This window comes from Rhizobium sp. A37_96, assembly GCF_053521765.1.
The window spans coordinates 55,171-167,559 of sequence record NZ_JBNWDS010000013.1 but is presented as its reverse complement, the minus strand read 5'-3'; the positions used below and the strand labels follow the sequence as shown (position 1 = coordinate 167,559).

General features: G+C 58.5%; 117 protein-coding genes, 3 tRNA genes and 2 pseudogenes (1 of these 122 only partly in view). 84 read left to right on the top strand and 38 right to left on the bottom strand.

The genetic code is table 11. The features are described from left to right. Positions 1 to 698 carry the 5' portion of a bifunctional 2-C-methyl-D-erythritol 4-phosphate cytidylyltransferase/2-C-methyl-D-erythritol 2,4-cyclodiphosphate synthase gene (locus tag ACQZ6J_RS26185; RefSeq protein WP_449086270.1) on the bottom strand. 523 nt of this gene lie to the left of the window's left edge, so only the first 698 of its 1,221 coding nucleotides appear in the window; its start codon is at positions 696 to 698; its stop codon lies off the left edge, out of view. A 221-nt stretch (positions 699 to 919) separates the two neighbouring features. Here ACQZ6J_RS26185 and dusB point away from each other — a divergent pair, with 221 nt between their 5' ends. The 8 genes from dusB to hflX all read left to right on the top strand — a co-directional run bounded on the left by dusB (position 920) and on the right by hflX (position 11,136). After that, positions 920 to 1,948, top strand: coding sequence for a tRNA dihydrouridine synthase DusB (gene dusB, locus ACQZ6J_RS26180; protein WP_449086269.1), 1,029 nt, complete (start codon positions 920 to 922; stop codon positions 1,946 to 1,948). Further along, a complete protein-coding gene (locus tag ACQZ6J_RS26175) occupies positions 1,945 to 3,102 on the top strand; it encodes a two-component system sensor histidine kinase NtrB (protein ID WP_163985844.1) in 1,158 nt (385 codons plus the stop codon). The genes dusB and ACQZ6J_RS26175 overlap by 4 nt, the downstream gene beginning before the upstream one ends. Beyond that, entirely contained in the window at positions 3,099 to 4,550 is a 1,452-nt protein-coding gene (ntrC, locus tag ACQZ6J_RS26170) for a nitrogen regulation protein NR(I) (protein ID WP_163985843.1), read from the top strand. Before ACQZ6J_RS26175 ends, ntrC begins: the two co-directional genes overlap by 4 nt. Positions 4,551 to 4,833: 283 nt before the next feature. Continuing rightward, positions 4,834 to 7,107, top strand: a complete 2,274-nt coding sequence (locus tag ACQZ6J_RS26165; RefSeq protein ID WP_163986317.1) for a sensor histidine kinase NtrY-like — start codon at positions 4,834 to 4,836, stop codon at positions 7,105 to 7,107. Further along, positions 7,097 to 8,461 carry a nitrogen assimilation response regulator NtrX gene (gene ntrX, locus ACQZ6J_RS26160; protein ID WP_163985842.1) on the top strand — a complete coding sequence of 455 codons (1,365 nt, stop codon included), beginning with the start codon at positions 7,097 to 7,099 and terminating at the stop codon, positions 8,459 to 8,461. Before ACQZ6J_RS26165 ends, ntrX begins: the two co-directional genes overlap by 11 nt. Before the next feature lie 48 nt (positions 8,462 to 8,509). After that, the gene (locus tag ACQZ6J_RS26155) at positions 8,510 to 9,373 is read left to right on the top strand and encodes a D-amino-acid transaminase (protein ID WP_449086268.1); all 864 of its coding nucleotides are present in this window, start codon (positions 8,510 to 8,512) and stop codon (positions 9,371 to 9,373) included. A 107-nt stretch (positions 9,374 to 9,480) separates the two neighbouring features. After that, positions 9,481 to 9,723, top strand: a complete 243-nt coding sequence (gene hfq / locus ACQZ6J_RS26150; RefSeq protein WP_003539403.1) for an RNA chaperone Hfq — start codon at positions 9,481 to 9,483, stop codon at positions 9,721 to 9,723. Between the two features lie 78 nt (positions 9,724 to 9,801). After that, entirely contained in the window at positions 9,802 to 11,136 is a 1,335-nt protein-coding gene (hflX, locus tag ACQZ6J_RS26145) for a GTPase HflX (RefSeq protein ID WP_449086267.1), read from the top strand. 113 nt (positions 11,137 to 11,249) lie between these two features. On the opposite strand, the gene mazG is transcribed toward hflX, so the two are convergent. Both mazG and ACQZ6J_RS26135 read right to left on the bottom strand, forming a co-directional pair. Then, a complete protein-coding gene (gene mazG / locus ACQZ6J_RS26140) occupies positions 11,250 to 12,098 on the bottom strand; it encodes a nucleoside triphosphate pyrophosphohydrolase (protein WP_163985839.1) in 849 nt (282 codons plus the stop codon). 22 nt (positions 12,099 to 12,120) lie between these two features. Beyond that, positions 12,121 to 12,708 (bottom strand): deaminase, encoded by a 588-nt coding sequence (locus tag ACQZ6J_RS26135; RefSeq protein ID WP_449086266.1) that lies wholly within the window; start codon positions 12,706 to 12,708, stop codon positions 12,121 to 12,123. 289 nt (positions 12,709 to 12,997) lie between these two features. On the opposite strand from ACQZ6J_RS26135, the gene cysG reads away from it, so the two are divergent. The 5 genes from cysG to ACQZ6J_RS26110 all read left to right on the top strand — a co-directional run bounded on the left by cysG (position 12,998) and on the right by ACQZ6J_RS26110 (position 18,023). Next, positions 12,998 to 14,440 carry a siroheme synthase CysG gene (gene cysG, locus ACQZ6J_RS26130; RefSeq protein ID WP_449086265.1) on the top strand — a complete coding sequence of 481 codons (1,443 nt, stop codon included), beginning with the start codon at positions 12,998 to 13,000 and terminating at the stop codon, positions 14,438 to 14,440. Positions 14,441 to 14,443: 3 nt separating this feature from the next. Further along, positions 14,444 to 14,758 (top strand): DUF2849 domain-containing protein, encoded by a 315-nt coding sequence (locus ACQZ6J_RS26125; protein ID WP_163985837.1) that lies wholly within the window; start codon positions 14,444 to 14,446, stop codon positions 14,756 to 14,758. Between the two features lie 17 nt (positions 14,759 to 14,775). Beyond that, positions 14,776 to 16,455, top strand: coding sequence for a nitrite/sulfite reductase (locus ACQZ6J_RS26120; protein WP_449086264.1), 1,680 nt, complete (start codon positions 14,776 to 14,778; stop codon positions 16,453 to 16,455). 11 nt (positions 16,456 to 16,466) lie between these two features. Next, entirely contained in the window at positions 16,467 to 16,979 is a 513-nt protein-coding gene (locus ACQZ6J_RS26115; protein WP_163985835.1) for a DUF934 domain-containing protein, read from the top strand. Between the two features lie 231 nt (positions 16,980 to 17,210). Continuing rightward, positions 17,211 to 18,023 (top strand): ferredoxin--NADP reductase, encoded by an 813-nt coding sequence (locus tag ACQZ6J_RS26110; protein WP_112796202.1) that lies wholly within the window; start codon positions 17,211 to 17,213, stop codon positions 18,021 to 18,023. Between the two features lie 52 nt (positions 18,024 to 18,075). On the opposite strand, the gene ACQZ6J_RS26105 is transcribed toward ACQZ6J_RS26110, so the two are convergent. The 3 genes from ACQZ6J_RS26105 to ACQZ6J_RS26095 form a co-directional block, all read right to left on the bottom strand. After that, positions 18,076 to 18,690 carry a GntR family transcriptional regulator gene (locus ACQZ6J_RS26105; protein ID WP_449086300.1) on the bottom strand — a complete coding sequence of 205 codons (615 nt, stop codon included), beginning with the start codon at positions 18,688 to 18,690 and terminating at the stop codon, positions 18,076 to 18,078. A 198-nt stretch (positions 18,691 to 18,888) separates the two neighbouring features. Next, positions 18,889 to 19,095, bottom strand: a complete 207-nt coding sequence (locus tag ACQZ6J_RS26100) for a hypothetical protein (RefSeq protein WP_163985832.1) — start codon at positions 19,093 to 19,095, stop codon at positions 18,889 to 18,891. Positions 19,096 to 19,363: 268 nt separating this feature from the next. Continuing rightward, positions 19,364 to 19,621 carry a GlsB/YeaQ/YmgE family stress response membrane protein gene (locus ACQZ6J_RS26095; protein WP_163985831.1) on the bottom strand — a complete coding sequence of 86 codons (258 nt, stop codon included), beginning with the start codon at positions 19,619 to 19,621 and terminating at the stop codon, positions 19,364 to 19,366. Between the two features lie 374 nt (positions 19,622 to 19,995). On the opposite strand from ACQZ6J_RS26095, the gene ACQZ6J_RS26090 reads away from it, so the two are divergent. Beyond that, positions 19,996 to 20,071, top strand: a tRNA-Lys gene (locus tag ACQZ6J_RS26090). A 214-nt stretch (positions 20,072 to 20,285) separates the two neighbouring features. Here ACQZ6J_RS26090 and ACQZ6J_RS26085 read toward each other — a convergent pair. Then, entirely contained in the window at positions 20,286 to 21,782 is a 1,497-nt protein-coding gene (locus tag ACQZ6J_RS26085; protein ID WP_449086263.1) for a hypothetical protein, read from the bottom strand. Between the two features lie 226 nt (positions 21,783 to 22,008). Here ACQZ6J_RS26085 and ACQZ6J_RS26080 point away from each other — a divergent pair, with 226 nt between their 5' ends. The 32 genes from ACQZ6J_RS26080 (at position 22,009) to ACQZ6J_RS25925 (ending at position 49,806) form a co-directional block, all read left to right on the top strand. Continuing rightward, complete coding sequence (locus ACQZ6J_RS26080) at positions 22,009 to 22,230, top strand: helix-turn-helix transcriptional regulator (RefSeq protein WP_449086262.1); 222 nt, start codon at positions 22,009 to 22,011, stop codon at positions 22,228 to 22,230. A 104-nt stretch (positions 22,231 to 22,334) separates the two neighbouring features. Continuing rightward, a complete protein-coding gene (locus tag ACQZ6J_RS26075) occupies positions 22,335 to 22,727 on the top strand; it encodes a hypothetical protein (protein ID WP_449086261.1) in 393 nt (130 codons plus the stop codon). A 246-nt stretch (positions 22,728 to 22,973) separates the two neighbouring features. Further along, the gene (locus ACQZ6J_RS26070) at positions 22,974 to 25,343 is read left to right on the top strand and encodes a DUF3987 domain-containing protein (protein WP_449086260.1); all 2,370 of its coding nucleotides are present in this window, start codon (positions 22,974 to 22,976) and stop codon (positions 25,341 to 25,343) included. A 253-nt stretch (positions 25,344 to 25,596) separates the two neighbouring features. Beyond that, positions 25,597 to 25,857, top strand: a complete 261-nt coding sequence (locus ACQZ6J_RS26065; protein ID WP_449086259.1) for a hypothetical protein — start codon at positions 25,597 to 25,599, stop codon at positions 25,855 to 25,857. Between the two features lie 409 nt (positions 25,858 to 26,266). Next, positions 26,267 to 27,238: a hypothetical protein gene (locus ACQZ6J_RS26060; RefSeq protein WP_449086258.1), complete on the top strand. Its 972-nt coding sequence runs from the start codon at positions 26,267 to 26,269 to the stop codon at positions 27,236 to 27,238. Between the two features lie 373 nt (positions 27,239 to 27,611). Next, positions 27,612 to 27,688, top strand: a tRNA-Met gene (locus ACQZ6J_RS26055). Between the two features lie 19 nt (positions 27,689 to 27,707). Further along, on the top strand, positions 27,708 to 28,379 hold the full coding sequence (locus tag ACQZ6J_RS26050; RefSeq protein WP_449086257.1) for a hypothetical protein: 672 nt from the start codon (positions 27,708 to 27,710) through the stop codon (positions 28,377 to 28,379). A gap of 195 nt (positions 28,380 to 28,574) precedes the next feature. Further along, positions 28,575 to 29,198, top strand: coding sequence for a hypothetical protein (locus ACQZ6J_RS26045; protein ID WP_449086256.1), 624 nt, complete (start codon positions 28,575 to 28,577; stop codon positions 29,196 to 29,198). A gap of 16 nt (positions 29,199 to 29,214) precedes the next feature. Beyond that, a complete protein-coding gene (locus ACQZ6J_RS26040) occupies positions 29,215 to 30,975 on the top strand; it encodes a phage terminase large subunit family protein (protein ID WP_449086255.1) in 1,761 nt (586 codons plus the stop codon). Between the two features lie 8 nt (positions 30,976 to 30,983). Beyond that, positions 30,984 to 31,184 carry a phage head-tail joining protein gene (locus ACQZ6J_RS26035; RefSeq protein WP_449086254.1) on the top strand — a complete coding sequence of 67 codons (201 nt, stop codon included), beginning with the start codon at positions 30,984 to 30,986 and terminating at the stop codon, positions 31,182 to 31,184. Positions 31,185 to 31,195: 11 nt separating this feature from the next. Continuing rightward, positions 31,196 to 32,728: a phage portal protein gene (locus tag ACQZ6J_RS26030; protein ID WP_449086253.1), complete on the top strand. Its 1,533-nt coding sequence runs from the start codon at positions 31,196 to 31,198 to the stop codon at positions 32,726 to 32,728. Further along, positions 32,725 to 33,918: a head maturation protease, ClpP-related gene (locus ACQZ6J_RS26025; protein ID WP_449086252.1), complete on the top strand. Its 1,194-nt coding sequence runs from the start codon at positions 32,725 to 32,727 to the stop codon at positions 33,916 to 33,918. The genes ACQZ6J_RS26030 and ACQZ6J_RS26025 overlap by 4 nt, the downstream gene beginning before the upstream one ends. Positions 33,919 to 33,930: 12 nt before the next feature. Beyond that, complete coding sequence (locus ACQZ6J_RS26020; RefSeq protein WP_449086251.1) at positions 33,931 to 34,302, top strand: head decoration protein; 372 nt, start codon at positions 33,931 to 33,933, stop codon at positions 34,300 to 34,302. Between the two features lie 16 nt (positions 34,303 to 34,318). Next, entirely contained in the window at positions 34,319 to 35,338 is a 1,020-nt protein-coding gene (locus ACQZ6J_RS26015; RefSeq protein WP_449086250.1) for a major capsid protein, read from the top strand. A gap of 14 nt (positions 35,339 to 35,352) precedes the next feature. Further along, complete coding sequence (locus tag ACQZ6J_RS26010) at positions 35,353 to 35,673, top strand: head-tail joining protein (RefSeq protein ID WP_449086249.1); 321 nt, start codon at positions 35,353 to 35,355, stop codon at positions 35,671 to 35,673. Then, a complete protein-coding gene (locus ACQZ6J_RS26005) occupies positions 35,670 to 36,227 on the top strand; it encodes a hypothetical protein (protein WP_449086248.1) in 558 nt (185 codons plus the stop codon). Before ACQZ6J_RS26010 ends, ACQZ6J_RS26005 begins: the two co-directional genes overlap by 4 nt. 18 nt (positions 36,228 to 36,245) lie before the next feature. Further along, positions 36,246 to 36,446, top strand: a complete 201-nt coding sequence (locus ACQZ6J_RS26000; RefSeq protein ID WP_449086247.1) for a hypothetical protein — start codon at positions 36,246 to 36,248, stop codon at positions 36,444 to 36,446. Then, positions 36,446 to 37,951, top strand: coding sequence for a phage tail sheath C-terminal domain-containing protein (locus ACQZ6J_RS25995; protein ID WP_449086246.1), 1,506 nt, complete (start codon positions 36,446 to 36,448; stop codon positions 37,949 to 37,951). Before ACQZ6J_RS26000 ends, ACQZ6J_RS25995 begins: the two co-directional genes overlap by 1 nt. Before the next feature lie 12 nt (positions 37,952 to 37,963). Beyond that, entirely contained in the window at positions 37,964 to 38,326 is a 363-nt protein-coding gene (locus tag ACQZ6J_RS25990; protein ID WP_449086245.1) for a phage tail tube protein, read from the top strand. Between the two features lie 3 nt (positions 38,327 to 38,329). After that, positions 38,330 to 38,629, top strand: coding sequence for a phage tail assembly protein (locus ACQZ6J_RS25985; RefSeq protein WP_449086244.1), 300 nt, complete (start codon positions 38,330 to 38,332; stop codon positions 38,627 to 38,629). A gap of 17 nt (positions 38,630 to 38,646) precedes the next feature. Next, on the top strand, positions 38,647 to 38,772 hold the full coding sequence (locus ACQZ6J_RS25980) for a hypothetical protein (RefSeq protein WP_280949840.1): 126 nt from the start codon (positions 38,647 to 38,649) through the stop codon (positions 38,770 to 38,772). Beyond that, positions 38,765 to 40,813, top strand: a complete 2,049-nt coding sequence (locus tag ACQZ6J_RS25975; protein ID WP_449086243.1) for a phage tail tip lysozyme — start codon at positions 38,765 to 38,767, stop codon at positions 40,811 to 40,813. The genes ACQZ6J_RS25980 and ACQZ6J_RS25975 overlap by 8 nt, the downstream gene beginning before the upstream one ends. A gap of 23 nt (positions 40,814 to 40,836) precedes the next feature. Continuing rightward, positions 40,837 to 41,316, top strand: coding sequence for a DNA circularization N-terminal domain-containing protein (locus ACQZ6J_RS25970; RefSeq protein WP_449086242.1), 480 nt, complete (start codon positions 40,837 to 40,839; stop codon positions 41,314 to 41,316). Next, entirely contained in the window at positions 41,313 to 41,981 is a 669-nt protein-coding gene (locus ACQZ6J_RS25965) for a hypothetical protein (protein ID WP_449086241.1), read from the top strand. Before ACQZ6J_RS25970 ends, ACQZ6J_RS25965 begins: the two co-directional genes overlap by 4 nt. 6 nt (positions 41,982 to 41,987) lie before the next feature. Next, a complete protein-coding gene (locus ACQZ6J_RS25960) occupies positions 41,988 to 43,136 on the top strand; it encodes a phage baseplate assembly protein (protein WP_449086240.1) in 1,149 nt (382 codons plus the stop codon). 19 nt (positions 43,137 to 43,155) lie between these two features. Then, a complete protein-coding gene (locus tag ACQZ6J_RS25955) occupies positions 43,156 to 43,650 on the top strand; it encodes a phage baseplate assembly protein domain-containing protein (protein WP_449086239.1) in 495 nt (164 codons plus the stop codon). Continuing rightward, a complete protein-coding gene (locus tag ACQZ6J_RS25950; RefSeq protein WP_449086238.1) occupies positions 43,647 to 44,138 on the top strand; it encodes a phage GP46 family protein in 492 nt (163 codons plus the stop codon). Before ACQZ6J_RS25955 ends, ACQZ6J_RS25950 begins: the two co-directional genes overlap by 4 nt. Continuing rightward, positions 44,135 to 45,220 carry a baseplate J/gp47 family protein gene (locus ACQZ6J_RS25945; RefSeq protein WP_449086237.1) on the top strand — a complete coding sequence of 362 codons (1,086 nt, stop codon included), beginning with the start codon at positions 44,135 to 44,137 and terminating at the stop codon, positions 45,218 to 45,220. The genes ACQZ6J_RS25950 and ACQZ6J_RS25945 overlap by 4 nt, the downstream gene beginning before the upstream one ends. After that, complete coding sequence (locus ACQZ6J_RS25940; RefSeq protein WP_449086236.1) at positions 45,213 to 45,962, top strand: YmfQ family protein; 750 nt, start codon at positions 45,213 to 45,215, stop codon at positions 45,960 to 45,962. Before ACQZ6J_RS25945 ends, ACQZ6J_RS25940 begins: the two co-directional genes overlap by 8 nt. Positions 45,963 to 46,029: 67 nt before the next feature. Then, positions 46,030 to 47,127, top strand: a complete 1,098-nt coding sequence (locus ACQZ6J_RS25935) for a glycine-rich domain-containing protein (RefSeq protein WP_449086235.1) — start codon at positions 46,030 to 46,032, stop codon at positions 47,125 to 47,127. Between the two features lie 9 nt (positions 47,128 to 47,136). Further along, on the top strand, positions 47,137 to 47,676 hold the full coding sequence (locus tag ACQZ6J_RS25930) for a DUF4376 domain-containing protein (protein ID WP_449086234.1): 540 nt from the start codon (positions 47,137 to 47,139) through the stop codon (positions 47,674 to 47,676). A 138-nt stretch (positions 47,677 to 47,814) separates the two neighbouring features. After that, a complete protein-coding gene (locus ACQZ6J_RS25925) occupies positions 47,815 to 49,806 on the top strand; it encodes an SGNH/GDSL hydrolase family protein (RefSeq protein WP_449086233.1) in 1,992 nt (663 codons plus the stop codon). Positions 49,807 to 49,856: 50 nt separating this feature from the next. Here the strand turns inward: ACQZ6J_RS25925 and ACQZ6J_RS25920 are convergent, their stop codons facing one another. After that, entirely contained in the window at positions 49,857 to 50,255 is a 399-nt protein-coding gene (locus ACQZ6J_RS25920) for a hypothetical protein (RefSeq protein ID WP_449086232.1), read from the bottom strand. Positions 50,256 to 50,365: 110 nt separating this feature from the next. On the opposite strand from ACQZ6J_RS25920, the gene ACQZ6J_RS25915 reads away from it, so the two are divergent. The 6 genes from ACQZ6J_RS25915 (at position 50,366) to ACQZ6J_RS25890 (ending at position 53,062) form a co-directional block, all read left to right on the top strand. Beyond that, the gene (locus tag ACQZ6J_RS25915; RefSeq protein WP_449086231.1) at positions 50,366 to 50,605 is read left to right on the top strand and encodes a peptidoglycan-binding domain-containing protein; all 240 of its coding nucleotides are present in this window, start codon (positions 50,366 to 50,368) and stop codon (positions 50,603 to 50,605) included. Between the two features lie 94 nt (positions 50,606 to 50,699). After that, complete coding sequence (locus ACQZ6J_RS25910) at positions 50,700 to 50,909, top strand: DUF7940 domain-containing protein (RefSeq protein ID WP_449086230.1); 210 nt, start codon at positions 50,700 to 50,702, stop codon at positions 50,907 to 50,909. Next, positions 50,896 to 51,504, top strand: a complete 609-nt coding sequence (locus tag ACQZ6J_RS25905; RefSeq protein ID WP_449086229.1) for a lysozyme — start codon at positions 50,896 to 50,898, stop codon at positions 51,502 to 51,504. Before ACQZ6J_RS25910 ends, ACQZ6J_RS25905 begins: the two co-directional genes overlap by 14 nt. Further along, positions 51,501 to 51,872, top strand: a complete 372-nt coding sequence (locus ACQZ6J_RS25900; protein ID WP_449086228.1) for a hypothetical protein — start codon at positions 51,501 to 51,503, stop codon at positions 51,870 to 51,872. Before ACQZ6J_RS25905 ends, ACQZ6J_RS25900 begins: the two co-directional genes overlap by 4 nt. Before the next feature lie 210 nt (positions 51,873 to 52,082). Next, complete coding sequence (locus ACQZ6J_RS25895) at positions 52,083 to 52,394, top strand: hypothetical protein (protein ID WP_449086227.1); 312 nt, start codon at positions 52,083 to 52,085, stop codon at positions 52,392 to 52,394. 137 nt (positions 52,395 to 52,531) lie between these two features. Continuing rightward, the gene (locus tag ACQZ6J_RS25890; protein WP_449086226.1) at positions 52,532 to 53,062 is read left to right on the top strand and encodes a hypothetical protein; all 531 of its coding nucleotides are present in this window, start codon (positions 52,532 to 52,534) and stop codon (positions 53,060 to 53,062) included. A gap of 110 nt (positions 53,063 to 53,172) precedes the next feature. Here ACQZ6J_RS25890 and ACQZ6J_RS25885 read toward each other — a convergent pair. The 5 genes and pseudogenes from ACQZ6J_RS25885 to ACQZ6J_RS25865 form a co-directional block, all read right to left on the bottom strand. Then, positions 53,173 to 53,678 (bottom strand): annotated as a pseudogene (locus ACQZ6J_RS25885) (IS66 family transposase zinc-finger binding domain-containing protein); the annotation flags it as partial. A 53-nt stretch (positions 53,679 to 53,731) separates the two neighbouring features. Further along, positions 53,732 to 54,085: an IS66 family insertion sequence element accessory protein TnpB gene (gene tnpB, locus ACQZ6J_RS25880; RefSeq protein ID WP_449086225.1), complete on the bottom strand. Its 354-nt coding sequence runs from the start codon at positions 54,083 to 54,085 to the stop codon at positions 53,732 to 53,734. Next, positions 54,066 to 54,485 (bottom strand): IS66-like element accessory protein TnpA, encoded by a 420-nt coding sequence (gene tnpA / locus ACQZ6J_RS25875; RefSeq protein WP_449086224.1) that lies wholly within the window; start codon positions 54,483 to 54,485, stop codon positions 54,066 to 54,068. Before tnpA ends, tnpB begins: the two co-directional genes overlap by 20 nt. 661 nt (positions 54,486 to 55,146) lie before the next feature. After that, positions 55,147 to 55,713 carry a hypothetical protein gene (locus tag ACQZ6J_RS25870; RefSeq protein WP_449086223.1) on the bottom strand — a complete coding sequence of 189 codons (567 nt, stop codon included), beginning with the start codon at positions 55,711 to 55,713 and terminating at the stop codon, positions 55,147 to 55,149. Continuing rightward, on the bottom strand, positions 55,706 to 55,921 hold the full coding sequence (locus ACQZ6J_RS25865; protein ID WP_449086222.1) for a hypothetical protein: 216 nt from the start codon (positions 55,919 to 55,921) through the stop codon (positions 55,706 to 55,708). Before ACQZ6J_RS25865 ends, ACQZ6J_RS25870 begins: the two co-directional genes overlap by 8 nt. On the opposite strand from ACQZ6J_RS25865, the gene ACQZ6J_RS25860 reads away from it, so the two are divergent. Next, positions 55,920 to 56,606, top strand: a complete 687-nt coding sequence (locus tag ACQZ6J_RS25860) for a phospholipase D family nuclease (RefSeq protein WP_449086221.1) — start codon at positions 55,920 to 55,922, stop codon at positions 56,604 to 56,606. The genes ACQZ6J_RS25865 and ACQZ6J_RS25860 overlap by 2 nt on opposite strands. On the opposite strand, the gene ACQZ6J_RS25855 is transcribed toward ACQZ6J_RS25860, so the two are convergent. Then, entirely contained in the window at positions 56,603 to 56,788 is a 186-nt protein-coding gene (locus ACQZ6J_RS25855; RefSeq protein ID WP_449086220.1) for a hypothetical protein, read from the bottom strand. The genes ACQZ6J_RS25860 and ACQZ6J_RS25855 overlap by 4 nt on opposite strands. Positions 56,789 to 56,838: 50 nt before the next feature. Continuing rightward, positions 56,839 to 57,855, bottom strand: coding sequence for a hypothetical protein (locus ACQZ6J_RS25850; RefSeq protein ID WP_449086219.1), 1,017 nt, complete (start codon positions 57,853 to 57,855; stop codon positions 56,839 to 56,841). Between the two features lie 442 nt (positions 57,856 to 58,297). Here ACQZ6J_RS25850 and zwf point away from each other — a divergent pair, with 442 nt between their 5' ends. From zwf to ACQZ6J_RS25835, 3 genes are all read left to right on the top strand, one after another. Beyond that, on the top strand, positions 58,298 to 59,758 hold the full coding sequence (gene zwf / locus ACQZ6J_RS25845; RefSeq protein ID WP_449086299.1) for a glucose-6-phosphate dehydrogenase: 1,461 nt from the start codon (positions 58,298 to 58,300) through the stop codon (positions 59,756 to 59,758). Positions 59,759 to 59,976: 218 nt separating this feature from the next. Further along, positions 59,977 to 60,849: an SDH family Clp fold serine proteinase gene (locus ACQZ6J_RS25840; RefSeq protein WP_449086218.1), complete on the top strand. Its 873-nt coding sequence runs from the start codon at positions 59,977 to 59,979 to the stop codon at positions 60,847 to 60,849. Further along, complete coding sequence (locus ACQZ6J_RS25835) at positions 60,846 to 61,085, top strand: hypothetical protein (RefSeq protein WP_449086217.1); 240 nt, start codon at positions 60,846 to 60,848, stop codon at positions 61,083 to 61,085. Before ACQZ6J_RS25840 ends, ACQZ6J_RS25835 begins: the two co-directional genes overlap by 4 nt. A 171-nt stretch (positions 61,086 to 61,256) precedes the next feature. On the opposite strand, the gene ACQZ6J_RS25830 is transcribed toward ACQZ6J_RS25835, so the two are convergent. The 6 genes from ACQZ6J_RS25830 to ACQZ6J_RS25805 form a co-directional block, all read right to left on the bottom strand. Continuing rightward, the gene (locus ACQZ6J_RS25830; RefSeq protein ID WP_449086216.1) at positions 61,257 to 61,544 is read right to left on the bottom strand and encodes a hypothetical protein; all 288 of its coding nucleotides are present in this window, start codon (positions 61,542 to 61,544) and stop codon (positions 61,257 to 61,259) included. Between the two features lie 2 nt (positions 61,545 to 61,546). Beyond that, positions 61,547 to 61,768 (bottom strand): hypothetical protein, encoded by a 222-nt coding sequence (locus ACQZ6J_RS25825; protein WP_449086215.1) that lies wholly within the window; start codon positions 61,766 to 61,768, stop codon positions 61,547 to 61,549. 30 nt (positions 61,769 to 61,798) lie between these two features. Next, the gene (locus tag ACQZ6J_RS25820; RefSeq protein WP_449086214.1) at positions 61,799 to 62,050 is read right to left on the bottom strand and encodes a DUF982 domain-containing protein; all 252 of its coding nucleotides are present in this window, start codon (positions 62,048 to 62,050) and stop codon (positions 61,799 to 61,801) included. A 779-nt stretch (positions 62,051 to 62,829) separates the two neighbouring features. Then, entirely contained in the window at positions 62,830 to 63,204 is a 375-nt protein-coding gene (locus ACQZ6J_RS25815; RefSeq protein WP_449086213.1) for a helix-turn-helix domain-containing protein, read from the bottom strand. 89 nt (positions 63,205 to 63,293) lie between these two features. Beyond that, complete coding sequence (locus ACQZ6J_RS25810; RefSeq protein WP_449086212.1) at positions 63,294 to 63,800, bottom strand: hypothetical protein; 507 nt, start codon at positions 63,798 to 63,800, stop codon at positions 63,294 to 63,296. A 23-nt stretch (positions 63,801 to 63,823) separates the two neighbouring features. Further along, positions 63,824 to 64,936 carry a tyrosine-type recombinase/integrase gene (locus ACQZ6J_RS25805; protein WP_449086211.1) on the bottom strand — a complete coding sequence of 371 codons (1,113 nt, stop codon included), beginning with the start codon at positions 64,934 to 64,936 and terminating at the stop codon, positions 63,824 to 63,826. Between the two features lie 728 nt (positions 64,937 to 65,664). Between ACQZ6J_RS25805 and ACQZ6J_RS25800 the strand changes: the two genes are divergently transcribed. The 3 genes from ACQZ6J_RS25800 (at position 65,665) to ACQZ6J_RS25790 (ending at position 66,279) form a co-directional block, all read left to right on the top strand. Continuing rightward, positions 65,665 to 65,925: a hypothetical protein gene (locus ACQZ6J_RS25800; protein ID WP_449086210.1), complete on the top strand. Its 261-nt coding sequence runs from the start codon at positions 65,665 to 65,667 to the stop codon at positions 65,923 to 65,925. 14 nt (positions 65,926 to 65,939) lie between these two features. After that, positions 65,940 to 66,015 (top strand) — tRNA-OTHER (locus tag ACQZ6J_RS25795). Then, complete coding sequence (locus tag ACQZ6J_RS25790) at positions 65,983 to 66,279, top strand: HNH endonuclease (protein ID WP_449086298.1); 297 nt, start codon at positions 65,983 to 65,985, stop codon at positions 66,277 to 66,279. Before ACQZ6J_RS25795 ends, ACQZ6J_RS25790 begins: the two co-directional genes overlap by 33 nt. Here ACQZ6J_RS25790 and ACQZ6J_RS25785 read toward each other — a convergent pair. After that, on the bottom strand, positions 66,231 to 66,470 hold the full coding sequence (locus ACQZ6J_RS25785; RefSeq protein ID WP_449086209.1) for a hypothetical protein: 240 nt from the start codon (positions 66,468 to 66,470) through the stop codon (positions 66,231 to 66,233). The genes ACQZ6J_RS25790 and ACQZ6J_RS25785 overlap by 49 nt on opposite strands. A gap of 103 nt (positions 66,471 to 66,573) precedes the next feature. Then, the gene (locus tag ACQZ6J_RS25780; RefSeq protein WP_449086208.1) at positions 66,574 to 66,747 is read right to left on the bottom strand and encodes a YodC family protein; all 174 of its coding nucleotides are present in this window, start codon (positions 66,745 to 66,747) and stop codon (positions 66,574 to 66,576) included. 825 nt (positions 66,748 to 67,572) lie between these two features. On the opposite strand from ACQZ6J_RS25780, the gene ACQZ6J_RS25775 reads away from it, so the two are divergent. Both ACQZ6J_RS25775 and ACQZ6J_RS25770 read left to right on the top strand, forming a co-directional pair. Next, complete coding sequence (locus ACQZ6J_RS25775) at positions 67,573 to 68,229, top strand: hypothetical protein (protein ID WP_449086207.1); 657 nt, start codon at positions 67,573 to 67,575, stop codon at positions 68,227 to 68,229. Positions 68,230 to 68,270: 41 nt separating this feature from the next. Continuing rightward, positions 68,271 to 68,618 (top strand): ATPase, encoded by a 348-nt coding sequence (locus tag ACQZ6J_RS25770; RefSeq protein ID WP_449086206.1) that lies wholly within the window; start codon positions 68,271 to 68,273, stop codon positions 68,616 to 68,618. A 26-nt stretch (positions 68,619 to 68,644) separates the two neighbouring features. On the opposite strand, the gene ACQZ6J_RS25765 is transcribed toward ACQZ6J_RS25770, so the two are convergent. The 3 genes from ACQZ6J_RS25765 to ACQZ6J_RS25755 are packed head-to-tail and all read right to left on the bottom strand — an operon-like array spanning position 68,645 to position 71,126. Then, positions 68,645 to 69,415, bottom strand: coding sequence for a hypothetical protein (locus ACQZ6J_RS25765; protein ID WP_449086205.1), 771 nt, complete (start codon positions 69,413 to 69,415; stop codon positions 68,645 to 68,647). Between the two features lie 60 nt (positions 69,416 to 69,475). After that, a complete protein-coding gene (locus tag ACQZ6J_RS25760) occupies positions 69,476 to 69,847 on the bottom strand; it encodes a hypothetical protein (RefSeq protein ID WP_449086204.1) in 372 nt (123 codons plus the stop codon). Next, positions 69,831 to 71,126, bottom strand: a complete 1,296-nt coding sequence (locus tag ACQZ6J_RS25755) for a tyrosine-type recombinase/integrase (protein WP_449086203.1) — start codon at positions 71,124 to 71,126, stop codon at positions 69,831 to 69,833. The genes ACQZ6J_RS25760 and ACQZ6J_RS25755 overlap by 17 nt, the downstream gene beginning before the upstream one ends. Positions 71,127 to 71,554: 428 nt before the next feature. On the opposite strand from ACQZ6J_RS25755, the gene ACQZ6J_RS25750 reads away from it, so the two are divergent. From ACQZ6J_RS25750 to ACQZ6J_RS25740, 3 genes are all read left to right on the top strand, one after another. Beyond that, the gene (locus tag ACQZ6J_RS25750) at positions 71,555 to 72,061 is read left to right on the top strand and encodes a hypothetical protein (RefSeq protein WP_246725713.1); all 507 of its coding nucleotides are present in this window, start codon (positions 71,555 to 71,557) and stop codon (positions 72,059 to 72,061) included. A gap of 442 nt (positions 72,062 to 72,503) precedes the next feature. Next, positions 72,504 to 72,707, top strand: coding sequence for a hypothetical protein (locus tag ACQZ6J_RS25745; protein WP_449086202.1), 204 nt, complete (start codon positions 72,504 to 72,506; stop codon positions 72,705 to 72,707). Between the two features lie 135 nt (positions 72,708 to 72,842). After that, positions 72,843 to 73,211, top strand: coding sequence for a hypothetical protein (locus ACQZ6J_RS25740; RefSeq protein ID WP_449086201.1), 369 nt, complete (start codon positions 72,843 to 72,845; stop codon positions 73,209 to 73,211). Between the two features lie 75 nt (positions 73,212 to 73,286). Here ACQZ6J_RS25740 and ACQZ6J_RS25735 read toward each other — a convergent pair whose 3' ends face one another. Continuing rightward, a complete protein-coding gene (locus ACQZ6J_RS25735; RefSeq protein WP_449086200.1) occupies positions 73,287 to 73,541 on the bottom strand; it encodes a hypothetical protein in 255 nt (84 codons plus the stop codon). Between the two features lie 353 nt (positions 73,542 to 73,894). Next, positions 73,895 to 74,173 carry a PsiF family protein gene (locus ACQZ6J_RS25730; RefSeq protein ID WP_163985828.1) on the bottom strand — a complete coding sequence of 93 codons (279 nt, stop codon included), beginning with the start codon at positions 74,171 to 74,173 and terminating at the stop codon, positions 73,895 to 73,897. 273 nt (positions 74,174 to 74,446) lie between these two features. On the opposite strand from ACQZ6J_RS25730, the gene ACQZ6J_RS25725 reads away from it, so the two are divergent. Together ACQZ6J_RS25725 and ACQZ6J_RS25720 are read left to right on the top strand one after the other, a co-directional pair. Further along, positions 74,447 to 75,199, top strand: coding sequence for a cytochrome c biogenesis CcdA family protein (locus ACQZ6J_RS25725; protein ID WP_449086199.1), 753 nt, complete (start codon positions 74,447 to 74,449; stop codon positions 75,197 to 75,199). 64 nt (positions 75,200 to 75,263) lie between these two features. After that, positions 75,264 to 76,226, top strand: a complete 963-nt coding sequence (locus ACQZ6J_RS25720; RefSeq protein WP_449086198.1) for an AEC family transporter — start codon at positions 75,264 to 75,266, stop codon at positions 76,224 to 76,226. Here ACQZ6J_RS25720 and ACQZ6J_RS25715 read toward each other — a convergent pair. Continuing rightward, positions 76,203 to 77,405, bottom strand: a complete 1,203-nt coding sequence (locus ACQZ6J_RS25715; RefSeq protein ID WP_449086197.1) for a UbiH/UbiF family hydroxylase — start codon at positions 77,403 to 77,405, stop codon at positions 76,203 to 76,205. The genes ACQZ6J_RS25720 and ACQZ6J_RS25715 overlap by 24 nt on opposite strands. Positions 77,406 to 77,615: 210 nt before the next feature. On the opposite strand from ACQZ6J_RS25715, the gene pcsA reads away from it, so the two are divergent. The 13 genes and pseudogenes from pcsA to ACQZ6J_RS25650 all read left to right on the top strand — a co-directional run bounded on the left by pcsA (position 77,616) and on the right by ACQZ6J_RS25650 (position 92,257). Continuing rightward, on the top strand, positions 77,616 to 78,341 hold the full coding sequence (gene pcsA, locus ACQZ6J_RS25710; protein ID WP_163985824.1) for a phosphatidylcholine synthase: 726 nt from the start codon (positions 77,616 to 77,618) through the stop codon (positions 78,339 to 78,341). A 12-nt stretch (positions 78,342 to 78,353) separates the two neighbouring features. Further along, a complete protein-coding gene (locus ACQZ6J_RS25705; protein WP_449086196.1) occupies positions 78,354 to 79,337 on the top strand; it encodes a quinone oxidoreductase family protein in 984 nt (327 codons plus the stop codon). Between the two features lie 41 nt (positions 79,338 to 79,378). Continuing rightward, entirely contained in the window at positions 79,379 to 80,953 is a 1,575-nt protein-coding gene (locus tag ACQZ6J_RS25700; RefSeq protein WP_449086195.1) for an ABC transporter ATP-binding protein, read from the top strand. Continuing rightward, positions 80,943 to 82,028 (top strand): ABC transporter permease, encoded by a 1,086-nt coding sequence (locus ACQZ6J_RS25695; protein ID WP_449086194.1) that lies wholly within the window; start codon positions 80,943 to 80,945, stop codon positions 82,026 to 82,028. The genes ACQZ6J_RS25700 and ACQZ6J_RS25695 overlap by 11 nt, the downstream gene beginning before the upstream one ends. Next, the gene (locus ACQZ6J_RS25690; protein WP_112796172.1) at positions 82,025 to 82,945 is read left to right on the top strand and encodes an ABC transporter permease; all 921 of its coding nucleotides are present in this window, start codon (positions 82,025 to 82,027) and stop codon (positions 82,943 to 82,945) included. Before ACQZ6J_RS25695 ends, ACQZ6J_RS25690 begins: the two co-directional genes overlap by 4 nt. A gap of 48 nt (positions 82,946 to 82,993) precedes the next feature. After that, complete coding sequence (locus ACQZ6J_RS25685; protein ID WP_163985819.1) at positions 82,994 to 84,070, top strand: BMP family ABC transporter substrate-binding protein; 1,077 nt, start codon at positions 82,994 to 82,996, stop codon at positions 84,068 to 84,070. A gap of 170 nt (positions 84,071 to 84,240) precedes the next feature. Continuing rightward, positions 84,241 to 85,092 (top strand): tetratricopeptide repeat protein, encoded by an 852-nt coding sequence (locus tag ACQZ6J_RS25680; RefSeq protein WP_449086193.1) that lies wholly within the window; start codon positions 84,241 to 84,243, stop codon positions 85,090 to 85,092. 75 nt (positions 85,093 to 85,167) lie between these two features. After that, positions 85,168 to 85,477, top strand: a pseudogene (locus ACQZ6J_RS25675) (sugar ABC transporter permease YjfF); the annotation flags it as partial. Between the two features lie 16 nt (positions 85,478 to 85,493). Further along, complete coding sequence (locus ACQZ6J_RS25670) at positions 85,494 to 86,240, top strand: FadR/GntR family transcriptional regulator (protein WP_163985817.1); 747 nt, start codon at positions 85,494 to 85,496, stop codon at positions 86,238 to 86,240. A gap of 101 nt (positions 86,241 to 86,341) precedes the next feature. Next, positions 86,342 to 87,703, top strand: coding sequence for a bifunctional UDP-N-acetylglucosamine diphosphorylase/glucosamine-1-phosphate N-acetyltransferase GlmU (gene glmU, locus ACQZ6J_RS25665; RefSeq protein ID WP_449086192.1), 1,362 nt, complete (start codon positions 86,342 to 86,344; stop codon positions 87,701 to 87,703). Positions 87,704 to 87,818: 115 nt separating this feature from the next. Then, positions 87,819 to 89,645, top strand: a complete 1,827-nt coding sequence (gene glmS, locus ACQZ6J_RS25660; RefSeq protein WP_449086191.1) for a glutamine--fructose-6-phosphate transaminase (isomerizing) — start codon at positions 87,819 to 87,821, stop codon at positions 89,643 to 89,645. A gap of 177 nt (positions 89,646 to 89,822) precedes the next feature. Further along, the gene (locus ACQZ6J_RS25655) at positions 89,823 to 90,524 is read left to right on the top strand and encodes a DUF502 domain-containing protein (RefSeq protein WP_163985814.1); all 702 of its coding nucleotides are present in this window, start codon (positions 89,823 to 89,825) and stop codon (positions 90,522 to 90,524) included. Positions 90,525 to 90,760: 236 nt separating this feature from the next. Further along, complete coding sequence (locus ACQZ6J_RS25650) at positions 90,761 to 92,257, top strand: esterase-like activity of phytase family protein (protein WP_449086190.1); 1,497 nt, start codon at positions 90,761 to 90,763, stop codon at positions 92,255 to 92,257. Positions 92,258 to 92,298: 41 nt separating this feature from the next. Here ACQZ6J_RS25650 and recG read toward each other — a convergent pair whose 3' ends face one another. After that, positions 92,299 to 94,401 carry an ATP-dependent DNA helicase RecG gene (gene recG, locus ACQZ6J_RS25645; RefSeq protein WP_449086189.1) on the bottom strand — a complete coding sequence of 701 codons (2,103 nt, stop codon included), beginning with the start codon at positions 94,399 to 94,401 and terminating at the stop codon, positions 92,299 to 92,301. A 173-nt stretch (positions 94,402 to 94,574) separates the two neighbouring features. Here recG and ACQZ6J_RS25640 point away from each other — a divergent pair, with 173 nt between their 5' ends. Then, the gene (locus ACQZ6J_RS25640) at positions 94,575 to 94,889 is read left to right on the top strand and encodes an FAD assembly factor SdhE (RefSeq protein ID WP_163985811.1); all 315 of its coding nucleotides are present in this window, start codon (positions 94,575 to 94,577) and stop codon (positions 94,887 to 94,889) included. Next, positions 94,886 to 98,386 (top strand): transcription-repair coupling factor, encoded by a 3,501-nt coding sequence (gene mfd / locus ACQZ6J_RS25635; RefSeq protein ID WP_449086188.1) that lies wholly within the window; start codon positions 94,886 to 94,888, stop codon positions 98,384 to 98,386. Before ACQZ6J_RS25640 ends, mfd begins: the two co-directional genes overlap by 4 nt. A 120-nt stretch (positions 98,387 to 98,506) precedes the next feature. Here mfd and ACQZ6J_RS25630 read toward each other — a convergent pair whose 3' ends face one another. After that, positions 98,507 to 99,433, bottom strand: a complete 927-nt coding sequence (locus ACQZ6J_RS25630; protein WP_449086187.1) for an AraC family transcriptional regulator — start codon at positions 99,431 to 99,433, stop codon at positions 98,507 to 98,509. A gap of 98 nt (positions 99,434 to 99,531) precedes the next feature. Between ACQZ6J_RS25630 and ACQZ6J_RS25625 the strand changes: the two genes are divergently transcribed. Next, positions 99,532 to 100,269, top strand: a complete 738-nt coding sequence (locus ACQZ6J_RS25625; protein WP_449086186.1) for an SDR family oxidoreductase — start codon at positions 99,532 to 99,534, stop codon at positions 100,267 to 100,269. Positions 100,270 to 100,437: 168 nt separating this feature from the next. Here ACQZ6J_RS25625 and ACQZ6J_RS25620 read toward each other — a convergent pair whose 3' ends face one another. Both ACQZ6J_RS25620 and ACQZ6J_RS25615 read right to left on the bottom strand, forming a co-directional pair. Further along, positions 100,438 to 101,109, bottom strand: a complete 672-nt coding sequence (locus ACQZ6J_RS25620; RefSeq protein ID WP_163985807.1) for a DsbA family oxidoreductase — start codon at positions 101,107 to 101,109, stop codon at positions 100,438 to 100,440. Positions 101,110 to 101,201: 92 nt separating this feature from the next. Then, positions 101,202 to 103,013, bottom strand: coding sequence for an extracellular solute-binding protein (locus tag ACQZ6J_RS25615; protein WP_449086185.1), 1,812 nt, complete (start codon positions 103,011 to 103,013; stop codon positions 101,202 to 101,204). A 264-nt stretch (positions 103,014 to 103,277) separates the two neighbouring features. Here ACQZ6J_RS25615 and ACQZ6J_RS25610 point away from each other — a divergent pair, with 264 nt between their 5' ends. Further along, entirely contained in the window at positions 103,278 to 103,937 is a 660-nt protein-coding gene (locus tag ACQZ6J_RS25610; RefSeq protein WP_163985805.1) for an invasion associated locus B family protein, read from the top strand. Positions 103,938 to 104,181: 244 nt separating this feature from the next. Here the strand turns inward: ACQZ6J_RS25610 and hspQ are convergent, their stop codons facing one another. The 3 genes from hspQ to ACQZ6J_RS25595 all read right to left on the bottom strand — a co-directional run bounded on the left by hspQ (position 104,182) and on the right by ACQZ6J_RS25595 (position 106,536). Next, entirely contained in the window at positions 104,182 to 104,511 is a 330-nt protein-coding gene (gene hspQ / locus ACQZ6J_RS25605; RefSeq protein ID WP_163985804.1) for a heat shock protein HspQ, read from the bottom strand. 214 nt (positions 104,512 to 104,725) lie between these two features. Continuing rightward, positions 104,726 to 106,135, bottom strand: coding sequence for a type I glutamate--ammonia ligase (gene glnA / locus ACQZ6J_RS25600; protein ID WP_163985803.1), 1,410 nt, complete (start codon positions 106,133 to 106,135; stop codon positions 104,726 to 104,728). A gap of 62 nt (positions 106,136 to 106,197) precedes the next feature. Next, positions 106,198 to 106,536: a P-II family nitrogen regulator gene (locus ACQZ6J_RS25595; RefSeq protein WP_015339877.1), complete on the bottom strand. Its 339-nt coding sequence runs from the start codon at positions 106,534 to 106,536 to the stop codon at positions 106,198 to 106,200. 348 nt (positions 106,537 to 106,884) lie between these two features. Between ACQZ6J_RS25595 and ACQZ6J_RS25590 the strand changes: the two genes are divergently transcribed. Continuing rightward, positions 106,885 to 108,360 (top strand): NAD(P)H-hydrate dehydratase, encoded by a 1,476-nt coding sequence (locus ACQZ6J_RS25590; RefSeq protein WP_449086184.1) that lies wholly within the window; start codon positions 106,885 to 106,887, stop codon positions 108,358 to 108,360. Positions 108,361 to 108,468: 108 nt separating this feature from the next. On the opposite strand, the gene ACQZ6J_RS25585 is transcribed toward ACQZ6J_RS25590, so the two are convergent. Both ACQZ6J_RS25585 and uvrA read right to left on the bottom strand, forming a co-directional pair. Further along, a complete protein-coding gene (locus ACQZ6J_RS25585; RefSeq protein WP_449086183.1) occupies positions 108,469 to 109,275 on the bottom strand; it encodes a DUF72 domain-containing protein in 807 nt (268 codons plus the stop codon). A gap of 33 nt (positions 109,276 to 109,308) precedes the next feature. Beyond that, complete coding sequence (uvrA, locus tag ACQZ6J_RS25580) at positions 109,309 to 112,230, bottom strand: excinuclease ABC subunit UvrA (RefSeq protein WP_449086182.1); 2,922 nt, start codon at positions 112,228 to 112,230, stop codon at positions 109,309 to 109,311. Between the last annotated feature and the right edge of the window lie 159 nt (positions 112,231 to 112,389).

Genomic DNA, 112,389 nt, shown 5'->3' with positions numbered 1-112,389 from the left:
ATGGCAATATCCCTTCTGATAGTCAGTTTCACATTGTCGGCGCTGCCGGTAACCAATGTCACCGGCAGGTTACACCATTCCGCAATCGCTGCATCGTCGGTAAAATCGGTTTTGCCGTCAGCATCCGCTTTCTCGTGCGCGGCAAGAATATCGGCGAAGCGGAAGGATTGCGGCGTCTGCGCGGCATGAAGCCTCGTGCGCGGCACGGTATCGACGACCAGCCCGTTTGTGTCGCCGCGCTTCAGCGTGTCGGTGACAGGCATGGCGGGCAGCACGGCCGGCGCGCCGGCGGCAAGCGCCGCAGCGACGCGATCCAGCAGATCATGGTCGAAGAAAGGGCGTACGGCATCATGGATCATGACATGCGTCACGCCGCTTTCCTCAAGTTGCCGGAGCCCGGCAAGCACGGATTGCTGTCGCGTCGCGCCGCCGAAGGCGATCTCGATCTCGGGCAAGCCGGCAACCTGTTCCAACGCCGAACGCAGCAGGGTTTCATCGTCGCGATGGATGACCACGACGATCTTCGATGCCCGCGGCCATGTCACGAATCTTTCAAGCGTATGCGCAATAACCGCTCTGCCGCCGATCGGGCGATACTGCTTGGGGCCTTCTTCCGGAGAGCCCGCCCGTTCGCCGCGCCCGGCGGCAACGATCACGATTCCCACCGACAGCGGTTGCGTTGAATGCATTTGCGTCATAAACCCCCGAAGGATGAAAGGCTCGGTCTCCGGCATGGCGTTGAAAAGCGTAGAGCTTTCCTTTGCACAAGCACATGCTAAATAGATCGCCAAACGGGATCCTGCTTCAGCAGGGTCTATCGCCTCAACTGAGTATTTTCCAGCATTTGCCCAAAAAATATCGGCATCCTCCGAAACCCCTTGGCAAACTTTTAAAGCGTGTCTAAAAATAGTGCAGATGTATGGTGTGCCCGAAAGATAATCATTTGCTTTCTTCCAAGCTTGCAGCCTCCTTTTCCATCGGTTCCGTGCCTATCCGAAATCGCGTGATCCTTGCACCGATGTCGGGCGTGACCGATCTTCCTTTCCGTCAGCTCGCCCTGCGTTATGGCGCCGGCCTTGTTGTCACGGAAATGGTTGCAAGCCGCGAGCTCGTGCAGGACACGGCTGAATCCTGGGCACGTCTGAAGAGCGCCGGATTGAAGCCGCATATGGTGCAGCTTGCCGGCCGTGAGGCGCATTGGATGGCGGAGGCGGCGAAAATCGCGGCCGACAATGGCGCCGATATCATCGATATCAACATGGGGTGCCCGGCCAAGAAGGTCATCGGTGGCTATTCCGGCTCGGCGCTGATGCGCGACCCGGATCATGCGCTGACATTGATAGAGGCGACGGTCGGCGCGGTGAACATCCCCGTGACGCTGAAGATGCGGCTCGGCTGGGATGAGAACACCATCAACGCGCCTCATATCGCGCGCCGTGCCGAAGAAGCCGGTATCCAGCTCGTGACCATTCATGGTCGCACGCGCATGCAGTTTTATGAGGGCAGGGCGGATTGGGATGCGATCCGCGCCGTGCGCGATGTCATCTCCATTCCGCTTGTCGCCAACGGCGATGTCGAAACGGCGGATGACGCTCAGGAACTCCTGAGGCGCTCCGGTGCCGACGCCGTCATGATCGGCCGCGGTTGTCAGGGCCGTCCGTGGCATGCTGGCGTTCTGGCCGGTCATCGCCAGCCAGGCCGCCAGGAGATCGTCGATATTGCACTCGAACATTACCGGATGATGCTGGAGTTCTACGGCGAGGCGGTCGGCATTCGCCACGCCCGCAAGCATCTCGCCTGGTATCTCGACCGGTACGCGCCGGCGACGACAGGTGCCGACAAGGCGAAAATCATGACGTCGAAAGAGAGTGGCGAGGTGGCCGCATCATTCCATGCGGCATTGCAGGCCGGCGCCGATCTCGCCCAATGCGTTCAGGAGGCTGCATGACTTCGAAATCCAGCTCCGGAGCCGGGGATAACACGGCTAATTCCGTGGCCATGGCTGTCCTCAACGCGATCCAGAACCCCGTCGTCATGGTCGACGAGGCGGGACTGATCGCCTTTGCCAATTGGGAGGCGGAAGCCTTTTTTGGCGCAAGCGCCTCGCATCTGTCGCGCTACAAGATCTCGACATTCATCCCCTTCGGTAGCCCTTTGCTGGCATTGATCGACCAGGTGCGCGAGCGCCGGGCGCCCGTCAACGAATACCGCGTGGATCTCAGCTCTCCGCGCCTGGGGCAGGACAAGCTGGTGGACCTCTACGTCGCGCCGGTTCCGAGCGACATAGGCTCCGTGGTGGTCGTGTTCCAGGAACGCTCCATGGCGGACAAGATCGACCGGCAATTGACCCATCGCGCCGCTGCGCGCTCGGTCACCGGCCTTGCCTCCATGCTGGCGCACGAGATCAAAAATCCGCTGTCCGGCATTCGCGGCGCCGCCCAGCTGCTCGAACAATCGGTCGAGGACGACGATCGTGCGCTGACGCGCCTCATCTGCGACGAGACCGACCGTATCGTCTCGCTCGTCGATCGCATGGAGGTTTTCTCCGACGAACGGCCGGTCGACCGCGTGCCCGTCAACATCCATTCCGTGCTGGACCACGTGAAGGCCATCGCCAAGGCCGGTTTCGCCCGCAACATCAAGATTTCCGAGAACTACGACCCGTCTCTGCCGGCGGTTTTTGCCAACCGCGACCAGCTCATTCAGGTCTTCCTCAATCTGGTGAAGAACGCCGCCGAGGCGGCCGGCGACCGGCAGGACGGCGAGATCATGCTGACGACGGCCTATCGGCCCGGCATCAGGCTTTCGGTTGCCGGCACGCGCGAGAAGATCTCCTTGCCGCTGGAATTCTGCGTCATCGACAACGGTCCCGGCGTCCCGCCCGATCTCGTGCCGCACCTGTTCGATCCGTTCATCACCACGAAGACGAATGGAACCGGCCTCGGCCTTGCGCTGGTCGCCAAGATCATCGGCGACCACGGCGGCATCGTCGAATGCGACAGCCAGAACCATCGCACCACATTCCGCGTTTTGATGCCCGCCTCCAAGGGCATCACTTTAGAAGATGCCCCCCTTCCGAACTCTACAGGGACTACTCGATGACAGCCACGATCCTTGTCGCCGATGACGACGCGGCCATCCGTACCGTGCTCAATCAGGCTCTGAGCCGCGCAGGCTACGATGTACGCATCACGTCCAACGCCGCCACCCTCTGGCGTTGGGTCTCCGCCGGCGAAGGCGACCTCGTTGTAACCGACGTCGTCATGCCCGACGAAAACGCATTCGACCTGCTGCCGCGCATCAAGAAGGCGAGACCGGATCTGCCCGTTCTCGTCATGAGTGCACAAAACACCTTCATGACGGCGATCAAGGCCTCGGAGAAGGGTGCCTACGATTATCTGCCGAAGCCGTTCGACCTGACGGAACTGATCGCGATCGTCGGCCGGGCGCTGTCCGAACCGAAGCGCAAGCCGGCAAAGCTCGATGACGACATGCAGGATGGCATGCCGCTCGTTGGCCGTTCGGCCGCGATGCAGGAAATCTATCGCGTCCTCGCGCGCCTGATGCAGACTGATCTCACCCTGATGATTACCGGCGAATCCGGCACCGGCAAGGAGCTGGTGGCGCGGGCGCTGCACGACTACGGCAAGCGCCGCAATGGCCCCTTCGTCGCCATCAACATGGCCGCCATCCCGCGCGACCTGATCGAATCGGAACTGTTCGGTCACGAGAAGGGCGCCTTCACCGGTGCGCAGACCCGCTCGACGGGCCGCTTCGAACAGGCGGAAGGCGGCACGCTGTTTCTCGATGAAATCGGCGACATGCCGATGGATGCCCAGACGCGCCTCCTGCGCGTGCTGCAGCAGGGCGAGTACACGACCGTCGGCGGCCGCACGCCGATCCGCACGGACGTCCGCATCGTCGCCGCCACCAACAAGGATCTGAAGCAGGCGATCAATCAGGGCCTGTTCCGCGAAGACCTGTATTATCGCCTCAATGTCGTGCCGCTGCGTCTGCCGCCGTTGCGCGATCGCGCCGAGGATATTCCCGATCTTGTGCGCCATTTCGTGCAGCAGGCCGAAAAGGAGGGCCTGGGCTCCAAGCGCTTCGACCAGGAAGCGCTGGAACTCATGAAGGCCTATCCGTGGCCGGGCAACGTGCGCGAGCTGGAAAACCTGATCCGCCGGCTGATGGCGCTCTATCCGCAGGACGTCATCACCAAGGAGATCATCGACGCGGAACTGCGTGCCGACGTCCCCGATAGTCCGATCGAAAAGGGTCCCGTTCGCACCGGAACGATGACCATTGCCCAGGCGGTCGAGGAAAATATGCGGACCTATTTCGCCGGCTTCGGCGATAATCTCCCGCCGCCGGGCCTCTACGACCGCGTGTTGACGGAAATGGAATATCCGCTGATTCTCGCCGCCTTGACCGCGACGCGCGGTAATCAGATCAAGGCTGCAGATCTTTTGGGCCTCAACCGCAATACGCTGCGCAAAAAGATCAGAGAACTGGGAGTTTCGGTTTACAGAAGCTCCCGCACGGCTTGACAACGCAATCCGATGCGTTGCATTTTCGCCACAATGCGTTGCTTAAAGGTCACGCAGTTGATTCGTCTTTTTTGCAGTGGCGATTCGTCTGACTTTCCCTCGGAAAAGTGAGGGTTCGTCTGATCTTTCAGCATTTTGCAAAGATGACTTGAAGTAAAGGTTTCGCTCCTGTGCGAAACCGGACGACAGTTCCCGCCTTTGCCTGTTGCTCGCATGAAAGCCTGATATGGCTATGCGGTTTGACCAGGGCGCCAACCGTCGCTCGGGCGTGGAGATGATGGGAATGATGCAGGACGCGATGTCGCCGGCGGCGAGCGACGAGGCGGTTGTCAAGGTGACGGACCGTCGTGCTTCCTTTGCCCTGCCTGGCCTGATCTTGGCCGGCGGCGCGCTCCTGTGCGCTATCGCGACCCTGCTGATGCTTCTCGGGCTGACGCCCGTCGCGCCGACTTCCTCGGTCGTCTTTACCTCGGTCGTGATCAACGGCCTGTTCGTGCTGGGGTTGATCGCCTTGATCGCCCGCGAAGTCGGGCGCCTGGTGAAGGCGCGCAGCCGTGGCCGCGCCGCAGCGCGCCTGCATATCCGTATCGTCGCGCTCTTTTCGATCGTGGCGATCACGCCGGCTATCCTCGTCGCCATCGTTGCCAGCCTGACGCTCAATGTCGGCCTGGACCGGTGGTTCGGCGTACGCACGCAGCAGATCATCAGCTCATCGCAGAACGTCGCGCAAGCCTATCTCATGGAGAATGCGAGCTATCTGCAGGGACAGACCGTCTCGATGGCGAACGACTTGGAGCGCAATCGCTCGCTCTTCAATCTTGATCGCACCGGCTTTGCCGACCTGATGACGCGTCAGGCACGGGGCCGAGGCTTGCTGGGCGCCTTCCTTGTGCGTCGCGACGGCAGTGCCATCGTCCAGGCCGATATCAAGACCGAGCGGCCGCTGCCGGCCATTCCGAAGGATGCGCTCGATTCCTCGGCCAACGGACAGCCGACGCTCATCCCGCCTGGTGTGACCAACCTCGTCGGCGCGGTCATCAAGCTCGACGAAATCCCCGGTTCGTTCCTCTACACCGTGCGCGCGGTCGACCCTCGTGTCATGAACGCCATGCGGATGGTTGAGGACAACACCGTCGAATACAAGGCGATGGAAGAGGGGCGCATGTCGCTTCAGGTCGCCTTCGCCGTTCTCTACATCGGTTTCGCGCTCATCGTGTTGCTGGCGGCGATCTGGACCGCCATCGCGATCGCCGACCGTATTGTCCGACCGATCCGTCTCCTCATCAGTGCCGCGGACAATGTCGCCTCGGGCAACATGAACGTGCTGGTTCCCGTGCGCTCGGCGGACGGTGACGTCGGCAGCCTGTCGCGCACGTTCAACAAGATGATCTCGGAAATCCGCACCCAGCGCGATGAAATCCTGGAAGCGAAGGATGAGGTCGACGACCGCCGCCGCTTCATCGAGGCCGTGCTGTCGGGCGTGACGGCAGCCGTGATCGGCGTCGAGCATGATCGGCGCATCACCATCGTCAACACGTCGGCCGAAGATCTGCTGACGCTGAAAAGCGACGAGCTCATCGGCAAGAATCTGGCGGAGATTTCCCCCGAGGTCGATCAGGTCGTAACCGAGGCGACGACGCGCCTTCGCAACGATTTCCGCAAGCAGATCAGCCTCGTTCGCGGCGGAACGGTGCGGACGCTCAGCGTCCAGGTGACGCGCGAGGAAGCGCGCGATGCCAATGAATCCTATGTGATTACGCTCGACGACATCACCGATCTGGTCATAGCCCAGCGCTCGACGGCCTGGGCCGATGTCGCGCGCCGCATTGCCCATGAGATCAAGAATCCGCTGACGCCGATCCAGCTCTCCGCCGAGCGTATCCGCCGCCGCTTTGGCAAGAACATCGCCGATGTCGATCGTCCGGTCTTCGACCAGTGCACGGATACCATCATCCGGCAGGTCGGCGATATCGGCCGCATGGTCGACGAATTCTCCTCGTTCGCCCGCATGCCCAAGCCGACCATGGAGCCGAGCGATCTGCGCGATATTCTGCGCGACGCCGTGTTCCTGCGCGAGATGGGCAACAATCACGTCAAATTCGAGCGTGAGCTCGGCGACGAACGGCTGGAGGGGATGTTCGATGCCCGAATGCTCGGTCAGGCCTTCGGCAATCTCATCAAGAATGCCGTCGAGGCGATCGAAGGCGTGCCGAGCGATCAGGCGCGCGAGCAGCCGAAGGTTCTGGTGCGGTCGTCGCTGGATCCGGACCGCGATCGTTTCACCGTCGATGTCATCGACAACGGCCGCGGCCTGCCGGTGGAGAACCGTCACAGCATTCTCGAACCCTATATGACGATGCGCGAGAAGGGCACGGGCCTGGGTCTCGCCATCGTCAAGAAGATCATTGAAGACCATGGCGGACAGATCGAACTCCACGATGCGCCCGCCGATTTCGACCAGGGCAGGGGAGCCATGATCCGCGTGCATCTGCCGCGCCGTGAGCAGGCCGCCGTCGCCCAGACTGCAACTGACAAGGAAAGCGTCTATGGCATCTGATATTCTCGTAGTCGACGACGAGGAAGACATTCGCGAAATCGTTTCGGGAATTCTTTCGGATGAGGGTCACGAAACCCGAACGGCGCACGACAGTGACAGCGCGCTCGCCGCGATTTCCGATCGAGCGCCACGGCTGATTTTCCTCGATATCTGGATGCAGGGCAGCAAGCTCGACGGGCTTGCCCTGCTGGACGAGATCAAGGCGCGCCATCCTGATTTGCCCGTCGTCATGATTTCGGGTCACGGCAACATCGAAACGGCCGTTTCCGCCATCAAGCGCGGCGCCTTCGACTTCATCGAAAAGCCGTTCAAGGCCGACCGATTGATCCTAATCGCCGAGCGCGCCCTGGAAAATTCGAAGCTGAAGCGCGAGGTTTCCGAGCTGAAGCGCCGCACCGGCGATGCCGTCGAGCTGATCGGAACGTCTGTCGCCGTTTCGCAGTTGCGCCAGACGATCGACAAGGTCTCCCCGACCAACAGCCGCGTCATGATCTTCGGCCCGTCTGGTTCCGGCAAGGAACTCGTGGCCCGGATGATGCACAAGAAATCGACCCGTGCAAACGGTCCTTTCGTGGCGCTGAATGCGGCGACGATCACGCCTGAGCGGATGGAAATCGCGCTGTTCGGCACCGAGGGTTCGCCGGGGCAGGCACGCAAGATCGGCGCTCTCGAAGAGGCCCATCGCGGTATCCTCTATCTCGACGAAGTCGGTGAAATGCCGCGCGAGACACAGAACAAGATCCTGCGCGTGCTCGTCGATCAGCAGTTCGAGCGGGTCGGCGGCTCGAAGCGCGTCAAGGTGGACGTGCGCATCATCTCGTCCACGGCCTATAATCTCGAGAGCCGGATTGCCGAGAGCCTGTTCCGCGAGGATCTCTATCATCGACTGGCCGTCGTGCCCGTTCGCGTGCCGGCTCTTGCCGAACGACGGGAGGACATTCCGTTCCTCGTCGACCAGTTGATGCGCCAGATTTCCGAGCAGGCCGGCATCCGTCCGCGCCGAATCGGCGACGACGCCATGGCGGTGCTGCAGGCGCATGACTGGCCGGGCAACATCCGCCAGTTGCGCAACAACATCGAGCGTCTGATGATTCTGGCGCGTTCGGATGGTGCGGACACACCGATCACGGCGGAAATGCTGCCGACCGACCTCGGCGACATGCTGCCGAAGGTCTCCGCCAAGAACGACTACCACATCATGACGCTGCCGCTGCGCGAAGCGCGCGAAATGTTTGAGCGCGATTATCTCATTGCCCAGATCAACCGTTTCGGCGGCAATATATCGCGCACGGCGGAGTTTGTCGGCATGGAGCGTTCCGCGCTACATCGCAAGCTGAAATCGCTCGGCGTCTGAGCGGCCGCTCGGCACGTCATCGTCATAGAATTCGGATCAGGGTCTTTCATGCCGAGAATAGCTTATGTCAACGGCCGTTATGTCAGGCACAGCGACGCCACGGTGCATATCGAGGATCGCGGCTATCAGTTCGCCGATGGCGTCTACGAGGTCTGCGAGGTTCGTCACGGCGTAATCGTCGATCTGACGCGCCACCTTGATCGCCTCAACCGTTCATTGGGGGAACTTCGTATCGCCTGGCCGATGACGCGCCCGGCATTGATCCTTGTGATTCGCGAGACGCTGCGCCGCAATCATGTCCGCAATGGCTTGTTCTATCTGCAGGTGACGCGCGGCGTTGCCCGGCGCGATCATGTCTTCCCGCCCGCCGGAACGCCGTCCTCGATTGTCGTCACCGCCAAAAGCACCGATCAGTCCGCTATTGCCAAGAAGAATGCCAATGGCATCAAGGCGACTACCGTTCGCGACAACCGCTGGGACCGGGTGGATATCAAGTCGGTCGGTTTGCTGCCGAATGTAATGGCCCGCCAGCAGGCGAAGGAAGCCGGCGCCCAGGAGGCGATCTATATCGATCAGAACGGCATGGTGAAGGAAGGGGCCGCCACCAACGTCTGGATCGTCGATCACGACGGAAATCTCGTTACGCGTCCGGCCGAGCACGGCATCCTGCGCGGCATCACCCGCACGACCCTGAAGGACGTAGCTGCCAAGCTCGGCGTGACGATCGTCGAGCGATTCTTCTCGGTCGAGGAGATGATGAAAGCTCGCGAGGTCTTCATTACCGCGGCGACAAGTATATGTTTTCCGGTCGTTTCCATCGATGGAGAGACTGTTGCCAATGGTCATCCGGGCAGCATGTCACAGAAAATTCGCGAAGCCTTTTTCGACGTTGCGGAAAAGACTGCGATTTGATACCAACATTCGCTGGGAGGAGAGAATGAGGATATCTCCTGTCCGGGACCTCTATATATCATGACATTGAACCGACCTGGGTCGGCAAAAAAGAAAGAAGCGGCGCGATGGCGGAACGTTCTCAGAACTTGCAGGACTTGTTTCTCAATACTGTTCGCAAGCAAAAGATTTCACTGACGATTTTCTTGATTAACGGCGTGAAGCTCACAGGGGTCGTGACCTCGTTCGACAATTTCTGTGTTCTGCTCCGCCGCGACGGCCATTCGCAGCTCGTTTACAAGCATGCGATCTCGACGATCATGCCGGGTCAACCAATGCAGATGTTCGAGAGCGAAGAAGCCGCATCCTAACTGGGATTTTCTATTATCACGACACGCGATACCAAAAACGACTCCCTCATTCCGGAGTCAGTCAAACACCGGGATGACATGCGCGCTGTCGTGGTCGTGCCTGTGCTGAAGCAGGCACGCGCGGCGCGTGCCGCTCAGGCCGATAGTGCCGCCTCCGTTTCGCGCCCGCCTGAAAGCCGGCTGGAAGAAGCAAAGGGCCTGGCGCTCGCCATCGACCTCGACGTGGTCAACGGCTCCATCGTGCCGATCAGCGATCCGCGGCCGGCAACCCTGCTCGGCACGGGCAAGATCGAGGAAATCCTTGCGCTGCTCGACGAGTTCAACGCCGGACTCGTCATCGTCGATCATCCGCTGACGCCGGTACAGCAGCGCAATCTCGAAAAGGCATGGAATGCCAAGGTCATCGACCGCACCGGCCTCATCCTCGAAATTTTCGGTCGCCGCGCCTCCACCAAGGAAGGAACGCTGCAGGTCGAACTTGCGCATCTGAATTATCAGAAGGGCCGGCTGGTCCGAAGCTGGACCCACCTTGAACGCCAGCGCGGCGGTGCCGGCTTCATGGGCGGTCCGGGTGAAACCCAGATCGAAGCCGACAGGCGTATGCTACAGGAACGGATTATCCGGCTGGAGCGCGAGCTCGAACAGGTGGTCCGCACCCGCCAGCTTCATCGCGCCAAGCGCCGGAAGGTGCCGCATCCGATCGTGGCGCTCGTCGGCTACACCAATGCCGGCAAGTCGACGCTGTTCAACCGCATCACCGGCGCTGGCGTGCTGGCCGAGGACATGCTCTTTGCGACGCTCGATCCGACGCTGCGCCGCATGAAGCTGCCGCATGGCCGCACCGTCATCCTCTCCGATACGGTCGGCTTTATTTCCGACCTGCCGACTCATCTTGTGGCCGCTTTCCGTGCGACTCTCGAAGAGGTCCTGGAAGCAGACCTGATCCTGCATGTGCGCGATCTGTCCGATGATGACAATCAGGTCCAGAGCGCCGATGTCATGCGCATTCTCGGCGACCTCGGCATCGGCGAGGCTGAGGGAGCGGAGCGCATTCTCGAAGTCTGGAACAAGATCGACCGTCTGGAGCCGGAAGCGCACGATGCTATCGTGCAGAAGGCTTCGAACACGGAAAACGTCATAGCCGTTTCGGCGAAAAGCGGCGAGGGCGTCGATCGCCTGATGGACGAAATCAGCCGGCGGCTTTCGGGCGTGCTGACGGAAACGACGATCACGCTACCGGTGGAAAAGCTGGCGTTGCTGCCGTGGCTCTATAACCACGCCATTGTCGACAATCGCGAGGATAACGAGGACGGCACGGTGACGCTCGACGTCCGCCTGACCGAGACGGAAGCAGTTGAGCTGGAGCGGCGCATGGGCAATGGCCCGAAACCTCAGCGCGAAGACTGGGAGTAGGCGGCTTCAGCGCATGTCGCGCAGAAGCGGGCAGCTGTCCCACGATAAGCACGAGCCGGAGATCAAGGATCTGAAGCGCTGGAGATGAATCTGAAAGATTCGTTTTCAGCGCTTCAGGCCGTTTTCACTCCGGCAAGCTGCCGCTCGATGGCTTTCGCCGCCTGCCAGATCTCTTCCATGCGCTCCAGCGAGGCATCCTCCAGCGTCTCGCCATCGGCCTCAAGCGTCGTTTCTATGTGATGGAAGCGGCGACGGAACTTCGTGTTCGTGCCGCGCAGGGCCTGTTCGGGATCGGTTTTCACATGCCGGCCGATATTGACGACCGCAAAGATCAGGTCGCCGAGTTCATCGCTGACCTTGGCCTTGTCGCCGCTCGCGAGCGCCGCCCGCAATTCGCCGATCTCTTCCTCGATCTTGTCGAGGATCGGTTCCGGCGCCGACCAGTCGAAGCCGACCTTGGCGGCTCGTTCCTGCAGCTTCAATGCCTCCGTCAGGGCAGGGAAGGTTCGTTGTACCGAACCAAGGAACCCGTCCTTGAAATCCTCGGTGATGCCGCTCTTCGCCCGGCGCTCGGCCCGCTCGCGTTTCTCTTCGGCCTTGATTCGATCCCATTGCAGCGTCACCGCATCCTCGGTCTTGGCATCGGAAACGGCAAAGACATGCGGATGGCGACGGATCATCTTGCGGCTGATGGCATGCACGACATCGCCGAAGGAAAAGGCACCGGCCTCTTCGGCAATCCGCGCATGGAAGACGACCTGCAACAGCAGGTCGCCAAGTTCGTCGCAAATGTCGTCGTTGTCCTTGCGCTCGATCGCGTCGGCGACCTCATAGGCCTCCTCGATCGTATAGGGCTTGATGGTCTCGAAGGTCTGGACGATATCCCAAGGGCAGCCGGTTTCGGGATTTCGTAGCGCGGCCATGATGTCGATCAGGCCGGAAATGTCTCGCGATGCTTCCATCTGTGCCTCGGGTCTTGCTCTTTCAATTCAACGGAATGTCGTTGCTCCCCTTCGACGCCTGATAGTTGTCGGAGAGACCGGCATAGGCTTGTTTAATGCGTGCGGTCTGTTCCTTCAACTCGCCTTTGCGCGGACCCTCTTCGGTTTCCACGAGATCCGAGATGGCAAAGCTCTTCCAGAAAGCGTTTTGGCGGCGGTAGCCACCCGGCTCCAGGCCGAAGACTTCTTTCAGGATCTTGAGATCGTGCGGGATCGCGAAAGCATCCCGGGAATCCTCGTGGCTGAAGAAATAATAGAAATTGTCGAAGCCGGCCCAGGTGATCGCCGACATGCACATGGTGCAGGGCTCGTGGGTGGACAGGAAGATGAGATCCTTGGTCGCAGGCTTCTCGCCGAGCTCGTAGAAACGCTTGAGCGTATGAACCTCGCCGTGCCAGAGCGGGTTCTCCAGTTCGTTGTTGGTTTCGGCAATAACGAGCGAAAGGTCGGACTTGCGCAGGATGGCGGCGCCGAAGACCTTGTTGCCGGCGGCGACGCCCTGGCTGGTCAAGGGCAGGATGTCGTGCTCGACGACGTTCAGAAGGCGTGCAGCGATGCTATTGTCAGACAAGGGGTTTCCTCCAACGGTTTTCGCTGCAGCCTAGTGGGATTACGAATGCGGCGGTATGTGCAAATAAGTTAAAGACTATGTTCGCCACAGGCAATAAAGCGGCCCGTAGGCGCCAATGAATCCTAAAAACCTATAGATTTTATATATTTATTGCAATCTGCTTGCCTGGTGAGTTTTGCTCAAATCCCCTAGATGTCGAGCAAAAGAATACGTGTTCGCCCGAGCATTAGAATTCTGTTTCTTCAATCTCTTGGCGGAAGGGGCGATATTCGCCAAATCTCGAAGTGGAATGATGATGCCTCCCAGGACTGAGCAGCTTTCGGTGTTTCCCGCCTTCTTTCGCGTAGAAGGACGGGTGGCGGCTGTCTTCGGCAATGGCGACGAGGCCTTTGCCAAGGTGCGGCTGCTCATGCAGACGCAGGCAAGGATCGTTGCCTATGTCCAGGCGCCCGAGGCTGATTATCACGCCTTCCTCATCGCCAATCGCATCGAAACCGTGCGGGGTAATTTTTCATCCGATCAGGTCAAGGGTGCCACCCTTGTCTTTGCCGCCACCGGCGACGCCGGGGCGGATCGTGCGATCGTCGCTGCCGCTCGCGCCGAGAGAATTCCGGCAAACGCCGTCGATCAGCCCGACTACTGCGATTTCTATACGCCGGCGCTGGTGAACCGCGCCCCCGTCGCGGTTGCCATCGGCACGGAAGGCGCCGGTCCGGTGCTGGCGCAGATGATCCGCGCGCAGATCGACCAGATGCTATCGCCGTCGCTGGGCAAGCTGGCGGAATTGGCGACGCGCTATCGCAAGCCGGTCGAGCGTCTCGTACCCCGTGGCGTTGCGCGCCGGATTTTCTGGCGGCGATTCTTCTCTGGCCCCGTTGCCGATGCCGTCAATGCCGGCCATCTCCCGCAGGCGGAGCAGGCAGCCGATGAATTGCTGCAGTCCTCAAGCGGGGTTGAGGGTCGCGTCTGGCTGGTGGGCGCCGGTCCGGGCGCCGAAGACCTGCTGACCTTGCGCGCGCAGCGCGTGATGATGGAGGCCGACGTCATCGTCTATGATGCGCTCGTGCCGCAGGCGATCGTCGATATGGGGCGCCGCGACGCCGAGCGCCTGTCCGTCGGCAAGCGCAAGGGGTGCCACAGCAAGTCGCAGGAAGAGATCAACGATCTGCTGGTGCAGCTCGGCCGCGAAGGCAAGCGCGTGGTGCGCCTGAAGTCTGGCGATCCGCTGGTCTACGGTCGCGCCGGCGAGGAAATGGCGGCGCTGCGTGCCGCCGGTATCGGTTATGAGATCGTCCCCGGCATCACCTCGGCCTTTGCCGCCGCCGCCGATTTCGAGCTGCCGCTGACGGTGCGCGGTGTCGCCTCGTCGCTGGTCTTCACGACCGGTCATGATCTGGCTGGTGACGTGCTGCCCGATTGGGCAAGCCTGGCCGTGTCCGGGGCAACGATTGCCGTCTACATGGGGCGCACGGTTGCCGCTTCCGTCGCCGAACGCCTGATGCAAGCCGGCGTGCCGCCCGAAACGACGGTTGCCGTCATCGAGAATGCGAGCCGCCGCGATCGCCGCCTGATGCACGGCATCCTGAGGGATTTGCCGGATCTCGAGCGCCGCGATGAGTTGAGCGGGCCGGTCATGGTCATCATCGGCGATGCCGTCGCCGGTGCGAATTTCGAACAATCCGAGCCGCTGGTCCGTCGCGAGACCGCTGCTCAAGACTACGCAAGGAGCTGATGGATGGTCGACAAGGTTCTGACCGCAAACCGGCTCACCGATGGCGTCGCCGTTTGGCTGAACGCGAATGGTGAGTGGACGACGTCGCTGCAGGACGCGCTGGTCGCTCGCCATGCCGAAGCGGAAGCCGCTCTGGAAGCGATCGGCAAGCAGGCCTATGCTGACAACAAGGTTGTCGACGTCAACCTGATCGACGTTCAGGAAACCGACGGCAAGCTTTGGCCGCTGCGTTTGCGCGAGCGCATCCGCGCTGAAGGCCCCACGATGGAATACGCGCCGGGCTATGCCGCGGCCGATCCCGATTTTATTGCAGTCTGAGAAGCCCCGAGGAAATCATGTATCGTTACGATGAATTCGACCACGCCTTTGTCGCGGAACGGGTTGCCCAGTTCCGCGATCAGGTGGAGCGACGCCTCTCGGGTGAGCTTTCGGAAGATGCCTTCAAGCCGCTGCGTCTGATGAACGGCGTCTATCTGCAGCTGCATGCCTACATGCTGCGCATTGCCATTCCCTATGGCACGCTGAGCTCGCGCCAGATGCGCATGCTCGCACATGTCGCGCGCACTTACGACCGCGGCTATGGCCATTTCACCACGCGCCAGAATCTGCAGTTCAACTGGCCGAAGCTCTCCGAGATGCCCGACGCGCTGGCCGATCTGGCCTCGGTCGAGATGCATGCCATCCAGACTTCGGGCAACTGCATTCGCAACGTGACGGCAGATCATTTCGCCGGTGCGGCGGCCGATGAAGTCGCAGATCCCAGGCCTTATGCCGAAATCCTGCGGCAATGGTCTTCCGTGCATCCAGAGTTTTCCTTCCTGCCGCGCAAGTTCAAGATTGCCGTTACAGGCGCCGAGCGCGACCGCGCCGCGATCCAGGTCCATGATGTCGGCCTGCATCTGAAGAAGAACGACAGGGGTGAGATTGGCTTTGCCGTTTACGTCGGTGGCGGCCAGGGCCGCACGCCGCTCGTTGCCAAGCTGATCCGCGACTTCCTGCCGGAGCAGGATCTTCTGTCCTACATCACCGCCATCATGCGCGTTTACAATCTGCATGGCCGCCGCGACAACAAGTACAAGGCGCGCATCAAGATCCTTGTGCATGAAACCGGCGCCGAGGAACTGGCGCGGCAGGTCGAGGTCGAGTTCGACAAGCTTAGAGACACGGAGCTGAAGCTGCCGGAAGCGGACGTTCAGGCGATTTCCGCCTATTTCGCACCGCCCGCGCTGCCGGAACGTGCCGAAGGCTGGGAAAGCCTCGCCCGCTGGAAGAAGACCGATCCGGACTTTGCCCGCTGGGTGCAGCAGAACGTGCAGCCGCACAAGAACCCCGATTACGGGATGGTGACGATCTCGCTGAAGCCGATCGGCGGCATTCCCGGCGACGCTTCGGATGCGCAGATGGAAGTGGTGGCCGATATTGCCGAGGAATATGCCTTCGACGAAATCCGCGTCAGCCACGAGCAGAACCTCATCCTGCCGCATGTGGCGCTTGCGGATCTCGAAGCCGTCTATCGCGGCCTCGTCGCTGCCGGTTTGGAAACGGCGAATGCCGGTCTGATCACGGATATCATTGCCTGTCCCGGCCTCGATTATTGCGCGCTTGCCAATGCGCGCTCCATCCCGGTCGCGCAGGAGATTTCCAGGCGCTTCGGCTCGGCCGAGCGCCAGGCTGAAATTGGCGAGCTGAAGATCAAGATTTCCGGTTGCATCAATGCCTGCGGCCATCACCATGTCGGTCATATCGGCCTACTCGGCGTCGAAAAGAAGGGCGCGGAACTCTATCAGATCACCCTCGGCGGCTCCGGCGACGAGAACACATCGATCGGCGAGATCATCGGCCGCGGCTTCGAGCCGGACAAGGTGACCGACGCCATCGAGACCATTGTCGATACCTATCTCGGTCTTCGTCTGGATCCTTCCGAAACTTTCCTCGCCGCCTATCGGCGGGTCGGGCCGCAGCCGTTCAAGACCGCGCTTTACGGCTCGTCCTCGACGGCAGCCGAAGCGGCGTAAGGAGATTGAACATGACCAAGATCTGGCGGGAAACCGGCTTCGTGGAAAACGATCCGTGGGTCATCGAGACGGATGACGTCAAGGCGACCGAGACGCAGAAACCTCTGCTCGGCCTCGATGCGTTGATCGCGAAGGCGGAAGAGAGCAACGAGGTAGGCCTCGGCGTCGTCATCAAGCCGGCGGACGACGTGACCCGGCTGCAACCCTATCTCGATCGCCTCGATATTGTTGCTGTTGCCTTTCCGGCATTCAGCGATGGTCGCTCCTTCAGCCATGCTTCGCTTTTGCGCCAGCGCCTCGGCTACGCGAACGAACTCCGCGCCGTCGGCGATGTGCTGATCGATCAAATTCCGTTGATGCTGCGCGTCGGCATCGATAGTTTCGCCGTGACCAACGAAACGGCACTGAAGCGACTGTCGGAAAATCGGTTGCCCGGCATTCCGCACTATTATCAGCCGACCGCGCGCCGCGCCGAAGGCGGACAGGCCTATAGCTGGCGACGGTTGCCGGCGAAATCGGCCTGATGTCGGCAGGCCTGTTGTAGCGGCAATCCGACCTGGTCGGGTTGCCGTATGCAAGTCTCCCGATAAATGTGATGCCGCCGATCTGGAATCTTGACTGAAACATGCATATTTCAGTCTTGTGCCGCCGGATGAAATGGAATGCCTTTCAATACCGGCTGTATTATTATATCAGCATCGCGCAATGAGCCTGCCAGGAATGACGTGTAAGATTAATACGGGATCCGAGACAGAATGAACGCCCCCGCCAAATCAGATGAATTTGCTTCAGCAGTCCCCGCCGGCGTCTTCGCCGAGAAGGTGCTGAGCGTCACGCATTATACCGACCGGCTCTTTCGCTTTACCATGACCAGGCCGCAAGGCTTCCGCTTCCGTTCAGGCGAGTTCGCCATGATCGGCTTGATGGTCGATGGCAAGCCGCTTTATCGCGCCTATTCAATCGCGAGCCCCGCCTGGGCCGACGAACTCGAGTTCTTCTCCATCAAGGTGCCGGACGGGCCGCTGACCTCGCACCTGCAGAACATCAAGCCCGGCGACGAAGTGCTGATGCGCAAGAAGCCGACCGGCACGCTGGTTCTGGACGCGCTGACACCCGGCCGGCGGCTCTATATGTTCTCGACCGGCACCGGTATCGCGCCGTTTGCGAGCCTGATCCGCGATCCCGAGACCTATGAGAAGTATGAGGAAGTCATCCTCACGCACACGACGCGCGATGTCGCCGAGCTCAAGTACGGTTTCGATCTCGTTGAGGAAATCCGCAACGACGAAATCCTCAGCGAAGTCGTCGGAGACAAGCTGCGCCACTATGCGACGGTGACACGCGAGGAGTTTCCCTTCACGGGCCGCATCACCGATCTCATCGAAAACGGCAAGCTTTTCAGCGATCTAGGCGTGCCTGCCCTCGATCCCGCCATCGATCGCGGCATGATCTGCGGCTCTTCCGCCATGCTCAAGGACACCAAGGGGTTGCTTGAAAAGGCCGGCCTGAACGAGGGTGCAAACAACAAGCCTGCCGAGTTCGTCATCGAACGCGCTTTCGTCGGCTAGACGAATCCCATAAGCGGAGTGCAAGGCGGTTTCGGCAGCGAAGCCGCCTTTTTCATGTGTGGCTTAGGTAGTCGATAAGCGAAGCCATGGCTGCGCGCGCATGGTCCGGATCGCCGTCAAGAATGGCTTCGATCGCCTGAACATGCATGGCGATCGCTTGATCCATCCGGTCATGCATCCCTGTGGAAAACCATAGGCGGCGTGCATGCGTCTGCACCGGTCCAAGTGCCGCTGTGATGAAATTGTTAGGGCAGGCGGCTTCGAGAATCTCGTCGAACGTCTTATCGGCGGCGAAAAAGCCGGGCAGGTCGTTGGCAAGGGCACAATCTGCCATGAGCCGCGCGCATTCTCGCAACTCCTCGCGCTGCTCCGCATCGGCATGGGCCGCCGCAAGTGCCGCCGCGATCGGCTCCAACTCCCGCCTGACCTGCATGACATACCGATGATCCTCAGGGCGAATCTCCGCGATTTGCAGGCCGACGCGAGGGCGAACGTGGATCAAACTCTGCCAGGCAAGTTTCTGGATGGCCTCGCGCACGGGTGTTCGTCCATGCCCCGCCATCTCGATCAGCTGTTTCTCGGTAACGAGGGCGCCAGGCTTCAGCCTGAGCGTCACGATCGCGTATTCCAGCGCGAGATAGGCGAGGTGGCTAAGCGAATTCTGCATTCGAGGCGATGTCCGGCGTGTACTTGGATGGCGCAGAGTGTCATCTGACGCCGTCGAAGGCAACCGATTGTGATATATCAGTATGTGATTTAGCCAACGCCGCTTTATCCGGTTCATCTGTATCGGCACGCCGGATCGCCGCTTGGAAGAGCGACGATCTCGGTGGCAATCCTCAAGCTCGGCTCGGGTAGCGATGCATCATTGCCCGATTGCCGTGGAAAGGCTCGGAGGCTTCCGCTTGGCCGCCATGAGCAGGTCCAGCTCCGTCGATGACGGGCCGAATTTATAGAAGAGGCGCTTTGCCTCGGCATCCTCGAGGCGATATTTGCGCGCAAATTCAGCAATGCTGTAAGGGCGGCCACGGATGGCTTTGCGGGCGGTTGTCCGATTGGCGTTTTCCGTCATGTTTCCAACTTCCTTTCGGTTCCAGTTTTTATAGATAGCGCCGAGGATGATGTTGGAAAGGCCTTGAAATGCATCGTGACGTTTCAGGATTGCATCTGCCTCCAGGTTCTTGGAAACCCGCCTGTCGTCTTCGCGAACCGTCGCGCCCCTGATGCGACGTGCTTTTGGCCTTCGTCTCGCGAAGTCCAGGCAACAAAAAAGGAAAGGCGGTTTGTTCCGCCTTCCCTTTTTCCTCTTCCCGATTCGGGCCGTCTCGCCCGATGCGTCGTTAACGCCGGATCAGTCGACCGATGAAAATCAGGATGCAGGCGCCGATGAAACCCGTGATCAGGTAGTTCAGCCATACATGGAACGGCAGGGCGATGCCGAGAACACCGAACAGCCAGCTGGCGACGAGCGCGCCAACAATGCCGAGGATGATGTTCATGACTATGCCTGTGTTGCTTTTCATGATCATCTCGGCAAACCAGCCAGCTAGGCCGCCGATGATAATTGCCGCAATCCAACCGACGTGTGCATCTTCCATAAAAGAACCTCCTGAGGGCCCGACAGGTTGTTAACAAGAACTGATATACACCAAAAACGATTCGCACCCCAACAGTTGCCGATGGCGAGCCGCTGGATACTATTATTGCAACCCTGATTATTAAGGGAAATTGTTACGGTTGTTCAGGGTGCCGGAATGGATCGCTGCATGATTCATGCATTTTCACGGCGAAACGCTTTAACCGTTCATTTCTTTGAAGGATCTCGACGACGCGCCGCCGCCATTTCATCGCCTGGAGGTGAGGAAAAGCATGTTCGAGCCGTCATAACCGTGATTTTATGGGTTGACCGCAATAGGGCGTCTGCATATGTTCCGCGCACTTCCAGCCGGGGCAGGATCTGCCTGCGGAGAGGGAGAGCGTAGCTCAGTCGGTAGAGCAACTGACTTTTAATCAGTAGGTCATGGGTTCGAGCCCCATCGCTCTCACCACAGATTTCAATATCTTAGTGAGAATTTTGATCTCCGACTGACGATGTGGTCGCCACCGAATCGCCACGAACGTTGCGATAACTGTAGCGCGCAACATCGAATGGCAACCGAAACCAATACCGATTAGGCTGACTGTGGCGCGGCGCTACCTTTGGCGCAGAGCGTCGTTCGCTTTGTCACGGCAAAACTGTACGCCGACCCGCCCGTTTGAGAACTACTGCTTTGCATCTCGCGGCGGCTGGGAGGCAGCCTCAGCCAATAGCTTTAGAGCGTCGTTGAATTCACGCTCCGGATCGGGAACCAAAAAGCTAGTTTCGAGTGACTCCTCGATCGCTTCCCTCGTGATTACAAAAGTGCCTTGTTGAAGGGCACCTGCAATCTCAGTTTCTACCTCGGACCGCGTTAGGGCTGTAATCATAACCGGCAGAACGCTCAGATTTGGGCTGCCAGATTCCTTCAGGTGGTCGCGCACGTGTTTTGCACGGATAGCCAGCCTCGTGAGTTTAGAATCCTCCTTCAAAATTCCCATTGTGCATTCAATCACTAGGAAGTGCCCGCTTGGCGTCGTCGCCAATATATCCGGCCCTTCCTTGATCGTGCTCAACAAAGACACGCCATAGCCGCGTATCCACATCAGAGATGAGACAGCAGCTTCGAAGATTCCTTGTTGATTTTTGTGCGCAGGCCCAGGTGCTTTAAGAAGGCCGTCCCGGAGCTTTGCTAGATCTTTGTCAAACCCCTCGTAGGCAACCCGTCTAGCATTCTGATGATTATTTGGATCGACTATCCAGCCAAACGATTGGGCTCGCCCGTCATAACCCGCAAAGCAGTGTACAATGGCTGATCTCGGCACTTGAAGGGTTGCAATGCCGCGCTGGATTTTTCCATCGTCATTCCACTTGAAGGCGCTCCCAGGCGATTGTCCCCGCTCCACGCAGTTGTTGTTAACGAGGATCTTATACCCAAGGAACGCTCGATCGGTGGCGAAACCCCGGAATAGCACGAGGCCGAGTGTCGCGCTCTCACCGTCTACTCTTTGCGTGATGTCAACAGCAACGATCGCGGGAGCGGCCGCCTCGAAGCGAACGGACCCTCGTGTGTAAATTAGCCCGTAGTGGTTTGTGAGCTCGACCAGGGTGTCAAATGGAGGGACGGCTGCTCGTAGCTCCCAATCAACAAGCCGCTCGTCCACTAACGCCTCACGCTCTCGGCCGAGGACAGTCAGAATTTCTAGTCGTGTCTGCCCGCCGAGGGCATGAGATGGATCAAATGACCAGTGGTAACCGCCCCCCTCATAGCTTTGAAGTAAGATTTCCCCCTCCGGGAGCTTCAGGCTCCCAGTGTCAACCTCCCAGAGGAGTTGTGCGACCGACTTTCCAAGATCCGACAGGCGGTACTGTCCAGCGCGGACATTTGGAGATTGGAACGACGCCTTTGGCACTTGTTCAATGTTGCCAAGGATGAGCTGCCCTTCGATGAGAAAGAATTGGTCGTCCCGCCGTACCGCGACAAAGCTAAGAATAGCTGCTTCGACGACAGCAGCCCCGAGAGTGTCAGCAAACTTCAGAAATTGCCTTGTGAAATCGTTCGGCATTTGCGTTCGCGCCCCGTGATTTGCCCTCATCAAAACCATACCGCGTCCCGCAGGGGTCGAATAGGCTTCGTCGTTGAAGACGTACCAAACGTCGAACTCTGCGGATGGTTTGGTCACGACGACCTCTTTTGTCGGTCCGGGTCCGGAGCATATTCAAAGCGGTCTTGATATCTATCGTTGCCGGCTCATTTTAAGATGGCTTGGCGGGCACCCTAGCGTGACATGCGGCGAATTAAAGCCCAGACCGCCAGTATTACAGGATTTAAATCGCATTTATTTGGCCTAAAATCTTCTCTGAAAATCCATCATATCACCGGCATCAACGTGAAACATGGAGGTGCAAGTGCAACGGAATATGCGTGTGAAAGAGGCGGCGAGCTACATCGGCCTCTCAAAATCCAGCCTGGACAAGCTTCGGCATTTCGGCGGCGGCCCAAAATATTTCAAGCTTGGTCGTGCCGTTGTTTATTCAACGGCGGATTTAGATGCATGGATGTCCGAACGCCGCCGTTCTGAGACCTGGGATGGAGCGAATGACAACGCGCGGGCGAGGGCGACCGCCTAGTTAGTTCCCGCTATTTTCCGGACTTTCTCGGGCCTCGTGCCGACGACAGCTCAAGTCAACAAATCAAAACTACTAAGCGGCCCAGCGCCGGCAAAGGAGAACCATTGCGTTCATTCACCGACGAACCTCGCGCGTCCCGTCTCATCAGAGGACGCGTTTCTGCGGACACATCGATTCCGCGCGTCCGCGGCCATGCGCTCGCGATCGACTTCCTCGACGGCTATGCGGCGGACGCAAGAGTTATCGAAGCCTCGACACTTTTGTTCCCGGAGAAGGTGGCCGGAACTGAGGGCGAAAGGGGCGATCGTCGCCGCTTCGGTTTCGTCCAATATGCCGGAGAGGGTAGGCCGCCACAGACGGGTTTGGTTCGACATGTCGGCGACGCGTTCTTTGCAGATCGGCGGACGGCTGATTTCGTCTGGCAAGCGGTCATCGAGAAAATCGAGAACGATGCGGCCGGCTTGTTCGGCGCCACACGGCTCGCCTTTCCTCGATGAAGGTCCGTGACCTCATTCCCGCTGCCAAATCGGGCGGCGGGGCTTTGCGGTTGCTCGCGACATTCGATCTTGAGCTCTCCGGTCAGATCCGCCTTTACGGCCTCCGACTTCTCGAAGCTCCTGGAGGCAAAAGGATTGTCTACGCCGCACAGGCTGGCAGTCGGCGGACGGCAACGTTCGATCCGCTCCTAGCGGAACGCATTACCATCTTGGCATCCACTACTTACGATGAGGCAACTACCGCCCATGGCTCCGATTCCCAAGCTTAAAGCGGTCGCCGCCGCCGCCACATTTGACGAAGTCGCAATCCGCCAGCACGTTGAAATGCTGCATGGCCTTGCAATTGGTATCGACGGCCTTCTCGTCACATCCACCTATTTCGCCAATCCTATCGGAGACGGCGATGTGCCAGGCACTGTAACGCATCATGTTGTCGGTGATGTTGACGGCATGGTCGACGCAATCATGGCACACGCGTCCACTCCGCATGCGAACGTGTTCTCCGGTTTGCAGGTAATGCGGAAGGGTCTCGCGCGCGGGTCGCGTGGAAAAGAAGCTGATATCGTCGCGCTACTCGGTCTCGTGGTCGACCTCGACGCAGATACCGGCAAGACCGGGGAAATGCCAGTTGAACCGAACGTCGTCCTGGAGACGTCGCCGGGCAATTATCAGCCGTTTCTTCTTTTCGATAAGGCGGTTGTCCCAACAGACGGGAAGCCCTTGGCCGCGGCCCTGAAGCGTGCGACCGGCAGCGATCACGGCACCGCGGACATCGCCCATGTCTGGCGCATTCCCGGCACGCTAAACTGGCCAAATCGAAAAAAGCTGGAGCGCGGTCGCTCGCCAGATCCCGTCGCCGTCACCGTCGACATGGCTTGGGATGGCAGTTTGACGTGCGTTGACGAGCTGCGCACGGCACTTGGTTTGTGGATGAACGCGCCGGCCGATCACTCTACGGTGACTATTGGCGAAATCCCATCTGTCGACGGACTTTCTATCTCCGCCGCGGCCTCGGAGATGCTTGCGGCCAATGACGTTGGTGACAGATCCGCCTGGGCGTCCAAGGTTGTCGAGCAGCTCGCCTTTGACGGCCTGACTGCCGAGCAGGCTTGCGCCGTGTTTCTTTCGGCCACCGGGGATTGGTTCGAGCGATATTCGTCGAAGGACGCAAATGCCGATTTCGCTAGAATGTGGGCGAAGTTTGGATTGCCTCACATCAAGGCTCGCGCCGCCGGTGCAGAGATCGCTGCGGCACTTGTGGCAAGGAACACAGCAAAGCGCGCCCCGGCCGCGGCGAACGACAATAAGCAGACGCCTTCCAGCACCTCCAGGCTCATGCCAACTCCTCCCGCGATGCATCCAGATCCGTTCGCGCCGGCCTCCGCGGGCGGCCTCCTAGCTGAAATCTCGACGTGGATCACGTCGACGGCAATTATTCCGGTGCCGGAACTCTCGCTGACTTCCGCTCTCGCGCTTATCGGTGGGATGTTCGGCGATAAGGCTCTTGGGCCAACACGGAGCGGCCTCAACCTGTTTCTCACCACCGTAATGGGCGTGGCAAGCGGAAAGGGCCATGCGCCAAAGTCGATCGTCGCGCTGGCCGCCGGTGCAGGGAAACCGGGGGCCGTGACGAACGGCGATCCCACATCCTACGCCGCCATCGAGCGTATGCTGCGCAAAAACAAGTCGACCGTAGTCGTGATGGACGAATTTGGCGTGACGTTGCAGGACATCAACGCGAAGCGCACCAATGCTGCTTCTGCGTCAATCCGGAAATTTCTACTCGCCATTTACGATCAGGCGGACAGCGTGTTCCATGGGCGTCAGTATGCGTCGGATGAGACGAAGAAAGATGACAGCCCGATTGATGGCCCGGCATTGACTGTGCTGGGCATGACCACGCCGGCAACCCTTTACGCGGGTCTATCCGACGCCTCCTTGAATGACGGTTTTCTCAGCCGCTTCATCTTCATTGAAGGGCAGGGGCCGGCACAGATCAAGCCGCCGTCGCTCAATCGGAAGGCGGTGATGCCACCGGGCTTAGTGGCATCGCTGAAGCAGGCGCAGACTGATTTTCCAGCCCCGAAGGGCTTCGGAGCCAAGAAGCTGATGATCCCCTTCGAAGGTGGCGAGGATGGTGTCGCATACCGGCTCTGGACGGAAGTCTTTCTTTGGCAGCACGACCCGGCTTGGAGTGAGCGGGAGCACCACATCAACGGTCGCGCGGCTGAGAACGTTGTCCGGCTCGCATCCATTCGGGCCGTAAGCCGCGATCCCAGAAACCCTTTAGTCACGGAGGACGACGTCGCATGGGGGTGGGCAATCGTCTATCGCTCGATCCAGATCGTGACCGAGGGTGTCGAGCGCCATATGTCTGGATCTGCCGTCGAGGCCCTCAGGAAAGCTGTGATCCGAGCTCTCGAAGCCGCGCCGGGCAATACCCTGGCATGGAGCCACATCCTGCAGCGCGAAGGGGTGAGCGCTCATGAAGGCGACGAGGTGTCGAAGGCGCTGCAGTGGCTCATCGATACTGGTAAAGTCGAGAGCCTGAAGCCGCAACCGAAGCCAGGCGCGCGCGGGTCATTCAAACTTGTGGCAGGTTCACAAGTTGGCTAACAACTTGTGGGGACGACCCCCTAGAACTTGTGAAACTTTTGGCCGGTTGGAACGCCGTCAAAAGTTAAGGCATCAGAAAAATATCAATATAAACAATAATATAAGAGATAAAAATCTCTTCTTTTTTCTTACTTGTGAACTTGTGACGACGACTTCTCACCCCCGTTTTTAGGGTGGTTTCCTGTCTGTCCTAGAGAGCTTGCAAAAGTTCACAAGTTCCCAAGTTCGCTACGTATCCAACCAGGAGGACCACATGACGTACCTTAAACCAGTCTATCACCCGGAACTACAGTGCTCAGTTCTCGGCATAAGCTACGACTTCACGACAAGGCAGGGCATTCTCAATATGGCTGAAACCAATGCCTGCGATATGCCAGGCTGCATAGCCTTCTTTCAAAGGATAGATCCCAAGGTGCAGGCCATACGGACAATTGCCGGTGATGTCGATGACACAAGCTATCGGCTCGTCGGCAAGGAATGGCAAGCAAGTCTCGCGCCGCGGAAGGAGGTTTGAATGATTCGATCACGACTCGAAAACATCGGGGGCCCGTTTCCCGGCATCGGCGCGGCGCCAGGGATGAACCACGATTTCGTTTTGAAGAACGGCCGAGCGGCATTCGAAAAGCTCAATGACGCCGCGGCACGACGACCGACGATGACGGATTTCGGATCACTCGTGCCTGCAAATGACAACGAGCTAAACAAGAAAGGGGCGCCGCTTGAATCGCACAACAGCTAACCATCGCGCTGCCGTTGCGCCAAGGGTAGCCACCGCCTCGGCAAACGATCGCGAAATAATCGAACTCGCGGGCGGGGCGTCAAAACAACGACATCGAGATTTGTCCGAGCTCTCTGCTCTTCTCGCGATGAGGGGCAGGCCGATCGGGGTAGCGGAGGAGTCGGAGCTGGCGGAGATACCGGCCATGTCGACGAACTGGCGCGTTCTTCCCGCGGCCGACAACGCGAAATCAGATGATGGCTTTGGTACCGAACGGACCGTCGAGATTGTTCCGTCACTGGAAAAGATGACGGCAGCATCAGCGCAAGTGCAAATGACGTACCGAGCCGAGCCGATGATGCTGCGGGGCGGGAGGTTAGAGCACAAGCGGGCGAGCCGCGAGGTCCATGGTATATCTCTGGGAGGTGATGTTGAATACGGAGAGTACATCGACGATAATGGAAATCCCCACAAGGTCGTGACCCGCATGGGAGGACTACACTTCAGCGACGGCTCCCAATATGAGCGAGGATATAAGCTTGTAATGGGGAAGGTAGTCCCGGCAAAAATTCGAATGCCCATCGGGGCGATACTTCATACGCGTGAAAAATCCGCGCGGGATAAGGGAGCGGCGCCCGATCCTGCGGAAATCTCTGCGTCTAATGCCTATTTTTCCGCTGAGAAAACAGATGAACGACCGGCAGGTTTGTTTCAGGCCAAATTATCTGGCCCAGTCACAAAGAAGCCGCGAAAGGAGCGAACCGGGCCGCGGACCAAGACAGAAGCTAGGCAATGGTTAGCCGATGCTATTGCGAACACTGCCGTGTTGCCGCCTGTGAAGAAGTACCCCGATGGCTTCCCTTCCGGTCCTAAGAGTTTGGCGCAACTGTTTCCAGGGCTTGTCAAAATTGCCACCGGTGACACTGGGTCTCAGGGCTGGGAAGAAACCGCGTCGAAGGTTACCGAGCGCTTGATTTGGCACCAAACGTTGGCCAAGATGCAAGGCGATCATGTCGAGATCCTCACGCGTGCCGTCAGTGCAAAGAACCTCGCCGAACTCGGTATAGCTCGCGGATATCACGGAAAATATGCAATCGAAGCCGGTCGCAGGCTGCTCATCGCTGCCAACGATAACTTTCTCCAGGCTAGAGAATTGGCGAAGTCGGCAAAAAAATAACGATGGAGCCTGACTTTTTGGGCGCCTGGTACCCCTTTAGAAATGAAGGGGTACAAATCCCGCCGCTCCGTCATGCTGCAGTTGGGTGCAGCCTCTGAACGTGGGCGTAACTATTGAAACGACCCCCCACAGATAACGGCAATTGTGCGGCTTCGTTGGTGGCCCTATCGCATTGCCTGGCGCTGCCTCCTCCAGCGACGGGCGATCGTGCGGCGAGTTGAGCAACGGGCGTTGTAACCCGACGCTCCTCGCCGCTTTTGCTTTCATGTGTTACCGGGTGCAAACCGGGCGAACGGGTTGATCGCCGTTTAGCGTGTGGCGTTCCCTTGCCGGCACCAGCTGCGGCTTGGTGCTTCGGGCCCACACTTCGTTTTGCGGGATAGAGCAGCACGGTAGCTCGCTTGGCTCATAACCAAGAGGTCGCTGGTTCAAATCCAGCTCCCGCAACCAATTTCTACTGGGTATATCGATGGCGGCTCTGGTCAGCTTTGACACATCTGCCTTCGAAAAGGCCGCGAAGCGTCTCGAAGCATCGCCAAAACAGATGGCCTTTGCGATCAGCAAAACCCTGAATGAAGCCGCGCACGAAACGCGTCGCACGCTCATTGCCCAGACATGGCCGCAGCATATGACGCAGCGAAATAAGGGCTTCATTGCCTTCGCCCTCGGCGTCGAGAACTCTAGCCGCTCAAATCTCACAGTCAAAATCACCGACGCTCGCGCCAAAGGACGAGGCAACCTCAAGCTTCATGCTGATGGTGGCGTGAAGCGCACCGAGCATCATCGCGTTGCTGTCCCGGTTGCAGGTCAGCGCTTGGGCGCGACGGGCATTGCCAAATCACAACGTCCTGCTGCGCTTGCTGGCGCATTCGAGCGCAATGGTGCGATCTTCAAGCCATATGGCAAGAAGTACCCGATCTACGTCTACAAGCGTGGAAAAATGAAAGGCAAGGTCAGTAAGGCCGGCGGATCATGGGGCGGAGCAGGGCGAGGCATCAAGCGCATGTTCGTTCTCAAGCCAAGCGTTGCGATCAAGCCCGACGTGCCATTCAGACACGACTTCCGTGTGAGCATGGAAGCTCAGATGCGGCGGCTTGGGACATCGGTGATGTCCAACACGATGAAGGTTGCCATGCGTTAGGCGCATAGGTAAAAGCCATCCTGCAATGCAATAAGTGCATGTCTCATATCATCACCTATGCATAAAAAATCAGAAGGTACTTAGATTTCAATGGCTTCTCGCTGATCGCGCCACCGCGTTGTTTCTCTAGGTGCAGCATTTTTATTGGAGGGGGGCCATCATACTCGGCTTTCCTCGCGTCGGAAGGTTGAGCCGATGGCGACCATTGCAGAAGTTGCAGAGCACATCGACGTGAATACGCGCACTGCGGCGGATCTGGTGGCGCGCGGCATCATCACAAAATCTTCGCGCGGCTCTTACGATCTCGACATCGTGCGCCTGGAATACATCCGCCATATCCGCGAGGTGGCGGCCGGCCGCGAAGCTGCCCAAGCGGTCCCGCCCGGCAAGATTGATGGTGAACAGGAGCGTGCGCGCAAGGACAAGGAAGCCGCCGACAGGCTTGAGCTTCAGAATGCCGTTACGCGTGGCGAGCTAGCGCCACTCTCAGAAATGGTTTCGGCTGTCACATCGGCATTCGCTCGCGTCAGGGCAAAGATCCTGACCATTCCATCGAAGGTCGCGCCACTGATTGTGGGGGAGACGTCAACGGTCGTTGTTCGCGACGTGGTGAAGAATGAAATCCACAACGCCCTTGAAGAGCTCGCGGGAACTCGACTCCGAGACTGGACATTTAGCCCACCAGTCGATTCAGACGAGCTGCTGGAAGGCGCTGACGCCGCCGCCGGATCTGACCATAAGCGAGTGGGCCGACAAGGAAAGACGCCTAAGTCCGGAAGCGTCGGCCGAACCAGGAAGGTGGCTAACAGCTCGAGCTGAATACCAGCGCGGTATCATGGATGCCATGGCTGATCCGGCGGTGACGAAGGTCGTCATCTCCAAGGGCAGTCAGGTCGGCTACACCGAGATCCTGAACAACACCATCGGCTACTATATCGATCAGGATCCGTCCACGGTCCTGATCATGCAGCCGACACTTGAGATGGCGCAGGCCTGGTCGAAGGACCGTCTTGCACCCATGGTCCGCGACACCCCGGCGTTGACTGCCAAGGTGTCTGACAGCAAGGCGCGCGACAGCGGCAACACGATGTTGCACAAGTCGTTCCCGGGCGGCCAGGTTACGATCGTTGGTGCCAATTCACCCGCCAGCCTTGCATCGAGACCAATTCGCATTGTACTAGCCGACGAAGTTGACCGTTACCCGGTCTCAGCCGGAGACGAAGGCGACCCGTTGAAGTTGGCGCAGAAGCGCCAATTGACATTTTGGAACCGCAAGACGCTTGTCGGTTCAACCCCCACAATCAAGGGGGGAAGCGTTATTGATCGCGAGTTTCAGAACAGCGATCAGCGACGGTATTTCGTTCCGTGCCCAGAGTGTGGCGTGGGGCAATACCTCAAGTGGTCACAGGTACACTGGAACTCACATGAGGGGCACAAGCCAGAAACCGCGCATTACGTCTGCGAGGACTGCGGCTCTCTTTGGAATGACGCACAGCGCTGGGCCGCAATCCGACAGGGTGAGTGGCGCGCGACTGCGGAGTTCAAAGGAACGGCCGGCTTTCATATTCCGGGCCTCCTGTCACCGTGGGTGCGGCTGGAAGAGATCGTCACGGAATTCCTTGAAGCCAAGAATCATCCGGAGCTTCTGAAGGTCTGGACGAATACGGTTCTTGGCGAGACGTGGGAGGAGCGCGGTGAAACTGTTTCGCCGGGTCCGCTGCTTTCGCGCATTGAGACTTACGAGCGTGATTCCCTTCCGGATGACGTACGTGTCGTCACAGCCGGCGTTGACGTTCAGGGCGATCGCCTTGAAGTACAGGTCATTGGCTGGGGCGCCGGGGAAGAGGCGTGGGTTGCCGACTATGTCGTGCTGCATGGAGATCCATCGCAGCAAGATACGTGGCAGCGCCTGGACGAATATCTGCTGACATCGCTGACCACGGACGCCGGCCGCTCGCTCCGCATACATTCCGTTGCGATCGATACGGGCGGCCATCATGCCGCAATGGTTCTTGCCTTCTGCAAGAGCCGAAGAGGGCGACGTGTTTGGCCGATCAAGGGTGCACCTGGTGCCAAACCGGTTTGGCCGATCCGCGCATCCAAGACCAAAACTAACGAGAATCTGTTTATCGTTGGGGTGGATACCGCCAAGGATGCGATCTACGGCCGGTTGCGCATTGCAGCGCCAGCGCCTGGCTACATCCATTTTCCTCAGGATGAAGCAGTTGATGCAGATTATTTCTTCCAGCTGACCGTCGAGCAGGCCGTCACACGCTATCGTGATGGACGGCCGTATCGAGTGTGGGTTTGCGGTGATGGAAAGCGCAATGAGGCGCTGGACACATTCGTCTACGCCTTTGCTGCCCTGAAGTCTTTGCGCACGCGGCTCGACGTCGTGCGGCGTCCCAAGGCCGAGCAGCCGCCGGCGGAGGAGACACATGAACCAGCGAACGACAATGTTGCCGCACCGGTTCCGGCTCCTCCAGCAACACCGCCGCCACCTCCGCGTCCGGCACCAGCTGCCCCGCCGCCTGTAGCGCAAACGCCGCGGAGACGCGGCCCGGTTCGGCGCATCAGCCGATCGAGCTATCTCTAGGATTTTCGATGTCCACATACACACAAGCCCAATACACGGCGCTTTGCGCTGCGATTGCGGCTGGCGCGACGAGCGTCAGCTACCAGGGCAAATCGGTACAGTATCGAGATCTCCAACAGATGCTTGAACTCAAGGCGCTGATGGAGGCCGACCTGAACGGCACAAAACTCAAGCGCCAATTCCGTCCAGTTACATGCAAGCGACTTTGAGGAGTAGATCGTTGGGATTTTCTCTTCTGAAGTCGTTTGGCCTTGGCCGAAAGACAAAATCGGCCAAGGCATACTACACCGGCATGGGTTTCGAAGGCGCGCAGATGCGCCGACGACTGTCGACTTGGCAGCCGACCCGCGCCAGCATGACGCAACTCGTGTCCGCAGACGGAGAGCAATTGCGGGCACGTTCCCGCGACCTATTGCGGAACAATCCATATGTGGCGTCGGCCGCGGAATCCTTTGTTGCCAATCTAGTGGGGGCCGGCATCAAGCCGTCGCCATTGCTGAACGACGCAGGGATGAAGGACGGACTGCAGATCCTTTGGCGTGAATGGACCGACCAGGCGGATTTTACTGGACAAACTGATTTCTATGGCTTGCAGGCCCTAGTTGCACGAGCGCTGTTCGAAGCTGGCGAGTGCTTTATCCGCTTTCGATCCGGCAGCAACAATACGCCGGGCGTGCCGCTGCAGTTGCAGCTGCTTGAAAGCGAAATGCTGGCCTACAACAAGAACCATATGGCCGATGACGGAAACGCCATCATCAACGGCATAGAGATCGATCATAACGACCGCCGCGTCGCCTACTGGTTCTATTCTGTCTATCCGGGCGATCCATACTATCGCGTTCATCCCCTGACCTACGTCAGGGTTCCGGCCGACGAGGTCTTGCATATTTACCGCCCGTTGCGGCCGGGACAGATGCGGGGTGTTCCGTGGATCACGCCATCGATCGTCAAGCTTTTCCTCGTCGACCAATATGATGACGCGGAGTTGGAGCGCAAAAAGCTCGCCGCGATGTACGCTGGGTTTGTGACGAGTGCCGCGCCAGACGCGATGTTCGATGAGGACGAGGACATCGCCACGAACGGGGAAAATGGACCGTTCCCGGTGTTGGAGCCTGGAACTATTCAGAGCCTGCTGCCGGGCGAGGACATCAAGTTCAGCGAACCTGCAGAAGCCGGGAACTCGTATGAGCCATTCCAGTATCGAAACCTGCTGGCTGCCTCTTCGGGTATGGGTGTGCCGTACATGTCGGCGACGGGTGATAATGCCAAGGCTAACTATTCCTCATCGCGTCAGTCTCTAGTCGAGTTCCGTAACAGGCTAGCGCAGCTTCAACATAGTTGCATGGTCTTCCAGATGTGCCGCCCGGTTTGGGCGCGCTGGCTTACGGACGCCGTCATCAGTGGCGAAACCGATATTCCTGACTTTCTGCAAAATCGTCGCAAGTACCTCAAGGTCAAGTGGATCCCGCCGCGCTTTGATTGGATCGACCCGCTGAAGGATGGACAGGCTGAAAAGCTGCTCGTCGACAACGGTTTCAAGTCTCGCAGCGACGTCATCGAGGAGCTCGGGTTCGATCCTGAGGAAACTGATCGCCGCATTGCAGCCGATCAGGGCCGCGTTCGCGATCTCGGCATATTGCTGACCGATAGCCCGCTTGGACAGTCCCTGTCCAAGACGCCGCCGGCAGACGACAGCGATCCCGACGAAGCGGAATCTCACGAAAAAGAACTGGAAGGACAGGCGACCAGATGACGCGAAACAAGAAGGTGATGGCTCTGGGGCCATCACCGGCCGAAATCTGCCTGTTCAGTGGTATCGGCGCCGATGAGACCGGTGAAGGCATTACGGCTCAATGGTTTGACGCCGAATTCAAAGCCCTTGGGAGCCCGGACGAAGTAATTGTCAGGATCAATTCGCCTGGCGGCGATGTGTTCACCGCCGAAGCAATTTTCACGATCCTGTCGATGTCCCCGGCGCAGATCACGGCCCGCATCGAGGGGCTGGCGGCAAGCGCCGCTACCCTGATTGCGATGGCCGCCGATCGCGTTGAGATTGCCAGCAATGGTTTCATGTTGATCCATGAACCATATAGCGGCGGCGCCGGCGGGACTGCGGATGAACTCAGGATTGCGTCAGAAGACCTGCAAAGGCTGACTGATCGCTACGTTGAGGCATACGCAAAGAAAACCGGGCAATCGCAAGAAGACGTTCTCGCTCTGATGAAAGAGAACCGCCTTCTGAGTGCTCAGGAAGCCGTTGAGTTCGGCCTGTGCGACGAGGTCATCGACCCATCGCAAGCGTCGATCAACCTCAAACTCATTCCACAACATTTACGCGCGGCAGTTGAGTCTGCCATGCATAAAGGAATTGCTATGGCTGTAACGCCAAAAATGAACAAGACCGAAGCGGCTCTTGCCGCTCTGTCGGCGAAGCTGGACTCGTTGGCTGCCATTCTCGCAAAGGCCGAGGATGACGGCTATGCCGAAGACGGAGACGAGAACGATGACAAGCCGTCCGACGCCAAGAGGGCTCGCAAGGCCCGTAAGGCCCGCGCCGACGACGATAACGATCTCAGCGCGGACGATGACGACGACCTGAAGGCCGATTCCGATGAGGATGACGACATGAAGGCCGACGCAGATGATGACAGCGACAAGGAAGATGCCGACGAGCCAACCGCTCGAAAGGCGCGCGCGTCGGCCAAAGGCCTGACCTACGCACGCCGGGTTGCTGACCTATGCGCGCTCGCTGGCCGCGATGACTTGACGGCTGGTTTCCTCACCAAGGCCGTGTCGCTGGCAGATGTGCGCCGTCGCCTTCTCAATGCGCGCGCCGAAAACGAAGGCCGCACCAGCAACGCCCGCGGCGCGGCCGTTCGAACCAAGGCCGAAGACGCCGCCAAGGGCTGGGATGCGGCCGTCGCAAAGCTGTCGAAGCGCTAAGGAATTTCATACATGACCACTTTTCATCAGCAGCCATGGAGCCTTGAGTTCCTGGTTACCGAAGCGCCCGGCTACATCTCGCGCGACGTTATCACAATCGCCTCAGGCGCCGGCGTCATTCAGCCTGGCACAGTCGTTGGCAAAGTCACGGCGACCGGAAAATACGTGATTTCCGTTCCGGCGGCCACGGACGGATCCCAGACGGCAGCCGCAATCACCGGCTATCGCGTCGATGCGACGAGCGCTGATCATCCCGTGACGGCTTTCACTCGCACTTGTGAAGTGAATGGCAAGCAACTCACACGCGACGCATCGATCGACACTCCGACAGAGATCGCGGCCCAGAACGCCCAGCTGGCGGCGCTCGGTATTTCCGTCCGCTAAAGGAATATTTTACCTAATGGCAAGCATGGACATTTTTAACAGCGATGCGTTTAGCACCGTATCGCTGACCACTGCGCTTGAGAAAATCCCTTACAAGCCGCAGTTCCTGAACGAGCTCAATATTTTCGAGCCAGTTCCGACCAACACCCGAAGCATCGCCATCGAAAAGCGAGACGGCTTCATGCAGTTGATCCCGACGTCGCAGATCGGCGCCGCGCCAACGCAGCTTCAGGATGACAAGCGCGATATCCGCAATTTCAGTACAAGACGTTGGGCCAAGGCTTTCACGCTCTATGCAGAGCAGCTGAGTGGTATTCGCCAGTTCGGCACCGAAACCGAGTTGATGCAGGTTCAGGCTGAGGCAGCACGCCGCCTGTCGCGTCTCAAGGACGACTTCGACCTGACCGCAGAGTTCGCGCGCCTTGGTGCCCTACAGGGCAAGTGGCTGGATTCGGATGGCAGCGTTCTCATCGACTGGTTCGCCGAGTGGGGTATCTCCCCGAATACGCCAGTAGCGTTCGAGTTCTCCGACGAGACAATCAACGTGAACGATCTCACCAAGAAGATCGCGCGCGGCATGGCCCGAGCCTCCAAGGGCGGCTTCACCAGCAGCACGACCGTTCATGCGCTCGTTGGTGATGCGTTCTTTGACGCCCTCGTGAAGCATCCGTCCGTCGAGCTGACATATAAGAACTGGCAGGCAGCCGAAGGCTTGCGCGCCACGCAGGCGACCGTGTTTGATGCCTTCTACTTCGGTGGCATCTACTTCCACAACTATCGAGGCACCGACGATAAGTCGACCGTGGCTATTGGCGACAACGCCGCAGTCTTCTTCCCTGTCGGCGTCCGCGACCTGTTCCAGGTTGCCTACGGACCGGCCGAATTTGATCCATGGATCAACACTTTTGGCCAGGAGCAGTACGCTCTGACCATCCCCGATCGTGACCGAAACGCTTGGACGAAGTTCGAGATCTATAGCTATCCGCTGTACATCTGCACGCGTCCGGAAGTCCTCTATACCGGCACCGCCAGCTAAGCAGCCAAACCGCCATGGATTTTGACAACCTGGTTTTGTCGCCGTGCATGGCGGCTTTCGGCGTGACTGTTATGGTCACGCCTCTCAAGTCCCAGCCGAGCGCGCCGCCGTATACGGCAACCGGCATTTACGATCGCGCCGTTGCAACCGTGATGCTGGCTGACGGCTCGGAAATGGCCTCCACAAATGTCACGCTCGGCGTTCGGCTTAGCGACTTCACGGTTGCACCCCGCGAGGGCGACAAAGTCACGCTGAACGGCAAGTCCTACAAGGTGGATGCATCTTTTCCGGATGGACAAGGCGGCGCTGAGTTGAAGCTGAAAGAGATTCGATGACCAGCCACACAACGGCCATCAGAGAGGCGATCTATAATCGCCTCTCGAATCTTCCAGGCTATGCGACGATCCGTAAGCAGGGAACGCCGACGTTGGCAGTGGATGACCTTCCAGCGCTATCAATCTTCATCGCGGACGAGCGCCTAGATCCCGATGGTGACGCCAATGCGGGACCTCCAAAATTCGGCGTTACGGCTACAATCATCGTGGCGGTATCGCGTGGCTTTGATGATCCATCCGTTACGGACGGTGTCATAGACAGCGACATCGACGCTATCGAGAGCACGCTGCTCACAGATCCAACGTTTGTTGGTTTTGCTGCCGATCAGAGCGCCCGCTTCGAGTCCATTAATGGCATCCGCCGACGCCGAATATTCGAGAAGGAAGGCGAGTCCTACTTCCTTGAGCTGCAGTTGGAATTCCAGTTCTTCTACCGCTGGATCTACAACCCCGTCATCAACGACAATTTCACGACACTGAGCGTCACGGCAAAGCCGAACAATGACGATGCGGCAGACACGTTCAACAGGACGTGGGCTCTTCCAGCGTCCTAACGAAAAGATCACCACCACATGAGCAAAACGGTTTTTGTCGTTCCCGCGAACGCGGGCGCGAAGCTGAGCCATCCCGTCTCCGGCAGCCTTCCAGATGGTGGCGCTGACTGGCTCGCAGATCAATTCACGTTCCGCCTGATTAGGGATGGAGCCATCGCCAAAAGCGATCAGGCACCGGCCAAGGCGTCGAGCACCAGCGCGAAAACGGATAATTCTTGATGTCTGTTTCTTTCAATTCCTTTCCGTCGACGTGGAATGTGCCGCTATTTTATGCGGAAGTCGATTCCTCACAGGCTGGCACAGGTAGCACCACCAGTCATCCAGCCATTTTTATCGGTCAGAAACTTGCTAGCGGTATCGCAGATTCGAACAAGGTATATGCCATTGGTTCGGTTGCCGTCGCAAAGAAGTATTTCGGCGAAGGCTCCATGCTGGAACGCATGGTCTACCGCCTGTTCAAGGTATATCCCGCGGCTCTGCTTTATTGCATGGCGGTGGACGATCCTACGGGTGGCGTAGCGGCAACCCAGACCACGACCGTTTCTGGTACGGCGACCGAATCGGGCATTATCTCGCTCTACGTCGCTGGTCAGCTAGTCAGCGTCGGTGTCAAGAGCGGCGACACCGCACCCACAGTTGCCAGTGCCATTGCGGCGGCAGTCAACGGCTTGAGTACGCTTCCGTCCACAGCTGTGGCTGCTGCTGCCGTGGTGACGTATACTTGCCGATGGAAGGGCGCGACCGGGAACGACATCGTCATCACCGACACCTATCTTGGCTCGAATGGCGGCCAGTCGCTTCCCGCCGGCATCAAGCTGGTGCACGCTGCGGCGGTTAATGGCGCGGGTGTTCCGACATTCGATGATGCTATCGTCGCGCTTGGCGAAACCCAGTACGATTTCGTCGGCTTGCCATACACAGATACCGGTACCCTAGCTCTTTTCGACACCGAATATGGCTTCGGCGATACCGGTCGCTGGGGCTGGATGCGAGAACTGTATGGTGCGGTTTGGAGCGCCCGACGCGATACCTACAGCAATCTTATGGCTTGGGGTCCGACAGGTAATTCTGCGGTTGAAACGGTGCTTGCCGTTGAGCCGTCGTCGCCGTCGCCCGTATGGGACTGGACCGCGGCCTACGCATCTGCAGCTATCAAGGGCTTGACCAACGATCCGGCTCGACCGCTTCAGACGCTAGAAATGACTGGTATTCTGCCGGCTCCCTCTGAAGATCGTTTCACCATCGCGCAGATGAACAATCTGGTTTCGGTAGGCATCGCCATTCAGAAGGTAAATTCGAACGGTTATCCCGCGATCATGCGGGAGGCGATGCGGTATCAGACGAACAGCTATGGACAGGACGACAACGCATATGCGCTGGCTACAACCCTCTACACCTTGGCTGAAGTCTTCCGCCGACTGAAGAATGCTATCACGAGCAAGTATCCGCGCCACAAGCTTGCGAATGATGGTACGGTTTTCGCGTCTGGACAGGCCATCATTACGCCGAAGGTCATCAAGGCCGAGCTCGTCTCGGAATATTCCGATATGGAATATGACGGTCTGGTCGAAAATCTGGACGCGTTTGCCTCCAACCTTGTTGTTGAACGCAACAGCGCCAACCCCGATCGTGTCGACGTCCTTTATCCGCCCGATATCATCAACGGACTGCGCATCTTTGCCGTCCTCGCGCAGTTCAGGCTGCAGTATTCCAGCGCTTCCTAAAGGATAACAAAAATGGGACTTAGAGCCGCAGGCACGGCATACGTCAAAGTCGACGGCCGTCAATATCCGCTGCGCGGAAATCTGGTAATTATGCCGTCCTCGGTTACGAGGACGGGTATCGCCGGCCAGGATTATGTGCACGGTTATTCTGAAATGCCGGTCGTGCCTTACATTGAAGGCGATTTCACGCTGACCGACGACTGGAAAATCGCCGACGTCAAGGGGATCACCGGCGCGACCGTGACGGCTGAAATCGCCAACGGACACACCTATACGCTGAAAAACGCATGGCAGGCCGGCGATCTTCCGATGGAAACCGCCGATGGTAAGGTGAAGATTCGCTTCGAAGGCGTTTCCTGCACGGAAGGGACCTAAGAGATGTCAGGCTGGAAAGACGGAAAGTTCATCTACCCGTTCGATTATGAAATCGAGGCGCATGGTGAGAAGGTGAAGGAGCTAGTGCTCCGTGAACCGACCGGCGCCGACGTCATTGCCGTTGGCAACCCGGTTCAGTTCGACCCTATCAGCGACCCGCCGCGTGTTCTGATCGATGATGCGCGAATGGCGGCCATGATCAGTCGTCTTTCCAGCGTGCCACCGTCGAGCGTTGCCAAGCTTAAACCGAAGGACCTGATTAGTCTCGGGTGGCATCTAACGGGTTTTTTCATGCCGGTGTAGCCGACGATGCCGTCAACATGGCCATCGATCTGGCGATGACATTCCACGTCAACCCTTTCGATTTTTTGGCTCGCCCACACCATGAGTTGGCGGAACTGCACAGCTACACCTTAAAATACCTGGAAAGGACCCGCGATGACTGAGGCTTTGGTACTTCCAGCAACGGTCGTCGACGGCTTCACCAAGCCGCTAAAAAATCTTGTGAGCCGCCTGAAGGACGTAAAAGTCACAGACGGCATGAAGCAAGTCGGCAAGCAGATGGAAAGCCTCCGAAAGGAGGCTGAGGGCGTCGGCAAGGCCGTCACAAACGGATTCGGTGGCCTGACAACTGGTCTCGGTCTCGGCGCCCTAGGTGCCGGGGCATTCACCGCCGCTGGCGCATTGACGGCTGTCGGAACGGCGGTTCGATCGTTTGCCGACAATGCCGTGCGCATGAGAAAGTTTTCGCATGAGACCGGCATTGCTGTCACTACCTTGCAAAAGATGCAGCAGGTATCGGACGGTCTTGCGATTGATCCCGATTCCATAGCTTCTGGCCTTTCTTTTGCGGCCCGCAATGCCGACGCCATGCGACTGCGGCAGGGAAGTTACGGAGCCATAGCCGGCCTTCGTGGGGGGCGAGGCATAGCTGAGGATCTGGCCAACACTAAGTCAAACGACGAGGTTGTTCAGAAGGAACTCAACTACCTTGCCATGCAAAAGAATGCGCAATCGCGGCGCACCCTGTCGGAACTATTTTTTGGTACGGGGGATTTTGCGGAGTTCGGGGCTAATGGCAAGGCCTCGCTCGATAGGCGCATGGCCGCCGCTGGCAAAAATACCTATGTGCCTTCGGAAGAGGACACCAAGAAGGCGGAGGCTTTTCAGGATGCGATTTCGCATCTGAGCGCGACATTTGAGAATCTGAAAAACTCAGTCGGCGGCGAGCTTGCGCCACAAATTATCGCTGCTGCAGATGCCTTCAAAGATTTCGCTGACGCGCATGTCGGAGACGTCAAGGAGTTTTTCCATGATGTCGGAGACGCCATAAACAAGGTCGACTGGGCTGGAACCACCAAGAATTTTCAGGATCTTTTCACCGACATCAAGAATATCGTTGATTGGGCAAGTGGATTGCAAAATCCGTTTGGAAGTCTTGGTGAATCAAGCGGCGGAATCGTAAAGGGCAGCCCCGCGGATAAACTGCTCCAATGGTGGAGGTCTGGATCTGGATCTACTCAGTCCGGTTCTGATCAGGATGTCCCATTTTGGGCGCCATTACCGAGCGCAAAGAAGTCCAGTTTCAGCAGCTCTGACTCTGCCGCAACAGCGCGTCCAATCGCATATCACCCAGGCATGCAGGCGGCTTTCGCCGGCGCATCAACTGCGCGCGACAGCGCTGCGGTTGCGATCCTTGCCAAGGGTGTCGAGCTAGGCATGATTGCTTTCACTCAAAGCTACCTTGGCGGTGGAGCTGCGGGCGGTATGGGCGGTGGCGACGGCTTCCAGACGGTATCGTATGGCGGTGGACGTGCAACATTCGGCGGTGGTGGAACTGGCGGCAGCTTCGATATCGGCAGGGCTGGTACGGCTCCCATACCCACTGGCAGCAAAGCACAGCGCGCGAAGGGCATTGTCGACAGCCTCATGGCGGCCGGCATGTCTCGCGAAAATGCCATCACCTGGGCTGCTGCGACCATGGGAGCCGAATCCGGCTACGGCCATGACCAGCGCGGCGATTATGTGAACGGTAGGGCGACCGCCTTCGGATCTGCGCAATGGCACATGCCTCGTGTGAGGGATATCCTTAAGGGCACCGGTATCGACGTGCGAAGCGCCAGCATGGATGACCAGACGAAGGCCATGATCTGGGAAATGAAGAAAACGGGCATCTGGAATAGGGCGGTGAAGGCTGGAAGCGCCCAAGAAGTCCTTCGCTTGGCTATCAAGGAATACGAACGTCCTTTGGATCAAGGGCCGCGCCAGTTCAACAACCGCGCCGCAATCGCAAATGCGCTTCGAAAGTCTCTCGCAAAAGAGGCAGCGAACGCAGGCCTCGGTGGCGCAGCTGCTGCAGTTAAGCCCCCAACCGGCAAGGTGGATATTCACGTCCACAGCAAGGATCACCCCGTCACCGTAAAGCAGAGCGATAGCGAGCTATTCCAAGGTCTCAAGATCGATCGCGGCAAGTCCGTGTCGCTGTAAACGCTGCCATCTAAGGAAAAAAGATGTCATCTCCGCTCTGGAGGCAGTTGCTGCTTCCGGCGTCGTTCCGCGGCGCTCCGTTCCATGTGGATGGAGGATCAAAGGCCGGCGGCCGGCGTGCCGTAACACACGAATATCCCAAGCGCGACGATCCATATACCGAAGACATGGGACGTCGCGCCCGCAAGTTTTCGATTTCGGCCTACGTTATTGGTGATGACTACACCATATACCGCGAGCTACTGATTGCCGCCCTTGATACTGAGGGCGGCGGCACGCTGATCCATCCCACTATGGGCATCATGAATGTTGTCTGTGAGGGGTATAGCTGTTCAGAGCAACGCGAGGAGGGCGGCATGGCCCGCTTCGAAATCCTTCTGGTCGAGGCCGGAACCAGTCCATTCACGCCGGCAGCCGCAGATACACAATCCGCCACCTCGAGCGCGGCCGACAGCGCGGGTAGCGCTGCCGTAACTGCCGCAGACACTGCGATAATCGTTTGACCAGAGCTGAATTAAACGAAGCCGTGGCGATTGTGCAGAACACGGCAGACAACCTATCTGCACTGGCGCTGGGCACCACGGACGAAGGCGCGGCTCTCAATCGAGCATGTACTACGCTAAAGCAGGACGCGAAGTCCCTTCTGCAGTCCGCATCTATAGGCTCGACCGCTCTTGCCGCTTTCGCCGCCGCAACGGCAGCCAGCGTGACAGCAGATCAGTTTTACGCGATCAGGTTGACGATTTCGGCTCTGGTGCCGAGTTATGCCGCAGGAATCACAATGCGGCAGATGCTTCTCAGAATGTGCATTGCGGAGGAAAGTCGAGCAGTATCGAATGCCGTTCTGTCGAGTCGCAGCGAGGCGGAAGCTCTGCTTGCCCGTATGGTAGATGACCTGGTGGCGATTGAAGACTACGCCGCCGACCATCTTGAATCGGAAGCGTATCAAGCGTTCATCGCGCTCCATGGGGCCGTCGCTTACGACCTATCGCAGCGAGCCAGTCAGCTACCAAAGATGACGACCTACACATTCGGTAAACGCCGAACGGCCCTTACGTTGGCGAACGTACTCTATGGCGACGCAAGCCGGGCCAACGAGATCATCAATGAGAACGGCCCAGTTCACCCGGCTTTTATGCCGAATCGCATCAGAGCGCTCACGGAGTAATCCGTCTTGCCAAAAATTGAAGAGACGTGCGAGGTCACCATTAACGGGAAGGTTTTCCGTGATTGGGACTCGGTAGCGGCTACCGCCAGCATAAATCCATTCGTTCGTATGGTGACCCTCAGCGTCACGGAAAAAGCGGGTCTTAACGGCGCGGTGGGGCAGGCCCTGCAGATCAAGCCCGGCGATTCGGCAACGGTGAAGCTCGCCGGTCAGCTCTTTGCATCCGGACACATCCATGAGCGGCAGGCTGCTTATGATGCCAACAACCACTCCGTGCGGGTAACCTTCGCATCACAGGTTCTCCCAGCGGTCAAGCAATCCATCCCGCTGAAGGATGGCGAGTTCAAAAATTATAGCTTTCAGGCGATCGCCAATAAGGTGCTGTCTCCGATTGGTATTGCACTAAAGGCCATCAACCCGCCGACCGGATGGGACAAGCCGTTTAAATACGTGAATATTGAGCCGGGAGAGACGATTTTCGGGCTGCTGTCGCGGCTTTCGAAGTATCGCGGTATCTGGCTTCATGACGACAAGAACGGCAACGTGGTTGCACGCGGCAATGCTGAGAAAAAGCCAACCGCCGAATTCGTTGAGGGGCGCAACATCCTTTCTGCAAGCTGCCTTGCTCAAAATGCGCCAGATACCAGCGTCGAAGTCGTAAGTCAGCAGCGCGGAACCGACAACAGCACGCCGGCGCAGAACCGTGGCGCGTATTCAGGCAAGACCGACGCGAAGGGATCGAACTACAGCACCAGCAAACAGGTGCAGGCCGACATCCCAGCCGACGCTGACGATTTGAAGCAGGCGGCCGGACAATCCCAACTGCTGTCTCTGAGCCAGCAAGTTATTGTTCGCATCGTGTATCAGGGATGGCTCTTATCTTCTGGTAGTCTGCCGGAGGTTTCCGACCATGTGTCGATTGACTCGCCAATGCTGATGTTGCGCACATCCGATCTACAGATTGCTGAGGTTGCCTTCACCCAGGATCAATCCGGAACCCGCACGACGCTCATAGCTCAGAAGTGGGTCACATCTCCGGTTGATGTGCAAAGCACGCCGACAGAGCAGACAGACGCTCAGAAGGCCACGTCGACCAACATCACCCCAGGTAGCCCAACGGTGGACGGCCCCAAGGGGCAGGAAGTTATTTTCTAGCGCATCACGCGAGACCTTCATGACAATTGCACGTGGAAGCATAAAGTCCGTCACGGACGGCGGCAAGCTGCGAACACTAAATCTGATCGGCCTGCAGGACGAGAGCCTTTCCGACGTCGAACACTTTGAAAGCTATGGCCTTACCGCTGTTCCCGCTGCGAGTGGTAATGATGGCAGCGCGGAAGCGATTATCGGGTTCGTCGGCGGCAGTAGGTCGCACCCAGTCGTTATTGCCTTCGGCGACCGCCGGAGCCGCCCCAAGGGGCGCGCGGCCGGCGACGTGACGCTCTACCACTACAATGGCGCCGAAGTTCATCTCGCGGCCAGCGGCATAAATATCAATACCGCTGGAAATCCTCTCACCATAACTGCCGGCGGCGTCACCATGACGATTTCTCCGGCCGGAGTAGCGATCGAGGGCGGCACGGTTACGCATGACGGCAAGAATATTGGCGTGGATCACGTTCATACTGGCGTCACAGCTGGCGGCGACAACACGGGGGTGCCGGCTTGAGCAACATTCGCATTGCGCCAGGACAGGCGACAGAAGCCATCTACCTTGATTGGCTGACGACGGATCAAAACACCCTCGACAGTACCCATGACCTGATTTCGGCCGTGTTGATGGCAATCGGCACGGACAGACGAGCCAATCCAGATGATGAATTGCCGGTGGACGGCGATACCGATCTTCGCGGGTGGTGGGGCGACTCTGATGCTGAGGAGATCTGGGGAGGGTGGCAGGTCGGTAGCCGCCTTTGGCTTCTAAACCGCGCCAAGATTACCGACGAGAACTATAAATACGGCGCCACCGTCGCTCGCGCCAAGACATATCTTATCGAGTGCCTGCAGCCGTTCTTGGATCGAAAAATAGCAACAAAATTGGATGTGGATGTGCAGCGTTACGACGAAACGAGCATCGCCGCCTCGATTGTGCTGTACAGGGGAAACAAGTCCCTGATCTCTCTGCAATTCGAAGATTTATGGGATGACATATCTTGACCTGGTCAACACCCGATCTCGCGACGCTGCGCAAGCGCGGTCGCGACCAGATGATTTCCGCCACAAAGCTTGGTTCGATCATTCCGAACAGTCCGCTCAGGATCATGACGGACGGCAACAGCGCTATGGCGCATCTCACCCTGCAGTATCTGGATTGGTTATCCAAGCAACTGCTGCCCGACACAGCCGAAGACGAGTGGCTGGACCGTCACGCGGCAATCTGGCTGAAGGACGGCAGGAAGCAAGCATCATATGCCAGCGGCTCGGCCACCTTCACGGGGACTGCTGGAACGCTAATCAGGGCGGGAACAGAACTCAGCAACGGCGCAATCACATTCAAGACGCCGGCGGATATTACGCTCGGGCCCGGTGACACGACTGGCAACATTGTTGCGCAGACCGCCGGCGCCGCCGGCAATCTCGATGCCGGCACATCTCTTTCGATTACCACCGCTCTCACGGGTGTCGACGGCACGGCGATAGTCGTTTCTTTGACGGGTGGTGCGGATGCGGAGCGCGATAATGCGCTTAGAAACCGTGTGCTGGACCGAATCCAGAAACCGCCGCAAGGTGGCGACGCCGACGACTATGTGGCGTGGACTCTGGAGGTGCCGGGTGTCACCCGCGCATGGTGTTCGCCGCTTGAGATGGGTGACGGCACAGTGACGGTGCGATTCATGATGGACGATCTGCGCGCGTCGAATGGCGGCCTGCCCAATGATAGCGACATTGCGACTGTCAAAGCGCATCTGGACACTGTGAGGCCCGTTTCGACAAAGGATCTCTTCGTCCTTGCGCCGACGCTGTATCCTATCGCCTTCACCATCACGAACCTCATGGATGACAGCTCGTCGACGCGCGCAGCGATATCAAATGCTGTCGCTGCCATGCTGAATGATCGAGCCAAGCCAGCCTACTCGCTGAATGGCGTCGCGCAAGATGCGCAGACGATTTACGAGGCTTGGGTTTCTGACGCGATTCTTGATGCGTCTGGCGTTGAGAGTTTCACTCTGGCGATGGGCGATCAGGTGATGCCAGATAAGGGATCGATGGCGGTTCTCGGGACGATAACCTATGGCTAGCGGAACCGAAGCAGATATGCATGTCAGGCGCACCCAATCAGATTACCAGCAGGCAATGGCAGATAACCTGCCAACGGGTCCTGCTTGGCCGCGGGAGCCCGATGCGCTCCTTATGAAGGTGCTGAGCGGGCTCGCAAGCAGCTGGGCCCTTGTTGATGCTCGGGCGGCAGATCTTCTGGAGATCGAAAGCGATCCGCGCATCACGTCGGAAATGCTCGATTCGTGGGAGGCCGCATGGGGCCTTCCTGATCCATGCGTTGCGGAAGCGGTAACGATCGCTGACCGGCGTCTTGCGTTGGTCCAGAAGATGACCTCCGTGGGTGGTCAGTCGATTCCCTATTTCGAGGGTATTGCTCGCGATCTCGGGTACACCATAAACATTCAGGAACACGCGCCGTATATGGCCGGCGTCAGTGGTTGCGGCGATACGCGCACCGGTACGAACTCCAGCGATTATCGTTGGGAATTGGGTCCCGCCAGCATCCGCTTCCAGTGGACCGTCAACCTAACGACCAATCGCGAGACTTGGTTCAGGACCGGCTTGGGCGGTGGCGAGGTCGGCGTAGACCGTATGGTCACAATAGGCCTTGCAACCGATCTGGAATGCGTGCTTCGACGATGGCATCCAGCCCACACCGAGATTGCATTCAATTACTCAATCTTTAGTACGGTCGTCCTCATTGACAGCCAAGGCAATTTGCTGACCGATAGCGATGGCAACTACTTGACCGGCGCATTCTAGCCGTCTTCCCGCACCTTTCCTTCCAATCAAGGCTCCTTCGGGGCCTTTTTTATTGGGCATTTTTTCGATGAAGTACAATCAACCATACGATCAGGCGTCCAATACCGATGCGCCTTACGTCAACGGCAACCCGTCGTCTGGCGTCCAGGGGTCGATCATTCCAGCGGCTGCGGTCGAGTATCCCCAGCGGGAAATCGTCAACGTACTCACAAAGAACGGCCTGACGCCATCGAACGGTGACTTGACGCAGCTTGTCACCGCCATGCGTCTGCAGCGAGTCAACTATTTTGTAGCGGCTGGCAGCGCTAATGCGTTGTCGATCACGCTAGACCCCGTTCCGTCATCGTGGGTTGATCTCGTTGGTGCGCCGCTCTCAGTCTATATTTCCAATAGCAATACTGATGCGGTCACCCTGACAGCGACCGGTATCGGGGCATTGCCGATTACGCGAGTTGATGGCAGCGCGCTAAAGCCAAGAGATCTGGCGGCCGGGAGCGTCGCCAAGTTGGTCGTCGCGCCAGGATCGCTACAGCTCATAAATCCAGCGACAGCGCTGATAGTCGGTCCGACCCGCGTCTTAATACTGACATCGACAACAACGCTTACCGTCCAGCCGGGCGAGACCCGCGCCGAGGTTCAGGCTTGGGCTGGCGGCGGCGCCGGCGGTGGCGGGTCAGCAGTTGGATATGGCGGCGGTGGCGGCGGCGGCGAATATCGGCAAGGACTTTTCACTGGCCTAACGACAGGACAGACCATTGTAGCCACAGTGGGCGCCGGCGGCGTCGGTGGGGCAGGAGGGGGAGGCAATGGTGGGACTACATCCTTCGGCTCCTATCTCACCGCCAACGGTGGTCGCGGTGCTCCATACTCTGGCACTGGCGCGGGTGGTGCCGGCATCGGCGGGACGGGTGGATCAGGCGGTACGGGTATTCCTGGTATGGCCGGTGAAGGCATTTTCAATACAGGCAGTAACTCAGCCGCCATCATTGGTCTTGGCGGTGCATCTTGGGGGTGTGGCCACTCCCAGTTTGTCAACTTCATTTATGGAAGCAACGCCACTGGTTCAGCAGGAAACTTCCCTGGGCAGGGCGGAGGTGGTGCTTCTGGTGCTGGCCTAGCGGGTTCGGGTGCGGCCGGCATGATCATCGTCAAATTCTATCCCTGAGGTAAAACTATGAACTATGCATTTGTCGCCTCAGGCGTCGTTACCGAAATCATCACGCCCGTCGACGGCACCACTCTTGAAGAGCAGTTTCATCCTGATTTTCTGAAATCACTTGTCCAGTGCAACGACGGCGTCCAGCAGGGCTGGCTCTATTCCGATGGAGCTTTCACGGCGCCACCGGTCGCTGTCGTCAATAAAGCTGACCTAGTCGCGTATACGGCAGGGAAGCGCTTTCTTTTGGAAACTGGCGGATTTTCGTTCATGAGTCGCGATATTTCAACTGACCGCGACAGCCAGAGTAAAATTGGGAATGTCGCGCTTGCAGCCAATATCGTTGGGCCTTCATTTTCTACCAGCTTTAAATGCTCCGATGGATCGTTCTTTACATTGAACCAGGAAGATGCTCTGTCCATGGCTAAGGCTGTGATGAACTTTGTGAGCGGATGTTTTGATGCCGAATCCGCCATAGGGGCCGCTATATCGTCAGGGTCCATTACAACTTCTGCTGAGATCGATGCCGCGTCATGGCCAACAAACGTCGTTGGTTAGATTTCTCAAGGGACGGCAGGGCGTCAGGATCGCGGATCCTCCTGCTTTTCTTAATGCTGATATCCGACCTCCTCACAAATCCTCGATCAACTTCAATGGCGCGCCCTTTAATCGATCGGCGCGTGAGGCTTCCGCTATATGAGCGATGATACAAAGAAACTTATTGATTACTTCTCCTCACCTGGGGCCGATGCCGACGCCCTCAAAGCATCACTCATCGGTCTTGGTCTAGCGTCAGATGAGCAGGGTGCGAAAGCCGATACGGCGCTGCAGCCGGACGATATTGGGTTGTTGGTCGCCACGGCCTCTCAAGGGACAAAGGCTGATACCGCTGTGCAGCCGAACGATCTGAACGCGGCTGTTTCCGATCTGGAAGGCCAGATTTCAGCTTCGAGCAAAGGCTACATTGAAGGAACGAGTTGGACTGACCTATCTACGAATCCGGCTAAGGCCGGGACTTTAGACGGTCAGCTCGGCCGCATTCCGAATGCAGTGACCGGTACACATACTGGTTATTATCTAAATTCATCCGGCGCCCCGGTTTCTGGAACGGCAAATGATGCTGGGGAGTATCAATGGAGCCTCAGCCTATCCGCGTGGATCCGCACCGGGAATGTGATCGATCCGACCATCATCCAATCCATTTACAAAAATCAGGTCAGCAGCGGACTTGTATCCGCGCTCACGACGCCCGGTCTTTATCTGATCGCTGCGGCACTGACGGACATTCCCACTTACGCGCCGACGACAGCAGGCGTTATTGTCGAGGCCCAGAATAGCGATTGGGTCAAGCAGACCTATTACGACCTGCAGGACCCGTCGAAAGCATGGGCGAGATCCATCCGCATTTCTACATCGGCGATCGGCTCGTGGTCTCCTGTCGCCGGCTCAGGAGCATACCTTGCCAATCCGACTTCGGGCGACCTGAATTCGTTCATAATATCTGGTCGCTATTTGATTTCAGGGACGCTCACGAATGCGCCAACGGGCGCTCCGACCACTGCTTTTCTGGACGTCCGCGTGTTCGGGACGTGGATCGAACAAATCTACACGAGCCTCAGTCAGCCAAGCCTCAAGTGGGCGCGTTCCATCCGCCCATCGGCATCGACTTATAACGCCTGGTACGATGTCGGTAGCGGCGGCGTCTATCGTGGCGCAATATCGACGGGGAGTTTCAATAGCCTAACGGCTGGCGGTCTCTATATCATTTCGGCCGCGCTGTCCGATGCGCCGACCGGTGTTGGCTCATGCTTGCTTGAAGTTGATTTCTATAATTCCAATTTCGTAATTCAGACGATCACGATCATTCCTGATCCAACTATCAAATGGATTCGCATTATCAAGCCTGCGACGTCGGTTTATCCATCGTGGGCGCAAAGCGGCGGTCAGAGGAGCACCCCATGGGCCGGCAAGGTGGCCGTCTGTATCGGTGACAGCTTGACGGGCAATGGCGACTATCCGGCCCGCTTTGCAACCCGCACTGGCATGACCGTGACGAATGGCGGCATGGGGGGCACCACCATGCAGGGCCGCGACGTGACCGATCTTGGTCCGCTTGGCGGAACGCGCGTGGCCCTCGCCATTGCGACCGGCGACTGGACGGCGCTGGTGGCGGCGGCTCAAACGCTCTATGACGATACCGGAACGGATCACCGTCCTAAAGTCGCCGCGCTGAAATCCCTGGACTGGACTACCGTTGATTATGTCGTCATCGGCTATGGCACCAACGACTGGAACGTCATCAAAACCATCGGCGCATCTTCGGACACTGCAGGCGAGACGAGCTACGCCGCTTCGATCAAGTACATCATCGAGCATCTGCTTGGTGCATATCCGAAGCTGAAGCTCATGTTCTGGGGACCGATTTTCCGGAAGGTCAACGGTTTGGCCGATCCGGTGAACTCGGACACGACGCCGAACACCAATGGCGAGTATCTGCACGCATACGGGAAAATGGTTGTCGAGGTCTGCCAGCTTTATAAAATCCCTGCCGTTGACCTGTATCCCGTCTGCGGCATCAATGAGCTGAACGCGGCGACGATGACAGCAGACGGGACCCACCCTGTGGCCGGCTTCGGTTGGCAGCACCTCGCCGACAAGGTCGGGAGTTCGTTCTCAACGCAGTATTGATGAGCGAGCGCGATAGGTCGTCTTCACAGCCTATCGCCTTTTTGAAGGCTTTACGGCTTCACCTTGTAAGCGTCGGTGAAGAGACGAAAGACTGCGATACCATGCTTCGTCAGCCTATAGACGGTGCCACCGTTCGGGCCTTCAAGTCTTACAACCGTTGTCATGACTTCGCCGAGATCGTCTATCGGAACTTGTGCGTTATTTGATAGTCCTACGAATGATCCGGCGACCATGCCATAACGATCGGGGTTCGCGCATATGTTGCGCCACCAAGCATGAAACCCAGCGTCGTCTAGCGTCGAGAGGTTATCGGACGCGGAGTTGGCGAATATTTGCTTCAGTATCAGCATTCGCCCGGGTGTGAGGCCATACTTGCCGGCAACTGCGTCTTCGAATTCCTTTTGGCCGCCTTTCCCAACGAATAGAAGGTCATCTGACGTCTTAAACATAAATCTCTCCCTTTAGTTGTTATTCCGCCGAAATCTACACGACCGATAATTTGCAAAGCAATAGTAGGATTTGCGGCGATGCATGGGCTCTCCCATTAAAGGACATCATCATGGACACCTCCGTGCAAGCAGTGCAGCGGCGCTTGATCGCGCTTGGCTATAACGTCGGGACAGTCGGCACCGATGGCATTCTCGGCAATGACACATGGAAGGCGATCAACGACGCGCTCGACAAACTCGAGCCACCCAAAGTTCCTCAGCCGATGCTGAATTTCAACGGAAAGGCGGGTGCCCGGCGCTCTGAGGATTGCACCGGCGGCGGGAAGCTTGACCAGCGTCCTGCCGGATAAATTTCGCAACGTTTTATCGCACCTGTGCCTTGTAGGCGACAGGATCATGGCACGCCGCGCGGGCGCGCTCAATCTCTTCTAAACGGAAAAATCTATGAAACCGAAACTCGTTCCCAAGCCGGGACGGGCGCTTTGGCGTGCGTACTCGATGTGGCCGGTCTATGTCGCCGGCCTTCTCGGGCTCGCTCCATACGTCGTCCCGTATCTCGATGGCTGGATTCCTCGCTGGCTCTCCATCGCCATTCTTCTCCTGTCGCCGCTCGGGCGCATCATCGACCAGGGAGGCATTGATGCCGATCAATAAGATTGTCGCGACAAAGCGCGGCAAGGCTGCGATAGCTGCTGCCATTATAGCCGCCGCGGCCGGCGGCTGGCATTCGATCAAGGATACAAACCCAGCAAAGCACGTCTATCCACCGGCCGTCATCCTGGCGACCGACAAGCTCATCAAGCCGTGGGAAGGACTGGTGCTCAAGGCGCACTGGGACCCGTTCGCAAAGATCTATGACATCTGCTATGGCAAGACGCGGATCAACGGCAAGCCCGTTACCGCCAATATGAGCTTCACCAAGGAGCAGTGCGACGCATTCCTCGAAGAGGAAGTATATACTCAATATTACCTACCACTCACGAAACAGGTGACGAAGTTCACGAGCTTCCCCGTCAGCTTGCAGGCGTCCCAGATCTCCGGCGGCTATAACTTCGGGATTGGGGCACTGGTTCGCTCCAGCGCGATGCGGGAGGCCGGAAAGGGCAATTATCGGCTCGCCTGCGAAATGCAGACGCGGTTCAATCAGGCCGGCGGCCAGATCGTCAATGGTCTCGTAAAGCGGCGCGAGATGGGTGACGCGCAGCGCGCCGGCGAGGCCGAAGTCTGTGTGTCGGGGCTGCCGCAATGATTGCCTTCCTCAGCACAAGCACAGGGCGCTGGATAGTCGGCGCTCTGGCCGCCCTCCTGACGCTCGTCGGCGTTTATTTAGTCGCCGACCACCGGGGCTATCAGCGTGCCGCCGCCACCTACACGGCCGAAATCGCGCAGATGAAAGCCGAGGCAGCGACGGCGCGCGCCAACGAGATCGAGCGCCAGGATGCCGCCAACAATGCAGCCAAAACCGCTGAGGCCGCGCGCATCGCGCAGATGCAGGCCGATGCCACCGCACTTCAAACCCAGATAGAGGAGCTCCAGCGTGAAGCCCATCAAGACCCTGACGCTGGCAAGCCTGCTCTTGGCGCTTCCAGCGTGCAGCGCATCAACAAGATTCGTTAGCTCGCCGCCGCCGCCGCAATTGGTCAAACCAGACTCGGAATTGACGAGGGATTGCGATCGTCCCGTTGATGCCGGCGCCCGGGCACTCAGCCAGGAGGAAACCGAAAATCTCTGGATCAGGGACCGCAGCGCATTGTTGTCCTGTCGGCGCAGCAAGGCGGCGTTGAGAGACTTCTACGCTGATAGAGATAGCAGACTGGAAGGCAAGAAGTGACGACTGAATGGCTTCCCTATGTAGGCCCGATCGTTGCGCTGTTGGGCCTTGTGCTTACCATCTGGTGGAAGGTTGAGGGCAAAATAGATCTGGCAAGAAATAAGGCGGAGAAGGTGGAGCGCGAGCTCGCCGCGCATAAGCTGCACACTGCCGAAACCTATATCACAAAGCAGGGCCTTCGCGAGACCACCGACCAGATCATGGGTGCAATCGGCGGCGTGAAAGCCGCCGTCGAGAATATGACGCTGCGTGTTGATCGCATCGTTGAAAATCAGAACAAGACGCCGCGCTCGACGCGCTCCGGCTAAAAGCGAGCCCCTATCCTTCATCGGGTAGGGGCTTTTGTGAAATATCAGGGTAGAAATTCAGCTACAAAGCTTAATTGCCGATGAGTGCCGCCCGTTGTTATTTTATAATTCTTTCGCGCTGGACGGGAACTACATAGATGGGTAATTTTTTTATTGAGCTTGGCAAAACGCTCCGAGAATATATTACGCATTGGGTAGTCGCTGGATTGGTCGTGGTGGCCACTGGTTTTGCGCCGGAGGAATGGGTAGTCGCAATCCTTCGTAGCAGTGGGGTGCCCGAGGCGGTCGTGCATACCGGAGAGCTTGGAATCGATATCCGTACCGTCTGTATTGTCGTTGGAATGGCGATCGTAGTCGCGAGTGTTATCTTCACTGCTGGAAAAATAATCCCGAGGTCTATTTCGGGTGATAGCGAGATCCTAGGGACGGGTCTGCATCAGGTATACTATCCCGTTCCCTTTCAGTTTATTCCGTCATTGAATTTAAAGATCGTACCAAAGAAAGACGGCAGTTCCACTGGTGTCACATGGAGACGACTGGACCAGAGAACGGATGGATTTTCGATAGATGTAAATTCTATGTCAGGTTATCGACAAATTTTGCGGTGGAAGGCAACCGGAATACCCTTATCGAAGGTCAAACTTAATAGTGCGGAAAAGTCTTATTAGCCTTGCCTCGCGCCGGATGGAATCGCTCATCGTTGCGGGACTGGCTGCTATTCTAAGGCGCACTTCGTGGCTTGAAACAATTTCGTACTGGTTAATACAAGCGATAGGGACCCGGTGCGGTCGCAATGACGGCAAGCGTACTTGAACCGCACATTCTGCAGGACCTTTGCCTTGACCTCGATATGGAGTTGCTCGGTAACGGCCTCGCCCATGCGATGCATTTGGCTTTTGCAGCACGGGCACGCCTTCTGATTGTCACCAAGGTCGTATTCGACACGCTCGCGCGGCAAGTCTTTTGGTAGAGGCCTGCGGCCCCGCTTGTTACCCGCGGCGCCATCGACGCTGGCAGGCCTGTATCCGGGAGATCGGCGACGTCGTCGCCATAATCACGATCATTCTCGTCCGCGGCTTCTTCGGCTTCGTTGAAGAGGCGGTCAATGTGCTTTTCGCTGCGCGGGGCAAAACGGTGCAGCCGTGCGAGCGCCAGCTCCTCTTCCAGCTTGACGAGCCGTTGCGAGAGCGCTTCCTTCTCGGCTTTGAGCGCGGCGATTTCGGCGGCATTTGCCGCCAACTGCGCCATCAGTTCTGCAACGCTCGGCTCGCCGGTTCTCGTCATCAGATTCTTGAATCTGAACCGCCACCGCGCGTCAACAGCTCAATTCGCCATCTTCAGCCGGCGATCTGATATTGCCGCACCGGATGGCGCACCATCGCGTCGATATCGATGCCGTCGAGAATCCAGTGCAGTTGCTCGGTCGAGAGTATCACCACCGCAGTCTCTCGGCGGGGCCAGCGGAACCTGTCTTCCGTCAACTTCTTCAGCACCATGACAAAGCCGGACCGATCAAAGAACAACAGCTTCATCCGGTCACGACGCCGATTGCAAAAGGCAAACACCGCAGGAGCAAACGGATCCATCGACATCGTCTCCTGCACCAGGACCGCGAGGCTGTTGATGCCCGCGCGGAAGTCGATCGGCTCCCGATGGATGTAGACCTTCAGATCAGCGCCCAGTCTGAACATGACACAGCGCTCCTATGATTGCGATCAGCCCACTCTCATCGCCGCACTCAACGGTCAGGCTGACCCCATTCGGCAGGAGTGCGCTCACCTTGGACGAATGACACGGCTTGCCCACCACCACGCTCTTCGTCAGTAAATCGCCGCCGGAACCCGGCAGCATAGCTGGAGCAATCTGAACTGGAACGAAGGCCGAGACCGATGGCAAAGGACGCTGCTCCATGGCCTTCTTTATCCACTTACGAACGAGATTGGCATTCACACCGTATTCCCGTGCTAGCCGAGAGACCGAAACGCCGGGTTCTAAACACGCTGCGACGAACTGATCACGAGAAGCGGGGTCATATCGACGGCGGCCGTCGCGGCCAACAAGCCGCACCTGGAGTTTAGGAGCATCGTCCATGATTTGGTGTCCACCTGTTTTTGGTGGACACTTCATGCATCACAGCACTGCGCTTCAGAAGGCGCATAGAAATTCGCGCTTACGGAAGAACTATGTCCTGCATTCCATTTTCGATCGGCTGACGGTTCCGTCCGACGTGCAGGAGGCGATCCCACCCTTCCTCCCAGAACACGGCGTATTTCGCGCATCGGCCAATGTGGGAACGATCGCAATTGCAGTACACAGAAAAAGAAACAGGAACTGCGCCATTCGTTTCGCCATTGCATCCCCCAATGCATGCCACATTTTACCGAAATCGCGCAAAAGTCGAGTCGCTCGCGTTTGGAGGCTCCTAGAGTTTTATGTCTTTCCAAATCGGTTTGCGGATAATCCTGATCTGAGCCAACCGGCGTACGCTCATGCCCATCAACTCCTTTGACGATGGGCTGAGGACGTCGGCGGTCAGGTAGTCCTTCCTGTTGCATTGCTCGCAACGAAATTGCTGTGCGACCCGACGCACGCAAATATTTCCGCACAGTTGCAGAAGATCCACCGGCTCGTAGAACCGCTTCACACGACAGAGCGCACAGTCAATTTTGATGTAGTATGAGCCGCTCGCGTAATACGACAGCGTAGGCGCTGAAATCACGTCGACTCGGCTTGGGGCCTTTTCGGGCATGAACTATGCGCTGGGCTCAGCGCCGCCCTCTTGGTTGAACGATATGGCGTCGACGAAGATGCTGATCGTATCGTCGAGGCTCTTGCCAGCCTTCGTCCATGTCGGGGCGCTCGTCATGCCTCGCATGCTCACAATGCCGCATGCCTCACCGGCATCTTCGTCCAGTGCGATTTCCAGGGAACCAACGTGGATGCTGTCGGGCGCCAGATAGATTCCAACGCAATGGAAGTGAACATCGGAGCGATCCGCAATCGCGGATATCAGCTCGGGTTCCGCTTGGTCTGCCGGCATTTCGCTCGGCGGAGACCAATAGTAGAACGGCTCGATGCGAGGGTAATCCAGCAGCGTATCGAGGATTTCCCGCGTGCGCTCAAGATGCTTTCGCAAGGCTGCCGACTTCATCAGCCCACGGTCTTTGAAACGCTCGTCATAACACCGAATGCTGACATACTGCATGAATTCATGGAGAGCGATTGCGTCGCCGTCGCTGATAGTCATGGCAGCGGCCTTCGGCTTTGGCTCGCCGTCGCACTCGTCAGGATCATCTTTCAGATAAATCACGTCACCCATGGTTGCTCTCCTCCAGGCTTGAGCCTTCGTAGGCGCCGATCCCTTTCAACACGCTCCTGGCCTCACTGATGCGCCGCTGAAACCCATCCGACTTGGCGAATGCGCCATCTCCTCGACGCTGGTCAAAAACATCCTCGCCCAGAAATGCGACGAGATCCCTAAAAACCTCCGCATCGCGGGGCGTGATTTTGTAATTGACCGGTTGCATGGCGCAGGTCTCCGTTCCGCCGATCGAGGGCGGTCCTAACGATAAAAATTCTGGAAAACTGAGGCTTGCTAAGCCTCGTTTGTTCTTATTATGTTCACGTAGAAAGATTGAGTCAAGACGGCTCGTGAAATGCTATGGAATCATGATGAGAATCGCCGTCGCCACGATTGCCGCCCTGCTGTTCGCCAGCCCGCTCTATGCTGGGCACCCATCCGCGGCCAAAGTCTCCGTCTGCTTCACGCCTGGTGAACAGTGTGAAGGCAAGATTATCGATGCGATCGACCGAGCTCGCTCATCCATCCGCGTCCAGGCCTATGGCTTCACGTCGCTCCCGATCATCCATGCGCTGCAGCGGGCCGCGGGCAGGGGCGTCGAAGTCCTCGCGATCCTCGACAAGACGAATGAGCGGAAATATTCGGGTGCGACACTCTTGGAAGCTGCCGGCGTCCCGGTCTGGATCGATTTCGAGCCGGCGATTGCCCATAACAAGGTCATCGTGATCGACGGCCATCTGACCATTGGCGGCTCGTACAATTTCACCGCAGCGGCGCAGAAGCGGAATGCTGAGAACGTCACCTTTACGGAGAGCCGGGAAATCGCTCGTCAATTCATTGCGAATTGGGATAGCCGGTTGAACGTGTCTAGGGCGTTTGAAACGCCGCAAAGCGGTAAACTCGAAAATTAATGACGTCGATGCCCGTAATGGTAAGGATAGTGATAGGTGCCGCCGGGATGTTTGGCATAACAACTCGCGCGTTTGCAATGGCCGGTAGCGAAACCATTATACGGTCGGCGATCATATCTCGCTTCCGCAGTCGTCGCAAAGACCATCATCACCAGGGCCATAATCGTGACCGTGCGCTTCATATTTCCTCCTTCACATGTTCAGGATGGGGTAGGGCAATCTTCATGCGAGATCATTTTCGGGCTTTGCCGTCCTCTGTAACGACCTGAATCCGACCGTTCATGCTCAAGGAATAAAAGAACGATGCGGTACCGTTAAGGCTCTTTGCCCGTTGAGGGCTGCTGACATACCAGTCGAACTCTCCGCTCACGCGGCACATGTCTCCGTTGCACGCAATGATTACGGTTTCCGGCCGCAGTCGATAGTTCCTATTCGGCCAACGCTCAAAGAACTTGGCCTTGTCATCTAGTATCTCATCCAGGCTCTTCTGCTTGCCGTAAAAGCGAACGTCGCCTGCATAGGCGTTCGAGGCAAACGCAATCGCCTGATTGGCCGGCAGGCTGCCGGAATTCACCAGCTCAGCGACGAAATCCCTTGCCGCTGTCTCCTCGTCTCTCATGCCACTGATCGAGGCGGGCGCCGATTGAATCGTCGGAGTGCTGGGCTGCGCGGATGAAATCTGGCTGCTGTCCGAACCCGGTGAGAGATGCTCGATCCCGAATTGCTTGACCTCATCGGCGCTGAAGAAGTGAATGTCATCGGACGCCGTGCGGAACATGATCGGGAATATGCGCTGATCAACGCCGTATTTGTTCAACGTGTCGAGAATATCGGAGATGTTTAACTGCGCGTCGCCGAGACCGACGTTGCCGCTGATCTGGTGCACGCCGAGCCGACCTTGCACGATGCGGTTTCTGCCTGCAAAAAAGACGTAAGCGCAAGCCGAGGCACATGCGGAATCCGCAGGAATGACAGTGCTCATGCCCTTCGTATAAACGTCGTCCGCAATCAATAGGCCGTTCTGCACATCGCCGCCCGGGCTATTCAGAACCAGGATTTTCAGGTTCGGATTGGCTGCCAGCACTCGTCGAAACGTGAGAGCCGACCGGCTATCGATCGGACCGTCGAGGCGAATTGCTAGGGGCCAGACAGGCGACACTGAAAATGGCGCGATGCTGTCATCTGCGCGCGCATTCACCGCCCAAAGGAAAAAGGCCATTCCGATAAGGAACACTCGAATACAAAACACGGCTTGGGTCCTCAACTCGCCGATAATTGCCGAACAGCGAGCGAATGTCGATAGCCAGAATTCGCCACATGGTAGCGACTGTCTACCTCAATTGAGATGGGAATCGCGTCGCCGAGAAATCGCCGGGCAGTGACCTAAGATGCGCGCAGCTTCAATTTCGATGGCCGCAAGGGCAAGGTGCTACGATCAGAATGAAAAGTCCGGCCAGAGAGCGTTACATCTCAAGAATTTGAACCCGTGCGAATCCGCCGTTTACTCTTCGACGCGGTTGCTTCCGTCCCTTGACCGCTCTCGGAAACCATGCCTGTATTCGAGCTCACATGCGATGAAGGTTTATGCCACTGGGTCACCCAGCAAGGCAGTTGCGCAGAGCCAACGCTAGGATGGCACCGCCATAGTTACCTTCCACGCGCAGGGTATAGATGATGAATCCGGGACAGATATCTTGCTCAAGAATTCCACACGGGTCGGCCCCGGCTATCCACAAGTCGTCATTCTTGTTGGCGCAACGGGGGATCTCTCTCGACGTAAACTGCTGCCTGGGTTGTTCCATCTGATCAAGGCCGGCTTTATTCCAGGCTGCCGCATCGTAGGCGTGTCGCTTGATGATATCGATGTCGACGGTTTCCGCACCATCGCCCGCGAGTCACTAGACAAGTTCCTGACACGCAAGTTCACGCAGGCCGAATGGGAGGCTTTCTCAGAATCGCTGGACTACGTCTCCCTTTCCGCCGGCGCAGGCGTGCTGAAGGAAGCGGTTAACAGAGCTGAAGAGGCGCTGGGACCAGAGACCCGGCGTGTGCATTATCTGTCCGTTCCTCCAAAGGCCGCCCTCCCAGCCGTGCAGCTCCTTGCCGAGGCCGGGCTGGTCGAACGCTGTCGCATCATTATGGAAAAACCGTTCGGTACGGACCTCGCCAGTGCCGTAGAGCTGAACAGGAAACTTCACGAGGTGTTTGACGAGAAACAGATTTTTCGTATCGATCACTTCCTCGGCAAAGAACCAGCGCAGAATATTTTGGCCTTCCGCTTCGCCAACGGCCTGTTCGAACCGATCTGGAATCGCAATTTCATCGACCATGTGCAGATCGATGTGCCGGAAACACTAGGTCTTTCCACCCGTGCAGCCTTTTACGAGACGACAGGCGCCTATCGCGACATGGTGGTGACGCACCTTTTCCAGATCCTTGCCTTCATGGCGATGGAGCCGCCAACGGCCCTCGAACCGGCACCAATCTCAGAAGAGAAGAACAAGGTGTTCCGCTCCATGTTGCCGATCGAGCCGCGTGATGTAGTACGCGGCCAGTATATCGGCTACCGAAAAGAGCCCGGTGTTGATCCGGAGAGCGACACCGACACGTTCATTGCCCTTAAATGCGCCATCGATAACTGGCGATGGGCCGGCGTGCCCTTCTTTCTGCGCACTGGAAAGCGCCTTGCAGAGGGACAACGCATTATCTCGATCGCTTTCCGCGAGCCGCCGAAATCGATGTTCCCGGCAGGCTCCGGCGTGGGTGCGCAGGGGCCGGACCATCTCACTTTCGACCTTGCTGACGCCTCCAAGGTATCACTTTCCTTTTATGGCAAGCGCCCAGGCCCTGGCTTCCGTCTCGACAAGCTCTCGTTGCAATTTGCCATGAGCGAAACGGGTCTGATCGGTGAGGTCCTAGAAGCTTATGAGCGCCTGATCCTCGACGCTATGCGTGGTGATCACACGCTGTTCACCACAGCCGAGGGCATCGAGCGACTATGGGAGGTCTCCCAGCCACTACTGGAAAACCCGCCGCCCGTGCGACTTTACGATCAGGGTGGCTGGGGTCCGAAGTCGATCCATCAGCTCATTGCCCCGCATGCCTGGCGCCTACCGTTCGAGCGGGCGTGGCGCGACGCGTCGAAGGAGTGATTGACACGCCACAGCCGTATCCCGTCAAGGCTTCATATCCGGATCGTGGCCGATGCAGTACGCATAGTGGTGAAAGGGTCGGAGGAGCCGGAAGAATCGTCGAGGTCGCGGATCTCGTTTCCTGTCACACCCATGAATATTTTTAGTAGACTTACCGGCAAACTTCGCGCAACCTAAAATTAATAAATATGGTCTGAAACAGACCGCGGAGGGGCTTCGTGAATCCTGCAGATCTTGATCATGCAATACTTTCTCATGTGAACGGTAAAGCAAAGACATTGGAGGACATATTAAAATCCGACGTCATTTGTTATTTTGGCCAGATACATCCGCAGATCACTCGGCCGTTTCGGAATTTTGTCGAAGAAGTAAAGAGATCATCGACTAGGCAAGAGAACACGCTATCTATTGTTCTCCGTAGCCCCGGAGGATCCGCTGAGACTGCAGAAAGGATGGTTTCGGTGGTAAGGCATCATTACGAAACCGTGAATTTTGTGGTGCCTGATTATGCTATGTCCGCCGGAACGATATTCTGCATGTCGGGCGATCGAATTTATATGGACTATTCATCCGCGCTCGGGCCAATCGATCCGCAAGTGCTGCTGCCTGACGGGAGCGGTTACGTCGCGGCGCTAGGGTATCTCGACAAGGTCAATGAGATAACGGCGAAGGCCGTACTGACGCCTGCCGATGCCGTTTTTCTTCGGAGCATGGATCTCGCAAAACTTGCCCTATATGAACAAGCAAAGAACCTTTCGATCAGCCTTTTAAAAAAGTGGCTCGTGACATACAAGTTTAAGGATTGGGTTGTGCATCGAACCACGAATCCGGGTGCAGAAGTAACCCTAGCTGAGAAGGAGGCGCGAGCAGAAGAAATTGCCGCGGCGTTGTCAGACAATCGTCGTTGGCATATGCACGGCCGTGCGCTCGGCATCGAAAGACTCCAGGAGTTGCGCCTTGAAATTGACGACTACTCCAAAAATGATGAATTGCGGGTTGCAATTCGCGAGTACAACGATTTGTTAACGGGTTACGCTGATCGTCAGAGTATGCAGTTCTATCTTCATAGCCACCATACGGAGAATCCATGATGTTTTATGCATCCAAGCTGGTAAACGACGTGATGGCAAAGCAAGAAATGGCTGACTTGGCCTTGGCCGGCCTAAGTGCCGAAGTGCAGCACGCAATAGCGCTCGCGGAACACTTCGAGCACATTCATCCAGACGAATATATTCTGCCGTCAGGCTGGAACATTGCGCATTCCGAGACTGAACAGATTATTGCATCGGAATCCGGTCTTTGGGCTGCCGGTTTCTCTCGGCTCTGACGATCGCTGCGACAAGATCTAAGTCTCGTTGGACCGATCCTGAAAGCCGCATTTGTCCACATATACCTATGTCGAGAGATCCACTCGCGGCAGCTGTGATGTTTTGATGTGTAGGGCTGCTTCACGCCGGCCGCTGTTGCTTTCCCATCGCAAGCTCCCTAGCCGTTCTCGCTAACTTTTCGGAGAAACGCGGCTGTGCAGCAAACCCAGATTGCCACGCCAGCCGTTGTAGGGCGAGGGCATCCTCTGCCGGATGTGCATGGTGAACGTAGATAGACTGGATTTTAGGCGTTGCAGGGCGTCCATCGTTGCGGGCTCATGTGAACATCTCCCTTCAATGTATTCTTCGAGCACATGAAAATGATCCCAAGCGGCCTCTGCCTGCTCTATCGTCTTCGCTGCGCTGAAGGCGGAATGCAGGTTGTCAATGAGCCCGGAAATTTCGTCAGGATAGCCCATGCCTACCTCCGCCACGTCTGTTTGAGCTCCTGGTCGAACCACCACTCGGCGGCCTCATCTGCGCCGCCTGTTGATCGGAAGTCGAGATAGTGGCCATATCCGTTGGATCGCATCCAACTTTTGAAGGAACCGAAGCTCGGGTGCTCCCGCTCATTTTCCGAAAGAGTCCCGTACCAGGTGTGGCAAAGAGATCGGATGGCCTTCTCTGCTTCGGACTTTTTCATAGGTACCTCCTGAAAATCATCGGCGTAAACTCACCCCTCCTTCATAGGTATCCTAGCTTCTATGACTGCATCGATGAACGCTCGGCGCGCATCCTCTGGGGTTCGCTTGCCGCTGATTACGTCGGCGCAGACGGACAAGGCACGATCCAGCGCGGGGGCTCCCTCAAGTGGCCAGTCCTCGATCATAGCCCAGGAGGCTGCTTGGGTCGTATCGATGACGACCCACTCTTCGGGACTCTCAAGAGCGATCGTGACCGCCTTGCTCCATTTTCTGTGCGTCACGGGAAATCCTCCATGCGGACGAAAATCCGCGACTTTGGATAACTTGCACTTTGGCATTGCGCCACTAGTTTACTTGTAGCAGGGTAACTTTACCGCGATGAAGGGGAGTAGCGGGTAACTACTCCCCTTCCGGCGGGTATAGCGCCAACAGCCAGGAACGACATTCAAGCGTTGTCAGCGCCGTCGTTTCCTTGGCTGTTTGGACAATATGCCGAATATCGGTTCGAAATGCGCGGCACAGCGGCATCTGAGCTTGCTTCATCCACAAAGAAATCACTTGCGTAGCTTTGTTCTTCTTTCGTTCACTGGGGCCGTGCACTCTCTCGGCGGCGTGAAGTTGACAGGCGAGGACGCCACACGGTTCCTGAAACTGGTCTAGTGTAGCCAGCACGCACCGTTTATCCGAAGGCCTCGGATCTTTCGGTCTGCGGCGCCGCGATGGCACGATCGTTTGTGTAGAAAAGTAGTTCGTTCCTATAAGGTCGGCACACGCCGATTTGCCGGTTCCTTTTATTCGCTTTCGCCTCGTCCAGCCCTCTCAGCTCTACGCGCATCCCGTTCGCGCCTCCATTTTTGCAGGTCTGTTTCGCCGTTATTATCATTCACGACTAACCCACTGATTTCGTCAAGCTTGGCGTCTATGGCCCGGCGATCCCATTTACGCGTGCCAGGGATCGCTGGCGGTATCTTGTGACTTGCCACCCACATTGAGAAGCATGTCGGCGTGATGCCGCAGTAAGCTGCGGCTTCCTTGCGGCCGATCAGGCGTGGTTGGTCTGTCATTTCTTCTTTCTCGCCTTCGCCTCTACCAGCCGCGTGGCTCGCCGAGCCAAGAAATCGCCATCGTTTGCAATCGCCCGTTCGATTGACAACTGGAGCTTCGTTTTCCGCGTCGATTGCCGAGCGGTCAACGGTCCGCTTGGCATGAATTCCCGTTTTGAGTGGCGTTTCAGAAAGCTTTCAATTTCTTCGGGCGCGATTGCAACATGATTTCGTTCTGTGCCTCGATCAACTTTGACGTAGGCAAGTTCGCCATGACGGATAAGGTCGCGGATCGTTGAAACGGAAGTTGCCAGGAGCTCGGCAACCTGGTCGATCGGGAGTAACCGGCGAATAGGTTGTTCGCGCGCTCCGGCCATGAAGGCAAGCTGCACGTCCTCAACGCGCCAACCCAGATCTGGATTCAGTGGCTCGGTGACGCGGACGTACTATTGGGCTGACTTTTGAATCCAGTCTTCGTTTTTCATGGCGACTTTCCATAGTGCCAGAACTCGATCCGCTTTGCCTCGTCCACGCCGACGTCGGTGACCGTCCACACGATATCGCCATCCGAATCTTTCTTGCCGGCGGTGATGGCGCCTTTCTCAGCCAGGCGGCTCATTGTAGTTACGCCCGCATCGGGGATGGCACCGTGTGTTCGTGCGTCGGGATGAGCGACCATGTAGAGCAAAGCTTTCTGGCTCCGACCATCAAGGCCTAGTTGAGGCACGCGTTCATTGGACCTTCGGCGTCCACGCTTCCACTCGCCTAGCCGTTCGTCACCGTCCGGAGCTACTGCCGCAAAGCCGGCCGTGATCCCGAAATAGCCATCGTAGAATTTTCGAACCAATGGAACCGGGCGGCCATCATGAAGCTGGTCAATCCTCGGGAAGCCTTTCCGCTCCAGCTGCGGGATAACAGCCTTCACAAACATCGCGGCTCGTTCCTTACCGACTATCGCAATGGCAATCTCCCGGTCGGTCGCGAACATCGGGAGTTTCGATAGCGGGTCGGTCATCCGGTTCGACCCCACTTCACATGTTGCCGACTGTGGGAAAGCGGATCTTCCCACCATGGAAGCGCGCGCCACGCATTTGGGACGGGCAGCTTATTAATGGCCTCGATGAGAGGCTTCTGCGGCACGTTTGTGTAGTGACGGGACATGCTATCTACAGCGTGCCCGAGGATCTGATCCTTGATGTGCGGATGAACGCCGGCAATGACAAGTTCCGTCGAGCACGAGTGGCGGCCGGTGTACGGCGACACATCGGTTATATCGAGCCCGTTCCGGGCGAGGCGCTTTCGCGCGCCAACTATGCCATTGCTAAGTTGACCGCCCCATTCTGCAGAAATTGTATAGGCCTTCCCCTTGAAAGTCCGAAACACCTGCTGAATTCGATCCCTCCGAGCCAGGAGCGAGTCAAATAGAGGAACCAAGAACTCATGCATGGGCACGCCTCGAGGCTCGCCTGACTTACTGTTGCGAATAACGATCCATCGTCCAGCGACGTCGACGTCTTTCATTTCCAACGTGAAAAGTTCGATCGGCCGCATGCCGCTGTAAAATAGCGCGGTCATAGCCATTGCCGGGGCAGGCGACATGGCAGCGACGAACTGTGCTGCTCGATCATAGGGCACCGGATGCGTGCCGCTCCGGGTCTCTTCTCGGCGACGTGCCGTCCCTCTTTGCTTGCGCGGTCGTGACCATTGCCGGACGTCAGCCCAATCATTTCGCACCGCATGGTTCCAGACTGCAATGAACGGGGTGTAGCATTGACGATTTAGCGTCTCTGGCGCGGCGCTTGGGTAGAGTTTGCGTGCCGCCTCGTCCAGATCGTTTTGGTGAACTTTTCGCAGATGCTTTGCGCCGAGGTATCTGCGGAGCGGCGGCAAGAACCTCGATGACCCACCGCCCTTCAGGTATGCCTCTGCGGCTTGATCAAAAGTTGCGTTGACCTTCCTGCCGAATATGCTCTCGTCGAGCACCTCTTTACTGCGAACGGTGAGGATGAGTTCGGCGACCTCCCGGTCGGCAACTCTAGTGCTTTCGTAAACCGAAATGCCGCGTATCGTTCCACTCAGCCACCAGTTCGGAGACCCTTTTCTTCTGATGAGTTTGAGGACCAATGCATAACCTCGAAAAAGAACACGGATAGGCCGCCGGCACGAATGCCGGAAAGCTTAGCGATGTCTCCTCGGTGTGGTGCTATGCGTGCGGATCGGTGGGCCGCAGGTGGAAGGTATTGCGCGAAGGGGAGGCCGTCAACCAGTTTACGCTGAAGAGGTTAGAGAACGGCCACGTGATCTCGTGGCAGCAACGTGACGTCAATCGGCCGCCCGACCCCGTTCTAAAACTAACGGCAGTCGCGTTCTTCGAGGGTGTCTATAGTATTGCCAGTGACAATCAAGTCCGATCCCGCAACCGCACGCCGGGGCCATTACCGTTCTGATCAATGAAGAGGATACCGCCAGCCTCGAAGCATCTTCTCAGAACATCGAGAGTGGCATGCTGAGGCACAGATTTGCCGCCCTCAAAGTTTCGGATGGTCGCGTTACCGATCTTTGAATATTCGGCCAGGTTCTGCTGTGACCAGTCTAGGAGCGCTCTGGCAGCGCGGCATTGGGATGGTGTCAGCATAAGCACTTTCTCCAATAATAGCTAATGCTAGCGATTTTCGCTTGCTGTAAAGATTGATATCGTTTATCGCTATGTATATCGAAAATCGATTGACGGCAACGAGGGTACTGAAATGACACAGATCATGGTTACCGAATCCTATATCGGCCGCATGATCGGCCTTCATGCGGCAATAGACGCTCTCGGCGCGGAATTCTGTCCAATGCCAGATGAGGCTATGAGCGCGCTCACCGAAGCCAGCATGGTCATCTCCAAGGCGATCATAGCGGCGCCGATAACGAGCGAGGCGGACATTGCAAACAAGTTCCGGTTCGCTGCCGCGCTGATTGAGTGCCCGCACGGTCTGATGGTCGATGAGTCGGCCGCGGTCTTCGGAGCCTTGGCAGATCTGGCGCGGTTTCGAGATCAGGAGTGGCAGAGGGAATTCGGCAAACCCTGTACCTGGTACGGGCATATCGCGAGAGTCGAGCCGCAATAGTCGTCACCCAATTCGCCCTCGTATCGGCTCCGCCTTCTAAGCGAACTGCCGTAGAGGATCACGCTGGTTCGAATCCAGCCGAGGGCTCCATCACATCAGAAGGCCGCCACGATCGAGCACCTGCGCCGCCGCGCGGACGGTGGATCTGATCACTCCGATAACCTGGCGCTGGCCTGCAAGGAGTGTAATGACGGCCGGGGAGAGGTTGACTGGCTGACATACCGCTCATTCAAGCGCGGCGAGATCAGCGAGTTCGTGAGATGCGTCGCGCCGCAGTCGGCGCCTAGCGCGGATCGCAGATCCCATCACCACCAGCGTGAATCATTAGACGCCGCGTCGCGGCCCATGACATAGCCGATTGCAAAGGCGAGGGCGCCAATCGTTAGGACTATCCCGGCTGCCGTGCGCGGATGCTCAGTTGCGCCAGCGGCAACAGCAGTGCTCTCACGCATGAAGGCATCCTTGGCATCTTTTGCGACCTTCCGCGCGCCAGTCGGCGGATCTGTGGGCGTCCCTGTGAAGCCGGCACTGAGTTCGTCGGTCATGATATTCCTCCTTCTCGCGATTGGAGGAGAACCCTGACGGCATAGGGAAGTTCCAGAGGGGCGCACCGTTAAGGCTGGCCCATAAAGCTTTGATCCCTTAGTTTCAGTCAGCGCTTCTGAGAGCTTCCTGATTAAAGGCATACCCTTTTACTTCCCAGCCACCTTCAGTCTTGTTGAACCAGATGCAATAGAGATGACCACCACCCTGTATCGTATGCACGGTCATCTCTGGGCCACCAGACTTTAAGGCAACTCGATCGCCTACTTTGAAAGACATGTCCACTCTTCTCCTCAGTTGAACTGAAATAACCCATCCTAAACACTCAGAGCTTGTAAGCTCATCAACGACAAAGGATATTAATCTTTATAAAAATTGGCAGCCTCACCAGCAACGCGGCGCTCTTCTTCGATTATTTTGTTTGCAATTGTTTAAATATCTTCCGTTACTTCGATCTTATTGCTCCCGCCATTAGAGCCGGCCATATTGATTATCGTATTGGCGCTCAGCCTACTCTGGCTAAAGTCAGATGCCAGATTCATGTTGATAAAAACCCGATCGCCGTTGTGCTTGGTAAACTCAATCCACATACTGATTCCTCCTGTGGTTGCTTATCTTAATAAAGACACACGTCGGGAGGAGAAAGCAAGATTTACTAGATGGCAGCCACAAGCAGAATAAGCTATCGCGCTACTACGAAGGCTAAGTCCAGTCTTATGCTTCTCTAAGAGTTGCCAGGCGTAGCGTTTCGACTACGAAAAAGTGGAGCCGTCGATTCTCCGTCGAATAGTGACTATGCGATCTTTCGTGATACTTCGGCGTGGACTGTAGCCTTGCGCAGAGGTAGAAAAGAGGGATAGGGCGCTGACGCTTGGCCCGGGTATAGCGAAGTGAACGGAGTTCAACGTGGGCGAAGCTCGACAAAAGAGCAAAAGCTTCAAAGCAATCCTCGCGTCCGCGAATCGTTGTATCTACTGCTCGAATAAGCCCACAGCGATTGAGCATATGCCTCCAATTTGCCTATTCGAGGGTCGTAAGCGGCCTAGCGGATTGGAGTTTCCGAGTTGCAAAGAGTGCAACAATGGGACTAAGTCAGCGGACATCGTGGCCACGTTCTTTTCGCGCATTAATCGCTTTGACGACGATGCCGATTTTTGGACGAAAGGGGCGGGAAAGACAATCTTAGCGACCCTCGACAGAGATGCGCCAGGTCTTCGTGAGGAAGTGATGGACTTCTCGAAGGGCCAGCGCACGTTCGCGTATACAGTTGCCGGAGTTCTGGTTCCTATTGTTGTGATCCAACCTCGTAGCCCTCGGCTGCAAGTATATCTCAACGTCTTCAGTGCCAAAATCGGCATGGCACTCTACGCTGAACTGGTCGGAGAGCCATTGCCCTTGGAAGGCATTGTTCAATTCGGCTGGTTCTTGAATTCGGGGCTAAATGATGCTCAAGCAACAGCGATGCTTTCCATTCTTCCGATTGGGGGCGAACTGAAGCAGGGAAAGTTTTCGACCAGGAGCCAATTCGCCTATCGGTACAACACGGACGGGCGATCGATCGTTGCGGCTCTCGTAGGGTTGAACAGCAACCTTCACATCTTTGTCATCGCATGCGGGGCGCCTGCGAAATTTCATCTACCAATGGTTTTGGCGCACGATCCGATGGCAAGCGGGCATTTGAAGCCAGGCGAGTTGATCGCGCATTTGAAATCGGTTCAGCCGAATAGAAGACTGAGAATAATCCAACCTGTTCAACACTGACGCCACTGTCATCCAAGTTGGACTGGCGCCGGCTTGTCAGCGTGCCGCTGGGGAACGGTCAAGGTCTACAACGGCCGCAGGACCACGCGCCGGCTGTCGTGTCGTGGGCATGGCCGAGTTCGGAAGCGCTGATCGATGGTGTCACCGAAGATCAGCGAGAAATGATTCGCGCGGCAGTCAGCTCATCCGATTACAAGGCGTCGCAGAAGGCAAAGAACTGGGTCGGGCAGGCGGTCGCATATGCCGTAGGCCTTGATCTTGAAGACGAAGCGTCCCGCAAGCGTGCGGGCAGTATAGCCAAGGCCATGCTCAAGGAGGGCGTGCTTGTCGAGCGCGAGGGCAGGGATCAAATAAGGCGAGAAACGGCAATGTTCGTCAGAGCGGCGTGACTGAAGGCGGCCTATCGGTCGCCTTTTTATGTTGTCAGATCATCCCAGTACTTTTTAACCCATTGGCACATATGAAGCAGCTGACGTAGCGCTTCATCGGCGTTGGCAGTCGATAGCGCGGTAGGCGCGCCGTGGGCAGCTTCGTCACGCCAGTGAGCAATGATCCCGGTATAGCTTTTGAAAGATGTTTTTTGCCAATCAAGTAGTGGGCCGATTATAAGGTTCAAGATTTTTTGGCGGCCACCTGCGCCATTATAGTCTTTTCGAACCTTGTCTTCATCTTTTGTCTTGGCAAATGCCACGGCCAGCATAATTGCCTCCGCGGCGGCGCCTGCCATAGCGCAACATCCCAGCCATGCATTCGCGTTTCGACATTTGACCGCCTCTTGCGAGCGTTGGCTGAATGCTTCTCCAAAGGTCATGGTATAAGACGAGAATGCCGCAGCTAGCGCGCCAGGCTGATACAGAACTATGTCAGTATCGTCTATTTCTGGGAGAGATTTCCTGCCGTTCGATGTGAGCGAATAGCCCCAAGCTGGTGAAGTGATGTGCTCGGTTATCTTTGGCCCAGGCCTCAATATTCCGCGAGCGCACAATTCGCTTGCCGCATCGAGCACTATAAGGCCGATCTCATATGCTTTTCCATCGAGTTCAAAACCACTTGCCTGCGGCATTCTAGTTTGCGCAATCAGCCTCGCTGCCTCATGGGGATATAGGTCGAAATTGTGTTGTGACGCTTTGCCTGTTTTTAGAAATGACAGGCATGAAGCTATCGCCTCTTCGAGAGAAATATCCAAATTCTCACCTCAATCGATCAATCTGCCTTCCGCCGCTAAAAAACAGAGCGGCTCCGGGTCTTAATCTGCCGCTTGGGCTGCGTTTGCCTGTGCCCCGCCATAGTTGGCAATTGCTTTCCGAACGTGTGTTTCTGAGTACCCAAATTTCCGGGCTAACAACAAAAGTGCTTCTTCATACTTCACGCCGTCTTCTCGCATCGAATGGAACTGCTCGCCAATTTCCAACCAGTGGCGGGTGAGGGCGGGCCGTCGCCCCCGCTTTCTTTTTGGCGGGCGGATCATTTCAGCCGCTAGTCGTTGCACGACCTTGTCAGCCTTTCCAGAGAGCAAAACCTCGATTATGGCTGTCTTAGCGTCTTCGGTCCGGCCCTCAGCTAGGGCCGATTCAATAGCAATCGCCTGCAGACTGAATCCATCAGGTAGTTTTGCCATTGTCACCTCCAATCGCCCTGTCGATGCGGTCACCAATAAAGTCCGCTACGCGCCGCATTGGGTCAGTATCGAGATGGGCGTAACGTTGTGTCGTGACAATATTCCTGTGGCCGAGCAGTTTACCGATGATAGGCAGCCCTTGCCCTCCACCTGCACCAATACTCGCATAGGTATGCCTCAGGTCGTGAAGACGAAGGTTGTTGAGACCGGCGCGGCGTGTGACAGCCTTCCACGGTCGATCCAGGTCAGATCGCGGCGCTTCGTCATCCGTGCCGGCTTCGGAGCCAGCAATCACATACTTTCCAATGCGCGTGAGGTTGGTCAGGATGGCCTTTGCCTGCGGTGACAATATCACGGGTTTCTTTCCGGTCTTTGAGTCAGGCAGAAACAAAATGCCGCGTTCCAAATCGACATCAGACCACATCAGGTTCAGGATTTCGCTGCGCCGGCAGCCGGTGAATAGGTAAAGCCTAATCGCCGCGATTGCATGCTCACCGTAGACCGTCCGCCGGTTCTCTGGCTTGTTAGCGTGCTTGGTTTTTGCCTTGGTCTCATCAATCTCATAGGGGAGGCCGGTTGTCTCGGCTTCTGTCAATGCAGCCGCAAGAGCGCCAATCTCTTCCGAAGTCAGAAAACGCTCGATCTGATTCTCCTTGAAACGTTCGATCGAAGTGACTGGATTAAATCCGACTGGCACAATTCTCAGATCTTGGCCCCAACCATAAATAGCGGAAAGCGTTGCCAGAGCGCGATTTGCCATGGTTCGTCCGCCATTCGCCTTGCTCGTCTTCCCGCGGATGATTGTTGCCTGCATTCGAAGCACGTCTGACGGTTCGACCAGCGCAAACTTCAAACTTCCGAGCACTGGTTTGATATAGCGTTCAACAGCCAATTTATATTCGCTGTAGGTCTTCGGCTTGCGCTTGATCAGAACATGCTCAGCAAGCCACGTTTCTGCGACCTCACTGACAGTTTGTCCCTTGCGTTCATCGGACCTCGCCGCCGCCGGATCAGACCCCAAGGTCACGCGTGCGAGAGTCCGAGACGCTTCCTCGCGAGCTGCCTCCGGCGAATGCGTTGCAAGCGTGCCAATCTTGATGCGCTTTTTGGCAACGCCCCGACCGCCGGCTCCTGGCCTATATTCGATGATCCACGATTTCGCGCCGGTCGGCATGACTTTGAGCCCGAAGCCTTTGAGCGTCGCGTCATAATAGATGGTGGGTTTCTCGCTGGGCACGATGTCGGCGATCGTTTTGCGGCTGATTTTGATCGTTGGCAAATGACCCTCTCTCGGTTATGCAGTCGCCACCCGGTCGCCACGGTCGGGCGAAACTCGATGAAACATGAAGAAATTTTATGGCAACATATAAGCCAAAATGCGCTGTAAAACAAGGAGATAAGAAATTCAATGAAACATGCGGAAACCGGACTGCGCTGACTTTTAATCAGTAGGTCATGGGTTCGAGCCCCATCGCTCTCACCAAAATCAACCACTTAGGCATCTTTCCTGGGACTTTTGGAACCGACAAAAAGTCCCACGACCCCACGCCCTCGAGACTGTATTCCAGCTGCGTTGGTCTGATTCCGGGTGCGCCACCAAATTTCATTGCCCATAAACTTGCGTCGTGATGCACAGGCTGTTGATCGCATTTGTGGCAAAATGGCTGGCGAAAAACGTTGATTTGATAGTAAGGTATACTGATTAATATGACGGTCGATAAAGACGATGGGCGACTGATGGAGTTCGTGGCGGACCTATCTGCGTGGGAAATCTACGCAATCGTTTGCGGGTTTTTAGGCTCGCTGGGGATTTTGTTCGGGCTGCTCGCCGGAAAGAGGTTTGGGATCGCGTTGAAAGTGCTGCCCCTGGTTGGGGTGGCGATCACGACGCCGGTAACCGAACGAGTTGTGATTCCCTATCTCGCGCAGCGCTATCCGGTGATCTTCGCCAACAAGGATCTACCCAAAAAGATCGATCAGAAGACCACGCTGACGAAAATTGACCTGACCGACCATATCTACAGCTATTTCTATGATCTGGATGATGACGACGACGACTTCGATCCTCCCGTCGTGAAGTCCGCCCAGCTTTCTGATCTGTGCAACTTTCTTGTGCCGAAGTTCAGTTCCGGCGAGGCCTCGCTGGCGAACTATATCTACCAGCTCAAAGGAAGGGACTACTCTTTTTCGGTCGATAGCACGGACTGCTCATAGTATTGGCATCGGCAACAGCGTCACGAGCGCTTTGATCTCATGGCCGCGGCCGTTCTCAAGCCTGCTTGTCAGCATTTATTCTCCGCGGGGCAATCATGCGATTGTCGAGAGCGCTACGATCGCCACCGCTGTCAGGCCGCCGAAGATCGGCAGCAATATGAGCATAACAAGCCGGGCCAGCTTCTTCTTTTCGACCAACGTCATGATCAGGTTCCTCACATGTAAGTGAAACTCAAACGCTGGAATTCATGATTCGTTTCGTATCGATCATCGATTCGTAATATAACATCTCGCTAAAAGTATGGCGCTTTATTGTTGCGACGTTCTTAACGCATGTCTAAGCGCCGCAATCGGAGCGCGTGGCCGCTGGCGATACCCTTCATTTCCTCTGGAACAGAATCGAATCGACAGAGTTTCCTTCCAAACAGAAGGAGACGCAATCTTGGCACATGATCGGTCAGATGATCCGCATGGCGGAACACAGGACAAGCAAGCGCTGGCGAAGATACAGCACAGCAAGGCGCATGATGTCGATGCGATGGACAAAGAGGATGACAAAGCCCCCCTCGTTGCCGATCCGCGCAACAGGCTGGCGGATGGCAAGGTCGATCCGGCGACGAAGGAGCTGAAACCCAAGGATACGTGAGCAATCCGGATTTGGGCCAGCCGGTTTCATGCGCCGTTGCAGCAAGATAAAAAGATACCGACCCGCTTGGGCGAGCAAGGATTGACCGTTCGCCTCCAGCGTGCATAACTTCCCCTATCTGAGGGGGATAGTTTCATGAAAATCAGTGGGTTCGCCATTGTCGCCATCTCGGCGGCGTCGCTTGCGTCGTGCGCCATAACGGTGCCTGTGGCAGTGATTTCCGGCAAGGGCGACGTCATGCGAGGAACGTCCACGGCGACGATGTCCGGCGGCAGCTTCCAGGTCGCCGGAAGGCTTAAGGGCAAGACCGTCAAGTGTTCCGGCACCTATGATGCGCTCGATACGTCGGTGACGATTTCCATGGCTGTTCACTGCTCCGACGGACGAAAAGGTATCGTCATCGCCACACGCCAGGCCAACGGTCTCGATGGCTCTGGCCGCGTCCGGCTGACCGATGGCACCGAAGCCGATTTCGTCTTCGGTCAGGCGGCAGCGGCGCTCTGAAGTTTGTGGGAGGCGGGAGCCGCGTAACCCAACGCGTGGCTCTATGCTGTGCAGCGACTCAGATCTGCCACCGTTTCAAGAGTACATTGGCTGCGCCGGCGCTGCCGTGGAGCTGTTGTCGCCCATGGCAATGGCCATGATTGCGAGAAGAACATAATCCCGTTTCCAGCCCGATTTCGTTGCGGCAGCGATCAGGCTCTCGACCGAAGGTTCGAGGGCGAAAAGACAAACCGCAAGATAATGCGCCTGCGTTGGCGCGTCTGAAGGGGGAGGATTTATGGCTGGTTTCAATTTCCTGCTCCGTCCGTTGATTCGACCGAACAGGAACAAGGTGTAATTCCAGCGGGTTTCCCGCGTTTGTCTCGTTTGTTGCAAACTATTGCCGCTGTCGAGACGGCTTTTTTACAGCGGCGGGACATGTTGTTGCATGAGCGAACCGCATGCATGCGTGAGATCCGCTTTAAAGAAACAATGACATACGTGGCCATGCCATGGACGGCGGCATCGCTCATCGATGCGAAGAAGCCGAAAGATAGACACCATACGCCGAACGAACAGCCTTCCGAAGCTGCCCGTGGGTGTATCCATCCGGTTATGTTGGGAGCGACGAATGTGCCGCGGCGATCAACTTTACCGTCATTTCAACGGCAAAGTTGACCGGTGATTGAGACGAGCCTCGGCTTTTAGGCCTTGCCGCCGTTTTTCTTGCAGTCGCTTCGGAACTTGGCGCGCGCCTTGCCATGCAGACCCTTGGCGTCAGCCTGGGTCGAACATGCCTTGGAGACGGCGGTCTGAGCCGGCTTCATCGCTTTCGGCTTGGCCGTGGTGGTCGCCGCAGGAGCTGCGGTCGTTGCGCTGGGGGTTGTGGTTGTCGTGGTGCTGGGGGTCGCCGTTTGTGCCATGGCACTTACGCTGAAGAGCGCGGCAAAGGCTGCAGTCGTGAACATAGTCGCAATTCGCATGGGGCTTTTCCTCCGCTAAATAACTTGGGTGGAATGTACGTTGTTCGACGAACAATGGCAGCTTGAACCAATATTTTTGCAAAAGCAATTTGTTCGTAAGGCCGCTCTGCGGCTGTTGGTCACGCTTGAAAAACCTAGCTTTTATGCATCCGCGGGCCCGTCTCAATTCCGTCAACTTTAAGGCAACACGATCGAGCCCGCTCGAAAAGGTGATTGGCTTTCATACCCTGGCGACGTTAGGAAGGAGCCGGAATGACATAGCCGGAGTCCATCGTGTCGCTTGCCGATATTTCGCTTCTGAGCGCCTTGCTTGCCGGGGCACTTTCGTTTCTTTCGCCCTGCGTGCTGCCGCTTGTGCCGCCCTATCTCTGTTATATGGCGGGAATATCGGTCGAGCAGTTCCGGGGCGGCGGCGCAGCCGTAGTCGCAGCGCCGAGCGTTCGCGGCAATGTGCTGATGTCGGCACTGTTCTTCACCTTGGGTTTTGCCACCGTATTCGTCGCACTTGGCGCCGGCGCTTCTTCCATAGGCCTGCTGCTGCGCCAGCACCTCGATATTCTCGCCAAGATCGGCGGCCTCATCATCGTCGTCATGGGCCTGAATTTTCTGGGAGTTTTCCGCATCGGCCTTCTGGCGCGGGAAGCGCGTTTCCAGAGCGGCGGCAAGCCGGCGACGCTGACGGGCGCCTACATCATGGGTCTTGCCTTTGCCTTCGGCTGGACGCCCTGCATCGGCCCGGTGCTCGGCGCCATCCTCGGCATCGCCGCTTCGCGTGAAACGGTTGGCGCCGGCGCCGGCCTGCTCGCCGTCTACTCGCTCGGGCTTGCCATTCCCTTCTGGATCGCCGCCGGCTTCTCCGGCGCCTTCATGAGCTTCCTCTCCCGCTTCCGCCGTCATCTCGGCACGGTCGAAAAGGTCATGGGCGGACTGCTGGTGCTCACCGGTCTTGCCTTCATCTTCGGCTACATCAGCGATATGGCGATCTGGTTTCAGCAGACCTTTCCGATCCTGATGAAAATCGGCTAAGTCGGCCCATATCTTTCGCCCTCATTTTCTCGGCAAAATGGAACACGCCCGATGGCTGACCCCCATGGCTGATATCGTCGGTCTGCTGCTGCCGTTCTTCGGCCTGATCCTCATCGGCTATGTCGCGGCCCGCATCACCAGGCAGCCGGCGGAGGCGCTGGGCTGGCTCAATACATTCATCATCTATGCCGCATTGCCGGCACTGTTCTTCAAGCTCGTCTCCCAGACACCGATCGAACAGCTGACGCGGATCGATTTTATCGCCACGGATATCGCCGCGACCTATTCGATCTTCCTGCTGCTGTTTCTGGCCGGCCGTTTCCTGCGTCGCAACTCTTTGGCGGATAGCACGATCCAGGCCTTTGCCGGCGCCTATGGCAATATAGGCTATATGGGGCCGGGCCTGGCGCTATTGGCACTGGGCGAGAGGGCTGCCGTTCCCGTAGCGCTGATCGTTTGCTTCGAAAATGCGCTGCATTTCATCGTCGCGCCGGCCTTGATGGCGCTGGAAGGCGGAGACAGGCGTTCGCCGTTGCGGCTTGCCGCGGATATCGCCCGCAAAGTGCTGTTGCACCCCTTCATCCTGTCGACCGCTCTCGGTTTCCTCGTGGCGGCGTTTTCGCTCAATCAACCGGTCGCCTTCGAGCGGTTTATTAATTATCTCGCGCAAGCGGCTGCACCATGTGCATTATTTGCCATGGGCGTGACGCTTGCCTTGCGCCCGCTGAAACGAATTCCAGTCGAGATCGGCTATATCGTGCCGGCAAAGCTCATCCTGCATCCGCTCGTCGTCTATGCTGTTCTGCAGTTTGTCGGCGGTTTCGATCCCATATGGATCGAGGCGGCCGTATTGCTGGCAGCGCTGCCGACAGCGACGAATGTCTTCGTCATCGGCCAGCAATATGGCGTCTGGCAGGAACGAGCCTCCGCCACCATCCTGATCACCACGGCCTGTTCCGTGGTGACGGTTTCGCTTGTTCTTTATGTCATAAAATCGGGCGTCTTACCGGCGCAGCTTTTCCCGTAATATCGACGGAAAATTGCGCAGGCTGCCGCCGGGCTCGATGCCCTCGCGCATGACGAGATTGCGGAGCGGAGCGATGGCGGAAAGCACATGCAGGCCCGCAGCCCGCAGCATCTGTACTGGCAAGAAGTCCGACAGCAGGGAGCGATTGAGGAGATCGACGCTTGCCGTGCGGCTGACGATATCGGCGCGCCTCTTGCGGTCGAAGCTGTCGCCTGATGTCGCCGGAATCGGTTGATCCGGACGTGAGCAGAGTATCTCCGACAGCGCCAGTATATCGCGCAGGCTCAGATTGAGGCCCTGTGCGCCGATCGGCGGAAACACATGCGCTGCTTCGCCGATCAGCGCAGCACGGCCCTTGCCAAAGCGATGAGCCGTCATGCCGGAAAGCGGCCAGACCTGCACGCTATCCTCCACGGTTACCTGACCGAGCATCGATTGCATGCGCTCCTCGACCAATCTGCCAAGCTCTTCGAGCGACTTCTCGGCATTGGCGGCGGCATCCGCCGGCTTCTGGACCCAGACGAGGCTGGAGCGTCTCCCAGGCAGGGGAACCTGGGTAAACGGTCCGCTTTCCGTATGAAATTCCGTGGAAATGTTCTGATGCGGCAAGCTGTGCGCAAAATTCAGCACCATGGCCGATTGCGGATAGGACCAGCCCTTCACCTTGATCCCCAGCGTCTCGCGCACCATCGAATTGCGCCCGTCGGCGCCGACGACGAATTCGGCATCGATCGAATCGCCGTTGTCGAGGCTGATCGATACGCCGTCGTCGCGGAAGACTATTTCGGACGCTGTGGCCTCGATGCGGGTGATATTGCCTTCCGATTCGATGGCCTGGCTGAGGCTATCGAGCAATACGGCGTTCGGAATGTTGTAGCCGAAGGCCTCCAGGCCGATTTCCGACGATCTGAAAGAGACGGTGGGCGCCCGCAACAGCCGCGAAGTGCCGTCGATGATGCGCATCGTGGTCAGCGCAGCCGCCGAAGGCGCGATCCTGTCCCACAATGTCAGGCGTTCCAGAAAGCGGATCGATTGGTCCATCAACGCCGTCGTCCGCTTGTCGGCTTTGTTATGCGGCGCGGCGACAAGGGCGACGGATCTTCCGCCGCGCGCGAGCGCGAAAGCCGTAGTCATGCCGGCCAGGCCACCGCCGATAACGGCCACTTCAATCTGCTTCATATCGATGCCTCAATTGCCTCTGGTTCTGAAAATAGGCGCTTAGCCTGTTGAAATCCATGGGATGAAACATCGCAACGGGTGAAAATGACAGCAAGTCGCGCTAGCGTGACCGGATCGAAGCTTTTGTGCTGGCGGTGCAAACCAAAGGATGCATATTAGCGAAAAACCGCCTGCCGGGGCAGGCGCATAAGCAGGCGAGTCACGGGGCGGATGAAAATCTTCAATTACAAGCGGGTGCCTTATGCGGAGATGCGTGCCTTCTCCGTTCATATATTGACGGCATCCGGATCGTTTCTCGCCTTTCTTGGGGTGGTTGCGGCATCCGAGCATCGGTTTGTCGATATGTTCTGGTGGCTTGGCCTGGCGCTGCTGGTCGATGGCATCGACGGGCCGATCGCCCGCAAGGTTCGCGTCAAGGAAGTCCTGCCCAACTGGTCGGGCGATACGCTCGACAACATCATCGATTACGTGACCTACGTGCTCCTGCCGGCTTTTGCGCTCTATGAAAGCGGCATGATCGGCGAGCCGTGGTCGTTCGTCGCGGCCGGCATGATCGTGGTTTCCAGCGCCATCTATTACGCGGATACCGGCATGAAGACCGATGAATATTTCTTCTCCGGTTTCCCGGTCGTCTGGAACATGGTGATCTTCACGCTCTTCGTCATCGACGCCAGCGCAACGACGGCCATGGTTCTCGTCGGTGTTTCCGTCGTCTTGACCTTCCTGCCGATCAATTTCCTGCATCCCGTGCGGGTCAAGCGCTTGCGGCCGCTGAACCTCGGCATATTTCTCTTCTGGTCGGCGCTCGGCATCTATTCGCTGCTGATGCATTTCGTTATGCCGCAATGGGCCGTTGTTCTCTTCATCGTCAGTGGTATTTATCTCTATTGCATCGGCGCCGTGCTGCAGTTCTTCCCGTCTCTCGGGCGTCAATGAGGATCGAGCGTCATGAAGAAGACCAAGGTCATCCGCATACATGAAAATGGCGGTCCCGATGTCATGAAGCTGGAGGAGGTGGATCTGCCGCCTCCGGGCGCCGGCGAGGTGCAGATCCGCCATGCTGCGATCGGCCTCAACTTCATAGACGTCTATTTCCGCTCCGGGCTTTACAAGGCGCCGCAGTTTCCATTGCCGCTCGGCAAGGAGGCTGCAGGTACGATCACCGAAGTCGGCCCTGGCGTGACCGATTTTGCCGTGGGCGACCGCGTCGCCTATGTCGGCAGCGACGGCGCCTATAGCGTCGAGCGCAACATCGATATCCGCCATCTGGTCAAGGTGCCGGACGATATCCCACTCGAGACTGCGGCATCGATGATGCTGAAGGGAATGACGGCCGAATATCTGCTGAACCGCACCTTCAAGGTCGGCCCCGGAACGACCTTGCTGTTTCATGCGGCTGCCGGCGGCGTCGGCCTGATTGCCGGCCAATGGGCCAGGGCGCTCGGTGCTGCCACGGTGATCGGAACGGCAGGCTCGCCTGAGAAGGTGGAGCTGGCATTGGCGCATGGCTACGACCACGTCATCGATTATAGCAAGGGCAGCTTTGCCGATCGCGTCCGCGAGATTACCGGCGGCAAGGGCGTGGATGTCGTCTACGACTCGGTCGGCAAGGATACCTTTCCGCACTCGCTCGATTGCCTGAAGCCGCGCGGCATGTGGGTGACCTTCGGTCAATCGTCCGGCCCGATCGAGAATTTCAGCCTGGCCATCCTCAACCAGAAGGGTTCGCTTTTCACGACGCGTCCGAGCCTTTTCGCCTATGTCGGCACACCAGAAGAGTTGAGAGCCAGCGCCGGCGCATTATTTGCTGTTGTGCAAAGCAACAAAGTGCGTATCAATATTCATCAGACTTATCCGTTGAGCGATGCAGGGCGCGCGCACGCGGATCTGGAAGCCAGGAAAACGAGTGGAACTACACTACTGATCCCATAGATCCGTAAAGGGCAGGACGGTGGGAAGGAAATGAGGGGAACGTGTCGTCATCCGATGCGCCGGCAGCCGGTGCACTATTGTCGGTTCGCAAACTGACGAAACTGTTTGGCAGTTTTGCAGCCTGCAACGAAATCGATCTTGAAATCCAGTCAGGCGAAATTCACGCTCTTTTGGGCGAGAATGGTGCTGGCAAATCCACGCTCGTGAAGATGCTGTTCGGCGTGCTCGAGCCGTCGCATGGGCAGATCGTCTGGAAGGGGCAGCCCGTGTCGATCGACTCGCCGGGCACCGCGCGCAAGCTCGGCATCGGCATGGTATTCCAGCATTTTTCCTTGTTCGAAGCGCTGACTGTCGCCGAAAATATAGCGCTCTCGCTCGACAGCAATATCCCGCTTGCGAAAATTTCCGAGGAAGCCGCAAAGCTTTCGCATGCCTATGGCCTGCCGCTCGACCCGAACGCGCATGTCGCCGATCTTTCCGTTGGCGAACGGCAGCGCATCGAAATCGTTCGCGCGCTTCTGCAGAACCCGAAGCTCATTATTCTCGATGAGCCGACCTCCGTTCTAACGCCGCAGGAGGCCGATCGTCTCTTCGAAACGCTGTTCCAGCTGAGGGATGAGGGGCGTTCCGTACTCTACATCAGCCACCGGCTGGAGGAAGTGCAGCGCATCTGTTCGCGCGCCACCGTGCTGCGCCATGGCAAGGTGACGGGTGCCTGCGATCCGCGGCAGGAAACGACCGGATCGCTCGCCCGCATGATGGTCGGCAGCGATGTTGCGAGCGTGCAGCATGAAGGCCTTGGCAAGAAGGGAGACATTCTCCTGGAAGTCGCCGGTCTTTCGGCGCCGGCCCGTACTCCCTTCGCCATGTCGCTGAAGGATGTTTCCTTGCGCGTGCGCGCCGGGGAAGTCCTGGCGATCGCCGGTGTCGCCGGAAATGGCCAGGGCGAGTTGTTCGATGTCATTTCAGGAGAATACACCGTGGCGTCGGACGATCTGATCCAGGTGCGCGGCAAGGCAGTTGGCACCAAGGGCATCAATGCGCGCCGGTTGCTGGGTGCCGGTTTCGTGCCGGAAGAGCGTCACGGCCACGCTGCCGTATCGGCATTGAAGTTGTCGGACAATCTCGTGCTTGCCCGCAACCAGTCGGATCGCAAGGCGTTCCTGGGTGGCGGCTTCCTCAATGTCATCAGGCACGGCGCGGTCAAGCAGGCGACGAAGCGGATCTGCGCGGCCATGGATGTGCGCAAGAGCGGCGAGGACCCGGCCGCCAGTGCGCTTTCCGGCGGCAATCTGCAAAAATTCATCGTCGGCCGCGAACTGGATCGGCAGCCACGCGTTCTCGTCGTCAATCAGCCGACCTGGGGCGTGGATGCGGGCGCTGCCAGCCGCATCCGCCAGGCTCTGGTCGATCTCGCCCGCGACGGCTCGGCCGTGCTCGTCATCAGCCAGGATCTCGATGAGATTTTCGAAGTCGCGACAGACATTGCCGTCATTTCGGAAGGGCGCCTGTCGGCGTCCTATCCCGCCGGCGAGCTGACCCGCGAAAAGATCGGCCTGCTGATGGGCGGCCTGAATGAATCCAAGACGCATTCGGAGCCTGCACATGCGCATTGAACTCGAAAAGCGCCCGCAGGTCTCGAAGCTGTTCGGCTTGTTGTCGCCGCTGCTTGCCCTCGTCCTGGCGTTGATCGCCGGCACCATCATGTTCGCCATCATGGGCAAGGATCCCGTCGAGGCGCTCGATGCCTTCTTCGTCGAGCCTTTGCTGGAGGTCTGGTCGCTGCACGAACTGGCGATCAAGGCCGGCCCGCTGATCCTGATCGCCGTTGGCCTATGCCTCTGTTACCGCTCCAACAACTGGAATATCGGCGCGGAAGGCCAGTTCACCATGGGCGCGGTAGCCGGATCCTACATCCCGATCATCTTCACCGATTGGCACTCGCCGATGGTGCTGCCTTTGATGCTCGTTGCCGGCGCCATCGGCGGCGCGCTCTATGCCGCCATTCCGGCCTTGCTGAAGGCGCACTTCAATACCAACGAGATCCTGACCAGCCTCATGCTGGTCTATATCGCGCAGCTCTTCCTGGATTGGCTGTCGCGCGGGCCGTGGCGCGATCCACAGGGCCACAATTTTCCGCAGAGCATCGACTTCCCGCCGGAGGCCGTCCTGCCGGCTATATGGGAAGATTCCGGCCGCGCGCATTGGGGCATCGTCTTTGCCGTGATCGCGGCGATCCTCGCCTGGTTCCTAATGAAGTACACGCTGAAAGGCTTTGAGATAACCGTGCTCGGCCAGTCTGGGCGAGCAGGGCGCTTTGCCGGGTTCTCCTCGCGGAAAATGGTCTGGTTCGCCTTCCTCTTCTCCGGCGCGCTGGCGGGTCTTGCCGGCATATCGGAAGTCTCCGGCTCCATCGGCCATCTGCAGCCGGCGATTTCTCCGGGCTACGGCTTCACCGCCATCATCGTCGCCTTCCTTGCGCGCCTCAATCCGCTTGGGGCCATCCTTTCCGGCCTCGTGCTGGCGCTGACCTATCTCGGCGGCGAGGCCGCGCAATTGTCGCCCGGCATTTCCGCCAAGGCGGCGAGCGTCTTCCAGGGATTGCTGCTGTTTTTCGTGCTCTCCTGCGACACGCTGATCTACTACAAGGTCCGGCTCGTCTGGTCGCGGGTTCGGGGAGGTGCCGCATGAGCGTCTTTGAAGCAGTCCTCCTCACCATCATCACGGCATCGACCCCGCTCGTCATCGCCGGCCTCGGCGAGCTGGTGGTGGAGCGCTCCGGCGTGCTCAATCTCGGCGTCGAAGGCATGATGATCATCGGCGCTGTCGCCGCTTTCGTCGGGGCGCAGATAAGCGGGTCGCCCTATGTCGGCCTGGTGACGGGCATCATTGCGGGCGCGTTGTTTTCGCTGCTGTTCGGGTTCCTCACCCTGACGCTGGTCACGAACCAGGTCGCCACGGGCCTGGCGCTGACCATCCTCGGCCTCGGCTTGTCCGGCATGATCGGCGAGGGCTATGTCAGCGTGCCGGGCGTGCAGCTGCACGAGATCGTCTTCCCGTTTCTGTCGGATATTCCGCTGATCGGGTCGGTTCTTTTCAAGCAGGACTTGACGTTCTATCTCTCGATCGCGCTGCTCATCGGGGTCAACTGGTTCCTCTTCCGCAGCCGCGCGGGCCTTAAGCTGCGCGCCGTGGGTGACAGCCATGGCTCGGCCCACGCATTGGGCATCGACGTCATCCGCACGCGCTATCTCGCCGTCATGTTCGGCGGCGCCTGCGCTGGGCTCGCCGGCGCGCAATTGTCGCTCGTCTACACGCCGCAATGGGTCGAGAACATGTCTGCCGGCCGCGGCTGGGTGACGCTGGCGCTCGTCGTCTTCGCGTCCTGGCGGCCGATGCGCGTCATGGCCGGCGGCTATCTCTTCGGCGCCGTGACGATCCTGCAGTTTCACGCGCAGGGATTCGGCATCGGCATTCCCTCGCAGTTCCTGTCGATGCTGCCCTATGCATCGACTATTGTGGTTCTCGTCATCATCTCTCAAAATCGCCGCGCGACCTTGATCAACACGCCAGCGTCGCTCGGCAAGGCCTTCGTTCCGGAGCGTTAAGAACAAGAACCGGACGGATTTCATAGTGTCAAACCAACAGGGGTAACCATGAAGAAACTAGCACTTGCACTCGCCACGACAGCCGCTGCCATCGTTGGTTTCGCCGCTGCAGCCGAAGCGGCACCGACCAAGGTCTGCTTCGTTTATGTCGGCTCGCACACGGACGGCGGCTATTCGCAGGCACACGATCTCGGCCGCCAGCAGATCCAGAAGGAATTCGGCAACAAGATCGAGACGCCTTATCTCGAAAACGTGCCGGAAGGCCCGGATGCCGAGCGCGCTATCGAGCGTCTCGCCCGCTCCGGCTGCTCGCTGATCTTCTCCACCTCGTTCGGCTTCATGGACGCGACCGTCAAGGTTGCCGAGAAATTCCCGAAGGTGAAGTTCGAGCATGCGACCGGCTTCAAGAGCGGCCCGAATCTCGCGACCTACAATTCGCGCTTCTATGAAGGCCGTTACATCCTGGGCCAGATCGCCGCCAAGACGTCGAAGAACCACGGTGCCGCCTACATTGCATCCTTCCCGATTCCGGAAGTTGTCATGGGCATCAACGCCTTCGAACAGGGCGCCCGTTCGATCGACCCGAGCTTCAAGCTCAAGGTCGTCTGGGTGAACACCTGGTTCGACCCAGGCAAGGAAGCCGACGCCGCCAAGGCCATGGTCGACCAGGGCGTCGATGTGCTGACGCAGCACACCGACACGACCGCACCGATGCAGGTGGCTGAGGAGCGCGGCATCCATGCGTTCGGCCAGGCTTCCGACATGATCAAGGCTGGACCGAAGGCGCAGCTGACGGCAATCGTCGACACCTGGGGCAACTACTACTCCAAGCGCGTGCATGCGCTGCTCGACGGCACCTGGAAGTCCGAGCAGAGCTGGGACGGCCTGAAGGATGGCATCCTGAAGATGGCCGATTACACCAACATGCCTGACGACGTGAAGAAGATGGCTGAAGAGACCGAAGCCAAGATCAAGTCCGGTGAACTCGCACCCTTCACCGGCCCGATCAACAAGCAGGACGGCACGCCCTGGCTGAAGGCTGGCGAAAAGGCCGACGACGGCACGCTGCTCGGCATGAACTTCTACATCGAAGGCGTCGACGACAAGCTGCCGGCTTCGAAGTAAGGCATCCGAATAGACTGAGGTAGACAAGGGGCGCCCACGGCGCCCCTTTTTCTATGCGTCACCAAGTTGGTCTGCCCAGTGGGGCAGATCAATTAAAAGGTGAAAACGCGTGAAAGAATGAGTACGCTGCCAGCGTAATTGCTAACTCACCTATAAAGTTGGGTATTGCTATGCGTGTCAGATATTTGATCGCAATATCAACGGTTATGGCTCTATTTCAGACGACCGCATGTGCCGACGAAGGGCGGGATATGTACTATGCTGGAAATTACGAGCGCGCCCTGAAATATTGGCAACCCTTGGCTGAAAATGGAGATGCTCAAGCTGAATATGGCTTGGGGCTTCTCTACGAAACCGGCCATGGTGTGGCGCAAAACTTCGATGCGGCCCAGAACTGGTATCGAAAGGCGGCAGAGCAAGGCCTATCTGATGCGCAAACCACATTAGGGGCAATGTACGCCAATGGTCGGGGTGTTGCCAAAGATGATGCGCAAGCCACTGAGTTGTATCGTAAGGCGGCGGAACAAGGAAATGTCCACGCAGAAGTAAATTTGAGCACTCGATATCAATGGGGCCTTGGCGTTCCTCGGGATATAGACCTAGCTATCGCTTGGCTTGAAAAAGCATCCGACGCTGGTAACCCCGTTGCTCAATCCAATTTGGGCTTCATCTACCTGACGGAGGATGGGGTCAAAGATTATTCGAAAGCGGCAATTCTGTTTCAAAAGGCTGCAGATCAAGGTGACCCAGGAGGGCAAAATGGTCTTGGTACAATGTGCTTTCTCGGCCTCAACAGGCTGGTAGACTATACTTGCGCTTTGGACTGGTTTCGGAAATCGGCAGCGCAGGGCGCTCCATCGGCGGAAGTGAATCTTGCGAATGCGTATGCCGGTGGCTTTGGGGTCGAAAAGGACATGTGTCAGGCGTTGTTTTGGTATCGGAAAGCCGCGGAACACGGAAACGTCCAAGCGCAGAAGCACCTTCAATATTTCCTCAAGGATGCATGTATTCTGGCAGGTTAAATGATGATTTAGATAAAATGCTACTATATGATTTTTTCGACCGAGGCCAAGGAGGTGGCCCTCGGGGGGAGAGACATCGCCGGTCTATCCGGAATCGTTTTTTCGATCTATATATTTACCGGATAATCGCTTGCCACGGCCGCTATCGAACTCGATGCGACTGCTGCTTTGGTTTTGGGCGGAACACTGCTGATGGGAGGAGCGGGGTTCGTCGGAGGAGCGCTCATCGGAATTTTCATACAGGGCTTGATTCAGACCTACATCATCGTCGGTGGAGCTTTCCAACTGGTGCGCGAAGATGTTGATCGGCTTATCGCTGTTTGCGTTTATTCTGATGCAGAAGAGCCCTCTGCCGATTTCCCGTTTGAACGGACGATATGTCTGAGGGAAGGACGGAGTGCTTGCGTGGCCGATTGCTTGAGACCAGAAAATCCGAGGGAAAGCCACGCACGAGCCATGCTCAGGTCGTCGATGAGCTAGGCAAGGCGATCGTATCGGGCATATTTCCGATTGGCAGCATTCTTCCGGGCGACAGCGAACTGCTGCAACGCTTCAAGGTATCCCGCACCGTTCTGCGTGAAAGCATGAAGACTTTGGCCGCCAAAGGGCTGGTCGTGCCGCGGGCGCGGGTCGGGACGCGCGTCACCGAAAAGATCCACTGGAACATGTTCGATAACGAAGTGCTCAACTGGCACTTCGAAAGCGGGGTCAACAGGGAGTTTCTTCTCCACCTTTATGACATACGCATGGCGTTCGAGCCCTTTGCGGCCAGCCTTGTCGCGGAGCGCGCCAGTCGCGAGGACATTGATCTGCTGAAGCGACTGGCGGCTTCCATGTCCGCATCGCATCATACGTCGGATAGTCTTGCCATCGCGGATCTGCATTTCCATCTTGCCATCACCGAGGCATCGCAAAACCCATTCATGCGGTCGCTCGGCGGGCTTATCGAGGCCGCCCTCGTCGGCATGTTTCGCATGAGCGCCCCGCCGGCAAGCAACGGCTTCAGCAATATCGCGGACACGCATATGGCGATCGTCGATGCGATTGCCGCGCATGACGGCTTGGCGGCGCACAAGGCCATGGAATTTGTCATCATCGATGGGCGTCAGCATGTGCTGGAAGCTTTTGCGGCCCTTGCAGATGCCTGACGCTTATCTCTAATTTCGCCGTGGTTCATAGTTCGACTTGTTGCTATGAGGGGATTGCGCCGGTCACGGGCGGCGCCTGACCGTATTTCTCGGAGCTTGAAATGGAACGTACCTGCCTCGCCATCATCCTCGCCGCCGGCGACAGTACCCGCATGAAGTCGTCTGTGTCGAAGGTCCTGCATCCGATCGCCGGCCGGCCGATGATCGCGCATGTCATGGAGGCGATCGCCAAGACCGATATCTCGGCCGCGGCTCTGGTCGTCGGGCGCAACGCGGATGATGTCAGTGCGGCAGCGGCAATCGGCGGCATTGCCGTCGAGTCCTACCTGCAGAAGGAGCGCCTGGGGACCGGCCACGCTGTCTTGGCAGCGCGCGAGGCGATTGCGCGAGGCTATGACGACATCATCGTAGCCTACGGAGACGTGCCTCTGCTGACCGATGCGCCGCTTCGGGCTGCCCGCCAGGGGCTGGCCGACGGCAATGACGTCGTCGTCATCGGCTTTCACACCGACAATCCGAATGCCTATGGCCGGCTGCTGGTCAAGGACGGAGAGCTGATTGCCATCCGCGAGGCGAAGGACGCGACCGATGCCGAGCTGGCGATAACCTGGTGCAACAGCGGCCTGATGGCGATCAACGGCCGCAAGGCGCTGGATCTTCTCGATCGCATCGGCAACAGCAACGCCAAGGGCGAATACTATCTCACCGATCTCGTCGAGATCGCCCGTTCGCTGGGCGGCCGCGCGGTGGCCGTCGATGCGCCGGAAGTCGAAATGACCGGCTGCAACAACCGCGCCGAACTCGCCTTCATCGAGCGCCTCTGGCAGGAGCGCCGCCGGCATGAGCTGATGCTGTCGGGCGTGACCATGGTCGCGCCGGAGACCGTGTTCCTGGCCTATGACACCGTGATCGGCCAGGATGCGCTGATCGAACCGAACGTCGTCTTCGGCCCCGGCGCGGTGATCGAGGGAGGCGCGGTCATCCATGCCTTCTCGCATATCGAGGGCGCGCATGTCGGCGCCGGAGCGACGGTCGGGCCATTTGCGCGGCTGCGTCCGGGCGCCGATCTTGCCAGCGATGCGAAGGTCGGCAATTTCTGCGAGGTCAAGAATGGCAAGATCGGCGAGGGCGCCAAGGTCAATCACCTGACCTATATCGGCGACGCGACGATCGGCCCAGGCAGCAATATCGGTGCGGGCACGATCACCTGCAACTATGATGGCGTCAACAAGCACGAGACGCATATCGGCGCCCATGCCTTCATCGGCTCCAATTCCTCGCTGGTGGCCCCCATCCGCATTGGCGATGGCGCCTATATCGCCTCCGGCAGCGTCATCACCGATGACGTTCCCGCCGATGCGCTGGCTTTGGGCCGCGCACGCCAGGAGATCAAGCCGGAGCGCGCCAAGGTGATCCGTGAAAGGGCTCTCGCCATCAAGGCTGCGAAGAAGGGCGGCCACTAAACCCTTGCGCGACTGACGTAACGGTCGGAAATCGAAAGTGACCGTTACGGCAATTGAGAAAACTGCAGGAATGATTAGGACTTGCCCTCATATCTGAGGCCAGACGGAGAATTGTATGTGCGGCATTGTTGGGATCGTCGGAACGAAGCCGGTGGCGGACCGTCTGGTGGACGCGCTGCGGCGTCTCGAATACCGCGGCTATGATTCGGCAGGGGTCGCGACGATCCATGACGGCGTGATGGATCGCCGCCGCGCCGAAGGAAAGCTGTTCAATCTGGAAAAGCGGCTGGAGTCGGATCCGCTGCCCGGCACGACAGGCATTGCCCACACGCGCTGGGCAACCCACGGTGTTCCGAATGAAACGAACGCCCATCCGCATTTCGTCGAAGGCGTTGCCGTCGTCCATAACGGCATCATCGAGAACTTCTCCGAACTGCGCGAGGAGCTGAAAGCCGAAGGCAAGGTATTCGTTTCGCAGACGGACACGGAAGTGGTGGCGCATCTGCTTGCAAACTACGTCCGCGAAGGGCTGGATCCGCGCGCGGCGATGCTGAAGATGCTCAACCGCGTCACTGGCGCCTATGCCTTGGCCGTGATGTTCCAGAACGATCCCGGCACGCTGATGGCCGCACGCTCCGGCCCACCGCTTGCCGTCGGGTACGGAAAGGGCGAGATGTTCCTCGGCTCCGATGCCATCGCGCTTGCGCCGTTCACCAACGAAATCACCTATCTCGTCGATGGCGATTGCGCTATCGTCACGCATGACGGCGTGACCATTCTCGACTTCAACGGCAAGGAAGTGAGCCGTCCGCGCCAGATTTCCCAGGCAACCGCCTATGTGGTCGACAAGGGCAACCATCGCCACTTCATGGAAAAGGAAATCTACGAGCAGCCGGAGGTCATCTCCCATGCGCTCAGCCACTACGTCGATTTCGCCAGCCATCGTGTGCGCCCGGACGTTTCGTCCATCGACTTCGGCAGCGTTTCCGGCCTCGCGATCTCGGCCTGCGGCACGGCCTATCTTGCCGGTTTGGTCGGGAAATACTGGTTTGAGCGCTATGCGCGCCTGCCGGTGGAAATCGACGTTGCCTCCGAATTCCGTTACCGCGAGATGCCTTTGTCGCCGTCGCAGGCGGCGCTGTTCATCTCGCAGTCCGGCGAGACCGCTGACACGCTGGCGTCGCTGCGCTACTGCAAGGACAACGGCCTGAAAATCGGCGCCGTGGTCAACGTCAAGGAATCGACCATCGCGCGCGAATCCGACGCGGTGTTTCCGATCCTGGCCGGTCCTGAAATCGGCGTTGCCTCGACGAAGGCGTTCACTTGCCAGCTCGCCGTGCTCGCATCTCTGGCGATTGGAGCGGGTGTTGCCCGCGGTACCGTCAGCACCAAGGACGAGGAAGACTTGGTGCGCCATCTCGTCGAGATGCCGCGCATCATGGCGAATGTCCTGAACATCATCCAGCCGCAGATGGAAAGCCTGTCGCGCGAGATTTCGAAGTTCAAGGACGTGCTCTATCTCGGCCGCGGCACCAGCTTCCCGCTTGCCATGGAAGGCGCGCTGAAGCTGAAGGAAATCTCCTATATCCATGCCGAGGGCTATGCGGCCGGCGAATTGAAGCATGGGCCGATTGCGCTGATCGATGAGAACATGCCGGTCATCGTCATCGCCCCGCACGACCGCTTCTTCGACAAGACCGTTTCCAACATGCAGGAAGTGGCGGCGCGCGGCGGCCGAATCATCTTCATCACCGACGAATTGGGCGCAGCCGCCTCGACATTGCCGACCATGGCGACGATTACCTTGCCCGTTGTCGACGAGATCATCGCACCGATCATCTTTTCGTTGCCGATTCAGTTGCTTGCCTATCATACCGCTGTCTTCATGGGCACGGACGTCGATCAGCCGCGCAACCTCGCCAAATCGGTGACGGTGGAATAGAACACCCCGCTGTAGAGCCTTTGTCGTCACGTCGTCGTGAGCCGGGCCTCAGTTCGGCACGGCGACGCGGCTGGCGGGTTGTATGCAGGGCCGATTTCTGGCACGTTTCTTGAGTGGAGATGGTGGGGAGGATTTGCCGGGTAGCGGTAGCGACGGAACGGAGTTTTCGAGCGGCGAATGACTGAGAAACTCATCAAGATATCCGTAACCACGCGGATCAGAAATAATTTCCTGGCCGGCCTGATTATCTGCGCTCCGATAGCCATCACGCTCTGGCTGACCTGGTCCGTCGTCCATTGGGCCGACAGCTGGGTACGGCCCTATATTCCGGCGCGCTACGATCCCGAGAGCTATTTGAATTTTGCCGTTCCCGGCACGGGCCTGCTGATCGCGATGATCTTCATCACGATCGTCGGCTTCCTGGCCAAGAACCTCATTGGCCAGAGCATCGTCCGTTTCGGCGAGTCGATCGTCAATCGCGTTCCTCTGGTGCGGACCATCTACAAGAGCGTCAAGCAGATCTTCGAAACCGTGTTGAAGGAGCAGGGCACCTCGTTCAAGAAGGTCGGGCTCATCGAATATCCGAGCCCCGGCCTGTGGTCGATCGTGTTCGTCTCCACGGATGCCAAGGGCGAGATCGCCTCGAAGTTCAACGCGCTGGGGCAGGACATGGTGGCGGTCTTCCTGCCGCCCACTCCTGTACCGACGGCTGGCTTTCTGGTTTTCGTCCCGCGCGAGAAAATCACCGTCCTCGACATGAGCCCGGAGGATGGCGCCAAGCTGCTGATTTCCGGCGGCCTTGTCGCGCCTGAATACAGGGAGGAGCTGGTCGCGACAAAAAGCCTGCGTCCGCCGGTTCCCATGAAATCGCTCTCCTAGAAAAATCGCTCTCCTAGAATAAGTCCGGTCGTCGGCTGCGATCCTCGCGTCATGCGCGAGCTGTCATGTGCGTATCATGTTGACGTCTTAGACCGTCCCTGGGACAGGCATCGGGATTATCTCATCAGCAGCATGTGCGGAGCGTCAGCACCGGACAGTGCCTTTGTTGCGGTGCTTTATCCGCTGGAGATGAATGCCGTTGTCTTCGCACCGGTTTTCATCAGGAGGATATTGCCTTGAAAAATATGCGTTTCAGGAGCTTGCCGCTGCTTTCGGCCGCGCTCGCCACATGTGTTTTTACCGCGCCGATGATGGCGTTCGCGGATAGTTCCGTAACGGTCCAGGGCGTGACGCTCGTCAACAAGGGCCGCGTCGCCGTGGGGCGCATCCCTTCCAACCTGCGCGACAAGTTCGGCGAAACCTTCGGTTCCGGCTCCGGCATGTCGATCGATACGAAAAACTGGGTTCGCAACGCCGACGGCACCTATAAGGGCTCGCTATGGCTGCTGCCGGACCGTGGCTACAATGCGGTCGGCACCACGGACTATCGCCCGCGCCTGAACACGATCGACGTTACCTTGAGCCCGGTCGCGCCCGGTGCGGCGCCGGAAGCCGGCAAGGAACAGTCGGGCGTCGATGCCAAGCTCGCCGATACCCTGCTGCTGAAGGACGACAAGGGTGCCGACACCACCGGTCTCGATCCCGCCGATGGCACCCGCCATCCGGAAGGCGCCATGCCGCTGCTGCCCCAGGCGCCGAACGGCAAGATCTCGCTCGATACCGAAGCCGTCGCTCGTCTGCCCGACGGCACGATGTTCATCAGCGATGAATACGGCCCCTATATCTACCGCTTCGCTGCCGATGGCCGCATGATGTCCGCAACGCCGCCGCCGGCCGCGCTGCTGCCGATGCGCAACGGTGTCGTCAACTTCGCTTCCAACAATCCCGGCCCCGGCGAATCCGCCCCGGATCCGAAAGATCCGACCAGCGGCCGGCAGAACAATCAGGGTCTGGAAGGCATGTCGCTTACCCCGGACGGCAAGTTCCTGATCGCCGTGCTGCAGTCCGCAACCCGTCAGGACGGCGGCGATTCCGGCTCGACGCGCCAGAACACCCGCGCACTGGTCTATGACGCGGCCGATCCGGCGAACCTGAAGCTGGTCCACGAATATGTCGTGCCGCTGCCGGTCTTCACCGACGCCAAGGGCAAGACAGCGGTCGCCGCCCAGAGCGAAATCTATGCGCTCTCGCCGCAGACTTTCCTGATGCTCGCGCGCGACAGCAACAATGGTTACGGCATGAAGGGTGACAAGTCACTCTACCGCAGCATCGTCGCGGTCGACGTCTCCGCCGCCACCGACATTGCCGGCGGACAGTTCGATGCCGACAAAGCGGTCGCGCCCAAGGGCGTTCTCGATCCGACAGTGAAGCCGGCCGCGGTCAGCCAGTTCATCGACATCAACGACAGTGCCGATCTGGCCCGCTTCGGCCTCCACAATGGCGCTCCGAACGACCGCAACAATCTCTCTGAAAAGTGGGAGGCGATGTCGCTCGCCAGCGTGCAGGATCCGAAGCTGCCGGACGATTACTTCCTGTTCATCGCCAACGACAACGACTTCCTGACCCAGGACGGCTATCAGGTCGGCGCTGCCTATAAGGGCGATGGCGGGGCCGACGTCGATACCATGTTCCAGGTATTCCAGGTTACCATTCCCGGCCTCGCCGCGAAGTAAGACCGCGAAACAGGGATGGGCGCGGCACCGCGCCCATCCGTTCATCCCGCCCGAAGGAACCGGATCGCTTCGTCGCGGCGGAAGAGATAGAGCAGGGTGCGCACCGCCATGCCGCGCTCGCCGGTCAGCTCCGGATCGCGCTCGATGAGATAGGCGGCATCCTTGCGGGCGATTTCCAGAAGGTCGGCATGGGCCTCGAGGCTGGCGATGCGGAAGCCGGGCGTGCCGGACTGGCGCGTTCCGAGAAGCTCGCCTTCGCCGCGCAGCTTCAGATCTTCTTCGGCGATACGGAAGCCGTCCTCGGTATCACGCATGATCGATAGCCGTGCGTGACCGGTTTCGCCGAGCGGCCCTTTGTAGAGCAGGATACAGGTGGAGGCTTCGTCGCCGCGACCGACACGTCCGCGCAGCTGATGCAGCTGAGCCAGGCCAAAACGCTCCGCGTGTTCTATGACCATGATGGTCGCGTCAGGTACGTCGACGCCCACCTCGACAACGGTCGTGGCGACCAGCAGGCGGATCTCGCCGTTCTTGAAAGCCATCATCACGGCATCTTTTTCCGGCCCGCTCATTCGGCCATGAATGAGACCGATGCCCGGACCCAGCGCCTTGGTCAGCGTCTCATGACGCTCCTCGACCGACATTAAATCAGATTCTTCGGATTCCTCCACAAGCGGGCATATCCAATAGGCTTTCTTGCCTTCGGAAAGCGCACTTCTCAGCCGGCCGACGATATCGCCCGTTCGCTCGTTTGGAATGGTGATCGTCTGGATCGGTTTGCGCCCGGCCGGCTTCTCGGTGAGCTTGGAAACGTCCATGTCACCGAAAGCGGCCAATACCAGCGTGCGCGGGATAGGCGTTGCAGTCATGACGAGCATATGCGGCGAGATACCCTTGGCGGTCAGGCGCAGGCGCTGGTGGACGCCGAAGCGATGCTGCTCGTCGACGACAGCCAACATGAGATTGGCATAGGCGACGCTGTCTTGAAACAAGGCATGCGTGCCGATGATGATCTGCGCCTCGCCGGAGGCTATGCGCTCCAGGATCGCATCCCGCTCGCGTCCCTTGGTGCGCCCCGTGAGAACTTCGACGGAAAGGTTTGCATTTGCTGCGAGTTTCGAGATTGTAGCATAATGCTGGCGGGCAAGAATTTCAGTCGGCGCCATCAGCACCGCCTGGCCGCCGCTTTCGATCACGGCGGCGATCGCCATCAGCGCAACCAGCGTCTTGCCGGCGCCGACATCACCCTGCAGCAGCCGGAGCATGCGCTCCGTGCCCGCCATATCCTTGAGGATATCGGCAACCGCGTCACGCTGGCTGTTCGTCATGGAGAAGGGAAGGGATTCCAGTATCTTGCGGCTGATTTCTCCAGTCGCATGTACGGGCTTTCCAGCCACCTTGCGCAGTCTTTGGCGCACGAGAGATAGGGAGAGCTGCCCCGCCAGGAACTCGTCATAGGCAAGCCGCCGGCGTGCCGGCGCTTGCGGGTCGATATCGGCCGCATCCCTTGGCGCGTGCAGCATATGGAAGGCATCGGAGATCGTGGGAAAGCCCTGCTTCTGGGCAAGCGCCGGATCGTCCCACTCGGGCAGTTGCGGGATGCGCGGCAATGCCGCCTCGATGGTCTTGCGCAGGAATTTCGGCGAGAGCCCGGCGGTCAACGGGTAGACCGGTTCGACCAGCGGCAGGTTTTCCGCCTCGCTTTCGCGCATGATATAGTCCGGGTGCACCATGGAGGGGCGGCCGTTGAACCAATCGACCTTGCCGCTGACCGTAACGGTCTCATCGACCGGCAGCTGCTTTTCGAGCCATTGCGCCTTGCCGCGGAAAAAGACCAGCGCAAGCTCGCCGGTTTCGTCATGCAGATAGACGCGGTAGGGAATGTTGCTGCGCGCGGGGGGCGGCTGATGCCGGTCGACGCGACCGGTAATGGTGACGATGGCCCCCTGCGGCGCTCTGGCGATACCGGGCTGTTCGCGCCGGTCGATGATCGAGTGCGGCGCGTGGAAAATGAGGTCGATGACGCGGCAGTCGTCGATCGTCTCGCGGTCGAGCAGCTTTACCAGCAGCTCGGACACCTTCGGCCCGACGCCGGGCAGCGAGGATATGGAGGCGAACAACGGATCGAGGATGGCGGGACGCATGGCCGGCAAAATGCGACGGGCAGGGCGCGTTTGGCAAGGGGCAGCGGCGGGCACGACGTCCTTGAGGCCAACACTCCCCCGAAAATTGCGCTTCCGGCGCTTTTTTCTGAAAAACCGGTTCCCACCTTTCGATGCTGGTTTTATAGAGACGCATCAACATAAAGGTGTTTTCAATGACTGGGCTCACCCTCAGCAGTGCCGATCTCGATCCCCGCCGTCGGCGCATCCTTTTTCGCTGCTGGCATCGCGGCGTTCGCGAGATGGATCTGGTTTTCGGCCAGTTTGCCGACAACGAGCTGCCGGGCCTCCCCGAGGCCGATCTCGATGAGCTGGAGCGCATCATGGCCGAGGAAGACAATGATCTTCTCAGGTGGATCCTCGGTAGCCAGCCAACGCCGCAGCATCTGCAGACGCCTCTCTTTGAGCGCCTGGCGTCCTACAGGCCCGATTTCGAAGAGATCGCCGAAAGGTTCGGACTAACGAAATGATCCCCGGTTTCGACGCGAAGAAGCTGCTCGCCGCAAGCGAGCCGATGACGATCGGTCATGTCCCGGCCGGCCTGGAGCCCTTCCTGATTGCCGAGATGGCAAAGGCCGGCCAGCCGATCGCCTATGTCATGTCCGACGGCCAGCACATGGCCGATGTCGAACAGATGCTCGGCTTCATCGCGCCCGAAATACCGGTGCTTACCCTGCCTGCCTGGGATTGCCTTCCCTATGACCGCGTTTCGCCGAGTTCCGACACATCGGCCCGGCGTCTGGCGGCATTGTCGGGTCTCATTGCGCACCATCGCAAGCCACATGCGGCCATTGTGCTCGTCACCGTCAATGCCATGCTGCAGAAAGTCGCGCCGCAGGACATTATCGAGAGCCTAGCGTTCTCGGCCCGGCCCGGCAACCAGATCCGCATGGACGATATCGCCAGCCGCCTCGAGCGCAATGGTTTCGATCGTGTAGCCACGGTGCGCGAAGTCGGCGAATTTGCCGTGCGCGGCGGCATTCTCGACGTCTTCGTTCCGGGCACGGAAGAGCCGGTGCGTCTGGATTTCTTCGGTGACACGCTGGAAAGTATCCGCAGCTTCGATCCGGCCAGCCAGCGCACGACGGGGCAGGTACGCTCGCTCGATCTCAATCCGATGAGCGAGGTAACGCTGACGCCGGATACGATCAGCCGCTTCCGCAAGAACTATCTCTCGGCATTCGGGGCAGCCACGCGCGACGACGCGCTCTATGTCGCCGTTTCCGAAGGGCGCCGCTACGCCGGCATGGAGCACTGGCTGCCGCTCTTCTACGAGAAGCTGGAGACGGTATTCGACTATCTCAAGGGTTTCCGGCTGGTGACGGATCATACCGTGCGCGAGGCGGCCGAGGAGCGCTCCAAGCTCGTCTTCGACTATTACGACGCCCGTCTGCATTCCGGCCAACCCGCCAAGGGTCAGATGGCGCAGGGCACTCCCTACAAGCCGGTGACGCCCGGCCAGCTCTATCTCGACGGCAAGACTTTCGGCAATGCGCTCGATGCCTTCGGCGCCATTCGCATCTCGCCATTCAACGAGCACGAAGGCGAGGCGCGTCGCGTGATCGAGCTTGATGCTCGGCAGGGGCCGCGCTGGGCGCGGTCCGCGACCGATAACGCCGACAGCGAGCGCGTCAACGTCTTCGATGCCGTCGTCAAGCATATTGCCGACAAGCGGGCCGCGGGTGGCAAGGTGCTGATCTCGGCCTGGACGGAAGGTTCGCTCGACCGCCTCCTGCAGGTGCTGTCCGAGCATGGGCTGGCACGCGTCAAGACGATCGAGGCTTTCAAGGATCTCGGCGGATTGGCGAAAGGCGAGGCGGCTGCGGCAGTGCTCAGCCTGGAAGCGGGTTTCGAAGCGGGCGACCTTATCGTCGTCGGCGAACAGGATATTCTCGGCGACCGCATGGTGCGCCGCTCCAAGCGCCGCAAGCGCGCCGCCGACTTCATCTCGGAAGTGGCGGGGCTGGACGAGGGCTCGATCGTCGTTCATGCCGAGCATGGTATCGGCCGCTTCGTCGGGCTGAGGACCATCGAGGCCGCCGGCGCACCGCATGCGTGCCTTGAGCTGCGCTATGCCGACGACGCCAAGCTGTTCCTGCCGGTCGAAAACATCGATCTCCTGTCGCGCTATGGCGGCGAGGGCACCGAGGCGCAGCTCGACAAGCTCGGCGGCGGCGCCTGGCAGATGCGCAAGGCCAAGCTCAAGAAGCGCCTGCTCGATATGGCCGGCGCCTTGATCCGTGTCGCAGCCGAGCGCCTGACCCGGCATGCGCCGGTACTCAGCACGCCGGATGGCCTCTATGACGAGTTTGCCGCTCGCTTCCCTTATGACGAGACCGACGATCAGATGAACGCCATCGAAGCGGTGCGCGAGGATCTTGGTGCCGGCCGGCCGATGGACCGCCTCGTCTGCGGCGACGTCGGCTTCGGCAAGACGGAAGTGGCGCTCCGCGCCGCTTTCGTGGCCGCCATGAACGGCGTGCAGGTCGCAGTCGTCGTTCCGACGACCTTGCTCGCCCGCCAACATTTCAAGACCTTCTCCGAGCGCTTCCGCGGCCTGCCGATCCGGGTGCAGCAGGCGTCGCGCCTCGTCGGTTCCAAGGAGCTTGCCCTCACCAAGAAGGAAGTGGCCGACGGCAAGACCGATATCGTCGTCGGTACGCATGCGCTGCTCGGCGCTGGCATCCAATTCGCCAATCTCGGCCTGCTCGTCATCGATGAGGAGCAGCATTTCGGCGTCAAGCACAAGGAGCGCCTGAAGGAGCTGAAGAGCGACGTGCATGTGCTGACGCTGTCGGCGACGCCGATCCCGCGCACGCTGCAGCTGGCGATGACGGGCGTGCGCGAGCTGTCGCTCATCACCACGCCGCCGGTCGACCGCATGGCGGTGCGCACCTTCATATCGCCGTTCGATTCGCTCGTGATCCGCGAAACGCTGATGCGCGAGCATTATCGCGGCGGCCAGAGCTTCTATGTCTGTCCACGCCTTGCCGATCTCGCCGATATCCACGCCTTCCTGCAATCGGATGTGCCGGAGCTGAAGGTGGCCGTCGCGCATGGCCAGATGCCGGCCGGCGAGCTGGAAGACATCATGAATGCCTTCTACGAAGGCCGCTATGACGTGCTCCTCTCGACCACCATCGTCGAATCCGGCCTCGACGTGCCAACAGCCAATACGCTGATCGTCCATCGGGCAGATATGTTCGGCCTTGCGCAGCTCTATCAGCTCCGTGGCCGCGTCGGACGTTCCAAGGTCCGCGCCTTCGCGCTCTTCACGCTGCCGGTCAACAAGGTGCTGACGACGACGGCTGAGCGTCGGCTCAAGGTGCTGCAGTCGCTGGATACGCTCGGTGCGGGCTTCCAGCTCGCCAGCCATGACCTCGATATCCGCGGCGCCGGCAATCTGCTCGGCGAGGAACAGTCCGGCCATATCAAGGAAGTCGGTTTCGAGCTTTACCAGCAGATGCTCGAGGAGGCCGTCGCCGAGGTCAAGGGCATCGACGAGATCCAGGATACCGGCTGGTCGCCGCAGATCTCCGTCGGCACGCCGGTCATGATCCCCGACAATTACGTGCCGGATCTACACCTGCGCATGGCGCTCTATCGCCGCCTCGGCGAGATCACCGAAATCAAGGAGATTGACGGTTTCGGCGCCGAAATGATCGATCGTTTCGGCCCATTGCCGATCGAGGTGCAGCATCTCCTCAAGATCGTCTACATCAAGTCGCTCTGCCGCATTGCCAATGTCGAGAAGCTGGATGCCGGCCCGAAGGGCGTCGTCGTGCAGTTCCGCAACAAGGAATTCCCGAACCCGGCCAACCTCGTCGGCTACATCGCCAAGCAGGGCACCATGGCCAAGATCCGCCCCGATCACAGTGTCTTCCTGACCCGCGATCTGCCGACGCCGGAAAAGCGGCTGCAGGGCGCGGCCGTGGTCATGACCCAGCTGGCGGAGCTCGCGAAATAGGGAGGCGGGCTTTCAGCGCTCTTTCGGCTGACAAAAGCCCCGTTTCTTTTTCGGTTTCAAGCACGCCGCTGCCAGCTTCGAATACCCCCGGCAATCGCCTTGCGGAACGCAGCCAGCTGTCTATGGCGTAGATGCGGCTTCACGTTGCATATTCGAGCGCCGCATGAAGCGTCCCGGGGGCAAGCCGACATGGCGACTGAAGGCGGTGCTGAACGTGCTGGCCGATCCATAGCCAACCCGCATCGCCACCTCATCGAGCGCCATCTTTCCGTCGCGCAACAGGTTTTTCGCAACGGCCATTCGCCAAGCCAGCAGATATTCCATGGGCCTGAGCCCGACCAGGCGCAAGAAGCGATCGAAGAAGGCTGAACGGGACATGGCGGCCTCGCTTGCCAATTCCGGAATTGTCCAGGCCCGCTCGATATCACCGTGCATGCCGCGCAGAGCGGCTGCAATCCGGGCGTCGGCAAGCCCACGCAGGAGACCCGGTTGCGCTTCTCGCGCAGGGGCGGCACGCATCGCTTCGATGAGCAGGATTTCCGCGAAGCGTTCAAGGATAAGGTCGCGGCCGATATTTTCGCCAGTTGCTTCCTCGCCGACCAGATGCACCAGCTGCGCCAGCCGCGGAACCCCGCGAATGTGGATCATCCGCGGCAGGAGCGAGACCAGCAAGGCTGCATCGGGCGAACCGAACGAGAACCAGCCGCCGAACTGTCGAACGTCGGCAGGCCCATGTTGTCGGCCATAGCGAATTTCCCCGGCGGGCGGCGGTGCTGTTTTCGGATCGATGTTCAGAACCGTTGCGGGCTCGAAGCCGGACATGGTGAAGGCCGGCGTGGCCGGCAGCAGGACGAAGTCACCTTCTTCGAGAACGACCGCTGCTTCGCCTTCGACCGCCAGTCGGCATCGTCCTTCAATCACCGCGCAGAAACCCGGTTGGCCGAATTCGGCATAGCGCACAGCCCAGCGTCCGGCGCCGCTGATCTCCTTCGAGAAGACGGCACGAGGTCGAAGGAGCTGGATCACGTCAGTAAGCGGGTCAGGCATTCTGGACTTTTGCGAATGAAATTCGGACGAATGATTGATGATAGTCCTAATTATGTCCGTTACATCGGTCTCGTCAACGAAGATCACAGGAGATCGACATGAATACTGTCCTTATCACCGGCTGTTCGTCCGGCTACGGGCTGGAGACCGCCCGGCATTTTCACGCGCAAGGCTGGACCGTCATCGCCACCATGCGCACCCCCCGCACAGACCTGCTGCCCGAGTCGGTTCGCATCCTGCCATTGGACGTGACCAGTGCGCAGAGCATCGCGGCTGCGATCGAGGCGGCGGGGCCGATCGATGTTCTGGTGAACAATGCGGGGATCGGCGTCGTCGGCGCCTTCGAGGCGACGTCGATGTCGCATGTGCGCAAGGTATTCGAGACCAACACCTTTGGCGTGATGGCGATGACCCAGGCAGTTATTCCGCAGATGCGCGAGCGCCGGTCCGGAGTGATCGTGAATGTCACGTCCAGCGTGACGCTGGCATCGATGCCGCTGGCGGCGGCCTATACTGCCAGTAAGCAGGCCATTGAGGGTTTTACCGGGTCGCTTGCCCATGAGTTGGCCGCCTTCGGAGTGCGTGCGAAACTCGTGGAGCCCGGCTATGCGCCAACGACGCGGTTTGCGGCAAACACCGATGTTCCGGTCATGGACCTGATCCCCGAAGCCTATCTCGATTTCGCTCGGCCGATTTTTGCGGGGTTTGCCAATCCACCCCTCACGACAAAGGAAAGCGACGTGGCCGCGACGATATGGCTCGCCGTCAACGATGGCTCAGACCGACTGCATTATCCGGCGGGGGAAGATGCAGTCGCATTGGCAGGGCTGGCCTGAGGGGAGCAGCACCGATCAGCGACCCTTCCCGATGATCGGTGCCTTGAAACGTTCGGTTTGCGGCCGGGCCTGAATTCCATGCACAGCCGCTTCCGGCGCTCACGGATATCTCGTGCCCGAAAGCAATGGAAAGCATCTGCCGGCTGTCGCAGAAGCGGCTGACGCCGCTCAATTCATCCCGGCTCGGGCCTCGGCCTTCATCTTGGCGATATCGCGCAGCGCGCCGGCGATCACATCCGGGGTCTGGGCGCCGCTGACGGCATATTGCTGGTCGAAGATGAAGAAGGGCACGCCGGTGACGCCGATCTTCTGCGCGGCGTCGATTTCGGCTACGATGAGGTCACGGTCGGCATCCGAGGCAAGCAGTGTGGCGACGACGGAGCGGTCGAGCCCGGCATTTTCAGCGATATCGAGCAGAACCGCGTGGTCGCCGACATTGCGGCCCTCTTCGAAGTTGGCCTTGAAGAGGGCGTTGACGACCTTGTCCTGCTTTTCGCGGCTTTCCGTGACGGCCCAGTGGATCAGGCGATGGGCGTCGAGTGTGTTCGGGCCGATCTTGATGGCGTCGAAATCGAACTTGATGCCCACTTCGCGGCCGAGATCGGTCAGCATCTTGTGTCCCTGCGCCACACGCTCGGCGCCGCCGAGCTTCTGCTCCAGCGCCTTCTTCTGGTCGACGCCTTCGGGCGGATAGTCCGGGTTCAGACGATAGGGGCGCCAGTTGAGGTCGACACCCACTTCGTCCTGCACCTCCGCAATCGCCAGCTCCAGGCGGGCTTTGCCGAGATAGCACCATGGGCAGACGACGTCTGAGACAATATCGATCGTGATGCGTTCCATGGTTTCGTCCTTTCGGTCTCCGGGCTGATCCTCCCCATCTATGCCTAAGTGGCGATGGCTTCAACCAGTTACCGAAAGGGAACCAACCGGCATCATTGCACCGAGGCGTCCCACCAGACGGGCAACTGGTAGCCATAGAGCGGCAATATGTCGGGATGGGCGATGTGGCTTCGCCGCGCTACCCACTGCTGGGCGATATGATAGAGCGGCACGACGTAATAGCCCGAAATCAGGATGCGATCGAACGAGCGCACGGCGTCGCGAAAATCATCGGCGGAATGCGCCGTCAGAAAATGGTCGATCAGCGTATCGACGTCAGGATCCGCAACACCGGCAAAATTCAGGCTGCCCGGCGTCTTTGCGGCGACGGAACCCCATCGCCCGACTTGCTCGATGCCTGGCGACAACGACGAGGGATAGGATTTGACGATCATGTCGTAGTCGTAGCTTGTTGTGCGCAGCTGATATTGCGAATCGTCGACGGTGCGGATCGTGACGGCGATGCCGAGCAGCGCCAGCGAGCGGCGGTAGGCGAGGGCGATTCGCTCCTGATCCGCATTCTGCGTCATGATTTCGAAGCTGAGCTGCCGTCCGGCGCTGTCGACCATGCGCTCGCCCTTGATCGTATAGCCGCCCTGCTTGAGGAAGTTGACGGCCTTGCGCAGGATCTTGCGATCGCGGCCCGAGCCGTCGCTGACCGGGAGCTTGTACGTGCCGTCTAGTACATCGGCGTCGATATGATCCTTGATTGGGCCAAGCATGGCGAGCTCGTTGGCATCGGCGGGAGTGCCGAAGGACGAGAGATCGGAGTTCTGCCAGTAGCTTTCGGTGCGCGTATAGGCGCTGGAGGCAAGGCTACGGTTGAACCATTCGAAATCGAAGGCGAGCGCCAGGCCCTTGCGCACATTCTTATCGGCGAAGATCGGCCGGCGCGTATTGAACACGAAGCCCAGCATGCCGCTCGGCAGCTTCGGCGTGAATGTCTCCTTTACGACGGCTCCGGAGCTGACCGCCGGGAAATTATAGGCCTGCTGCCAGTGGGCGGGGCTGCCATCCTGATAGATGTCGAGATCGCCCTTCTTGAAGGATTCGAACACGGTCGTGTCTTGCAGGAAGTAGTTCACCACCACCTGATCGTAATTGTCGACGCCGACTTTCGTCGGAATGTCCTTGCCCCAATAGTCGGGATTGCGTTCGAAGACGATTCGCTGGCCGGGATCGACGCTTTTTACCCGATACGGGCCGGAGCCGATTGGGATGCTGAGTGTCGTGCGGTCGAAACTGTCAGGATCGGTCGCGTGCTTGGGCAGGATCGGCAGAGACGAGGCAATGATCAGCGGCGTCTCGCGGTTGGCCTTATCGTTGAAGCGGATCAGCACGCCATGATCGCCGACCTTTTCCATGCTGCCGATCGTGTCGAGCCAGGAGGAGAAGGGGATACGCCCCTTGTCGCGCAGGATCTGGAAGGTGAAGATCACGTCGTCCGGCGTCACGGGCTGTCCATCGGACCATTTGGCGCCGGGATTGAGGTTGAACTGGATATAGCTCCTGCTGTCGTCCCACTCGACCGTCTGCGCCAGCAGGCCGTAAAGCGTGAAAGGTTCGTCGCGCGAGCGCTGCATCAGCGGCTCATAGATGAGGTTGCCGAATTCCGGATCCCACATGCCGCGCGCCGTCGTGCGCATGCTCTTTAGAATGAAGGGATTGAGATTGTCGAAGGTGCCGACGACGCCATAGCTGATGCGGCCGCCCTTTTTGACATCCGGATTGACGTAAGGGAAATGCTTGAAGTCAGCCGGCAGCGCCGGATCTCCGTGCATGGCAATGCCATGGAGCGGCTGCGCCACTACGGCGTTGCACAAGGCTGCGAAGAACAGGAAGACAGCGATCCGGAGCGCTTGCATGGCATCCTTTCCGGTAAGGGTACGATTCGGCGGAACCTTATCATGAGCGTGCCGAATTCAACACGCGACCGCGGAATTCTTAGGTGTCGGCAGAAAAGACCAAAGAAAAGCTGGATATCCGCGCCAGTGCGATGTAACAGGAGTGCCGGGTTTCCCGGGTCATGTATTTGCCTTATTCATTCGACAGGTGAACGACGGTTTGACCCGAATTGCATGGGACGGCGCGCTGTCGTCCCGCAGCGGATTTCAGGAGGCGGTTTCGCTATGATGTTCAAGACTGACAACAAAATGCGGGCAGGTCTCTCTGCTCTGGCTCTCATGATCGGCGCGGCCATGCCGGCGGCCGCCTTTGCTCAGGATGCGTCCAACGCAGCTCCTGCCGACGGCGGTGGCGATCCCAACCAGCCGCGTCTGGGCTGGTACAAGACCTGCGCCAAGCAGGACGATGCCGATATCTGCATCGTGCAGAACCTGATCATGGCAAACAATGGCCAGCTGGTAACGGCTGTCGGCCTCATCTCCGTCGATGGCAAGGTCAACCGCAAGATCCTGCAGATTTCCGTTCCGACGGCTCGCCTGATCCCGCCCGGCATCACCATGCAGGTCGATGGTGGCAAGGGCCAGAAGCTCGACTACGCCGTCTGCCTTCCGGACAAGTGCACCGCCGAAGTGCCGCTGACGGACGCCATGATCGCTTCGCTGAAGAAGGGCACCGATGTGACCTTCACCTCGATCAACTTCCGTCGCGCACCGAACCCGATCAAGATTTCGCTCGGCGGCTTCGGCGCCGCCTATGACGGCCCGGCAATCTCCGACTCTAAGCTCGCTGAAAGCCAGAAGAGCCTGCAGGACAGCATGCAGAAGAAGGCTGAGGAAGCACGCAAGAAGCTCGAAGACGCGCAGAAGGCTGCCAAGCAGCAGTAAGCTTGCGAAACATCGTTTCATTGAAAAGCCCGGAGGAATCCGGGCTTTTTCTTTGTGACCAATCCGGTGGCCATGCCGCCGGAGCAATTCCAGGAAAATTGGGCAGCGGTTTTCCGTCTGGAATTGCGTAGAAACAAAGAGATAGAGCGGTTCCGCGATTCCACGAAACGCCGAGCCGCCTGAAACAAAAACGGAAGGCGTTGGGAGCGCCTTCCGCTTGAAATGGAACTGGTTTTACAAGTGCTTAGTGGGCGAAGCTCATCTTGGGCTTGAGCTGTCCCGTGGGCGCCTGGTCGAAAATCTGGGCAATCTGCGGATTGCGAAGCGGAAGGCCGCTTTCGTCGTTCACGAGATTCTGTTCCGAGACGTATGCGACATACTCCGTCTCGTCGTTTTCGGCGAGAAGGTGGTAGAAGGGCTGATCCTTGTCCGGCCGCACTTCTGCGGGAATGGAATTCCACCATTCCTCCGTGTTTGCGAATTCCGGATCGACATCGAAGACGACACCACGGAAGGGGAACATCCGGTGTCGAACCACATCGCCTATATTGAACTTTGCGTTGCGTTGTTTCATGGCACGACTTCCTTTCAAGTAATCATGTGGTGACTTTCACCACTGATATCAAGGATTTTGCCCCCATTCCTTCATCGAACCGTCACACTCGGCCCGGTTCCCCGCCGCGCGAATCGAGCTTGCAACACGCAATGGCTCTCGTGCGGTGGAATGGCCACCCGAAACGCGCGGCCAGTAAAAAGCCCCGGGCTAGCCGGGGCTTTCTCACTCGATATCAGACCGAATAGTACATGTCGTATTCGACCGGATGCGGGGTCATTTCGAAGCGCATGACTTCCTGCATCTTCAGTTCGATGAAGGCATCGATCTGGTCGTCGTCGAAGACGCCGCCGGCGGTGAGGAACTTGCGGTCCTTATCGAGGCTTTCCAGCGCTTCGCGCAGCGAGCCGCAAACCGTCGGGATCTTCTTCAGTTCCTTCGGCGGCAGGTCGTAGAGGTCCTTGTCCATGGCCTTGCCGGGATGGATCTTGTTCTTGATGCCGTCGAGGCCTGCCATCAGCATGGCAGCGAAGCCGAGATAGGGGTTGGCGGTCGGGTCGGGGAAGCGGACTTCGACGCGCTTTGCCTTCGGGTTCGAGCCGAACGGGATGCGGCAGGAGGCGGACCGGTTACGAGCCGAATAGGCGAGCAGAACCGGAGCTTCGTAACCCGGGACGAGACGTTTGTAGGAGTTCGTCGACGGGTTGGTGAAGGCGTTGATCGCCTTGGCATGCTTGATGATGCCGCCGATGTAGTAGAGGCAGCTTTCCGAGAGGCCTGCATATTCGTCGCCGGCGAAGGTCGGCTTGCCGCCCTTCCAGATCGACTGGTGAACGTGCATGCCCGAGCCGTTGTCGCCGAAGATCGGCTTCGGCATGAAGGTTGCCGTCTTGCCATAGGCATTGGCGACCTGATGCACCACGTACTTGTAGATCTGCATGCCGTCGGCACTGCGAACCAGCGTGTCGAACTTGATGCCGAGTTCGTGCTGGGCGGCCGCCACTTCGTGGTGATGCTTTTCGACGGTGACGCCCATCTCGGTGAGAACCGTCAGCATCTCTGAGCGCATGTCCTGAGCGCTGTCGATCGGCGGGACAGGAAAGTAGCCGCCCTTGACGCGCGGACGGTGACCGAGGTTACCGGTCTCGTAGTCGGTGTCGTCGTTGGACGGAAGTTCACTGGAATCGAGCTTGAAGCCGGTATTGTACGGATCGGCCTTGTACTTCACGTCGTCGAAAACGAAGAACTCGGCTTCCGGGCCGAAGAAGGCCGTGTCGCCGATGCCGGAGGCCTTGAGGTAGGCTTCTGCTTTCTTGGCGGTGCCGCGCGGGTCGCGATTATAGGCTTCGCCGGAGACCGGATCGAGGATGTCGCAGAGGATAACCATGGTGGACTGCGCGAAGAACGGATCCATGTGGGCCGTATCCGTATCGGGCATCAGCACCATGTCGGATTCATTGATGGCCTTCCAGCCGCCGATCGAGGAACCGTCGAACATGACGCCGTCGGCGAACATGTCTTCATCGACACAGATGATATCCATGGTGAGATGATGCAGCTTACCCTTGGGGTCGGTAAAGCGCAGGTCAACGAACTTGACGTCGTTATCCTTGATTTGTTTCAGAATGTCGCTTGCGGTCGTCATTAAATTACTTCCCTTGACTTAGATGACGATTAAACGAGCCTCGGCCGCAAGGGCCGGGCGGATTAGATGGCGTCGATGCCCGTTTCGCCGGTGCGGATTCGAATGACTTCTTCCACGTTGGAAACGAAAATCTTTCCGTCGCCGATACGGCCTGTTTGCGCAGCCTTGCGGATGGCCTCGATCACGGCCTCCGCATTTTCGTCCGCCAATACAACTTCGACCTTCACCTTCGGCAGGAAGTCGACGACGTATTCGGCTCCACGGTAAAGCTCCGTGTGGCCCTTCTGACGACCGAAGCCCTTCGCTTCCGTGACGGTGATGCCCTGCAGGCCGACTTCCTGAAGGGCTTCCTTCACTTCGTCGAGCTTGAAGGGCTTAATGATCGCTTCGATCTTTTTCATGAGAAAATGTCTCTCCGCTTCTCCTGTTACAGCAGGACTACTCCCCGCTCGGCCAACGTAATGCACGTATCATGCCAGTTGAGAATGAGCCGCCGTAAAAAATCCCGGCGAATTTGCACCGAGACGATGAATTGATGAGGATTTTTCGGAAAAATGGAAGCGATTTCGCGTGTAAATGCGTGGGATAAGCAAAATTTCCCGAAAAAGTGCCGCGCGCGTGATGTTTGTTCCTTAGCAAGGCCTTGAATGTTATTGTTTAATTCTTATGCAGATGCATAATAATCGATCAAATCGCGTGGCGAAATGGCGGTTGTTTTTGAGGCAGATTTCGCATCTATAATGTTCGCCATGATGTTGCCGCTCGCCGACCTGCTCCTCACCCCAGACGCCATGGCCGCCGTCGACAGCGCCGCCGCAGCGTCCGGCATTGATTCCTATGGACTTATGGAAAAGGCGGGGCAGGCCGTTGCCGGCGTCGCGCTCCGACACTTCCCCGAGGCCTTTCGATACGTTGTTCTCTGCGGGCCTGGCAACAACGGCGGCGATGGCTATGTGGCAGCCCGCGCCCTGCGACGGGCCGGCGCCGACGTGCAACTCTTCCATCTGGGCGACCCGCAGAAGCTCAAGGGCGACGCGGCCCGCACTTTTGCCGATTGTCCGGTCAGCGGAGAGCCGATCGGCGGCTATATACCTCGGCTCGGCGATGTCGTGATCGATGCCGTCTTCGGTGCCGGTCTCTCCCGCCCTGTGCCGGATGACGTGGCCGCCACGATCGCGCGGGTCGAGGCGGCGGGTGTTCCCGTGATTGCCGTCGATCTGCCGTCTGGCCTCGATGGGCGCAGCGGCCAGGTCCTTGGCGCAGCCTTCCGTGCCGCGCGCACGGTGACCTTCATGACGCGCAAGCCGGGGCATCTTCTCTTGCCGGGCCGTGAGCTTTGCGGAGATCTTGAGGTCTTCGACATCGGCATTCCCGGCCGCATCGTCCGGGCGCATGCCGATGGCTTGATCGCTGAAAACACGCCGGCGCAGTGGCAGGCGAAAATACCGTCAGCGGACGCCGACACGCATAAATACAAACGCGGCCATCTCGTCGTCTTTTCAGGCGGACCGAACGCAACGGGCGCCGCACGCATGTCGGCCATGGCCGGGCTGAAGGCAGGCGCGGGCCTTGTCACCATCGCATCGTCGCCGGAAGCGTTGAGCGTCAATGCGGGCCTGCTCACGGCGATCATGCTGCACCCCATCGCGGATGAAGCCTCGTTGCGGGAATGGCTTGCAGACCAACGCCTATCGACCTTCGTTCTCGGGCCTGGTTTCGGTGCCGGCGACAAGGCGAGACAATTCTGCCTTGCGCTCGCGGATCGCCATCTGGTGCTGGATGCGGACGGCATCACCTCGTTTCGCGATCAACCGCAGAAGCTCTTCGACGCCTTTGCCGAAGGTCCGACACGATTGGTGCTGACGCCGCATGAAGGGGAGTTTGGCCGCCTCTTTCCGGACATCGCCGCCGACGAAGCCCTGAGCAAGGTCGACAAGGCGAGGGCTGCTGCGGCGCGCGCTCATGCCGCCATCATCTACAAGGGAGCCGACAGCGTGATCGCCGCGCCGGATGGCCGGGCCCTGATCAACGCCAACGCGCCGCCCTGGCTTGCCACGGCCGGCTCCGGCGACGTGCTGGCCGGCATCGTCGGCGGCCTCATGGCGCAAGGAGCGCCGGCCTTCGAGGCAGCGGCTGCGGGTGTCTGGCTGCACGGCCTTGCCGGCCAGCATGCCGGCAAGGGGCTGACGGCCGAAGATCTCGTCGCCAGCGTCAAGCCGCTTTAGGGCCGTTCAGGGAAAACTGTGCAGCGGTTTTCCAACCGGAATTGCGTAAGAACAAAAGATGGAGCGCTGTCGCCATTCGAACAAAAGCGGAAAGGCTCCGGGAGGCCGCTACTTCGCGACCTCTGCCTGCAACGCAATGGCGCCGGGAGGCGCGTTTACCTTGCCCTCGTGGATCATGAAGGCGAAGACATCGCGCGGCTCGACCTTGACCTTGCGGCTCGTATCGATCAGCGGCAGATCATCCGGCACCTTGCCTTCAGCCCAGGTTTTCAGGCGATTGGCCCAGGCCTTGAGGTCCTGCGGCGGATAGCAGGTCTCGATATCGTCCGATCCCTTCTGCAGGCGGGCATAGACGAAATCAGCCGTGACATCCGCGATCATCGGATACTCGAAATGCTCTGCGCATACCGGCGCGACATTGTATTTTTCGAGCAGCGCAATGAACTCCGGCACCTTGAAGGAATCATGCCGGACTTCGACGACATGTTTCAGCGCAAGACCATCCTGCCTGGCCGGCAGCAGCTTCAGAAAGGCCTCGAAATCGTCCGGATCGAATTTCTTCGTCGGCGCGAACTGCCAGAGCAACGGGCCGAGGTGATCGCCGAGCTCGCTGATGCCGGATTCCAGGAAGCGTTGCATCGACTCGCCCGCCTCGGCGAGAACCCGGCGATTGGTGACGAAGCGCGTCGCCTTCAGGGAGAAAATGAAGCCGTCTGGAACGTCGGCGGCCCATTTGGCGAAGACCTCGGGCTTCTGCGTGCTGTAATAGGTGCCGTTGACCTCGATCACCTTCAGCTGGCGGCTGGCGTAGTTCAGCTCGTCCTTCTGCTTCAGCGTGTCGGGATAGAAGGTCCCGCGCCAGGGCTCGAAAGTCCAGCCGCCTATGCCTGTGCGGATTTCGCCCGCTTTGGTCATGCTCTCCTCCTTGGACGTTCAGTCGGGTGAAACTCACTCCGCTGCGGCAACCTTCTTCAGCGGACGCCGCTCCAGCAGTTCCTTCAGGAATTGCCCCGTATAGGAGCGCTTTTCCTTGACGATGGCTTCCGGTGTTCCCACGGCAACGATCTCGCCGCCGCCATCGCCACCTTCCGGACCGAAATCGAGGATCCAGTCGGCGGTCTTGATGACTTCGAGATTGTGCTCGATGACCACGACGGAATTGCCCTGATTGACCAGTTCGTGCAGCATTTCCAGAAGCTTGGCGACATCGTGGAAGTGCAGCCCGGTTGTGGGTTCGTCGAGGATGTAGAGCGTGCGGCCGGTCGATCGCTTCGACAGCTCCTTGGCTAGCTTGACGCGTTGCGCCTCGCCACCCGAAAGCGTATTGGCCTGTTGTCCCACCTTGATATAGCCGAGACCGACATCCTTCAGGCTCTGCAGCTTGTCGCGCACCGCGGGAACAGCGGCAAAGAAATCGACGCCTTCTTCGACCGTCATGTCGAGCACGTCCGCAATCGACTTGGTCTTGAAGGTGACGTCGAGAGTTTCGCGGTTATACCGCTTGCCATGACAAACGTCGCAGGTGACGTAGACGTCGGGCAGGAAGTGCATCTCGATCTTGATGACGCCGTCGCCCTGGCACGCCTCGCAGCGGCCGCCCTTGACGTTGAAGGAGAAACGGCCCGGCTGATAGCCGCGGGCCTTGGCCTCCGGCAATCCGGCGAACCAGTCACGGATCGGCGTGAAGGCGCCCGTATAGGTCGCCGGGTTCGAACGTGGTGTCCTGCCGATCGGCGACTGATCGATGTCGATCACCTTGTCGATATGCTCGAAACCGTCGATACGGTCGTGATCGGCGGGGATCTCGCGCGCACCCATGACGCGCCGCGCCGCCGACTTGTAGAGCGTCTCGATCAGGAAGGTGGATTTGCCACCGCCTGAAACGCCCGTGACGGCGGTAAACACACCGAGCGGGATGGACGCCGTAACGTTCTTGAGATTATTGCCCCTCGCGCCGACGACCTTGATTTCCTTGCCCTTCTTGGGCTTGCGGCGCTCTTCGGGAACCGGCACGCCGAGCTCGCCGGAAAGATATTTGCCGGTCAGCGACTTCGGGTTCGCCATGATATCCTGCGGCGTCCCATGTGCCACCACCTGGCCGCCATGCACGCCGGCTGCCGGGCCGATGTCGACGACATCGTCCGCCGTCAGGATCGCATCCTCGTCATGCTCGACGACGATCACGGTGTTGCCGATGTCGCGCAGGTGCTTCAGCGTCTCCAGAAGGCGGGCATTGTCGCGCTGATGTAGGCCGATGGACGGCTCGTCGAGGACGTAAAGCACGCCGGTCAATCCCGAACCGATCTGCGACGCCAGCCGGATACGCTGGCTTTCGCCGCCGGAAAGTGTCCCCGAGTTGCGCGACAGGCTGAGATATTCGAGGCCGACATCGTTCAGGAAGCGCAGGCGATCGCGGATTTCCTTGAGGATGCGTACGGCGATTTCATTCTGCTTGTCGGTGAAGGTATCGGGCAACACGTCGAACCAGTCGCGGGCAACGCGAATGGACATTTCCGCGACCTGGCTGATGTGCAGCTTGTTGATCTTGACCGCCAGGGCCTCCGGCTTCAGGCGATAGCCGTTGCAGGCCGGGCAGGGCGCTGCCGACATGAAGCGCTCGATCTCTTCGCGTGCCCAGGCGGAATCCGTTTCCTTCCAGCGCCGTTCGAGGTTCGGAACGATGCCTTCGAAGTTCTTGTGCGTGGTGTAGGAGCGCGCACCGTCGGCATAGTGGAATTCGATCTTGTCTTCCGTGCCGTTGAGGATGACGTCCTTGGCCTTGTCCGACAGCTCGTTCCAGCGGTTGCCGAGCTTGAAGCCATAATGCTTGCCGAGCGCTTCCAGCGTCTGATTGTAATAAGGCGAGCTCGATTTGGCCCAGGGGGCGATTGCGCCATCGCGCAGCGTGCGTTCCGGCTCCGGCACGATCAGATCCGGGTCGATCTTCTGCTGCGAGCCGAGACCGTCACAGGAAGGGCAGGCGCCGAAGGGATTGTTGAACGAGAACAGGCGCGGCTCGATTTCCGGTATGGTGAAGCCGGAAACCGGGCACGCGAATTTCTCCGAGAACAGCACGCGCTCGTGCGTCTCGTTCAGCGATTTGTTGGCCGAGCCGCCGGCAGCGGTTTCTTCCGGCGGCAGCGGCTTGTCGGCGAATTCGGCAACGGCAAGACCGTCCGCCAGACGCAACGAAGTCTCGAAGCTGTCGGCCAGGCGCGCGGCCATGTCCGGCCTGACCACGATACGATCGACCACCACGTCGATATCGTGCTTGTATTTCTTGTCGAGCGCCGGAACGTCGGCGATTTCGTAGAACTGCCCGTCGACCTTGACGCGCTGGAAGCCCTTTTTCATGAGCTCCGCCAGTTCCTTCTTGTATTCGCCCTTACGCCCGCGCACGAGCGGCGCCAGAATATAGAGCCTGGTGCCTTCCTCGTAGGCGAGAACGCGGTCCACCATCTGGCTGACCGTCTGGCTCTCGATCGGCAGGCCCGTGACCGGCGAATAGGGAACGCCGACGCGGGCAAACAGCAGGCGCATGTAGTCGTAGATTTCGGTGACCGTGCCGACTGTCGAGCGCGGATTGCGCGAGGTGGTCTTCTGCTCGATCGAGATAGCGGGCGAGAGACCGTCGATCTGGTCGACATCCGGCTTCTGCATCATTTCGAGGAACTGGCGCGCATAAGCCGAAAGGCTTTCGACATAGCGGCGCTGCCCCTCGGCATAGATGGTGTCGAAGGCCAGCGACGACTTGCCGGAGCCGGAAAGGCCGGTCATGACGATCAGCTTGTTGCGCGGCAGGTCGAGGTCGATGCCCTTGAGATTGTGCTCGCGCGCACCACGTATGGAAATAGTCTTCAGTTCGCTCATCGTCTTGTGCAGGTCCCTTGGAGTCTGCCTTTATTTAGTGATGCCGGCCCGCGTGTCGAGGCTGAAATGACGGGCGGGATCAGGTTTTCGATTCTGTTGACATCATCATAAGGACAAATTAGAACAAATAAAGAACAAAATGTCCTGTGGATATTTCTT

Coding starts and splice junctions, on each gene's coding strand:
- ACQZ6J_RS25935 (WP_449086235.1), top strand. CDS start 46,030: ATGAAGTACAATCAACCATACGATCAGGCGTCCAATACCGATGCGCCT.
- ACQZ6J_RS26050 (WP_449086257.1), top strand. CDS start 27,708: ATGGCGGCTCTGGTCAGCTTTGACACATCTGCCTTCGAAAAGGCCGCG.
- ACQZ6J_RS26165 (WP_163986317.1), top strand. CDS start 4,834: ATGATGCAGGACGCGATGTCGCCGGCGGCGAGCGACGAGGCGGTTGTC.
- uvrA (WP_449086182.1), bottom strand. CDS start 112,230: ATGAGCGAACTGAAGACTATTTCCATACGTGGTGCGCGCGAGCACAAT.
- ACQZ6J_RS25865 (WP_449086222.1), bottom strand. CDS start 55,921: ATGCAACCGGTCAATTACAAAATCACGCCCCGCGATGCGGAGGTTTTT.
- ACQZ6J_RS25610 (WP_163985805.1), top strand. CDS start 103,278: ATGATGTTCAAGACTGACAACAAAATGCGGGCAGGTCTCTCTGCTCTG.
- ACQZ6J_RS25630 (WP_449086187.1), bottom strand. CDS start 99,433: ATGCCTGACCCGCTTACTGACGTGATCCAGCTCCTTCGACCTCGTGCC.
- ACQZ6J_RS25930 (WP_449086234.1), top strand. CDS start 47,137: ATGAACTATGCATTTGTCGCCTCAGGCGTCGTTACCGAAATCATCACG.
- ACQZ6J_RS26095 (WP_163985831.1), bottom strand. CDS start 19,621: ATGGAAGATGCACACGTCGGTTGGATTGCGGCAATTATCATCGGCGGC.
- ACQZ6J_RS25615 (WP_449086185.1), bottom strand. CDS start 103,013: ATGCAAGCGCTCCGGATCGCTGTCTTCCTGTTCTTCGCAGCCTTGTGC.
- ACQZ6J_RS25870 (WP_449086223.1), bottom strand. CDS start 55,713: ATGGGTGACGTGATTTATCTGAAAGATGATCCTGACGAGTGCGACGGC.
- ACQZ6J_RS25970 (WP_449086242.1), top strand. CDS start 40,837: ATGTCATCTCCGCTCTGGAGGCAGTTGCTGCTTCCGGCGTCGTTCCGC.
- ACQZ6J_RS25905 (WP_449086229.1), top strand. CDS start 50,896: ATGCCGATCAATAAGATTGTCGCGACAAAGCGCGGCAAGGCTGCGATA.
- ACQZ6J_RS25750 (WP_246725713.1), top strand. CDS start 71,555: ATGACGGTCGATAAAGACGATGGGCGACTGATGGAGTTCGTGGCGGAC.
- ACQZ6J_RS25800 (WP_449086210.1), top strand. CDS start 65,665: ATGAGCGCGCTCACCGAAGCCAGCATGGTCATCTCCAAGGCGATCATA.
- glnA (WP_163985803.1), bottom strand. CDS start 106,135: ATGACGACCGCAAGCGACATTCTGAAACAAATCAAGGATAACGACGTC.
- ACQZ6J_RS26060 (WP_449086258.1), top strand. CDS start 26,267: ATGTCGACGAACTGGCGCGTTCTTCCCGCGGCCGACAACGCGAAATCA.
- ACQZ6J_RS26115 (WP_163985835.1), top strand. CDS start 16,467: ATGACCAAGATCTGGCGGGAAACCGGCTTCGTGGAAAACGATCCGTGG.
- ACQZ6J_RS26035 (WP_449086254.1), top strand. CDS start 30,984: ATGTCCACATACACACAAGCCCAATACACGGCGCTTTGCGCTGCGATT.
- ACQZ6J_RS25760 (WP_449086204.1), bottom strand. CDS start 69,847: ATGGCAAAACTACCTGATGGATTCAGTCTGCAGGCGATTGCTATTGAA.
- cysG (WP_449086265.1), top strand. CDS start 12,998: ATGATGATGCCTCCCAGGACTGAGCAGCTTTCGGTGTTTCCCGCCTTC.
- ACQZ6J_RS26015 (WP_449086250.1), top strand. CDS start 34,319: ATGGCAAGCATGGACATTTTTAACAGCGATGCGTTTAGCACCGTATCG.
- ACQZ6J_RS25785 (WP_449086209.1), bottom strand. CDS start 66,470: ATGACCGACGAACTCAGTGCCGGCTTCACAGGGACGCCCACAGATCCG.
- ACQZ6J_RS26000 (WP_449086247.1), top strand. CDS start 36,246: ATGAGCAAAACGGTTTTTGTCGTTCCCGCGAACGCGGGCGCGAAGCTG.
- ACQZ6J_RS25985 (WP_449086244.1), top strand. CDS start 38,330: ATGTCAGGCTGGAAAGACGGAAAGTTCATCTACCCGTTCGATTATGAA.
- ACQZ6J_RS26070 (WP_449086260.1), top strand. CDS start 22,974: ATGGCTCCGATTCCCAAGCTTAAAGCGGTCGCCGCCGCCGCCACATTT.
- ACQZ6J_RS25655 (WP_163985814.1), top strand. CDS start 89,823: ATGACTGAGAAACTCATCAAGATATCCGTAACCACGCGGATCAGAAAT.
- ACQZ6J_RS25730 (WP_163985828.1), bottom strand. CDS start 74,173: ATGCGAATTGCGACTATGTTCACGACTGCAGCCTTTGCCGCGCTCTTC.
- ACQZ6J_RS25585 (WP_449086183.1), bottom strand. CDS start 109,275: ATGACCAAAGCGGGCGAAATCCGCACAGGCATAGGCGGCTGGACTTTC.
- glmS (WP_449086191.1), top strand. CDS start 87,819: ATGTGCGGCATTGTTGGGATCGTCGGAACGAAGCCGGTGGCGGACCGT.
- tnpA (WP_449086224.1), bottom strand. CDS start 54,485: ATGGACGATGCTCCTAAACTCCAGGTGCGGCTTGTTGGCCGCGACGGC.
- ACQZ6J_RS25955 (WP_449086239.1), top strand. CDS start 43,156: ATGACAATTGCACGTGGAAGCATAAAGTCCGTCACGGACGGCGGCAAG.
- ACQZ6J_RS25890 (WP_449086226.1), top strand. CDS start 52,532: ATGGGTAATTTTTTTATTGAGCTTGGCAAAACGCTCCGAGAATATATT.
- ACQZ6J_RS26065 (WP_449086259.1), top strand. CDS start 25,597: ATGACGTACCTTAAACCAGTCTATCACCCGGAACTACAGTGCTCAGTT.
- ACQZ6J_RS25640 (WP_163985811.1), top strand. CDS start 94,575: ATGACTGGGCTCACCCTCAGCAGTGCCGATCTCGATCCCCGCCGTCGG.
- pcsA (WP_163985824.1), top strand. CDS start 77,616: ATGAAAATCTTCAATTACAAGCGGGTGCCTTATGCGGAGATGCGTGCC.
- ACQZ6J_RS26155 (WP_449086268.1), top strand. CDS start 8,510: ATGCCGAGAATAGCTTATGTCAACGGCCGTTATGTCAGGCACAGCGAC.
- ACQZ6J_RS25860 (WP_449086221.1), top strand. CDS start 55,920: ATGGCGCAGGTCTCCGTTCCGCCGATCGAGGGCGGTCCTAACGATAAA.
- mazG (WP_163985839.1), bottom strand. CDS start 12,098: ATGGAAGCATCGCGAGACATTTCCGGCCTGATCGACATCATGGCCGCG.
- ACQZ6J_RS25625 (WP_449086186.1), top strand. CDS start 99,532: ATGAATACTGTCCTTATCACCGGCTGTTCGTCCGGCTACGGGCTGGAG.
- tnpB (WP_449086225.1), bottom strand. CDS start 54,085: ATGTTCAGACTGGGCGCTGATCTGAAGGTCTACATCCATCGGGAGCCG.
- ACQZ6J_RS25980 (WP_280949840.1), top strand. CDS start 38,647: ATGGCCATCGATCTGGCGATGACATTCCACGTCAACCCTTTCGATTTT.
- ACQZ6J_RS25995 (WP_449086246.1), top strand. CDS start 36,446: ATGTCTGTTTCTTTCAATTCCTTTCCGTCGACGTGGAATGTGCCGCTA.
- ACQZ6J_RS25900 (WP_449086228.1), top strand. CDS start 51,501: ATGATTGCCTTCCTCAGCACAAGCACAGGGCGCTGGATAGTCGGCGCT.
- ACQZ6J_RS25720 (WP_449086198.1), top strand. CDS start 75,264: ATGGCTGATATCGTCGGTCTGCTGCTGCCGTTCTTCGGCCTGATCCTC.
- hspQ (WP_163985804.1), bottom strand. CDS start 104,511: ATGAAACAACGCAACGCAAAGTTCAATATAGGCGATGTGGTTCGACAC.
- ACQZ6J_RS25740 (WP_449086201.1), top strand. CDS start 72,843: ATGAAAATCAGTGGGTTCGCCATTGTCGCCATCTCGGCGGCGTCGCTT.
- ACQZ6J_RS26020 (WP_449086251.1), top strand. CDS start 33,931: ATGACCACTTTTCATCAGCAGCCATGGAGCCTTGAGTTCCTGGTTACC.
- ACQZ6J_RS25835 (WP_449086217.1), top strand. CDS start 60,846: ATGATGTTTTATGCATCCAAGCTGGTAAACGACGTGATGGCAAAGCAA.
- ACQZ6J_RS26045 (WP_449086256.1), top strand. CDS start 28,575: ATGGCGACCATTGCAGAAGTTGCAGAGCACATCGACGTGAATACGCGC.
- ACQZ6J_RS25855 (WP_449086220.1), bottom strand. CDS start 56,788: ATGAAGCGCACGGTCACGATTATGGCCCTGGTGATGATGGTCTTTGCG.
- glmU (WP_449086192.1), top strand. CDS start 86,342: ATGGAACGTACCTGCCTCGCCATCATCCTCGCCGCCGGCGACAGTACC.
- ACQZ6J_RS26120 (WP_449086264.1), top strand. CDS start 14,776: ATGTATCGTTACGATGAATTCGACCACGCCTTTGTCGCGGAACGGGTT.
- ntrX (WP_163985842.1), top strand. CDS start 7,097: ATGGCATCTGATATTCTCGTAGTCGACGACGAGGAAGACATTCGCGAA.
- mfd (WP_449086188.1), top strand. CDS start 94,886: ATGATCCCCGGTTTCGACGCGAAGAAGCTGCTCGCCGCAAGCGAGCCG.
- hfq (WP_003539403.1), top strand. CDS start 9,481: ATGGCGGAACGTTCTCAGAACTTGCAGGACTTGTTTCTCAATACTGTT.
- ACQZ6J_RS25825 (WP_449086215.1), bottom strand. CDS start 61,768: ATGAAAAAGTCCGAAGCAGAGAAGGCCATCCGATCTCTTTGCCACACC.
- ACQZ6J_RS25620 (WP_163985807.1), bottom strand. CDS start 101,109: ATGGAACGCATCACGATCGATATTGTCTCAGACGTCGTCTGCCCATGG.
- ACQZ6J_RS26175 (WP_163985844.1), top strand. CDS start 1,945: ATGACTTCGAAATCCAGCTCCGGAGCCGGGGATAACACGGCTAATTCC.
- ACQZ6J_RS25975 (WP_449086243.1), top strand. CDS start 38,765: ATGACTGAGGCTTTGGTACTTCCAGCAACGGTCGTCGACGGCTTCACC.
- ACQZ6J_RS25590 (WP_449086184.1), top strand. CDS start 106,885: ATGATGTTGCCGCTCGCCGACCTGCTCCTCACCCCAGACGCCATGGCC.
- ACQZ6J_RS26040 (WP_449086255.1), top strand. CDS start 29,215: ATGGATGCCATGGCTGATCCGGCGGTGACGAAGGTCGTCATCTCCAAG.
- ACQZ6J_RS26100 (WP_163985832.1), bottom strand. CDS start 19,095: ATGACGGAAAACGCCAATCGGACAACCGCCCGCAAAGCCATCCGTGGC.
- ACQZ6J_RS25685 (WP_163985819.1), top strand. CDS start 82,994: ATGAAGAAACTAGCACTTGCACTCGCCACGACAGCCGCTGCCATCGTT.
- ACQZ6J_RS25680 (WP_449086193.1), top strand. CDS start 84,241: ATGCGTGTCAGATATTTGATCGCAATATCAACGGTTATGGCTCTATTT.
- dusB (WP_449086269.1), top strand. CDS start 920: ATGGTGTGCCCGAAAGATAATCATTTGCTTTCTTCCAAGCTTGCAGCC.
- ACQZ6J_RS25920 (WP_449086232.1), bottom strand. CDS start 50,255: ATGTTTAAGACGTCAGATGACCTTCTATTCGTTGGGAAAGGCGGCCAA.
- ACQZ6J_RS26010 (WP_449086249.1), top strand. CDS start 35,353: ATGGATTTTGACAACCTGGTTTTGTCGCCGTGCATGGCGGCTTTCGGC.
- ACQZ6J_RS25940 (WP_449086236.1), top strand. CDS start 45,213: ATGGCTAGCGGAACCGAAGCAGATATGCATGTCAGGCGCACCCAATCA.
- ACQZ6J_RS26105 (WP_449086300.1), bottom strand. CDS start 18,690: ATGCAGAATTCGCTTAGCCACCTCGCCTATCTCGCGCTGGAATACGCG.
- ACQZ6J_RS25925 (WP_449086233.1), top strand. CDS start 47,815: ATGAGCGATGATACAAAGAAACTTATTGATTACTTCTCCTCACCTGGG.
- ACQZ6J_RS26005 (WP_449086248.1), top strand. CDS start 35,670: ATGACCAGCCACACAACGGCCATCAGAGAGGCGATCTATAATCGCCTC.
- ACQZ6J_RS25715 (WP_449086197.1), bottom strand. CDS start 77,405: ATGAAGCAGATTGAAGTGGCCGTTATCGGCGGTGGCCTGGCCGGCATG.
- hflX (WP_449086267.1), top strand. CDS start 9,802: ATGCGCGCTGTCGTGGTCGTGCCTGTGCTGAAGCAGGCACGCGCGGCG.
- ACQZ6J_RS25990 (WP_449086245.1), top strand. CDS start 37,964: ATGGGACTTAGAGCCGCAGGCACGGCATACGTCAAAGTCGACGGCCGT.
- ACQZ6J_RS26025 (WP_449086252.1), top strand. CDS start 32,725: ATGACGCGAAACAAGAAGGTGATGGCTCTGGGGCCATCACCGGCCGAA.
- ACQZ6J_RS26125 (WP_163985837.1), top strand. CDS start 14,444: ATGGTCGACAAGGTTCTGACCGCAAACCGGCTCACCGATGGCGTCGCC.
- ACQZ6J_RS25690 (WP_112796172.1), top strand. CDS start 82,025: ATGAGCGTCTTTGAAGCAGTCCTCCTCACCATCATCACGGCATCGACC.
- ACQZ6J_RS25810 (WP_449086212.1), bottom strand. CDS start 63,800: ATGTTCGCGACCGACCGGGAGATTGCCATTGCGATAGTCGGTAAGGAA.
- ACQZ6J_RS26110 (WP_112796202.1), top strand. CDS start 17,211: ATGAACGCCCCCGCCAAATCAGATGAATTTGCTTCAGCAGTCCCCGCC.
- ACQZ6J_RS25705 (WP_449086196.1), top strand. CDS start 78,354: ATGAAGAAGACCAAGGTCATCCGCATACATGAAAATGGCGGTCCCGAT.
- ntrC (WP_163985843.1), top strand. CDS start 3,099: ATGACAGCCACGATCCTTGTCGCCGATGACGACGCGGCCATCCGTACC.
- ACQZ6J_RS25595 (WP_015339877.1), bottom strand. CDS start 106,536: ATGAAAAAGATCGAAGCGATCATTAAGCCCTTCAAGCTCGACGAAGTG.
- ACQZ6J_RS25910 (WP_449086230.1), top strand. CDS start 50,700: ATGAAACCGAAACTCGTTCCCAAGCCGGGACGGGCGCTTTGGCGTGCG.
- ACQZ6J_RS25830 (WP_449086216.1), bottom strand. CDS start 61,544: ATGGGCTATCCTGACGAAATTTCCGGGCTCATTGACAACCTGCATTCC.
- ACQZ6J_RS25695 (WP_449086194.1), top strand. CDS start 80,943: ATGCGCATTGAACTCGAAAAGCGCCCGCAGGTCTCGAAGCTGTTCGGC.
- recG (WP_449086189.1), bottom strand. CDS start 94,401: ATGCGTCCCGCCATCCTCGATCCGTTGTTCGCCTCCATATCCTCGCTG.
- ACQZ6J_RS25780 (WP_449086208.1), bottom strand. CDS start 66,747: ATGTCTTTCAAAGTAGGCGATCGAGTTGCCTTAAAGTCTGGTGGCCCA.
- ACQZ6J_RS25915 (WP_449086231.1), top strand. CDS start 50,366: ATGGACACCTCCGTGCAAGCAGTGCAGCGGCGCTTGATCGCGCTTGGC.